This window comes from Paraburkholderia sp. DHOC27, assembly GCF_003429005.1.
Classification (GTDB): domain Bacteria; phylum Pseudomonadota; class Gammaproteobacteria; order Burkholderiales; family Burkholderiaceae; genus Paraburkholderia.
This window is the reverse complement of record NZ_QVQV01000001.1, coordinates 1,016,805-1,132,147: the sequence shown is the minus strand read 5'-3', so window position 1 is coordinate 1,132,147 and position 115,343 is coordinate 1,016,805. Positions and strand designations below refer to the sequence as shown.

The 115,343-nt window shown below is 60.0% G+C and carries 107 protein-coding genes (2 of these 107 cut by a window edge); 59 read left to right on the top strand and 48 right to left on the bottom strand.

Annotated elements, in window-relative coordinates; genetic code table 11:
• The 5 genes from D0B32_RS04980 to D0B32_RS04960 all read left to right on the top strand — a co-directional run.
• Positions 1-805, top strand: partial view of an aldo/keto reductase gene (locus D0B32_RS04980; RefSeq protein ID WP_117332539.1) — the 3' portion only. Its footprint begins 74 nt before the window's first position; the window shows 805 of its 879 coding nt (coding positions 75-879); its start codon lies beyond the left edge, outside the window; the stop codon is at positions 803-805.
• Between the two features lie 105 nt (positions 806-910).
• Positions 911-1,171, top strand: coding sequence for a DUF1272 domain-containing protein (locus D0B32_RS04975; RefSeq protein ID WP_117332538.1), 261 nt, complete (start codon positions 911-913; stop codon positions 1,169-1,171).
• Positions 1,143-1,649, top strand: coding sequence for a MarR family winged helix-turn-helix transcriptional regulator (locus tag D0B32_RS04970; RefSeq protein WP_117332537.1), 507 nt, complete (start codon positions 1,143-1,145; stop codon positions 1,647-1,649). The genes D0B32_RS04975 and D0B32_RS04970 overlap by 29 nt, the downstream gene beginning before the upstream one ends.
• Positions 1,650-2,147: 498 nt before the next feature.
• Positions 2,148-3,092 (top strand): LysR family transcriptional regulator, encoded by a 945-nt coding sequence (locus D0B32_RS04965; protein WP_117332536.1) that lies wholly within the window; start codon positions 2,148-2,150, stop codon positions 3,090-3,092.
• Positions 3,093-3,119: 27 nt separating this feature from the next.
• Entirely contained in the window at positions 3,120-3,533 is a 414-nt protein-coding gene (locus D0B32_RS04960; protein ID WP_117332535.1) for a hypothetical protein, read from the top strand.
• Between the two features lie 23 nt (positions 3,534-3,556).
• Here D0B32_RS04960 and D0B32_RS04955 read toward each other — a convergent pair whose 3' ends face one another.
• The gene (locus D0B32_RS04955) at positions 3,557-4,084 is read right to left on the bottom strand and encodes a helix-turn-helix domain-containing protein (RefSeq protein ID WP_117332534.1); all 528 of its coding nucleotides are present in this window, start codon (positions 4,082-4,084) and stop codon (positions 3,557-3,559) included.
• Positions 4,085-4,231: 147 nt separating this feature from the next.
• Here D0B32_RS04955 and D0B32_RS04950 point away from each other — a divergent pair, with 147 nt between their 5' ends.
• From D0B32_RS04950 to D0B32_RS04925, 6 genes are all read left to right on the top strand, one after another.
• On the top strand, positions 4,232-5,425 hold the full coding sequence (locus D0B32_RS04950; protein ID WP_117332533.1) for an MFS transporter: 1,194 nt from the start codon (positions 4,232-4,234) through the stop codon (positions 5,423-5,425).
• A 280-nt stretch (positions 5,426-5,705) separates the two neighbouring features.
• Complete coding sequence (locus D0B32_RS04945) at positions 5,706-6,956, top strand: efflux RND transporter periplasmic adaptor subunit (RefSeq protein WP_117332532.1); 1,251 nt, start codon at positions 5,706-5,708, stop codon at positions 6,954-6,956.
• Positions 6,953-10,156 carry an efflux RND transporter permease subunit gene (locus D0B32_RS04940; protein ID WP_117332531.1) on the top strand — a complete coding sequence of 1,068 codons (3,204 nt, stop codon included), beginning with the start codon at positions 6,953-6,955 and terminating at the stop codon, positions 10,154-10,156. The genes D0B32_RS04945 and D0B32_RS04940 overlap by 4 nt, the downstream gene beginning before the upstream one ends.
• Positions 10,153-11,628 carry an efflux transporter outer membrane subunit gene (locus tag D0B32_RS04935; protein ID WP_117332530.1) on the top strand — a complete coding sequence of 492 codons (1,476 nt, stop codon included), beginning with the start codon at positions 10,153-10,155 and terminating at the stop codon, positions 11,626-11,628. The genes D0B32_RS04940 and D0B32_RS04935 overlap by 4 nt, the downstream gene beginning before the upstream one ends.
• Before the next feature lie 277 nt (positions 11,629-11,905).
• Entirely contained in the window at positions 11,906-12,685 is a 780-nt protein-coding gene (locus D0B32_RS04930; RefSeq protein ID WP_117332529.1) for an alpha/beta hydrolase, read from the top strand.
• Between the two features lie 216 nt (positions 12,686-12,901).
• On the top strand, positions 12,902-13,951 hold the full coding sequence (locus D0B32_RS04925) for a hypothetical protein (RefSeq protein ID WP_117332528.1): 1,050 nt from the start codon (positions 12,902-12,904) through the stop codon (positions 13,949-13,951).
• A 144-nt stretch (positions 13,952-14,095) separates the two neighbouring features.
• Here the strand turns inward: D0B32_RS04925 and D0B32_RS04920 are convergent, their stop codons facing one another.
• The gene (locus D0B32_RS04920; RefSeq protein ID WP_117332527.1) at positions 14,096-14,719 is read right to left on the bottom strand and encodes a TetR/AcrR family transcriptional regulator; all 624 of its coding nucleotides are present in this window, start codon (positions 14,717-14,719) and stop codon (positions 14,096-14,098) included.
• A gap of 143 nt (positions 14,720-14,862) precedes the next feature.
• Between D0B32_RS04920 and D0B32_RS04915 the strand changes: the two genes are divergently transcribed.
• From D0B32_RS04915 to D0B32_RS04890, 6 genes are all read left to right on the top strand, one after another.
• On the top strand, positions 14,863-15,408 hold the full coding sequence (locus tag D0B32_RS04915) for a sigma-70 family RNA polymerase sigma factor (protein WP_259294929.1): 546 nt from the start codon (positions 14,863-14,865) through the stop codon (positions 15,406-15,408).
• Complete coding sequence (locus D0B32_RS04910) at positions 15,405-16,046, top strand: DUF1109 domain-containing protein (protein WP_117332525.1); 642 nt, start codon at positions 15,405-15,407, stop codon at positions 16,044-16,046. Before D0B32_RS04915 ends, D0B32_RS04910 begins: the two co-directional genes overlap by 4 nt.
• Before the next feature lie 123 nt (positions 16,047-16,169).
• Positions 16,170-16,481: a DUF2282 domain-containing protein gene (locus D0B32_RS04905; protein ID WP_117332524.1), complete on the top strand. Its 312-nt coding sequence runs from the start codon at positions 16,170-16,172 to the stop codon at positions 16,479-16,481.
• Between the two features lie 28 nt (positions 16,482-16,509).
• Entirely contained in the window at positions 16,510-17,418 is a 909-nt protein-coding gene (locus D0B32_RS04900; protein WP_404935517.1) for a DUF692 domain-containing protein, read from the top strand.
• Positions 17,419-17,424: 6 nt separating this feature from the next.
• Positions 17,425-18,195, top strand: a complete 771-nt coding sequence (locus D0B32_RS04895; RefSeq protein ID WP_117332523.1) for a DNA-binding domain-containing protein — start codon at positions 17,425-17,427, stop codon at positions 18,193-18,195.
• A gap of 5 nt (positions 18,196-18,200) precedes the next feature.
• Positions 18,201-18,704 (top strand): DoxX family protein, encoded by a 504-nt coding sequence (locus D0B32_RS04890; RefSeq protein ID WP_117332522.1) that lies wholly within the window; start codon positions 18,201-18,203, stop codon positions 18,702-18,704.
• Positions 18,705-18,743: 39 nt separating this feature from the next.
• On the opposite strand, the gene D0B32_RS04885 is transcribed toward D0B32_RS04890, so the two are convergent.
• From D0B32_RS04885 to D0B32_RS04875, 3 genes are all read right to left on the bottom strand, one after another.
• Positions 18,744-19,142, bottom strand: a complete 399-nt coding sequence (locus tag D0B32_RS04885; RefSeq protein ID WP_181969712.1) for a nuclear transport factor 2 family protein — start codon at positions 19,140-19,142, stop codon at positions 18,744-18,746.
• A gap of 100 nt (positions 19,143-19,242) precedes the next feature.
• Positions 19,243-19,860, bottom strand: a complete 618-nt coding sequence (locus tag D0B32_RS04880; protein WP_117333461.1) for a pyridoxamine 5'-phosphate oxidase family protein — start codon at positions 19,858-19,860, stop codon at positions 19,243-19,245.
• An 88-nt stretch (positions 19,861-19,948) separates the two neighbouring features.
• Complete coding sequence (locus tag D0B32_RS04875) at positions 19,949-20,500, bottom strand: carboxymuconolactone decarboxylase family protein (RefSeq protein ID WP_117332520.1); 552 nt, start codon at positions 20,498-20,500, stop codon at positions 19,949-19,951.
• 120 nt (positions 20,501-20,620) lie between these two features.
• Here D0B32_RS04875 and D0B32_RS04870 point away from each other — a divergent pair, with 120 nt between their 5' ends.
• The 6 genes from D0B32_RS04870 to D0B32_RS04840 all read left to right on the top strand — a co-directional run bounded on the left by D0B32_RS04870 (position 20,621) and on the right by D0B32_RS04840 (position 26,377).
• The gene (locus tag D0B32_RS04870; protein ID WP_117332519.1) at positions 20,621-21,520 is read left to right on the top strand and encodes a LysR family transcriptional regulator; all 900 of its coding nucleotides are present in this window, start codon (positions 20,621-20,623) and stop codon (positions 21,518-21,520) included.
• Between the two features lie 137 nt (positions 21,521-21,657).
• Positions 21,658-22,761, top strand: coding sequence for a tartrate dehydrogenase (locus tag D0B32_RS04865; RefSeq protein ID WP_117332518.1), 1,104 nt, complete (start codon positions 21,658-21,660; stop codon positions 22,759-22,761).
• A gap of 91 nt (positions 22,762-22,852) precedes the next feature.
• The gene (locus tag D0B32_RS04860) at positions 22,853-24,163 is read left to right on the top strand and encodes an MFS transporter (protein WP_117332517.1); all 1,311 of its coding nucleotides are present in this window, start codon (positions 22,853-22,855) and stop codon (positions 24,161-24,163) included.
• A gap of 138 nt (positions 24,164-24,301) precedes the next feature.
• Positions 24,302-24,589, top strand: coding sequence for a hypothetical protein (locus D0B32_RS04855; protein ID WP_147329493.1), 288 nt, complete (start codon positions 24,302-24,304; stop codon positions 24,587-24,589).
• Positions 24,590-25,042: 453 nt separating this feature from the next.
• On the top strand, positions 25,043-25,399 hold the full coding sequence (locus D0B32_RS04845; RefSeq protein WP_117332514.1) for a BON domain-containing protein: 357 nt from the start codon (positions 25,043-25,045) through the stop codon (positions 25,397-25,399).
• A gap of 273 nt (positions 25,400-25,672) precedes the next feature.
• Positions 25,673-26,377 (top strand): response regulator transcription factor, encoded by a 705-nt coding sequence (locus D0B32_RS04840; protein WP_117332513.1) that lies wholly within the window; start codon positions 25,673-25,675, stop codon positions 26,375-26,377.
• 32 nt (positions 26,378-26,409) lie between these two features.
• Here D0B32_RS04840 and D0B32_RS04835 read toward each other — a convergent pair whose 3' ends face one another.
• Both D0B32_RS04835 and D0B32_RS04830 read right to left on the bottom strand, forming a co-directional pair.
• Positions 26,410-26,730 (bottom strand): cupin domain-containing protein, encoded by a 321-nt coding sequence (locus D0B32_RS04835; RefSeq protein WP_117332512.1) that lies wholly within the window; start codon positions 26,728-26,730, stop codon positions 26,410-26,412.
• Between the two features lie 86 nt (positions 26,731-26,816).
• Positions 26,817-27,449: an FMN-dependent NADH-azoreductase gene (locus tag D0B32_RS04830; RefSeq protein WP_117332511.1), complete on the bottom strand. Its 633-nt coding sequence runs from the start codon at positions 27,447-27,449 to the stop codon at positions 26,817-26,819.
• A 118-nt stretch (positions 27,450-27,567) separates the two neighbouring features.
• Between D0B32_RS04830 and D0B32_RS04825 the strand changes: the two genes are divergently transcribed.
• Together D0B32_RS04825 and D0B32_RS04820 are read left to right on the top strand one after the other, a co-directional pair.
• Positions 27,568-28,419 carry a LysR substrate-binding domain-containing protein gene (locus D0B32_RS04825; RefSeq protein ID WP_117333460.1) on the top strand — a complete coding sequence of 284 codons (852 nt, stop codon included), beginning with the start codon at positions 27,568-27,570 and terminating at the stop codon, positions 28,417-28,419.
• A 274-nt stretch (positions 28,420-28,693) separates the two neighbouring features.
• Positions 28,694-29,554, top strand: a complete 861-nt coding sequence (locus D0B32_RS04820) for an NAD(P)-dependent oxidoreductase (protein WP_117332510.1) — start codon at positions 28,694-28,696, stop codon at positions 29,552-29,554.
• Between the two features lie 19 nt (positions 29,555-29,573).
• Here D0B32_RS04820 and D0B32_RS04815 read toward each other — a convergent pair whose 3' ends face one another.
• A complete protein-coding gene (locus D0B32_RS04815; RefSeq protein WP_117332509.1) occupies positions 29,574-30,521 on the bottom strand; it encodes a GlxA family transcriptional regulator in 948 nt (315 codons plus the stop codon).
• A gap of 258 nt (positions 30,522-30,779) precedes the next feature.
• Between D0B32_RS04815 and D0B32_RS04810 the strand changes: the two genes are divergently transcribed.
• Positions 30,780-31,595, top strand: a complete 816-nt coding sequence (locus tag D0B32_RS04810) for an SDR family oxidoreductase (protein ID WP_117332508.1) — start codon at positions 30,780-30,782, stop codon at positions 31,593-31,595.
• A 29-nt stretch (positions 31,596-31,624) separates the two neighbouring features.
• Positions 31,625-32,497 (top strand): type 1 glutamine amidotransferase domain-containing protein, encoded by an 873-nt coding sequence (locus D0B32_RS04805; RefSeq protein WP_117332507.1) that lies wholly within the window; start codon positions 31,625-31,627, stop codon positions 32,495-32,497.
• A gap of 110 nt (positions 32,498-32,607) precedes the next feature.
• On the opposite strand, the gene D0B32_RS04800 is transcribed toward D0B32_RS04805, so the two are convergent.
• The 3 genes from D0B32_RS04800 to D0B32_RS04790 form a co-directional block, all read right to left on the bottom strand.
• On the bottom strand, positions 32,608-33,561 hold the full coding sequence (locus D0B32_RS04800) for a GlxA family transcriptional regulator (protein ID WP_117332506.1): 954 nt from the start codon (positions 33,559-33,561) through the stop codon (positions 32,608-32,610).
• A gap of 264 nt (positions 33,562-33,825) precedes the next feature.
• A complete protein-coding gene (locus tag D0B32_RS33175) occupies positions 33,826-34,368 on the bottom strand; it encodes a DUF3331 domain-containing protein (protein WP_404935516.1) in 543 nt (180 codons plus the stop codon).
• Positions 34,369-34,400: 32 nt separating this feature from the next.
• On the bottom strand, positions 34,401-35,774 hold the full coding sequence (locus tag D0B32_RS04790; RefSeq protein WP_117332505.1) for an NAD-dependent succinate-semialdehyde dehydrogenase: 1,374 nt from the start codon (positions 35,772-35,774) through the stop codon (positions 34,401-34,403).
• Between the two features lie 522 nt (positions 35,775-36,296).
• Between D0B32_RS04790 and D0B32_RS04785 the strand changes: the two genes are divergently transcribed.
• From D0B32_RS04785 to D0B32_RS04770, 4 genes are read left to right on the top strand one after another with little or no spacing between them, the layout of a single operon-like run.
• Positions 36,297-37,661: a cytochrome c gene (locus D0B32_RS04785; RefSeq protein WP_117332504.1), complete on the top strand. Its 1,365-nt coding sequence runs from the start codon at positions 36,297-36,299 to the stop codon at positions 37,659-37,661.
• Positions 37,658-38,125, top strand: coding sequence for a (2Fe-2S)-binding protein (locus D0B32_RS04780; RefSeq protein WP_117332503.1), 468 nt, complete (start codon positions 37,658-37,660; stop codon positions 38,123-38,125). The genes D0B32_RS04785 and D0B32_RS04780 overlap by 4 nt, the downstream gene beginning before the upstream one ends.
• A complete protein-coding gene (locus D0B32_RS04775) occupies positions 38,122-40,446 on the top strand; it encodes a xanthine dehydrogenase family protein molybdopterin-binding subunit (protein ID WP_117332502.1) in 2,325 nt (774 codons plus the stop codon). The genes D0B32_RS04780 and D0B32_RS04775 overlap by 4 nt, the downstream gene beginning before the upstream one ends.
• Positions 40,447-40,503: 57 nt before the next feature.
• The gene (locus D0B32_RS04770; RefSeq protein WP_147329492.1) at positions 40,504-40,773 is read left to right on the top strand and encodes a hypothetical protein; all 270 of its coding nucleotides are present in this window, start codon (positions 40,504-40,506) and stop codon (positions 40,771-40,773) included.
• Positions 40,774-40,834: 61 nt separating this feature from the next.
• Here the strand turns inward: D0B32_RS04770 and D0B32_RS04765 are convergent, their stop codons facing one another.
• Positions 40,835-41,767 carry a GlxA family transcriptional regulator gene (locus D0B32_RS04765; protein WP_259294875.1) on the bottom strand — a complete coding sequence of 311 codons (933 nt, stop codon included), beginning with the start codon at positions 41,765-41,767 and terminating at the stop codon, positions 40,835-40,837.
• 355 nt (positions 41,768-42,122) lie between these two features.
• Between D0B32_RS04765 and D0B32_RS04760 the strand changes: the two genes are divergently transcribed.
• From D0B32_RS04760 to D0B32_RS04745, 4 genes are all read left to right on the top strand, one after another.
• On the top strand, positions 42,123-43,034 hold the full coding sequence (locus D0B32_RS04760) for a LysR family transcriptional regulator (protein ID WP_117332499.1): 912 nt from the start codon (positions 42,123-42,125) through the stop codon (positions 43,032-43,034).
• Between the two features lie 107 nt (positions 43,035-43,141).
• The gene (locus D0B32_RS04755; protein ID WP_117332498.1) at positions 43,142-44,101 is read left to right on the top strand and encodes a LysR family transcriptional regulator; all 960 of its coding nucleotides are present in this window, start codon (positions 43,142-43,144) and stop codon (positions 44,099-44,101) included.
• 134 nt (positions 44,102-44,235) lie between these two features.
• Positions 44,236-45,033, top strand: coding sequence for an SDR family oxidoreductase (locus D0B32_RS04750; RefSeq protein WP_117332497.1), 798 nt, complete (start codon positions 44,236-44,238; stop codon positions 45,031-45,033).
• Positions 45,034-45,145: 112 nt separating this feature from the next.
• Positions 45,146-45,940, top strand: a complete 795-nt coding sequence (locus D0B32_RS04745) for a type 1 glutamine amidotransferase domain-containing protein (RefSeq protein ID WP_117332496.1) — start codon at positions 45,146-45,148, stop codon at positions 45,938-45,940.
• A 60-nt stretch (positions 45,941-46,000) separates the two neighbouring features.
• On the opposite strand, the gene D0B32_RS04740 is transcribed toward D0B32_RS04745, so the two are convergent.
• Positions 46,001-46,933, bottom strand: a complete 933-nt coding sequence (locus D0B32_RS04740; RefSeq protein WP_117332495.1) for a LysR family transcriptional regulator — start codon at positions 46,931-46,933, stop codon at positions 46,001-46,003.
• A 411-nt stretch (positions 46,934-47,344) separates the two neighbouring features.
• Between D0B32_RS04740 and D0B32_RS04735 the strand changes: the two genes are divergently transcribed.
• Together D0B32_RS04735 and D0B32_RS04730 are read left to right on the top strand one after the other, a co-directional pair.
• Positions 47,345-48,718: an NAD-dependent succinate-semialdehyde dehydrogenase gene (locus D0B32_RS04735; RefSeq protein WP_117332494.1), complete on the top strand. Its 1,374-nt coding sequence runs from the start codon at positions 47,345-47,347 to the stop codon at positions 48,716-48,718.
• A gap of 83 nt (positions 48,719-48,801) precedes the next feature.
• Positions 48,802-49,119, top strand: coding sequence for a DUF4148 domain-containing protein (locus D0B32_RS04730; protein WP_117332493.1), 318 nt, complete (start codon positions 48,802-48,804; stop codon positions 49,117-49,119).
• A gap of 59 nt (positions 49,120-49,178) precedes the next feature.
• On the opposite strand, the gene D0B32_RS04725 is transcribed toward D0B32_RS04730, so the two are convergent.
• The 7 genes from D0B32_RS04725 to D0B32_RS04695 all read right to left on the bottom strand — a co-directional run bounded on the left by D0B32_RS04725 (position 49,179) and on the right by D0B32_RS04695 (position 54,581).
• Positions 49,179-50,015 carry an oxidoreductase gene (locus D0B32_RS04725; protein ID WP_259294874.1) on the bottom strand — a complete coding sequence of 279 codons (837 nt, stop codon included), beginning with the start codon at positions 50,013-50,015 and terminating at the stop codon, positions 49,179-49,181.
• A gap of 70 nt (positions 50,016-50,085) precedes the next feature.
• Positions 50,086-50,613 carry a TetR/AcrR family transcriptional regulator gene (locus tag D0B32_RS04720; RefSeq protein WP_220444898.1) on the bottom strand — a complete coding sequence of 176 codons (528 nt, stop codon included), beginning with the start codon at positions 50,611-50,613 and terminating at the stop codon, positions 50,086-50,088.
• 156 nt (positions 50,614-50,769) lie between these two features.
• Entirely contained in the window at positions 50,770-51,210 is a 441-nt protein-coding gene (locus D0B32_RS04715) for a tautomerase family protein (RefSeq protein ID WP_117332490.1), read from the bottom strand.
• Positions 51,211-51,393: 183 nt separating this feature from the next.
• Complete coding sequence (locus D0B32_RS04710; protein WP_259294873.1) at positions 51,394-51,777, bottom strand: MarR family winged helix-turn-helix transcriptional regulator; 384 nt, start codon at positions 51,775-51,777, stop codon at positions 51,394-51,396.
• Positions 51,778-52,115: 338 nt separating this feature from the next.
• Positions 52,116-52,940 (bottom strand): 3-keto-5-aminohexanoate cleavage protein, encoded by an 825-nt coding sequence (locus D0B32_RS04705; protein ID WP_117332488.1) that lies wholly within the window; start codon positions 52,938-52,940, stop codon positions 52,116-52,118.
• 45 nt (positions 52,941-52,985) lie between these two features.
• Positions 52,986-54,185 carry a metabolite traffic protein EboE gene (eboE, locus tag D0B32_RS04700; RefSeq protein ID WP_181969711.1) on the bottom strand — a complete coding sequence of 400 codons (1,200 nt, stop codon included), beginning with the start codon at positions 54,183-54,185 and terminating at the stop codon, positions 52,986-52,988.
• A gap of 90 nt (positions 54,186-54,275) precedes the next feature.
• Positions 54,276-54,581: a Dabb family protein gene (locus D0B32_RS04695; RefSeq protein WP_117332487.1), complete on the bottom strand. Its 306-nt coding sequence runs from the start codon at positions 54,579-54,581 to the stop codon at positions 54,276-54,278.
• 423 nt (positions 54,582-55,004) lie between these two features.
• Here D0B32_RS04695 and D0B32_RS04690 point away from each other — a divergent pair, with 423 nt between their 5' ends.
• From D0B32_RS04690 to D0B32_RS04670, 5 genes are all read left to right on the top strand, one after another.
• Positions 55,005-56,111 carry a sugar ABC transporter substrate-binding protein gene (locus D0B32_RS04690; RefSeq protein ID WP_117332486.1) on the top strand — a complete coding sequence of 369 codons (1,107 nt, stop codon included), beginning with the start codon at positions 55,005-55,007 and terminating at the stop codon, positions 56,109-56,111.
• A 50-nt stretch (positions 56,112-56,161) separates the two neighbouring features.
• Positions 56,162-57,175, top strand: a complete 1,014-nt coding sequence (locus tag D0B32_RS04685) for an ABC transporter permease (protein ID WP_117332485.1) — start codon at positions 56,162-56,164, stop codon at positions 57,173-57,175.
• A gap of 44 nt (positions 57,176-57,219) precedes the next feature.
• Entirely contained in the window at positions 57,220-58,695 is a 1,476-nt protein-coding gene (locus tag D0B32_RS04680; RefSeq protein ID WP_220444897.1) for a sugar ABC transporter ATP-binding protein, read from the top strand.
• 23 nt (positions 58,696-58,718) lie between these two features.
• Positions 58,719-59,696, top strand: coding sequence for an ABC transporter permease (locus D0B32_RS04675; protein ID WP_117332483.1), 978 nt, complete (start codon positions 58,719-58,721; stop codon positions 59,694-59,696).
• A gap of 84 nt (positions 59,697-59,780) precedes the next feature.
• The gene (locus tag D0B32_RS04670) at positions 59,781-60,686 is read left to right on the top strand and encodes an SDR family NAD(P)-dependent oxidoreductase (RefSeq protein ID WP_117332482.1); all 906 of its coding nucleotides are present in this window, start codon (positions 59,781-59,783) and stop codon (positions 60,684-60,686) included.
• A 25-nt stretch (positions 60,687-60,711) separates the two neighbouring features.
• On the opposite strand, the gene D0B32_RS04665 is transcribed toward D0B32_RS04670, so the two are convergent.
• Entirely contained in the window at positions 60,712-61,626 is a 915-nt protein-coding gene (locus D0B32_RS04665; RefSeq protein WP_117332481.1) for a LysR family transcriptional regulator, read from the bottom strand.
• Between the two features lie 227 nt (positions 61,627-61,853).
• Between D0B32_RS04665 and D0B32_RS04660 the strand changes: the two genes are divergently transcribed.
• A complete protein-coding gene (locus tag D0B32_RS04660; RefSeq protein ID WP_117332480.1) occupies positions 61,854-62,927 on the top strand; it encodes a zinc-binding dehydrogenase in 1,074 nt (357 codons plus the stop codon).
• A 116-nt stretch (positions 62,928-63,043) separates the two neighbouring features.
• Here D0B32_RS04660 and D0B32_RS04655 read toward each other — a convergent pair whose 3' ends face one another.
• The 7 genes from D0B32_RS04655 to D0B32_RS04625 all read right to left on the bottom strand — a co-directional run bounded on the left by D0B32_RS04655 (position 63,044) and on the right by D0B32_RS04625 (position 69,521).
• Positions 63,044-63,838 carry an SDR family NAD(P)-dependent oxidoreductase gene (locus D0B32_RS04655; protein ID WP_117332479.1) on the bottom strand — a complete coding sequence of 265 codons (795 nt, stop codon included), beginning with the start codon at positions 63,836-63,838 and terminating at the stop codon, positions 63,044-63,046.
• 88 nt (positions 63,839-63,926) lie between these two features.
• Entirely contained in the window at positions 63,927-64,973 is a 1,047-nt protein-coding gene (locus D0B32_RS04650) for a ketopantoate reductase family protein (protein WP_117332478.1), read from the bottom strand.
• Positions 64,974-65,054: 81 nt separating this feature from the next.
• Positions 65,055-66,083, bottom strand: coding sequence for a ketopantoate reductase family protein (locus D0B32_RS04645; RefSeq protein WP_117332477.1), 1,029 nt, complete (start codon positions 66,081-66,083; stop codon positions 65,055-65,057).
• Between the two features lie 40 nt (positions 66,084-66,123).
• The gene (locus tag D0B32_RS04640; protein WP_117332476.1) at positions 66,124-67,200 is read right to left on the bottom strand and encodes a maleylacetate reductase; all 1,077 of its coding nucleotides are present in this window, start codon (positions 67,198-67,200) and stop codon (positions 66,124-66,126) included.
• Positions 67,201-67,236: 36 nt separating this feature from the next.
• Complete coding sequence (locus D0B32_RS04635) at positions 67,237-68,139, bottom strand: intradiol ring-cleavage dioxygenase (protein ID WP_117332475.1); 903 nt, start codon at positions 68,137-68,139, stop codon at positions 67,237-67,239.
• 63 nt (positions 68,140-68,202) lie between these two features.
• The gene (locus tag D0B32_RS04630) at positions 68,203-69,177 is read right to left on the bottom strand and encodes a zinc-binding dehydrogenase (RefSeq protein WP_117332474.1); all 975 of its coding nucleotides are present in this window, start codon (positions 69,175-69,177) and stop codon (positions 68,203-68,205) included.
• Between the two features lie 35 nt (positions 69,178-69,212).
• Positions 69,213-69,521: a YciI family protein gene (locus tag D0B32_RS04625; protein WP_310591179.1), complete on the bottom strand. Its 309-nt coding sequence runs from the start codon at positions 69,519-69,521 to the stop codon at positions 69,213-69,215.
• A gap of 188 nt (positions 69,522-69,709) precedes the next feature.
• Between D0B32_RS04625 and D0B32_RS04620 the strand changes: the two genes are divergently transcribed.
• Complete coding sequence (locus D0B32_RS04620) at positions 69,710-71,419, top strand: extracellular solute-binding protein (RefSeq protein WP_117332472.1); 1,710 nt, start codon at positions 69,710-69,712, stop codon at positions 71,417-71,419.
• A 43-nt stretch (positions 71,420-71,462) separates the two neighbouring features.
• On the opposite strand, the gene D0B32_RS04615 is transcribed toward D0B32_RS04620, so the two are convergent.
• The 10 genes from D0B32_RS04615 to D0B32_RS04570 form a co-directional block, all read right to left on the bottom strand.
• On the bottom strand, positions 71,463-72,530 hold the full coding sequence (locus D0B32_RS04615) for an SDR family oxidoreductase (protein WP_117332471.1): 1,068 nt from the start codon (positions 72,528-72,530) through the stop codon (positions 71,463-71,465).
• Between the two features lie 95 nt (positions 72,531-72,625).
• Positions 72,626-73,705, bottom strand: a complete 1,080-nt coding sequence (locus D0B32_RS04610) for a maleylacetate reductase (RefSeq protein WP_117332470.1) — start codon at positions 73,703-73,705, stop codon at positions 72,626-72,628.
• Entirely contained in the window at positions 73,702-74,565 is an 864-nt protein-coding gene (locus D0B32_RS04605) for an intradiol ring-cleavage dioxygenase (protein ID WP_117332469.1), read from the bottom strand. Before D0B32_RS04605 ends, D0B32_RS04610 begins: the two co-directional genes overlap by 4 nt.
• Before the next feature lie 67 nt (positions 74,566-74,632).
• Entirely contained in the window at positions 74,633-74,917 is a 285-nt protein-coding gene (locus tag D0B32_RS04600; protein ID WP_117332468.1) for a YciI family protein, read from the bottom strand.
• A 37-nt stretch (positions 74,918-74,954) separates the two neighbouring features.
• Positions 74,955-75,878 carry an NAD(P)-dependent oxidoreductase gene (locus tag D0B32_RS04595; RefSeq protein WP_117332467.1) on the bottom strand — a complete coding sequence of 308 codons (924 nt, stop codon included), beginning with the start codon at positions 75,876-75,878 and terminating at the stop codon, positions 74,955-74,957.
• Positions 75,879-75,895: 17 nt separating this feature from the next.
• Complete coding sequence (locus D0B32_RS04590) at positions 75,896-76,966, bottom strand: 2,3-butanediol dehydrogenase (RefSeq protein WP_117332466.1); 1,071 nt, start codon at positions 76,964-76,966, stop codon at positions 75,896-75,898.
• 28 nt (positions 76,967-76,994) lie between these two features.
• Positions 76,995-77,966, bottom strand: a complete 972-nt coding sequence (locus D0B32_RS04585; protein ID WP_117332465.1) for an ABC transporter permease — start codon at positions 77,964-77,966, stop codon at positions 76,995-76,997.
• Positions 77,963-78,961, bottom strand: coding sequence for an ABC transporter permease (locus tag D0B32_RS04580; protein ID WP_117332464.1), 999 nt, complete (start codon positions 78,959-78,961; stop codon positions 77,963-77,965). Before D0B32_RS04580 ends, D0B32_RS04585 begins: the two co-directional genes overlap by 4 nt.
• Positions 78,945-80,525, bottom strand: coding sequence for a sugar ABC transporter ATP-binding protein (locus D0B32_RS04575; RefSeq protein WP_117332463.1), 1,581 nt, complete (start codon positions 80,523-80,525; stop codon positions 78,945-78,947). The genes D0B32_RS04580 and D0B32_RS04575 overlap by 17 nt, the downstream gene beginning before the upstream one ends.
• Entirely contained in the window at positions 80,522-81,688 is a 1,167-nt protein-coding gene (locus D0B32_RS04570; protein WP_117332462.1) for an ABC transporter substrate-binding protein, read from the bottom strand. Before D0B32_RS04570 ends, D0B32_RS04575 begins: the two co-directional genes overlap by 4 nt.
• Here D0B32_RS04570 and D0B32_RS32450 point away from each other — a divergent pair.
• From D0B32_RS32450 to D0B32_RS04560, 3 genes are all read left to right on the top strand, one after another.
• Positions 81,687-81,854, top strand: a complete 168-nt coding sequence (locus D0B32_RS32450; protein WP_181969709.1) for a hypothetical protein — start codon at positions 81,687-81,689, stop codon at positions 81,852-81,854. The genes D0B32_RS04570 and D0B32_RS32450 overlap by 2 nt on opposite strands.
• Before the next feature lie 71 nt (positions 81,855-81,925).
• Positions 81,926-82,843, top strand: a complete 918-nt coding sequence (locus tag D0B32_RS04565; RefSeq protein WP_117332461.1) for a helix-turn-helix transcriptional regulator — start codon at positions 81,926-81,928, stop codon at positions 82,841-82,843.
• 66 nt (positions 82,844-82,909) lie between these two features.
• Positions 82,910-83,377 carry a DUF4440 domain-containing protein gene (locus D0B32_RS04560; protein ID WP_117332460.1) on the top strand — a complete coding sequence of 156 codons (468 nt, stop codon included), beginning with the start codon at positions 82,910-82,912 and terminating at the stop codon, positions 83,375-83,377.
• A 20-nt stretch (positions 83,378-83,397) separates the two neighbouring features.
• On the opposite strand, the gene D0B32_RS04555 is transcribed toward D0B32_RS04560, so the two are convergent.
• From D0B32_RS04555 to D0B32_RS04540, 4 genes are all read right to left on the bottom strand, one after another.
• Entirely contained in the window at positions 83,398-84,375 is a 978-nt protein-coding gene (locus D0B32_RS04555; protein WP_117333457.1) for a magnesium and cobalt transport protein CorA, read from the bottom strand.
• 210 nt (positions 84,376-84,585) lie between these two features.
• On the bottom strand, positions 84,586-85,512 hold the full coding sequence (gene ppk2 / locus D0B32_RS04550; protein WP_117332459.1) for a polyphosphate kinase 2: 927 nt from the start codon (positions 85,510-85,512) through the stop codon (positions 84,586-84,588).
• A gap of 217 nt (positions 85,513-85,729) precedes the next feature.
• Positions 85,730-86,437: a hypothetical protein gene (locus tag D0B32_RS04545; protein WP_117332458.1), complete on the bottom strand. Its 708-nt coding sequence runs from the start codon at positions 86,435-86,437 to the stop codon at positions 85,730-85,732.
• A 77-nt stretch (positions 86,438-86,514) separates the two neighbouring features.
• On the bottom strand, positions 86,515-89,781 hold the full coding sequence (locus tag D0B32_RS04540) for a bifunctional diguanylate cyclase/phosphodiesterase (RefSeq protein ID WP_117332457.1): 3,267 nt from the start codon (positions 89,779-89,781) through the stop codon (positions 86,515-86,517).
• Between the two features lie 313 nt (positions 89,782-90,094).
• Between D0B32_RS04540 and D0B32_RS04535 the strand changes: the two genes are divergently transcribed.
• The 4 genes from D0B32_RS04535 (at position 90,095) to D0B32_RS04520 (ending at position 96,241) form a co-directional block, all read left to right on the top strand.
• The gene (locus D0B32_RS04535) at positions 90,095-91,804 is read left to right on the top strand and encodes a thiamine pyrophosphate-dependent enzyme (protein ID WP_117332456.1); all 1,710 of its coding nucleotides are present in this window, start codon (positions 90,095-90,097) and stop codon (positions 91,802-91,804) included.
• Between the two features lie 258 nt (positions 91,805-92,062).
• On the top strand, positions 92,063-92,731 hold the full coding sequence (locus D0B32_RS04530; RefSeq protein WP_259294872.1) for a glutathione S-transferase family protein: 669 nt from the start codon (positions 92,063-92,065) through the stop codon (positions 92,729-92,731).
• A gap of 542 nt (positions 92,732-93,273) precedes the next feature.
• On the top strand, positions 93,274-94,743 hold the full coding sequence (locus D0B32_RS04525) for a tetratricopeptide repeat protein (RefSeq protein WP_117332454.1): 1,470 nt from the start codon (positions 93,274-93,276) through the stop codon (positions 94,741-94,743).
• 127 nt (positions 94,744-94,870) lie between these two features.
• Entirely contained in the window at positions 94,871-96,241 is a 1,371-nt protein-coding gene (locus D0B32_RS04520; RefSeq protein ID WP_117332453.1) for a sorbosone dehydrogenase family protein, read from the top strand.
• A 96-nt stretch (positions 96,242-96,337) separates the two neighbouring features.
• Here D0B32_RS04520 and D0B32_RS04515 read toward each other — a convergent pair whose 3' ends face one another.
• Positions 96,338-97,294: an HPP family protein gene (locus D0B32_RS04515; RefSeq protein WP_117332452.1), complete on the bottom strand. Its 957-nt coding sequence runs from the start codon at positions 97,292-97,294 to the stop codon at positions 96,338-96,340.
• 95 nt (positions 97,295-97,389) lie between these two features.
• On the opposite strand from D0B32_RS04515, the gene D0B32_RS04510 reads away from it, so the two are divergent.
• Both D0B32_RS04510 and D0B32_RS04505 read left to right on the top strand, forming a co-directional pair.
• A complete protein-coding gene (locus D0B32_RS04510; protein WP_117332451.1) occupies positions 97,390-98,262 on the top strand; it encodes a LysR family transcriptional regulator in 873 nt (290 codons plus the stop codon).
• A gap of 410 nt (positions 98,263-98,672) precedes the next feature.
• Positions 98,673-99,581: a DMT family transporter gene (locus D0B32_RS04505; protein ID WP_117332450.1), complete on the top strand. Its 909-nt coding sequence runs from the start codon at positions 98,673-98,675 to the stop codon at positions 99,579-99,581.
• Between the two features lie 503 nt (positions 99,582-100,084).
• On the opposite strand, the gene D0B32_RS04500 is transcribed toward D0B32_RS04505, so the two are convergent.
• The 3 genes from D0B32_RS04500 to D0B32_RS04490 all read right to left on the bottom strand — a co-directional run bounded on the left by D0B32_RS04500 (position 100,085) and on the right by D0B32_RS04490 (position 103,648).
• Positions 100,085-101,071 carry a zinc-dependent alcohol dehydrogenase family protein gene (locus D0B32_RS04500; protein ID WP_117332449.1) on the bottom strand — a complete coding sequence of 329 codons (987 nt, stop codon included), beginning with the start codon at positions 101,069-101,071 and terminating at the stop codon, positions 100,085-100,087.
• Positions 101,072-101,169: 98 nt separating this feature from the next.
• On the bottom strand, positions 101,170-101,979 hold the full coding sequence (locus tag D0B32_RS04495) for a transcriptional initiation protein Tat (protein ID WP_147329491.1): 810 nt from the start codon (positions 101,977-101,979) through the stop codon (positions 101,170-101,172).
• A 79-nt stretch (positions 101,980-102,058) separates the two neighbouring features.
• Complete coding sequence (locus tag D0B32_RS04490) at positions 102,059-103,648, bottom strand: serine hydrolase (RefSeq protein WP_117332447.1); 1,590 nt, start codon at positions 103,646-103,648, stop codon at positions 102,059-102,061.
• Between the two features lie 481 nt (positions 103,649-104,129).
• On the opposite strand from D0B32_RS04490, the gene D0B32_RS04485 reads away from it, so the two are divergent.
• From D0B32_RS04485 to D0B32_RS04470, 4 genes are all read left to right on the top strand, one after another.
• Positions 104,130-105,095: a LysR family transcriptional regulator gene (locus D0B32_RS04485; RefSeq protein ID WP_181969708.1), complete on the top strand. Its 966-nt coding sequence runs from the start codon at positions 104,130-104,132 to the stop codon at positions 105,093-105,095.
• A 403-nt stretch (positions 105,096-105,498) separates the two neighbouring features.
• Positions 105,499-106,149, top strand: coding sequence for a response regulator transcription factor (locus tag D0B32_RS04480; protein WP_117332445.1), 651 nt, complete (start codon positions 105,499-105,501; stop codon positions 106,147-106,149).
• A gap of 116 nt (positions 106,150-106,265) precedes the next feature.
• A complete protein-coding gene (locus D0B32_RS04475) occupies positions 106,266-111,410 on the top strand; it encodes an AAA family ATPase (protein ID WP_117332444.1) in 5,145 nt (1,714 codons plus the stop codon).
• Positions 111,411-111,737: 327 nt separating this feature from the next.
• Entirely contained in the window at positions 111,738-112,079 is a 342-nt protein-coding gene (locus D0B32_RS04470; protein ID WP_117332443.1) for a DUF4148 domain-containing protein, read from the top strand.
• A gap of 229 nt (positions 112,080-112,308) precedes the next feature.
• On the opposite strand, the gene D0B32_RS04465 is transcribed toward D0B32_RS04470, so the two are convergent.
• On the bottom strand, positions 112,309-112,695 hold the full coding sequence (locus D0B32_RS04465; protein ID WP_117333456.1) for a response regulator transcription factor: 387 nt from the start codon (positions 112,693-112,695) through the stop codon (positions 112,309-112,311).
• A 261-nt stretch (positions 112,696-112,956) separates the two neighbouring features.
• On the opposite strand from D0B32_RS04465, the gene D0B32_RS04460 reads away from it, so the two are divergent.
• Together D0B32_RS04460 and D0B32_RS04455 are read left to right on the top strand one after the other, a co-directional pair.
• Positions 112,957-113,700: an SDR family NAD(P)-dependent oxidoreductase gene (locus D0B32_RS04460; protein WP_117332442.1), complete on the top strand. Its 744-nt coding sequence runs from the start codon at positions 112,957-112,959 to the stop codon at positions 113,698-113,700.
• Positions 113,701-113,704: 4 nt separating this feature from the next.
• The gene (locus D0B32_RS04455) at positions 113,705-114,817 is read left to right on the top strand and encodes a nitronate monooxygenase family protein (protein WP_117333455.1); all 1,113 of its coding nucleotides are present in this window, start codon (positions 113,705-113,707) and stop codon (positions 114,815-114,817) included.
• Positions 114,818-114,868: 51 nt separating this feature from the next.
• Here the strand turns inward: D0B32_RS04455 and D0B32_RS04450 are convergent, their stop codons facing one another.
• Positions 114,869-115,343, bottom strand: the 3' portion of a protein-coding gene (locus tag D0B32_RS04450) for a TetR/AcrR family transcriptional regulator C-terminal domain-containing protein (RefSeq protein ID WP_117332441.1). Its footprint extends 116 nt past the window's final position; the window shows 475 of its 591 coding nt (coding positions 117-591); its start codon lies beyond the right edge, outside the window; it ends in the stop codon at positions 114,869-114,871.

Sequence of the window (115,343 nt, the reverse complement as noted above, 5' to 3'; positions counted from 1 at the left end):
TTTTGGCGCCATGCGTATTACCGGACCCGGTATCTGGGGCCCACCTGCCAATCACGATGCGGCAATCGCCACGCTCAAACACCTGCCTGAAGTTGGCGTCAACTTCATTGATACGGCGGACTCCTATGGGCCGTACGACAGCGAGTACCTCATCAAGGAGGCGCTCCACCCGTACAAAGGTCTGGTGATCGCGACCAAGGGCGGGTTGACCCGTCATGGCCCGGACATCTGGGCTCCGCTTGGCCGCCCGGAATACCTGCGGCAGTGCGTTCTCACGAGTCTGCGCCGCCTCGGTGTCGAACAGTTCGATCTCTGGCAATTGCACCGGGTCGATCCGAAAGTGCCGCGCGACGAACAATTCGACGCCGTCGCCACCATGCAGCGCGAAGGACTGATCAAGCATGTGGGCCTGAGCGAAGTGCCGGTGGACGACATCGAAGCGGCCCAGAAGCATTTCAAGGTTGCCACCGTGCAAAACCAGTACAACCTCGTTGATCGAAAGAGCGAGGACGTCCTGGACTTCTGCGAAAAACACGGCATTGGCTTCATTCCGTGGTTCCCTCTCGCGGCTGGTGAACTTGCCAAACCGGGCTCTATCGTGAGCACCATCGCCAGGGACCACGGCGTCACGACCGGCGCGGTCGCGCTCGCCTGGTTGCTCAAGCGCTCCAAGGTCATGCTGCCTATTCCGGGAACAGGCAGTGTCGATCATCTGATCGAGAACGTGGCCGGGGCCAGCGTCAAGCTGACCGACGAAGAGTTCAACGAACTGGATCGTCAGGGGCGCAACGCCGCTGCGAAGTGAAACCGGGCACGGCTCGCGCGGTGGCAACACACACCCGCGCGAGCATGCCACCCATACGCGCCGCTATTTTCGCGCGTCACGTATTGCATGAAAGGGGAATCAGCCATGCTACAAATTCGCCCAGGCTGTGAATGTTGCGACAAGGATCTGCCGCCTGATTCGCTGGATGCGCGCATCTGCACATTCGAATGTACGTTTTGCAGCGACTGCACTGACAACCTGCTAAAGGGCATTTGCCCGAACTGCGGAGGCGATCTGGTGGCCCGCCCGCGACGTCCCGCCAGCATGCTGGCGAAATTCCCCGCGTCGACCGAGCGCGTGTTTAACGCAGACTGCCATGACAAATTCAGTCATCCGGTCGAATGATCCGCATTGCGCGGACACAAAGGCAGTGGAGAACGATGTGATGGATGGTGAGCGATACGGGCCGGTTTTCATGCGCGCGGCACGCTACATTGTGCGCGTGTACAACCGACATCTTGCGGACATGCTGCTGACCGCCAGCCAGCACGCGATTCTCGAAGCGTTGGGAAAGTCTGGACCCATTGCGCTCCAGGACCTTGCGGACGAACTCGTCGTAGAGCGCTCAGCGTTGCAGCGAACCTTGCAGCCGCTGAAAAAGACAGGACTGGTGCGCTCGTTGACGGACTCGAATGAACGGCGGCGTCCGCTCTATCAACTGACCGACGAGGGACGCAGTTTGCTCGAGTCGTCCGCAGCACGCGTGTGTTCCGCCGAAGCAGAAATAGAACAGCTCTTCGACCGGTCGGACATTCCCGCCGTTCGCGACGGTCTGGTACCGGTGGCGAACGCGTTCCGCGAAAAGGTGGAATCGATCAGCTAGACCGCGAGCACGCTTCACGTGGCCAGTCGCACGCGACTCATCCGTGCGGTCGCTCGCGCTGCGTGATCGCGTGCCCCGCGTGCCATGCTGATGCGTGCTCCCGTGCCTGAAAAAGGCGGGCACGGAATCATCCGTGCCCCGGCACGCGAAAGGCTGGTATGGAGGAGACTCCCTCTCGCGATACCAAACAAGGCTAACCATAAAAACAAGGCGTTGTCATGGAGATGACAGTGACAATTAGGCCACACCGTGCGCGCCGACACAATTAGACGAAGGTATCGAACGCATAAAGGCTTTCTCGACGAGGAAATCGACCGTAATCCAGATTTATCGTGGTCGCATTTTCGATCAGTCACGTCCCAATTAATCCTCGCATGATTACAATAGCAGCGTGGTACGGCACCAGACCCAGCCACCAGACTCGACTACCGTAACGCTGCGAAACCTGATGTGCGTTCACACCACCCTGATTCCATCTCGACGCGACAGGAAGGCGAAGTGAAATTCAAGCTGCGACAGATGGAGATATTTCGTGCAGTGATGCTGACCGGCACGGTCAGTGGCGCAGCGCGCATGCTCTACGTATCGCAGCCGGCGGTGAGCCGACTGCTGACTCATACCGAAACGAGTCTTGGCATCAAGCTGTTCGAGCGTACCGGCGGCAAGCTCTTGCCCACCCCGGCGGCAGTGGCGCTCTTCGAAGAGGTGCAGCCGGTCTATGATGCAGCGCTCAACGTCGACCGCTTCGTGGAAAATCTGGCCAACCGGTCCACGATCGAAATAAGCATAAGCTGTAGCCCCGCCTTGGGGATGAGCCTGTTACCCAGAGTCATCGAGGTATTTCATCAGCGCAATCCAAGGACACGTATCCGCTTTTTCACCACGCTCACTGTGGACGTGCCCAACGAACTGCTCAGCAAGAAAACCGATCTCGCGGTGACCTTGCTGCCGCTCAGCAATCCAAACCTGAGTGTAGAAAAGATCGGCACCGGCAGAATGGTATGCGCCATGCCGCCTCATCATCCCCTTGCGCAGCGCGAGCGGATTTCCCTGTCCGATCTGGCCGGGCACGAGACCATCTTCCCGTCGCCCAGCATTGCGTTCGGCAGAGTCGTGCGCTCCACGCTCGAAGGGTACGGCATCGAGATCACCCCCACCTTCGAGGTCCCGCGCGCCGAACTGGCGTGTGCGCTGGCGCGGCGCTCGCTCGGCGTGGCCGTAGTGGATGAATTCTGTGCCGGCGATGATCTGTGGACAGGCTTGCTGATCAAACCGCTCGTCGAGCCGATTACCTACAACATCAACCTGATCTATCCCAAGTTCTCTGTTCGCTCGAACGCGGTGGAGCAGTTCATCCAGATCTTGCGCGACTATATGAGCCAATATGAGGCGGATAGATCGCGCAGGTCGAATGAACTCGATGACCCGCCAGCGAATCCATAACACCTTGCTCCACTCGATACCCCTACCATGTTCGAAGAAGCCCTGGCGATTACGGTCTACATCCCGTTCGATTCGCAGCCGGACCTGAGCGCGCTCGACCTGCCGTCGCTGTCCGCCGTCTGCCAAACCCTGCCGAAGGTCATCGACCTGCTGGAGCGCTCACGCCCGATTGGATGCCTCGGTCACTATGCTGCGGCTTACGAACTGAGCATCGGGCTGGAAGGGTTCACGCCTTTGGAGGGGGCGAATCCCACACAAGGCGAGATCGGGCAGCGCGAGTCCGTGCCCACCCTCTGCTTTAAAACGTATGCGCCAGGAGGGATCGCGCAGGAGAAGGTCGAGGCCTTCCTGCACGCACTCATTTCGATTCATCCGTGGGAACACCCCGCCATCGAACTGCATCGCGCGCAGCTGGTTCGCGGGCCGGCTGACGCAACGTAACGCAACCTGGCGCAACGTCCTGGCTAACCGGTTGACGGCTCGTCGGCTTCACAACCGAGGACGCGTTCGTTACGGTCCTTGATGACATCGTACGTGGTGGCTGTTGCACCGGGGCCGGGCGTATACCGTACGTCGCGAAACGTTAGCGCTTTGCCATCCGTACTGCGCACGCACACCTTTTCAACCGGCTGCCCGCTACTGTCTTCCACCAGTTTGATGGGCGGCTGACCGTTCGGCGAGAGCCACTTATCGCCCCATTGAATGAGCGCGACGAGCACGGGATAAAGCGCCTCGCCTTTGTCGGTCAAGCGGTATCCAAAGGTATTGGCCCGTTCCGCGAGCGGGAATCGTTCCAGAATGCCGAGCTGAATCAGACGCTCGAGCCTCACGGTCAGCACGTTGCGCGCAATCCCGAGTTCGCTCTGGAATTCATCGAAGCGGGTTCTTCCCTGCGTGCATTCGCGCACGATCAGCAACGTCCACCACTCACCCACCTCGTCGAGAGCGCGAGCGATCGAGCAGTTCAGTCCATCGAAGCGTTTTCTATACATGATGGCTTCGATACTACCGTAAGTTTTCTCACGCCACTTACCCGCTTTATGGGGAACAGCTTCCCGGTTTCGCCCAGTAGCGTGATGCAACTGAGTTTTCTATAGTCTCATCACGAAACCCATTGCAGGTCTACCAGAGGAACCATCATGGATCGCCGTCTCATCACCCTTGCGCTCGGTATGTTTGCGTTAGGCACCGACAGCTTCGTTTTCGCGGGCATTCTGCCCGAAATCGCCCGCTCGTTTAACGTAAGCATAGGAGGCGCGGGCCAGCTCATTACGGTGTACGCCATCACGTATGCATTGCTCGGCCCGACCATCGCAGCACTCGCCGCGAACGTAGCACGCAAACGCATGTTGCTCGGCGGAATCGGCCTGTTCGTGGTGGCCAATCTCGCCACCATCGTCGCGCCTAACCTCGGTATCGCACTGGTCACGCGCGCAGTGGCCGGCCTCGGTGCCGCGATGTTTTCCCCCACTGCCAGCGGCACCGGCGCGATGCTCGTGCCGCCTGAGCGTCGCGGTTACGCGCTCTCCATTATCGTAGCAGGCCTAACCAGTTCGACTGCACTGGGTGCGCCGCTGGGCACGATCATCGGCGGCCTCGCCAACTGGCACTGGACCTTGATTTTCGTCGCCGCGTTGGGCACGGCTGCCTTCGCCGGCATCTGGGCGTTCATGCCGGATGTTCCGCTGCCGCCGGCCATCTCGCTGAAGAAACGCGTGTCGCCGCTGGCCGACTCACGCGTCGGTCTCACGCTCGCCACCACGGTGCTCGCACAGATCGGCACCTTCACCATCTTCAGTTACCTGTCGGTAGTGTTTGATCGTGCGACCGGCCACAGCTCCACCGTACTCGGCGGCCTGCTCGTGCTCTTCGGCGTCGCGGGAACCCTGTCCAATCTTCTTACCGGCCGCATTCTCGACAAGGTCGGCTCGCGCAAGGTCGTCATCGGCATGCTCATCGCAGTGGCATCGGTCATCGTCACGATGCCCCTCTCCGGCGCGCATCTCTGGAGCGCAGCGATTGCAGTGACGATATGGGGTGCCTGTGCGTGGGGCGTGCTCGTGCCGCAGCAATTCCGCCTCGCCAGTCTGAATCCCCCCATGACAGCAGTCCTCGTCGGCTTGAACACATCGGGTACTTACATCGGTGTGTCCATCGCCGGGGTCGTCGGTGCCGCGATGATCCCGACCATCGGCGCCCATAACCTGGGTTATCTGGCCGCCGCGCTGGTCGTCGCCGCCCTGTTCGTCTCCGAACTGGCCAGCTGGCGCATCGCCACCGTCGCGAAGGCCGCCGCCGCAAAAGAAGCCGCCGGCGCCGCTGTAACAGCGTAATGACTGCCGGGGCGACACCGCCCCGCATCGTGACGAGTTGAGCGCGCGATCCGACGTGCGCTCCGATCTAATTCCTCCATAGAAACTCGCTATTCCGGTTTATCGGAGCATCAGACGCGTGTGTCGAGCGCCTGTGTCGAGATCACCCGGTGAGCAGACTCTTGAACTTGTGGATTATGATCGCAATCTAGATTAGAGGTAGTGCGTATCGGTCCTCCGACACGGTGTTGGAGCAATGCGCTGACAGTCATTCCAGCCTGTTAACTTATTTGGGATTTTTATGAACGATCGTTTCGACCCGGCCGAGGTGGGCGTGTTGGCCCCAAAAAGCTCGGCACACGCGGGTAAGCCACGATGGGTTGGTAAGGCCATCGCGCTGGCGGTAGTCGTTGCTGTTGCCGCAACGGCGTATCACCTGCATGGATCCGGCGCGGCGCCGGTTGCTGCTCCGCCTGCGGCGCCGGTTGCAGTCAGCGCACCGCTACAGCGCAATATCGAGGCACGGCTGGGCTTTCTCGGGCAGTTCTCGGCGGTCGACCGCGTCGAACTGCGCGCCCAGGTGGGCGGCACGCTGACCCAGATCGCGTTCAAGGATGGCGATATCGTGCACAAGGGCGATCTGCTGTTCCAGATCGACCCCGAGCCTTATCAGATCAAGCTGAGCGAAGCGACCGCACAACTGGAATCGGCGCAGGCCCGGCTGGCGCTCGGCACGCGGGAACTGGCGCGGGCCCAGGAACTGCAACGCTCTGAAGCGGGGACGGTCGAGAACGTCGACCAGAAAGCGGCCGAACAGCATGCCGCACAGGCCGCCGTGGACGACGCGAATGCCCAGGTTCGCGACGCGAAGTTCGATCTGGACCGCTGCAAGGTCTACGCACCGTTCACCGGGCGCATGGGCACTCACCTCGTGTCGACGGGCAACCTGGTGTCCGGCAGCCGTGCAGGCAGCAGCCCGACCACACTGCTCGCGACGATCGTCTCGCTCGATCCGATCTATCTGGACTTCGACATGAGCGAGAACGACTACTCGACGTTCCAGCAATCCCGCGCAGGACAAAAGGGTGCGCTGGCGGACGCGGTCAGCATTTCGCCAACGGGCGACAGCGGCTTTTCGCGCAAGGGCACGCTGAACTTCATCGACAACGCGCTGGACCGTTCGAGCGGCACCATCCACGCGCGCGCGACGATTCCCAATAGCGACTTCAGCCTCACACCCGGCGGCTTTGCGAGGATCCAGCTCGCAACCTCGGCGCCTCAGCCGGCCCTGCTGGTTCCCGACGCAGCGGTCCTCGCGGACCAGACCGATCACATGGTGTATGTGGTGGGCGACGATGACGTCGTCACGCCGCGAAAAGTCGAGATTGGCGATCTGCGCGATGGTCTGCGGGTCATCCGTTCCGGCCTTAAACCCACTGACAAAATCGTCATCGACGGCATTCCGTCCGTGCGGCCTGGCACAAAGGTCGCGCCTCATGCGGGCACCATTCAGCCTGATTCGACCCAGGCTGCCGAAGGAGCGAAGTCGTGAAACTCACCCACTTCTTCATCGAGCATCCGCGCTTTGCCGCGGTGCTCAACATATTCGCAGTGCTCATCGGTCTTGCGACGATGATGTCACTGCCGGTCGCCCAGTATCCGAACATCGTCCCCACCACCATCCAGATCACGACGTCCTATCCGGGGGCATCGGCTGACGTGATCGCGCGCACCGTGGCCACACCGCTCGAACAGTCGATCAACGGCGTCGAGAACATGGATTACATGTCCAGCCAGTCGACCAGCAACGGCCAGCTAACCATCACGGTGATCTTCAAGGTGGGCACGAATCCGGACACGGCGCTGCTCCTCACGCGCAGCCGCGTCGAGGACACGCTGTCGCGTCTGCCGCAGGACGTGCAGTTGCAAGGTGTACAGGTGAAGAAGACTATTGAGGCGCTGCTGCTTGGCGTGCACGTCTATTCACCGGACGGTTCGCGCAGCCCTGAGTACATGTCCAACTACATGCTCAAGATTCGCGACCAGATTGCGCGTCTGCCGGGCGTCTCGGACTTTCAGCTGTTCGGCGAACGGCAGTACGCCATGCGAATCTGGATCGACTCGGACAAGGCCGCTGCATACAACATCAGTGCCAATGAAATTCTGGCTGCGCTGCGCGCCCAGAATGCGCCTGTTTCGGCCGGTGTGCTGAATCAACCGCCGGTGTCGACCAAGGGGAGCGGCGCCTACCAGATCAACATTGATGCACTCGGCCGTTTGAGCACGCCTGAGCAGTTCGCCGATGTGATCGTCAAATCAGATCCGCAAGGACGTGTCACGCGTATTCGCGACATTGGCCGCGTCGAACTCGGTTCGGTGGACTATGGCTCGAAGGCTTACGCTGACCGTTATGCGTCGACGCCGTGGTTCGTGATTGCGACGCCGGACGCCAACGTGGTGCAGGTCGAGCACGCCGTGTGGGACAAGATGGCTGAGTTGAAGAAGAGCTTCCCGCCCGGCATCGACTACGAGAAGATTTACGACCCAACCACCTTCGTCAGCCAGTCCATCGAAGAAGTGATCAAGACGATTGCGATTGCCGTGTTGCTGGTGGTGGGGGTGGTGTACCTGTTCCTGCAGAACTGGCGTGCGACCATCATCCCGGTCGTGGCCATTCCGGTTTCGCTGATCGGCACGTTCACGATTCTTTCGCTGTTCGGCGCCTCCATCAATAACCTGTCGTTATTTGGGCTCGTGCTCGCGGTGGGGATCGTGGTCGACGATGCCATCGTCGTGGTCGAGAACGTCGAGCGCAACATGGCGCTCGGCATGTCGCCACGCGAAGCCGCCCATCAGACCATGAACGAGGTCTCGACTGCCATCATCGCCATTGCGTTGACGCTGTGCGCGGTGTTCGGTCCGACGGCGTTGATGTCCGGCATTTCGGGGTTGTTCTTCAAGCAGTTCGCCATCACCATCGCGGCATCCACGGTCATCTCGTGCTTTGTTTCGCTCACGCTAAGCCCGGCGCTCTGCGCGGTGCTGCTCAAGCCGCACGACATGGAAAAGACGCACGGCGGCACGACTACGCTCGGCCGTCTGCATCACGCCGTGTTTGGCCGCTTCAACACGTCGTTCGAATGGCTGTCCTCGAGGTACGGCAAGATGACCGGCCGTTTCGTGCGCGCAACCACCGTCATGCTGATTGTCTACGCCGGCCTGATTGGCGCGACGGCCCTGCAGATGTCACGCATGCCGACCGGCTTCATTCCGGATCAGGACATCGGCTACCAGGCGGTGATCGCTTTCCTGCCACCGGGCTCCAGCCTCGAACGCACCGACAAGGTAATCCGCGAAATCAACGAGATCGTTCTGACGACGCCGGGCATGCAAGGTGTGACGCACACCTCGCCGGTGGCAGGCTTCGACGTCACCACGGGCACGATTGCGCCCAACGTCGGCACGCTGTTCTATGGTCTGCCTTCGCTGTATGGCAAACACGTACCCGGCGTCAATGCGGCTTCGATGCTGGTCACGCTGCGCAAGCGCGTCTCCGTGGTCAAGGACGCCGTGGTCGTCGTGATCAATCCGCCCCCTGTGCAGGGTCTCGGTTCAGCGGGCGGCTTCAAGCTGATGCTCGAAGACCGTGGCGGTCTGGGTCCGCAAGCCCTCGCCAACGCGACCAACGCGCTCGTTGCGGCGGCGCGGAAAGACAAGGTGTTTGGCGGCGTGTTCACGCTGTATAACGCCGGGGCTCCATCCGTCTACGCGGATATCGACCGTCTCAAGGCAGAGAAAATCGGTCTTACGCCGAACGATGTGTTCTCGACGATGGACCTGTATCTCGGCTCGCAATACGTGAACGACTTCAACTATCTGGGCCGCAGTTATCAGGTGCGCGTCCAGGGCGATGAATCGTTCCGCCAGACGCCGGAGGACATCGGCCGCTTGAAGGTCCGCAATGCTGCCGGCGAGATGGTGCCGATCAGCAGCGTGGCCACCTTCAGGAACACGACGCAGCCGTATCGCGTGCCGCGCTACAACCTGTATCCCGCCGCGGAAATCATGGGTGCAGCGGGTCCGGGATACTCGTCGGGCGAAGCCATCGAGCGCATGGAACAGCTCGCCAATCAGGTGCTTCCGAACGGTATCTCGTACGAGTGGACCGACCTCGCGCATCAGCAGAAAGAGCAGACCATGTCGCCGCTGGTGATTTTCGCGGCCTCGGCATTGTTCGTGTTCCTCGTGCTCGCCGCGCAGTACGAAAGCTGGAAGACCCCGCTCGCGATCGTGCTGATCGTGCCGATGTGTCTGCTCGCGGCGGCCATTGGGCTGAACATGCGTGGGATGCCAATCGACATCCTCGCGCAGATCGGCTTCGTGGTGCTGGTCGGGCTGGCGGCGAAGAACGCGATTCTCATCGTGGAGTTCGCCAAGCAAAGGCAGGAGGAAGACGGCGTTGGTGCGGAGGACGCGGCGGTGCATGCGGCCCACGTGCGTCTGCGCCCGATCCTGATGACCTCGTTCGCGTTCATTGCCGGGGTGGCGCCGCTCGCCATCGCCTCGGGCGCCGGATCGGAAATGCGGCAATCACTCGGGACCACGGTGTTCTTCGGCATGCTCGGCGTGACGATCTTTGGCCTCGCCTTCACGCCCGCGTTCTATGCCTTTGTTCGCAAGCTCGGGATCAAGGACACAGCGAGGGACACCGTGCCTTTGCCCCGGCAGCTTAGCGGTGGAGATGCAAAATGAAACACCTGATATCGAGAACGTCGAAAGCGATCATCGGCAGTCTGATCATTGGTGCAGCACTTGCCGGCTGCGCCGTTGGCCCGGACTACGTTGCCCCAAAGACGGACCTCGCGCCGTTCCATAACAAGGACGCAGTGGCGAACCGGCAAACCACCCTGGCTGCGCCGAAGCTGGACAGCTGGTGGACGGGCTTCAACGATCCGATGCTCGCCAAGGTCGTGCAGCGCGCGCTGGATCAGAATCTGGATCTTCAGGCGTCGATTGCGCGCGTCACCCAGGCACGGGCGGCCGCGCAAGCCGCTGGCGCCGCGTTGCTGCCCACCGTGGATGCCAACGCGTCGTACACAGCGGAACACCAGAGCACGCAAAGTCCGCTCGGTGCGCTTGCCAGCGCCTTCCCGAACTACAGCCGCGACCAGAAGGATTACGTCGTGGGTGCGACGGCCAGTTGGGAAATCGACCTGGCGGGTGGCCTGCGGCGCGCGCATAGCGCCGCCAGTGACGAAGAGCAGGCCGCGGAAGCGACGCAACTCGGCACGCGCGTGACGGTGGCAGCGGATGCGGCGGACGCGTATCTGCAAATCAGGGGACTGCAGGCGCGTGTCGCCGTCACACAGGATCAGATCGACACCGACACACACTTGCTGGAACTCGTGAAGGCCCGCAAGCAGGCCGGTGCGGCCGACGAGCGCGAAGTGGCCCAGGCCGAAGCGCTGTTGCGTCAGGCGCGTGCAACCATGCCCGCGCTGCGGGTCGATCTCGAGGCGCAACTCAATCGCCTCGACGTGCTGATGGGCGCCCAGCCCGGGACCTACGCGGCGGAGTTGAACACGAACGCCGCTGTGATCCCGGACATTCCCGCCATCGGCACCGGCGATCAACCGGTCGACGTTCTGCGGCGCCGCCCGGACATCATTGCGGCTGAACGTCATCTGGCTGCGTCGAACGAGGAAATCGGCGTCGCGATCTCCGACTACTATCCGAAGATTTCGCTCTCGGGCGCGCTGGGCTTCGATAGCCTGACGACCAATCACCTGTTCAGCGCGAAGTCGTTCGAGCCGATCGGCACGGGTGCGCTGCAGTGGCGCCTGTTCGACTTCGGCAAGGTGGACGCGGAAGTCAGGAACGCGCGCGGCGCCCACGCGGAAGCACTCGCGCAGTACAAGGAAGCGGCGCTCAAGGCAACGGAAGATGTCGAGGACGCCTTCATGGCGCTCTCGCAGACGGAGATTCAGGCGCAGGAGTTGCAGCAGGAAGTGGATTCGCTCACGAAGGCGCGCGACCTGTCGGAGAAGGCGTATCGTGCTGGCTCCATCACGTTGACGGATGTGCTCGATGCGGACCGACTGCTGCTCGTCTCGCGCGATGAGCTAGACGCAACGCGGGCCGACGCCGCACGCGCGGCAGTCAGAACGTTCCGGGCGCTGGGCGGTGGCTGGGACGCGCCGCAGCAGGTTGCGCAAGCGAACTGATCGACCTGAGCGAACTGCAGAACCGTGCAAAATCCAGGCCAGAGTGCCTGGATTTTTTTTCGCTGCTCTTTTGTTTCGGCATCCTACTTAACTGGAATTTAGCAAAAAATACTGCACAACCTCGGTGCACGCTTTCATGTGTACCGACACACTCAAGCGCCCAAAAAAATCTTTTCGATGGATGGAATACCCGGCTCGTTGCTGTGTTTGCCCTCTTGTACGCAGCAATCAAGCTGCCTCCTCCGTTGGCCTTTTCCTCCTTTGCGAGCACAGTCTCATGAAATTAAAAGCATTCGTCATAGCCTGTCTTACCAGTACTTCGCTGCTTGGCGCCGCGAGCGCATTTGCGCAGGACAACGCCGCGCCGGTTGGCCCGGTCAAGAACATCGTGCTGGTGCACGGCCTGTTCGCGGACGGATCGAGCTGGCAGAAGGTGATCCCGCTGTTGCAGGCGAAGGGTTATCACGTTACCGCGGTACAGAATCCCACCACCTCGCTCGACGCGGATGTCGACGCCGTGAAGCGCGTACTCGCGCAGCAGGATGGCCCCACCTTGCTGGTCGCGCACTCGTACGGTGGCATGGTGATCAGTCAGGCGGGCGACGATCCGAAGGTGGCGGGCCTCGTCTACATTGCCGCGCGCGCACCGGATGCGGGCGAGGACTATCCGGCATTGACGAAGAAATTCCCGCCTGCGCCGGCATCGGCAGGTCTGCAATGGTCCGCTGACGGCTATGGTCAGCTCTCCGAGCAGGCCTTCGTCGACGACTTTGCCAACGACCTGCCGAAGCAGGAAGCCGAAGCGTACTACGCGGTTCAACAGCCAATCGGCAAGGCCATCACGATGGCAAAGACGACGGTCGCGGCATGGCACGACAAACCGACGTGGTACGCGGTATCCACGGAAGATCGCACCATCAATACGGATCTGGAGCGCTTCATGGCAAACCGCATGCACGCGCATACCATCGAAATCAAGGCGAGCCACATCTCGCTGATTTCGCATCCGGTAGAAGTGGCCGATCTGATTCTCGAAGCGGCCAGCGAGAGCAAGTAAACGCCGCGGCGCTCTGATGTAAGCGGTTGGTCGGGCATGGCCCTGACTGATCGCTTACAGGCCGTGTGGACGCCGCCGCGTACGCGTCACACGGATTTTGTTCCGACTCGATGTAACCGAACGTCCCCGCAGAACGAACTAGCACTGACCGTCGCCGGGTAATCCGGGGCGGTCGAAGGCGGGTTTCCCTGTTCACATGGACATCGAGGAGCAATCATGAAGCGCTTGTCACTTTTCAGTGCGGTTGTTGTGTCGCTATTTGCTGTCTGCACGGCCCACGCACAGAGCAGCCAGTCACGCGAGGAAGATGCGCGCGTGGTCACGGCGTCGAATACAGCAGTCAACGAATTGCTGGTGTACAAAACGGATGGCTCGCTGGCCGAGCAGGTCAGAACGGGCGGCGTGGGCGGCGTCAGCGGAAACGCCGGCGGCATCGCGCAAAATCACGATCTGCTCGCCGTGGTGAATTTCGGTTCGAAGAATGTGTCGGTGTTCGGGAAAGACGCGTCGCTCGGTCTTCATCTGATCGGGCTGGTGCCTGCCGTTGCGAATCCGGTCAGCGTCGTCTTTCACGGTGACCATCTCTACATCCTGACGACAACGCACGTCGAATCGCACCTGATGAGCCGGTTTGGCGTGGACCCGCATCCGGACGGCGAAGCGGCGCTGGTTGTCGCAGACGGCTCCGCTGCTCAGGTCGGCGCGGTGGATGGTCAACTGGTCATCAGCGAAAAGACCAATGTCATCGAGACGGTGGATCTGAATTCGAACGGTGCGGTGGCGGGGTCCTCCAAACCCGTGGCCAATATTCCGGCCAACGTCAACGCGCCCTTTGGGCTCGTCACGCGCGGCGACGATGCCTACGTGACGATTGCCCACGCCAACGAAATCAGCCTCGTGCGTAACGATGCCGTTCTGACTGTCACCGATTCGGGTACACAACAGGCGCCCTGCTGGGTGACGCTGGACGGCCCGTTCCTGTTCTCGTCCAACTCGCCGAGCCACTCGGTGTCGCGCTACGCGGTGTACGGTCAGAAGATCGTGCAGGATGCGGCCGTGGTCGCGACGTTCCAGGGCAACCCCGCGGATATCGTGTATCGCGACCGCCTGGCCGCCGTCGTCGACGCGAATGGCGTCGTGTCGCACGTTTCGATTTTCGATGTCGACGGCGACGGCAACTTCACGCTCAAGCACGCCGTCACCATCAACAACATCGCGACCAACGGTATCGCCATCCTGCGCGACGACAGCCACTTCAACTTCTAACGAACGTGCGCATGCAACGTCAGAGTCGGCGGCCTCGCGGCCGCTGACGATGATCGAAACCGTTGCGATATGCTGCGGCTGGCTTCCTGAAAGATGGGCGCCCGAATGCGAGGTTGTTTGTGTAGATACACAACAACGGGCGCACTAATTCGACCGTCTGACTGCCCGCTTGCGTTCCTTGCCGTCACCGCGCAACAACGCGAACGCGGGACGGGCGGCGCCTTCGAGGAGCGCCCGCTCGGGCCGTGAACGTGCGAGCACGCGAATACCTATGTGCACGCTCAGCAGCATTTTGGCCAGATCGTCCGGCGCGAGAAGCGCTGGAATGTCTCCCGCCTGCTGCCCCGCAACGATGCAGCGCTTGAAGAAGGCCTCGACGCGCGCAAGCTCAGCCGCAATCACGGACTGCAACGCCGGGTCGTGCGGGGCGACCTCCATTGCTGAATTCACCAGCAGGCACCCTTTACGATCCGGGTCCTTCAAGGAGAGCTCGATGATCTCCTTGAGAAAGGTCTCGATTGCCTTGCGCCCTGACAACTCGCGCTCGATGCGTGACGAGCGTTCGGCAAAATTGTTCTCGACGTAATAGCCCAGCGCGAGCTGAAACAAGGACCGCTTGTCGCCAAACGCGTTGTAGAGACTAGCCTGCGTAATCCCCATCTCGCGCCCCAGATCGCGCACGGACGTTGCCTCATATCCGTACATCCAGAACCGGTGCGCAGCGGCGCGCAGCACGGCGTCTTCGTCAAACTCCCTCGGTCGGGCCACGGTACCTCCCTTTCCAATACCTGCCAATGGATTCTGCCATTGCAGCGTCACACATGATACGTTATTCTGAAGCGCTTGCTCTAAAACTAACGCACGCCTGCTTCGGCACATCATTCGGCACCCCCATCTGTGGAGACTGGACTTTGTATTCTGCAGAGCCGCGACTAAAAGCGCTCTTTGTCAGTGGCTTGAAGGGGCGTGAGCCCGACTATCGTAGTTTCCTTGCCGAGCTGACGCGACATTTGCGCGGCTACCTGCGCAAACGCATTCCGCAGTTCCACGCCGACATCGAGGACCTGGTTCAGGAGATTCTCCTCGCGGTGCATAACGCGCGTCATACGTTCAGGCCGGACGAGTCGCTCACCGCCTGGATTCACGCCATAGCCCGCTACAAACTGATGGACTTCTTCAGGACGCGCGCCCGGCGCGAGTCCCTGCACGAGCCTCTCGATGACGATGACAATCTCTTCGCCGTTTCGGACGACAACCCCGACGAGGTGCGCCGCGACGTCGGCAAGCTGCTCGAACGTCTGCCTGACAAACAGCGGCTGTCGATTCACCATGTCAAGCTGCAAGGTCTTTCGGTTGCCGAAACCGCGCAGTTGACGGGACTCTCCGAGTCCGCCGTCAAGGTCAGCATTCATCGCGGCATCAAGGCACTCGCTGTACTCGTGCGAGGCGTCGTATGAGAACCGATGACCTCGTCGATTTTCTCGCAAGCGGTATCACGCCCGTACAACATGATGTGCCCGCTCGTCGTTTTGGTATCGCGATGGCTGTCGCGCTGCTCGGCTCGGCGGCGTTAATGGCGAAGCTGTTCGGCGTGCGGCCTGACCTGGCCGCCGCGACGCACACGCTGCTGTTTTGGGGCAAGTTTGTGTTCGCGCTCGTCATGTCGGTCGGTGCACTCGTCACGCTCTCGCGCCTCGCGCGTCCTGGCGCCCGCGTCGGCATGCGTGGGTTCACCCTGCTGGTTCCTGTCACGCTGGTCTGGATTGCCGGCATCTGCGTCATCGCGACAGCAGCGCCCGAGCATCGTATGCCCGATCTTCTGGGTGCATCGTGGAGCACCTGCCCATTCAACATCACGCTGCTTTCCATACCTGGATTCATCGCTGTGTTCTGGGCTGTTCGCGGACTTGCGCCGACGCAGTTGCGACGCTCGGGCGCTGCGTGTGGCCTGCTTGCCAGTTCTATCGGCACGCTCGTGTACTGCCTGCACTGTCCCGAGATGAATCCGGCGTTCTGGAGCGTCTGGTACGTGCTCGGCATGCTCATTCCCACCTTCATCGGCGCCATGCTCGGGCCGCGTCTGCTTCGCTGGTGACGCGCAACAAATCAAACCTCCATAAAAATTCTGGATTCGATGTAACCCGTGGTCGAGCTTCGCCGAATTAGCTTGTGTATCCAGCACGGATACCTTCTACCTCGACCATCGGAGAGATATCTCATGTCCGCTAAAACAAACGTCACCGCCGCCCTGCTCGCTGGCGCTGTTGCAAGCCTGATCGCATCGACCGCCGGCGCTGCCCCGCTCAGCTCGGCGGAAGTCAAAGCCGCCACCGCAGCACACAAGGAAAAGTGCTTCGGCGTTGCACTCAAAGGCCAGAACGATTGCGCCGCCGGCCCCGGCACGACCTGCCAGGGAACGTCGACGATGGACTTCCAGGGCAACTCGTGGAAGTTCGTTCAAGGTGGCACCTGCACGAGCATTCAGGTACCGGGCGGTGCCCACGGTTCGCTCACGCCGATCAAGTCGTAATCGCAGGCACGCAATAGTCGAGGGCGGCATGAACGAACTCAACCGTGGCACGATGGCTGCATCGTCACGCCGCCCTGACGCACCGTTGCGCGAAACAGCCGCGCTTGTCGGCACCAGTTTCAAGCACGAGCACTTGCCGGCCATTCGCGAGGACGCTCTTGCGCATGGCTTTTTCGAAGTGCATGCGGAGAACTATATGGGCGCCGGTGGTCCACCCCATCGCGCGCTCGAATGCATCCGCGAGCAGTATCCGCTTTCGGTACATGGCGTCTGCATGTCGATTGGCGGACAGAACGCTATCGACCGCGATCACCTCGAACGATTTCGCCAGGTAGTCGAACGCTATGAACCCATGCTCGTATCCGAGCACCTTGCCTGGTCATCGCACGGCGGCGCATTTCTCAATGACCTTCTGCCGCTGCCCTATAGCAGCGAAACTCTGGCGAGAGTGTGCGAGCACATCGAGCAGGTGCAGGACACCATTGGACGCACGATCCTGCTGGAAAACCCCGCTACGTATGTCAGATTCGCTTCATCGACGATGAGCGAGGCGCACTTCATCCGTGCAGTTGCGGAGAAAACGGGTTGCGGCTTGCTGCTCGACATCAACAACGTCTACGTCTCAGCGACGAATCACGGGTATTCGGCTGACGCGTATCTGGACGAATTCCCGCTCGAATACGTGGGAGAGATTCATCTGGCCGGCCATGTCGAACAGAGCGACGATGAAGGCGCGAGGCTGTTGATCGACAGCCACAATCGCAGCGTCGCCGAACCGGTGTGGGCGCTGTATCAGCGCGTCATCGCGGAGATCGGGCAAACACCGACCCTGGTCGAATGGGACAGCGATCTGCCAGCGTGGCCGGACCTCAAGGCTCAGGCCGAGACCGCGCTTCAGTTAATGACGACGTGCGCGCTGCACGCCGGGCAGAGGTGACGCGCCATGCCCGGCCCATTCTTCGACTATGCCGGTTTTGCGGCAGGCCTGAACGACCCGCTGCATGCCGCGCCGCAGGACGTCGTCGCGGGCCCGGACAAAGCGGTGACCCTGCGCTATAACGTCTATCGCAACAACGTTACGGTGAGTCTCATTGACGCGTTGGCCGCGATTTATCCGGCGGTTCAGCGCATTACCGGCGTCGAGTTTTTTCGCGCGATGGCGCGTTTCCACATTCGCGCCACGCCGCCAGCGTCGCCTCTATTGTTCGAGTACGGGCGCGATTTTCCCGCTTTCATCGAATCGTACGAGTACGCGCGCCCGATGCCGTGGTTGGCGGATACGGCGCGTATCGAGCGCGCGTGGCTCGACGCCTATCACGCAGCAGATGCCACACCGCTTGCCGCCGACGCATTCGCCTCAATCGAAGCGACGCAGCTTGCGCAAATACGCTTCGTCCCGCATCCGGCTACGCGCATCGTTCGATCACGCTACCCGGCCGTCGCTATCTTCGCGATGAATCGCACCGCTCAACCCGATGCAGTCCTGCGTTCCAGCGACGCCGAAGATGCGCTGATCACTCGGCCCGATCACGACGTCACGGTCTCACGTCTGCCGGCAGGAGGCGCGACGTTCATTCAGGCGCTGCTGGAAGGTGAACCGCTCGGCAGCGCGGTTGCGGCGGCATTTGCCGAAGCAGAAGCGTTCGATCTCGCGGCGAACCTGGCGGGAATGATTTCGGCCGGTGCATTCACGGCTCTACACTCAGGAGAATAATCGACATGTCCATTCAATCCGACACTCAATCCGCCAGCAATAATTTCGTTATCCTTGCTATTTGCAAGGCGCGCCGCCTCGTCGAGACTTTCGCGCAGCCCTGGTTCGTGCAACTTGCGCTTCGGCTCGCCCTGTCCGTGCCGTTCTGGAAATCCGGCATTCTCAAATGGCACGGCTTTCTGCAACTCAACGATACGGCCATTGACCTGTTCACCGACGAGTTCAAGCTTCACTTGCCCGGCGGTCCCTATCCTTTCCCCGCACCCGCCGTGTTCGCTTTTATTTCGGCCTGCGGTGAGGTTGGCTTTCCGGTTCTGCTGACACTCGGCATTGGCACCCGCTTCGCGGCCATCGGATTGCTGCTGATGACCTGCATCATCGAACTGACCGTGCCGGAAGGCTGGCCCATCCACATCACCTGGGCGGCAATGGCCTTGGGCATTGCCGCATGGGGACCAGGTCTGGTTTCGATTGACTACATTCTCGGCGACCGCAAGAGCCGTTCATAAGGGCCCCGCTCAGGCGCTGACGCGTGCCGCCGCGGCGGCTCAGCGCTTTGCGAAGGCCTCGATCCACGCGGCGCCGTCGGTGTACTGACGGAAACTCGTGAGGCGTCCGTCGCGGACCGTCCACAGATGAACAAAATCGGCTTCCAGGTGGCGGCCCGTTGCGCGCACCGGGCCGCTATACAGACCGAACGCGGCGCAGCGATCGCTCTCCGTCACGAACTGGACCGGCTCGATCACGAACTTGTCGAAGTCGTTCGCAATCGGTTCGAGCACCGTTTTCACCACGGCATCTACGCCTTCCACCGTACCCTGATAGTACGGAGAGCTTTTCGCTTCGGTCCACTTGATGTGCGGATCGAACAGGGCGAGCGCGGCAGCGGCGTCGCCGCGTTCAAGCGCAGCATAGAGACTGCGCACAGTGGTTTCGGTATCTGACATCATCGACTCCTGTTGAGTGACAGGTGTTTCCGTCAAGCCGTCTGGAACATTATCATAATCCTCACGACGGCATACGCCGGTGGCCTTTAAAGCATTCTTCTCAACGCAGCTTGTTACGCAGGCGCTCCACTTCGGCCTTCAGCTCGCGGATGCGTTCGTCGCGTTCGTCCAGTGCAGCCTTGACGTCCGCCGCTTCGAAGCGTTGCGGAATGTGGCGGGGGCAATTCGCGTCCCACAAGGAAACCTTGAAGACGATGGCCCGCTCGGCCCGCGCCTGATAATTCGCGGGCATTAGCTTCGCAATGAGTTGTGCGTCTTCGCTCACGTGCGCCTCGCCCCAGATCTTGATGCGTTGACGGCGCGCATAGTCGATCAGAAACAGAAATGCCTTGGGGTTATCGGCCAGGTTGCCCGTGGTGATGTACTGCCTGTTTCCGGAGAAGTCCGCGAACGCGATGGTCTTCTCGTCGATGACATGCAGGAATCCCGGTGGGCCGCCACGATGCTGGATATAAGGCTGCCCGTCGGCGTTGGCGGTCGACAGGAACACACTCGTCTGCCTGCGGACGATTTCCGCGCCATCCGGCGTGATGAGCGTTTTCCAGCCGCCTTCCTGTTCGAGGTGTGCATACGCGTTGCGTGAACCGTAACGCGTCTGAAGCGACTTGACGGAGGGCGTAAACACCACGTCACTGGGATATTCGAGTGAACGATCCATCTTGCCCTCCGTAATTTGCTGGCTGCGCCATGGGCGCATTGCCGTCGATACGCGCGGCATCGACGGCATCCACTAACTTCCTGCCTGCTTACGCGTTTTGCGCGTGCACGACCGGGAAGTCGATCTCGGTTTCCGCGACCGTGTTGGCGTAGTTCGTCCAGATGTTGAGCGCCACGTTCAGCACGATTTCGAGCACGGCAGCTTCGCTATAGCCGGCAGCCTTGACGGCTTCCAGATCAGCGTTCGACACGCGGCCGCGCGCGTCGGTCACCTGCTTCGCGAACAGCACGGCGGCGGCGGCCTTCGGATCGTTGGAACCGCCGTTGCGGTTCGCGGTCATTTCGGCGTCGTCGAGCTTGGCGACGTGCTTGCCGAGATAGGTGTGTGCCGACAGACAGTAGTCGCAACCATTGATTTCGGCCACGGCCAGCGCGATACGCTCACGCGTGGGTGCCGACAGTTCGCCCTTGCCGAGTGCGCCCATCAGGCTCAGATAGCCTTCGAGTGCAGCCGGGCTGTTGCCGACCATGCGGAACAGGTTCGGCACGACGCCGAGTTGTTTGTTGACGGCTTCGAGCAGGCCGTGGGATGCAGCGGGTGCGTCAGCGACAGTAGCGGGGGTATGGATACGGGACGACATGATGAACTCTCCTGTGAATGAAAGGTTGCATCTAGCAACTTGAAGGTCATCTTACGGACTCCACGATTCAAAGAGAATCCAGTAATATCGGGAATCTTTCTTCCAGAAAGTGAGAGGACGATGGATCGACTCGAAGCGATGTCCATCCTGTGCGAGGTGGTGGATGCAGGCAGCCTGTCGGCCGCATCGCGCCGGCTGGACATCCCGCTGGCAACGGTCAGCCGCAAGGTGGGAGAGATCGAGGCGCATCTGAAAACGCGCCTGCTGAACCGGACGACCCGGCAGCTTTCGCTGACCGAAGCGGGCGCGGCCTACGTGGCGTCGTGCCGGCGGATACTCGAAGAGGTTGGAGAGGCCGAACGTGCCGCCACCGGCGAATATGCGGCGCCGCGAGGCTACCTGGTCATCACCGCGCCGGTGGTGTTCGGGCGGCTGCACGTCGCGCCGGTTCTGGCTGATTTCCTTGCGCACTACCCGCAAATCGACGCGCGTCTGTTCCTGACGGATCGCAACACGCACATGCTAGAAGAGCACATCGACGTGGCCGTGCGGGTAGGCTCGCTGCCGGATAGCGCGCTGGTGGCCATGAGCATCGGCGAGGTGCGCATCGTCACCTGCGCGAGTCCCGCGTATCTGGCAAGCCGGGGCACGCCAATGACGCCGGATGAGCTGGGCGCGCATGCGTGCGTGGCCTTCGACGGACTGACCTCGGCGCGTGCCTGGAATTTCCCCGCCGGCAAGAGCGAACGTGCGGTGCGCATCGAGCCGCGTCTCGTGACGAACACGGCGGAATCCGCCGTCGACACAGCCGCGTTCGGACTCGGTGTGACGCGCGTGCTGTCCTATCAGGCGGCCGCAGCCGTGCGCGAAGGAAGGCTGCAGCTCGTGCTGGAGAAGTTCGAACCGCCCCCGCTGCCGATCAGCCTGGTGCATACGGGACAACTGCCGGTGCCGCTCAAGTTGAGGGCGTTTCTGGACTTTGCGCGGCCACGGCTTCAGGGACGGTTGGCGGGGGTTTGAGAGTTGGCGAATACCTCAGGTTCTCGCTCTTCTCCCATTTGTGAATCCAGGTTAAAGCCGCTTTGAGTCCAGCACCGGTTTTCGCGCATCGGGACGCGTAGAGTTCACTACACCTACTACACCTGATGGACGGAGACATGAAAACCTATCGCATCGCAACCATCCCCGGCGACGGCATCGGCAAGGAAGTCGTGCCGGCCGGCGCGCAAGTACTGGAAACGCTGGCCCGGACCTCCAGGTCATTTGCGTTCGAATTCGAGGACTTCGACTGGGGTGGCGACTACTACCGCGAACACGGTGTCATGATGCCTGCCAACGGACTCGATGCCATCCGCAACAAGGACGCAATCCTGTTCGGTTCGGCTGGCGACCCCAGGATTCCCGATCACATCACGCTGTGGGGGCTGCGCCTCAAAATCTGCCAGGGCTTCGATCAGTACGCGAACGTCCGCCCGACCCGCATCCTGCCGGGCATCGATGCGCCGCTCAAGCGCTGCAAACCGGAAGATCTGAACTGGGTGATCGTTCGCGAGAACTCGGAAGGCGAATACTCCGGCGTGGGTGGCCGGGTCCATCAAGGGCATCCCATCGAAGCGGCGACCGACGTGTCGATCATGACGCGCGCCGGCGTCGAACGAATCATGCGCTTCGCGTTCCGTCTCGCTCAATCCCGTCCGCGCAAGTTGCTGACCGTGATTACGAAGAGCAACGCGCAGCGTCACGCCATGGTGATGTGGGATGAAATCGCCCTCGAAATCTCGAAGGAATTCCCGGACGTCACCTGGGACAAGGAACTGGTGGATGCATCGACGGCACGCATGATCAACCGTCCGGCGAGCCTCGATACGATCGTCGCCACCAACCTGCACGCCGACATCCTGAGTGATCTGGCTGCCGCGCTCGCGGGCAGCCTCGGCATTGCGCCAACCGGCAACATCGATCCAGAACGCCGCTTTCCTTCGATGTTCGAACCCATCCACGGTTCAGCGTTCGACATCATGGGTAAGGGTCTCGCCAATCCGGTCGGCACCTTCTGGTCCGTGGTCATGCTGCTCGAACACCTCGGCGAATTCGACGCGGCAAAACGCGTAATGCAGGCCGTCGAAGCCGTGACCGCGGACCCCTGGCTGCATACGCGTGATCTTGGCGGCACCGCAACGACCGCTCAGGTGACGGCAGCCGTTTGCGCGTTCATCGAAAACGCCGCTGTGGCCGCCGTGCCCGCCACCAGCGCAGCCTAAGCAAAGCCCCAGGCGGCTCAGCAGGAGCCCGCTCTCGCGGCCGCTATATGGCGGCCGTGGCCCCTGCTCATCCCGCACGCAGGAGGAGACAATGATGACCGAACTCGAAAGCCGGGTGACGCGCAAGCTGATGCTGCGCATCATCCCGTTCGTGATGCTGCTGTATTTCGTGAGTTTTCTCGACCGCGTCAACGTGGGATTCGCGGCGCTCTCGATGAACAAGGCGATCGGCCTGTCGCCAACCGCCTTTGGTCTTGGCGGCGGCCTGTTCTTTATCGGTTACTTTCTGTGCGAAGTACCTTCGAACCTGATACTGCACAAAATCGGCGCGCGGCGCTGGATTGCGCGGGTGATGGTCACGTGGGGGCTCGTTTCATTTGCGTCGGCCTTCGTGGTGGGGCCGAACAGCTTCTATGCGCTGCGTTTTCTGCTCGGGATCGCCGAGGCTGGCTTTTTCCCCGGCATCATTCTGTATCTGAGTTTGTGGTTTCCGGCGCGCCAACGTGCGGTCGCCGCGGCGTGGTTCATGGCGGCGGCGCCAATCTCGACAGCCATCGGTTCGCCCATTTCCGGGGCCATCATGAAACTGCCGCCCATTGCCGGGTTTGCCGACTGGCAGATGCTCTACATTCTTGAAGCGGTGCCCGCGATCGTTCTCGGCTTCTTTGTGCTCAAATATCTGACGGATACGCCAGCGAAGGCACAATGGCTGCAACCCGAAGAGCGCGCGTGGCTAATCGCGAAGATGAAGACGGAAGCCGACGCACGGCAGATGCATGCCGGTCACACTGCTGGTGCGTTGAGCGCCTTGCGCGATCCACGCGTGCTCGCGCTTGCTCTCATCTACTTCGGCACCTCCGCGGCGTTGTATACGCTCGGCTTGTGGGCGCCGCTCATCATTCGTCAGTACGGCTTCGGATCGTTCGAAACGGGTCTGCTGGCCGGCGTGCCGAGCGTTCTCGCGGTCATCGCGATGATCGTATGGGCGAGGCATTCCGACCGCACGGAAGAGCGCACATGGCACGTGGTGATTCCATGCGTGGTGGCATGCCTTGGCTTCGTGTTTGCCGGCAACGCGACCACCGCGCTGATGATCATTGTGGCACTCGTGATCGTGAACATCGGCATCAGCGCCGCCAAGGCACCGTTGTGGGCGATGCCGAGCATGTTCCTGTCCGGCGCCGGTGCGGCTGCGGGCATTGCGATGATCAATTCGGTCGGCAATCTTGGCGGATTCGTGGGTCCGTTCGCCATTGGATGGCTCAAGAACGAAACGGGTGGCTACGCAGCGGGCCTTTACGTGGTTGGCGCGACGCTGGCCGTTTCCGCCGTGGTGACGCTGCTGTTGGCCCGTCAAACGAAACAGGTACCGCTTCGGGCCGGCGAGCGGCATGGACATTGAGTGAGGGGTGGGCGCGTTGAAGCCCGTTCGATCTGGCGGAAGCGGTTTATCTGTTAGATAGAATACCTTCGCGCCGTAAAAACCTGTGTCATGATTCGCGTCGGCATAAATAAAATCACGTGACGGGGAAACTCAACGATGGATCGACACCCGGATGAAGACCCCATTCGGTTCGCGATGTTCGGTACCGTGGTCATGGCCCTCTTCGCAGTCGGCGGCTTGATTGATGGACTCGTGTATGGCGCGGCCGAACGGTGTCCCGTGCATAAAGGCGGCGGTTCCTGCCGTGTCGTGTGGGCGGACATGGACTACACATACGTGCAACACATGATCGACTTCTACTGGGCTTTGTTGACGGTCTGTTTGATCGGCTTTTACATCAGCTATCAACGGTTCAAGGCATTGGATCGCGGTCAGAGGCGATAGGTATTCGTTTAAGGTTGCGTGCCGCTGAGGTTTTCATACGACAGGATGAATGGGCCGATTCATTGCCCTGCGACTGAACCAACGAAAGCTCAGGCCGCATAGAAGCGCGATGAAGCATAACAACGCGCAGATCCTTATCGTCAACCGTCCGGCGGCAAACTCTGCATCCAGTTCCTGCTGAGTTGGCAAGCTCGCCAGGAAAGCATTCTTGCCGCCGGCGTCGATGCGAAACACGGTTCGACCGCAAATTTCGACGTGGACCGCGTCCCCGACATGGCTCTTCAATACAGCGATCAAACGCCTGGATCGCTGCCATGTCTCACCAGCAGATACCCTCGTTCGAGACGCGCTCTATAATCAGTCGGTGCCGTCAACTGCGCCCCACATAACGGCTGCCATCCATGATCGAACAAGCGTTGACGGACTAACGCGGCCGCACAACTGGAAACCGATATGCGAAACGGTCGAACCATCACATGCCGCTTGCTGATCGTCATCGCGTTCGCGTTCCCCGCGTGCGTGTTCATCAACGGCTGCAAATCAACGACGACAACGCCAGCGAATGCCACGGGGCCCATCGCCACCGACGATGCTGCGCTCGCCGCCAGGGTCAAGCAGGCACTCGTCGCGGACCCGACGTTGCGATCGTTGCCGCTCAGCGTGGCGACGTTTCGAGGCGTCGTCCAGTTGGCGGGGTACGCAGATTCGGCGGCACAGATTCAGCAAGCCATCGCCGTGACGCGCGGCGTGCCCGGCGTGCAGTCCGTGAGCAACGAGTTGCAGATCAGACCGCAAGGCACGCAGCAATGAGTACGGCGCAATAAGTACGCAATCTGCCACTCCCACCTGACCCCGTCACGCAGATACCGACACCGCGCAGACGGTCGAACCCTTACCCACACACGCTTCACGCGCCCTCCCGCGAATAAATCCAGAAAACCCCGGAATAAACCGCGCCAAACGGGGTTTGCCCCCAGGTAAGCTGCATGCAGGGCACCCCATTCCGTGGCGACCCAGGACAACCCGCGTCCTGACGACGAAGTCGCCGCCCGACTGTTACACATGAAGAGCGCGCGAGAAAAAATGCTAAGGGTTCTGAATATTCACGATGAACCGGCCCTCGGACAGGTCATCACCGCGAGTCTCACCTCCTCGGGATTCAGCGTCGACATGACCCATCTGGGACTAACCGGCGTGACGCGAGCCATCAATCACGACTACGACGTCGTGGTGCTCGGTCAGACGCTGCCCGATGTGTCGGGGCCCGCGGTCGTCTCCACCTTGCGCGGTGTGGGCATTCAGATTCCGGTGCTCATGGTCAGCAACACGTCCGACACCGCCCAGCGCATACAAGGTCTGCGCGCGGGCGCCGACGACTATCTCGCCACGCCTTTCTCGCCGGAAGAAATGCTGGCCCGCGTCGAAGTACTCCTGCGAAAACGGGCGCGTCATACGAGGGACAGCGCCTTGCTGAGGACGCAACATGTCGAACTCGACCTCATCAAGCGCAAGCTGGTTCACGCCGGGCGCAAGCAGTCGCTATTGCCAACGGAATGTCGCCTGCTCGAATTCATGATGCAACACGCTGGACGCGTGCTCACCCGCTGCGAGATGTTCGAATCGGTCTGGGGTCACCACTTCGATCCGGGGACCAATCTGATCGACGTCCACGTCGGCAAGTTACGCAGGAAGCTCGCCGCGCTTGGTCTGCCTCCGTTGATCATTACGGTCCGTGGCGCGGGGTATCGGTTCGAGGGGCCGACGAGCGGATCGCCACATCCAGCGTGAGACATGTTGTTAATTTACTTGGCATGCCTTACTTACTCTCCAGGTTGAGTGCCACCGTGATGAGTGACGAGAACGATGGTCTCCTCAATCGCCACGGCGTCATGCTCATCATCGCCCTGTGAATACACCGTGTCCCCCGTTCGTATGTCGATGCCGCCAAGTTTGAGATGCCCCTGGACAACGTAAATCTGTTCCCAGGCGCCGACATGCGAATGCCTCGGCGCACGCGCATTCGCCTCGAAGCGGGTCAGGTGTCCACCATCGCCTTGTTTGGTGCCCCAAAGAATCGCGTTTTGCACGCCAGGCACGCCGGCCTCGATCCACTCAGTTTCCGTTTGTCGCTTGATGAGCATTGCCCACTCCTGTCATTGAGTCTAAAGATCAGCGCACGGCTCGTTTTCAGGTTCGAGGCCATCCGCGATAAAGCTTGCGCCGTTGGCTAAACCGCGCGAGCCAGCGCCACGGCCTGGGCGCGCGCCGTTTGTCGGGCGGCTTCATCGACATCGGGACCAAGGAGTGTTTTTTCGATGACGACGGACTCGACGTCGGTTACGCCGACAAAGCGCAACCACGCTTCGATATAGGGCCGCTGGAAGTCAAACGAGTGGGCAGGTGTGCCCGAGTCCATTGAATAGTCGAGGCCTCGCGCGTAAATGACCACCGCTTTCTTGCCCTTCAGCAATCCCGCACTTCCTCGCTCGTCGAACGAGAACAGGATGTTCCGCTGCGAGACGACGTCGATGAAATGCTTGAGCCGGTAGGGAATGGAAAAATTCCAGAGCGGCACGGAGAACAGCAGCGTGTCCGCGTCGTGCAAGCGCTGCGCCAGGTGCCGGATATCCGCCCACGCCTGCTGCTGCGCCGGGCTGAGCGCGGCGCCGCTCAGGTCCGCGTATTTGGCGTCGAGCGCGTCGCCGTCGAACTCTGGCAGCTTGACGGCCCACAGGTCGAGGACGTCGATCCGGTGATCCGGGTGGGCCTCGCGATAAGCCTCCAGATACGCGCGCGCAACATCGAGCGACGCAGATCGCTGCTTACGGGGAGAGGCTTCGATATGCAACAGGGTGGGCATGAAATGACTCCTGGGTGTGATCCGAGTGGTCATTTCAACATATTTGCGATCGAAATATAAACAACATATCATCGCTCAATTAAGCATGCTTCGCACTGAATTGAACGAGGAACGTTCGATGTTCGACACCGTTTTGTTGCGCTCTTTCGTGGCGGTCGTCGCGGAAGGGGGATTCACGGCCGCCGCGGCCCGCCTCAACCTGACGCAGTCCGCAGTGAGCGCGCATGTACGGCGTCTGGAGAAGCAGATGGGCCGCGAACTGCTCGCGCGCACCACGCGCTCGGTGACGCTCACCGCGGACGGTGAGTTGCTGTTGGGCTACGCGCGCGCCATTCTCAAACTCAATCATGATGCACGGGCGGTGCTTGCGCGTGCGCCGAGCGAGGGCGCGATCCGTATCGGGCTCTCACAGGACCTCGCCGACGTCAGGCTCATGAACGTCATACAAAACTTCAGCGAGCGCTATCCTCGTATCGAGTTTAGTGCCCGCGTGGGTATCACGGCCGAATTGCTGCACGCGCAGGATCAGCGCGAACTCGATGTGGTGGTTTGTGGACGCTGCTACGATGCCAGCGCCGGGCGTTTCCTTTGGCGAGAGCCGCTCGTATGGGTCGGCCCTGAATGGGCATCGCTCACGCCCGGCATGCCGGTTCCGCTGGCGGTGTTGCCGGAGCCGTGCCCATATCGTGAAGCTGCACTGGCCGAGCTTGCCCGCGCCGGCCGCGATTACCGCATCGTGTTGGTCGGATCCAATGCGACCAGCCTTTGCGCTGCTGCGCAGGCGGGCTTTGCAGTGACACCGATCGCGCAATCGCATGTCGTGCCGGGCTTGCGTGTGGTCTCGCCGGATGCCGGCCTGCCTGCACTGCCCGACGTCGAATTCACGATTTCGGCTGCGGCCGGCCCGTCAGCGCATGTTGTCGACGAACTGGGCAATGCGATCGCACGGACGTTTGGCCAGAAATCGTAGCGAGGGGCAGACGTTGTCGTGCTCAGCTAACTTCGTGACCTGAATCATCGCATCTATGTCATTGCGAATGGTAAAGCAGCGAGGCAACATCCTCACCTTGGGAACGTGCGATCCAGTCGCACAGTGCAAAGTCTGCCCATACTTCATTCTCTTCGGCCGCGTACGGCCATGCATCCGGTACGCACCTTGATGCATACACGGCTTTTATAAGCATGCCGAAATACCTGCTCGTCTGGCAAACGTGGCCAATCTCCCCTTAAGGAGGAACAGCTTCATGGCAAAGATCTCGATGTTAGGCCTGGGCGCGATGGGATCGCGCATGGCCGCCAATCTCATCAAAGCGGGCCACCAGGTAACGGTGTGGAACCGCAGCCCTCAGGCAGTTCAAGCACTGGTCGACGCAGGTGCGCGTTCCGCCCCGACGCCCAAAGAAGCCGCTGCCGATGCCGACTTCGTCATAGCGATGGTGCGTGACAACGACGCCTCGCGACACGTCTGGCTCGACCCGGATACGGGCGCGCTGGCAGGCATGTCCGCAGATACCATAGCGGTCGACAGCTCCACACTGACCGCCGAATGGATTCGCGAGCTGGGACAGCATATGGCGAAGCGCTCCATTTCGTTGCTCGAAGCGCCGGTGGCGGGTAGTACGCCGCAGGCCGAAGCCGCGCAGCTCACCTATCTTGTCGGAGGTGACGCCGATACTTTCGGGCGCACGGAGGCGGTGTTGAAGACGATGGGTTCAGCGATCCATCACGTGGGTCCGCTCGGGTCCGGTGCATTGGCCAAGCTCGCCACGAATACGCTGCTTGGCACTCAGGTCACTGTGCTCGCGGAATTGATCGGCATGCTAAAGCGTTCGAATGCCGACGTCGCGCGCGTACTTGAAGTGGTTGCCACGACACCCGTATGGAGCGCAGCGGCCGGGCGTCTCACCGCGCTGATGCTAAGCGAAAATTTCGCACCGCAATTCCCTGTCGAATTGATCGAAAAGGATTTCGGCTATACCGTGCAGACGGCTTCATCTGAATCTTCCGCGCCGACCATAGCGGCCGCACGAAGCGTATTCCGCACGGCAATGGAGCGTGGATATAGTCAGGAGAACATGACAGCCGTGGTCAAACTCTTCACCTGATCTTCACCAGATCGCGACTTCACACCGCTGTCGTCACTCCCCCCGAGGCGCGCTGCATGGCCTGGGGCGGTTGTCCGAAGGCGCGAAGGAACGCCTGGCGCATCCGTTCGCGGTCACCAAAGCCAGTTTCGCGCGCGATGACCTCGATGGGATGCAGCGTCGTTTCCATCATCAATCTCGCGGCCTCGACCCGCAGATGCTCGATCGCCTTCGCGGGCGATTCGCCGGTCTCCTCACGAAACACCCGGCTAAATTGACGTGGGCTTAGTCTCGCGACCTCGGCCAGCGATTCGACCGAAAGATCGCTGGCAAGATTTTCTGCGGCATAGGTCAGGGCCATCTGCACGCGGTCCGATTTTGCGTTCAGCTCCAGCAACGTGGAAAACTGCGACTGACCACCGCCACGCCGCTGATGCAGGACCAGCTTGCGCGCAACCGCACGGGCCGTCTCCAGGCCAAAATCCTTTTCGACGATCGCGAGCGCGAGATCGACTCCCGCGGTCATACCGGCCGAAGTCCAGATCTGGCCGTCCACGACAAAGATCCGGTCTTCGTCGAGGCGCGCGTTCGGGTACTGCTTCTTGAAGTCTGCGGCATGGAACCAGTGCGTCGTTGCGCGCTTTCCTTCGAGCAGCCCCGCCGCAGCGAGGACAAACGCGCCGGTGCAAATGGATGCAACGCGTCTGCTATGGTTCGGCGCGTCGCGCACGAACTCCAGCAAGCTGGCTGCAGGCAGACGGCACTCATTGTCTCCGGCCACGATGAGCGTGTCGTAAGTCGAGTCCCGCAGCGGATCCGTGTTGACGGAAAAACCTTGCGACGTCATCACAGGGCCGCCCTCTTCGGAAACCAGAGAGAATGAATAAACCTTCTCGCCGCGCATGATATTCGCGTACTCAAAGACGCTTGCCACTGCAAGCCCGAGAGATTGAAAGTTGGGATAGACCAGAAGCCCGACCGTGTGCATGACCGCTCCGGATAATGTTGTCACGATAAGCTGAATATATCGCAAAGCGGACGCAGCAGCACAAGTCCAGACTCCGCCTTCACACCCCCGCCCATCCGGTAACGAAAAGCGGCTCTTCAGTGGGCTTCGCGCACCTTTGTGCCGCGCACCGCATGGCATAAATCATTGCATCTTCGTCATTGAGGATGAAGGACGCCATTGGCAGAATTCCGTCAACCCCGACACCCCGTCGGGCACTCTTTCCGACGAGAACTGACCATGACAACCTCTACTCCTTCCACGAAGGGAACCGCGCTGATCACTGGCGCATCCACCGGCATCGGCGCCATCTACGCCGACCGCCTGGCCAAGCGTGGCTACGACCTCATCCTCGTGGCCCGCAACGCTGATCGCCTCAACGCGCTGGCTACCCGCCTGAGCACGGAATCGGGCCGTTCGGTACGCACCATCGCCGCCGACCTCAACGACCGTGCCGCACTTTCCAAGGTCGAAAGCGTACTGCGCGACGACGCGAGCATCACCATGCTGGTGAACAACGCGGGCGTTGGCTCGGTGGCCTCGGTGCTTGCCGACAACGTCGACGAAATGGACGCGATGATTGGCCTGAACATTACCGCGCTCACCCGCCTGACCTACGCGGTCGCGCCGGTGTTCGCGAGCAAGGGCGCGGGCACCATCATCAACATCAGCTCGGTAGTCGGCATCGCCGTTGAACTGCTGAACGGCGTCTACAGCGCCTCGAAATCGTATGTCCTGAGCTTCGGTCACACGCTCCAGCGCGACCTCGCCGACAAGGGCGTGCGCATTCAGACGGTGTTGCCGGCGGCAACGGCCACCGAGTTCTGGGACGTCGCGGGCTACGCCAAGCAGAAAGAAGCGGCCAGCACGATGACGGCCGCTGATCTGGTCGACGCGGCACTGGCCGGCCTGGATCAAGGCGAACTGGTCACGATTCCGACGCTGCACGACGACAACCACTGGACGAGCTGGGAAGCCACGCGCCGTACCCTCGCGCCGAAGTTCGCCAATGCCAAGGCCGCCCCGCGCTACGCCCTGACGGCGAGCAAGGCCTGATTCCTAACCTATTCCTGAAGAGAACCATCATGAGCATTTTCACGAAAATCGCCGCCACTGCTCTCGCGCTGGCCGCCACGTTCGCAGTTCCGCTTTCCGCGTCGGCTGCACCGTCGCGTGGCAAGGTGCTGGTCGTCATGTCGAGCGCTCATCAACTCGATCTGAAGGACGGCAAGACCTACTCGACAGGCTACTATCTGAACGAGTTTGTCGTTCCCTACCGCAAGCTGATCGAAGCAGGTTACGAGCCCGTCATCGCCAACCCGAAGGGCGACATGCCGGTCATGGATGCCAATTCGAACAACAAGATGTTCTTCGGTGGCGATGACGCTGCGCGTGCCGATGCGCTGAAGTACGCACAAGGCATCGAGCAACTGAAGCATCCGAAGACCCTGGCATCGGTCGTCGCCGGTGGCACCAGCGGCTATGTGGGCCTGTTCATTCCGGGCGGCCATGCACCGATGGTCGATCTGCTGAAAGACCCCAACCTCGGCAAGATCCTCGTCAGCTTCCATGAAACCGGTCGCCCCACCGGCATCATCTGCCACGGCCCGATCGTGCTGCTGTCGACGCTGTCGAATCCGGACGCCTTCATCTCGTCGATGATCGCCAACGACGGCAAGGCCAACTCACTGGCAGCTGGCTGGCCGTATGCGGGTTATCACCTGACGGTCTTCTCCACGGGTGAAGAAGAGCAACTCGAAGGTCCTGCAGGTCTGGGCGGCTACGTGCAGTTCTATCCGGTGAACGCACTGGCTGAAGCCGGCGCCCATGTCGAAAGCGTGGCGAACTGGCACAGCAACGTCGTGGTCGACCGCGAACTGATTACGGGTCAACAGCCGATGTCGGCTCCGGAGTTTGGCGACGTGCTGGTCAAGCAACTGAACGCGCATAGCCACTGATCTGTTCCTGCTGTTTGTATATGACTCGATCGGCCAGGGGTTTCGCCCCTGGCCGATTTTCTTTGCGCAGCAGCAAGTGATTTCTTTGAGGCAGTTCAGCCAGGATTCGCTCAATCAGTGCTCAGGGGTGCGTTCGCCGAAACACGTTGGATGGCTTGCGGCGGTTGACCGAACGCGCGTATGAATGCCTGCCTCATGCGCTCGCGATCGCCAAAGCCGGTCTCGCGCGCAATCACTTCGATGGGACGGCGGCTCGTTTCCATCATCAGCCGCGCTGCTTCCACACGCAGACGCTCGACTGCCTTGCCGGGCGATTGACCGGTCTCTCGGGAAAATACCCGGCTGAACTGGCGCGGGCTGAGCTGGGCCACCTCGGCCAGAACCCCAACCGAAAGATCGTCGCGCAGATGCGCCTTCGCGTAAGCGAGGACCTTCTCCACCAGTGCGGAATTCACGCCCGGCTCCAGAAGCGCGGAAAACTGCGCCTGGCCGCCACTGCGACGTTGATGCCGCACGAGCTGACGAGCAACCTTGCGCGCGGTCTGCGCCCCCAGGTCTTCCTCGACCATCGCCAGGGCGAGATCGACCCCGGCGGTCATACCTGCAGACGTCCAGATCTGACCGTCCACCGCCACGAGGCAATCTTCATCCAGCAAGACATTGGGGTAGCGTCTCTTGAAGCTGACAGCGGAGGACCAGTGGGTCGTCGCGTGCTTGCCGTCGAGGAGTTTCGCTTCTGCCAGAACAAACGCACCGGTGCCCACGGAGGCTATCCGCCGGCAGTGCGCCGGCGCACGGCGAATGTAAGTCAGCAGGCTCTCCGGCGGTAATTGATATTGGTTGTCGCCGGCGACGATCAGCGTGTCGCAAGGCTCGTCTTGAAGGCGCCCGGTGTTGACCGAAATGCCTTCGGAGGACATGACGGCACCACCCGATTCGGAGACGACATGAAAATCGTACGACTGCTCGCCGTGCGCCAGGTTGGCGTACTCGAACACAGTCCCGACAGCAAGCGCCAGCGCCTGGAAATCCGCATACACGACGAGCTTGATAGTGTGCGTCATAGTCAATGAACCGAAGAGACAGCACGCGTCGCCGCAAGCAGACGATCAATCGTCCGCTATCCTTCAATCACAGGCGGGATCGAGAAACGAAAGGGCGAAAGCGGCGAGCCTCACATTCAGAGGTGGAAAGACCCTTTGATGTGCTGAGCAAGCGTGCTTTCAGAAGATTCTGGCCAGGTCGGCGAACGAGGCCAATGACATAGATGCAAGGAAATCGGCCATTGGAGGCAGCGACGAATACCAATGATGGTTCGCAACAACCGCCTAAACGCTGTTACGGATGGGCAGCGCTCGAGCGAGGATCATCGCGTGAGAATTCATTGGCGCGGGCACTCTGCGTGTGGGCCGGAACACACAATCGCCGCGCACAATCGCGTCGCCGGAAAGCGCGCAAATGCCGCTGCGCCGCGTGATGGAGCGTTGCCACCGTTGCTCCGCGTAGTGGCCGCCGGTGGGATCGATCCACTCGATCATGGCGATACGATCCGAGCATTCCAGTACGTTGATGGTCACGCAGCGTGAGAAGAAGGACGTAATCTGCGCGTGCAGAGGGCGGCGATAGGGATTGGCGAGCAACGCATGGCGCGCTGACTTTGGGGCAGCGTGGCGCGAAGACCCGGTGCCACGGGAAGCGTCTCCAAGTGCATCCAGAACGTGCACCCAGAGACTGGATTTGTCGTCGCCAAATTGCACGATTCCATGCTCCCTAAAGAGAAAAACAAACGCCGAAGTTTGTTGCCGCCCGCGCACCACGCGGGCGCCATTTACAGGTATCGCTCTCGCAAGTGAGATCCTGCCATCGCTCACGAGAGCGGCCCGATCTACCTGATTGACCCGCTCTACGACGCGGCAACCAGCACGAGCTTCTGGTTCACGAACTCCTTGATGCCGAGTTGGGACAACTCGCGGCCGTAGCCTGAGCGCTTGACGCCGCCAAACGGCAGCTCGGGCGCCGTCGACGCGAATGTATTGATCCAGATGGCGCCCGTCTCAATGCGCGAGGCGAGCGCGCGCGCACGCTCGATGTCTTTCGAAAACACTGCACCAGCAAGACCGAAGCGCGAGTCGTTGGCCAGCTCGACAATCTCGTCGTCATTGCTGACCACGTAGATCTGCGCGACCGGCCCGAAAAACTCCTCGAAATAAGCGGGATTGTCGCGTGTCACGTTGGTCAGGATAGTGGGCTCGAAGAAATTGCCCGGACGGTCAATCGGCTTGCCGCCGAGGTGCAGCGTGGCGCCGGCGTCGACCGCGCGCTGCACCTGGCTCGCAAGGCCCGCGCTGGCATCAGCCGAGGAAAGCGGCCCCAGTTTGGTGTCCTCTTCCATTGGATCGCCAATCTTTGCCGCCGCCATCGCCGTGGTAAAGCGCTCGAGAAATTCCTCGGCGATCTTCTCGTGAAGCACGAAGCGCTTGGCGCAGATGCACTCCTGCCCAGTGATGTGCAGCCGCGAGAACACGCCGGCTTCGATGGCCTTGTCCAGATCGGCGTCTTCGAGAACGACGAAGACATCGTTGCCGCCCATCTCAAGGGTCGATTTTTTCAGGTGTTTGGCAGCCTGAGTGGCAATGGCGGCGCCCGCGCCTTCGGAGCCGGTCATGGCCGCGCCTACGATGCGGTCGTCCGCGATGATGCCGGCGACCTGGTTCGAGGTGATGAACAGATTGGCCCAGGCGCCCTTCGGCGCGCCCGCCTCGTTCACCAGTTCTTCGAACACGGTGGCGCAGTGCGGGACGATGCTGGCGTGCTTCGAGACCACCGGATTGCCCGCTGCGAAGTTCGGAGCGAAGACCCGCATCAACTGGTAGTAGGGGAAATTCCACGGCTCGACCACCATCATCACGCCGAGCGGATGATGCTGGATCCACGCTTCGCCGAGCGCCGATTCGATCTTGATCGGCGCCAGGAAGCCCTCGGCTTCGCGGGCGTAGTAACGCGCGATCTCGGCGATGATCCACACCTCGTCGCGGGCGTCGGAAATCAGCTTGCCCATCTCCTCGACGCAGATGCGGGCCAGTTCCGCGGCACGGGCGTCGATGAGGTCGGCGAGGCGTTCGAGCACCTGCAGGCGCGGCTGGATAGGACCCTGTGCCCAACTCGACTTGTACAGGGCGTGGGCTGCGCTCAGCGCCGCCTCGATATCGGCCTCGGTGTGATTGGGATAGGTCTTGATCAGTTTGTTGGTGGTCGGATTGATCGTTTGATAGGCCATGACGGCTTCCTTCAAGAAGAAGTGCAGACAACATCCGGCGTTTGTCAGCGGTAGACAGGCGCTGGCGTGTTGGTCGTCGTGATCTGCAGACAGGGTCGCGCGTCGCTAGCAGTGTTTCTTTCTGCGGCCTGCGGCCGCGCGCTAGACACCACTCTCGAACCGTTGACCCAAACTTTTGCAGCGCGACCGCAAGCGGGTCGCACGAGACGAAAACCGGGTGGCAGACCTCACCTGATCCGTCCGCCCGTTAAAGGTAGCCCTTGCTGGCGGCGTCTCATATGTCAAATAAACTGCGATTAAAGCCACGCTTCACGACGCTCGTCGCATCGCTGCAAAAGGGCGTCGCCTGTCCGAAAACATCGTGGATATGACATTGCAGCCAGTTCCGCTCCCCACCTATCATTTCTCCTACCCGATTCACTGACCGGTTCACTCCCACCCTATCCCGGCAAAACGATCGAACACGTACCACGGCTGAACGGATTTCGGTAACGAAGAAGGCGAACTTTCAGTGAGCAGGCAATGACGAGTCAAGGCGAAGTTCCCCCCAAAGAAAGCGCCGCGTCATCGCCGCGCCCCCAAGGTCGTTTCATACGATTCGCGGTCTACTTCGCGATCCTGGTCGTCGTTGGAGTGGTTGGCTTTGCCGCGTTCGCATGGCGTCCCTCGATTGCAGAGGGACCGACGCCCACTGCAGCGAGCTTTTCTCCTGTGCTGATCGAACAGGGCGCGCGCCTCGCCGCATCGGGCTTCTGCGCAAGCTGCCATAGCGTGGCGGGCGGCAAGCCATTCGCCGGCGGCTATGCGATGAAGTCCGGCTTCGGGACCATCTACTCGACCAACATTTCGCCCGATCGCGAGACTGGCATCGGAGCATGGACAGAAGAGGCTTTCCGCCGCGCCATGCACGAGGGCGTGGCGCGCGATGGATCGCATCTGTTCCCCGCGTTCCCGTACGATCACTTCACCAAGCTCTCGGATTCGGACATTCACGCGCTGTACGCTTACATGATGACCAGGACGCCGGTAAGCCAGCGCGACCATCCGAATGAAATGATCTTTCCCTTCGGCATACGTTCGCTTCAGGCCGGCTGGAAGCTGCTCTTTTTCCGTGCGGGACGTTTTGTTCCGGACACCCAGGAATCGCCACTGTGGAATCGCGGCGCGTACGTGGCAGAGGGCTTGAGCCACTGTTCAGCGTGTCATACCCCGCGCGGACCGCTGGGTGAAGAGCTAAAGAACCGGCTCTACCAGGGCGCTGTCGTCGATGGATGGTTTGCGCCCGCACTGACCGCGGCGAATCCTTCGCCCATGCCGTGGACGACCGACGAACTGCAACGCTATCTGACCACTGGCATCAGCAAATATCACGGTACGGCTGCGGGACCCATGGCAACCGTGTCTCGTGAACTGGCCGACGTGCCACCCGAAGATCAACGCGCATTGGTCGCCTATATCGAGTCCCTGTCCTCGGGCGACTCCAGAACCGCCGAGGTCAATCCAGTCGTCGCGACCGCGTTGAAGTCCGACGCTCAGGACCACACGCGGATACGTGAAGCAGGTGGTCGCCTGTTCGTTTCGGCCTGTGCGTCATGTCACTACAACCGTGCCCCGGACGTGAATCCCGAACGGCCTGATCTGGGCCTCAACACCGCCATATTTCTCGATGATCCAAGGAATCTGATCCACGTCATTCTCGATGGGATCAGTGCGAAAGATGGAGCGCCGGGGATCGTCATGCCAGGCTTTGCACGCGGCATGACCAACGAGGATGTGGCGCTGGTTGCTTCGTATTTGCGCGCCACGCGTACCGACAAGGCACCGTGGCCCGATCTGGCAAAACAGGTTGCGCAGATACGCGCCGAGGAACAGGGAGCCAAACCATGACCGAATTCCGCATCAACGGTAAACAGGTGACGGTCGAAGAAGATCAACACACACCGCTTCTATGGATCGTCCGCGATACGGTGGGTCTCAAAGGCACGAAGTTCGGCTGCGGAATCGGCATGTGCGGTGCATGCACCGTCCACGTCGGCGGACGCCCTACCCGTTCCTGCATTACGCCGCTCAGTGCCGTCGATGGCGCGGATATCACGACCATCGAAGGACTGGACCCGAAGGGGCAACATCCGGTGCAACGGGCATGGCTGGATTTACAGGTTCCACAGTGCGGTTATTGCCAGTCAGGGCAGATCATGCAGGTCGCGGCCATGCTCAAGGATTTCCCGCAACCCACCGACGCGGACATCGACGCGGTGATGACCGGCAACCTCTGCCGTTGCATGACGTATTCACGCATCCGTGACGCGATCAAACGCGCCGCCCGTGACATGTCGGAGAACAAGGGATGAGCCGGGTCCGTGTCGAGAGCGACGACGCTACGATCGATCTGTCGCGACGATCCTTTTTGATCGCCGCGGCTGCGACGGGCGCCCTGTTCGGATTTCCGCAGATCGCCCAGGCGGCCGCCGTGCTCGGAGCCGCGCCGTCGGACGCTGCCGGGTCTGCCGGGCCCATGTTCGAGCCGACGGTCTGGTTTTCGATCGACCATCAGGGCATCGTCACGGTGAACGTGCCAAAGGCGGAGATGGGCCAGCACATTGGCACAGCCGTCGCGAGAATACTGGCCGATGAACTGGAAGCCGACTGGAACTCGGTCCGGGTGGTCGGCGTGGACACCGATCCCAAGTGGGGCTTCATGGTGACGGGTGCGAGTACCTCGGTCTGGGCGCTCTATCCGACCTTCAGCCGCGCGGGTGCGGCAGGCCGCATCACGCTCATCGAGGAAGGCGCAAAGCTGCTGGGCGTATCGCCATCCGCGTGCACTGCGCGAGCCAGCAGGGTTCAGGCGGGCAGTCGGTCCATTGGGTATGGCGAGATTGTTCAGCGCGGCAATGTTGCGCGCCGCTTTTCCGACGAGCAATTGAAGGCGCTCCCCATCAAATCAGCGGGAACACGCAGACTGATCGGCAATCCGACCACAGCGCTCGATGTTCCGCTGAAGATCAACGGCACGGCTGTGTATGGCATCGACGTCGACGTGGCCGATATGCTGTACGCGCGTCCGAAGATGCCGCCCACCCGATACGGCTCCAAGGTGATTTCCGTCGACGACACGGCGGCCCGGCAAATCAAGGGGTATAAGCAAAGCCTGGTGCTCGACGATCCGTCCGGCACCGTACCCGGCTGGGTCATGGTGATCGCGCAGAGCTATTACGCCGCCGTGCGGGCCACCGAACTCGTGAAGGTGCAATGGCAAAGCGGCGAGACATCGACGGTCTCCGAAAAGGACCTGTTCGATCACGCTACGGCTCTGATTGCCGATAGCAGTCAGGGTGCGCTGCTCGACACGGGCGGCGGCGATGTCGACCACGGGCTCGCGGGCGCCAAAGGCACGCTCGAGCAAACCTACACAACGGCCGGTGTGCTGCACTTTCAACTCGAACCCGTCAATGCGGTTGCGTTCGAGAAGAACGGTATCTTCGAAATTCACACGGGCAATCAGGCGCAGGACTTCATCCTTCCGGTCCTCGCGAAGGCGCTGCAGGTTCCACGCGAACGCATCGTCATGCGCACGTACCTGATTGGTGGTGGATTCGGCCGCCGTCTCAACGGCGACTACGCGGTGCCCGCAGCGTTGACCGCGCAGATGTTGAAGCAGCCCGTGAAGATGGTGTTGACCCGCGAAGACGACACCCGGCTCGACTCCTTGCGTTCACCCACGTTGCAGCGCTTGAAGATGGGCTGGGACGCGAGCGGGAAAATCGCCGCGATGGAACACGTCGCGGTGGCCGGGTGGCCGAGTTTGACGGTGTTCCCCGGAAACATGAAGAAAGGCACGAACGGTGCCTCGTATGATCCATTCTCGATCTCCGGCGCGGATCACTGGTACGACGTCGGGCCACTGAGAGTGCGCGCCGTGAACAACGATCTGGCGCAGAAAAGCTTCCGGCCTGGCTGGCTGCGCGCGGTATCACCTGGGTGGACGAACTGGGCGCTGGAATCGTTCATGGACGAGGTCGCGCATAAGCAGGGCGTGGATCCCGTGGCGCTCCGCCTGGCGCATCTCAATGCTGCCGGACGGAATGCCGGCGCGGCGCCCAATGCCGTGGGCGGCGCTTTACGACAGGCGAATGTCGTGCGCCGGGTGGCTGCACGAGCAGGCTGGGGGCGTGCCCTTCCCCCGGACACTGGCCTTGGTCTCGGCAGTTCTTTCGGCCAGGAGCGCAGCATGCCGACCTGGTGTGCATGCGTTGCACAGGTCAAGGTCGATCGGGCCACCGGCATCGTTTCCGTGCAGAAACTGTGGGTGGAAATCGACGCAGGCGTGATCATCGACCCCGATGGTGCTCTCGCCCAGGCGCAGGGCGGCACGCTTTGGGGCTTGAGCATGGCCCTCTACGAGGGCACGGAGTTCGAGAACGGCAACGTGAAGGACCTCAACCTCACCAGCTATACGCCGCTGCGTATGGGTGACGTCCCCGACATGGATATCGCTTTCGTGGACAGCAACGAGGTTCCCGTTGGTTTGGGAGAACCGCCCACCACGGTCGTTGCCCCCGCCATAGGCAATGCGATTTTCGCGGCAGTCGGTGTACGTATGCGCCATTTGCCGATTCGGGCCGAAGCGGTCAAGGCCATGCTCGACCAACAGCAAGCCAAGGGTGTGTGACTGAGATTCGCCCGATCTCATCCAAGCAAACGATCTCGTTGAGAGGCTTTGACAGAAGTGCAAGAACCCGTACGCGATGTTTATCGCAGTTTCGAAATTCTCCTCGTCTTGAGGCACATTGACGATGGAAGAATCGAAACGACGCTCTTCATCAATCCCACGGTCGCCACGCCGCCCGCACTTGCGCTCGCGGCGAAAAATCTCGGCGGTTCGGTGCTGCACGCGCTCGACGCTGCGACGCCCATCACCGACCAGATCGAAGCGGCTCACCGCGTCGTCGACAGTCTCATCGGTCGTCAAGGGGAGGCGACTTCCTCAATCACGTAGATGCCATGTTTCAAGCCATCGACGCGTTGAATGCCCGTTTGCACAAATCGGCGTACGAAGCTCAAGGCATCGCCGCCGACGCTTCGCCGAAAGCATGCGTCTCCAGCAGCGCCATGCGCCGGAACGCGTGCGGCGGCTGCCCGAACGCACGCATGAAAGCCCGGCGCATATGGTCGCGATCGCTGAAACCGCTTTGGCGCGCCACCACCTCGACCGGGTGACGGCTCTGTTCCATCAGATTGCGTGCGCCCTCCACCCGCAAGGTCTCGACCGCCTTGGCCGGCGACTGCCCCGTCTCCGCCTGGAAGGCCCGGCTGAACTGACGTGGGCTCAGATGCGCGACCTCGGCCAGTTCCGGCACGGTCAACGGTCTGTGCAGATTGTCCCGCGCATAGGTGAGCGCGGCCTGAATGCGATCGGTTTTCGGTGCAAGCTCGAGGAGGATGGATCGCTGCGACTGGCCGCCCGTGCGGCGATGATAGATAACCAGTTCGCGCGCCACGGCCTTCGCGACGTCTGCGCCGAGGTCGTGCTCGATCATCGTCAGGCTGAGGTCGAATCCGGCAGCTCCGCCGGCCGTCGTCCAGATCGGACCGTCGTTCGTGAAGATGCGGTCGTGAACCATCTTCACCGCCGGGTGCTGCGCCTGCAGCAGCGACGCGTGCATCCAGTGAGTGGTCGCGTTGCGACCGTCCAGCAGCCCTGCTTCGGCCAACGCGAAGGCACCAGTGGAGATCGCAGCAATGCGGCGATGGCGCCGCAGCGCGTCCCTCAGGTAGTCGATCAGCCCACGCGTCGATGCCATCGGGGTGGCCGCGCCGCCCACGAAGAGCGTGTGAAACGGTGTCTCCGTGAACGGACTGCTCTCCATCATCATGCCGCAGGAGGTTCTGATTTTTCCGCCGGTCTCTGAAACGAAATGGAGTGCGTAAGATGACGCTCCTGCCACCGAATTGGCGACTTCGAACGCCATGACGATCGTCATCGCCATCATCGAAAACTCTGGGTACATCACAAACGCAACGTCACGCACAGCCGTGCTCCCTTTAAAGGTCTACAGCGATAGCAGGTTCTGGATCGACGTTTTTCTTTGCCTGGCAATGAATCAGGACATCGTTGCGCAGGGGACCCGGGCGCCGGAACGTTTCATGTAGCAGTCCTGCCCGGATCAATCAGCGGTCATGCGTCAGGTTCGGAGAACTCTGGTGGGGTAACCAGGCTCAAACCGGACCAGTCACGATTTCGCGGGTGTGTCGTGTTCACGCGTGAGCTGTTGGCGTAATTTAGCTCGACACCTTGCAGGAAAATATAATCTCCAGGCCGCAAGGGCCTATGAGCGAGGCTCAGTAATGAAACGAGGCCAACTGGATGACCTTTGGGCATTCGCGACCATCGCCCGAACGCGCAGCTTTACGCGTGCTGCGGCTGAACTCAACGTCTCTCCTTCTGCCCTGAGCCACACCATGCGAGGGCTCGAGTTGCGCCTGGGCGTGCGCCTGCTGGCACGCACGACGCGAAGCGTCGCCCCCACGCCTGCGGGTGAACGGTTGCTGCGCTCGGTCGAATCCGCGGTGGAAGAAGTCGAGGCCGGCATTGGCGCGATGAGCGAATGGCGCGGCGCCCCCTCCGGCACCATCCGGATCACGACGGCCCAGTTCGGCGCCCGCTACTTGCTGGCGCCTGTGTTGCCGCAGTTTCTTCTCGATCATCCAAAGATCACGGTGGAGATCTGCGTGGAAAGCCGGCTGGCGGATCTGGTTCGCGACGGCTTCGATGCAGGAATCCGCTGGGGCGAGAAGGTCGACCAGGACATGGTGGCCGTGCGCATCGGCCCCAGCACGCGCCTCATCGTGGTTGCGGCGCCGGCCTATCTGGAGCGGCACCCGCGCCCGCAATCGCCCGCAGATCTGGAACATCACAACTGCGTCAACTACCGCAATGTCAGCGCAGGCGGAACGTTCCCGTGGACGCTTCAGCGTGACGGTAAAGAATTTCGCACCCGGACACAGGGTCAACTCATCATCGCGGATGCCCCGGATCTCGCCATCACCTTGATCCTGTCGGGCGCAGGATTAGGGATGGTGCTCGAAGAAGAGGCCATGCCGCACATCGCGGCGGGTCGACTCGTGCACGTCCTCGATGAGTGGAGCGTGCCGTTCAATGGACTGCATCTCTACTATCCCAGCCGGCACGTCTCGCCTGCCTTGCGCGCGCTCATCGAGGTGCTGAGGTGGAAGCCGTCAGTGCCGCCAGGAACCTGAGCGGCGCTGACATGGTCTTGCGATATATTGAACGTCAATCGACGCGAGGCATGTATTAAGCGGAGGAATGCGCGGCGGCCACCAGGACGCATGACGGAGGTTCGGCAATGAAACGCGGTGAACTCGATGATCTGGTGGCTTTCGCAACCATCGCCCGGGCGCGCAGCTTCACGCGCGCGGCAGCAGACCTTGGCCTGTCCCCTTCCGCGCTGAGCCATGCCATCAGAGGGCTGGAAGTGCGCCTCGGCGTGCAGTTACTGGCGCGCACGACGCGCAGCGTCGCGCCAACGCCGGCCGGCGAACGGTTGCTGCGCTCGCTCGAGCCCGCGTTGAGAGAAGTCAAAACTGGCATCGAGGCCTTGAGCGACTGGCGCGGCGACCCGTCCGGCTCCTTACGCATCACCACCTTCCAGTTCGCCGCCTACACCGTGTTAGGGCCGGTCTTACCCAAATTTCTACGCGACAATCCGCGGGTTTCGGTCGAGGTCGACATTGACACGCGCTTGACCGATCTCGTCCGCGACGGCTTCGACGCCGGGATTCGATGGGGAAACTCGGTCGCTCAGGACATGATCGCAGTCCGCGTAAGCCCGGACGCACGCATGATCGTGGTCGCGGCGCCGGGCTATTTCGAGCGCTATCCGCGCCCGCAAACCCCGGCCGACCTCGAAGACCACAACTGCATCAACTACCGCTTCAAATCCACCGGGGGATATCTGCCGTGGAAATTCGAGCGTGACGGGAAAGAAGTTCGGCCCCGTACGGCCGGGCAACTCGTGCTCGACGATGGCGAACTCGCGATGGACATGATCCTCGGCGGCGCAGGCCTCGGTTATCTGCTCGAGCCTCAAGCGCTTCCGTATCTACGAGACGGGCAACTCGTCCAGGTACTCGACGATTTTTCCACGCCTCATACCGGGTTGCACCTCTACTATCCGAGCCGCCAGATTACCCCGGCGTTGCGCGCGCTCATTAGCGTGCTCAGGCTGGATCTGCGCGACCCGCCGCTCGCGGACTGGAGCGCTCGCTCCGATGACGTCGACCCGCCTCCCGGCGTGGAAGCGTGACCGCAAAGGCGCTGTCGTGCATGCCTTTCGCCCCATGTCCTAAATCTCGACGTTTATGACATAGGAGACTTCAGGCTGGACGTGTAGCTTCTGTTCACGGGCTCAATCAGGAGCCGCGGATACGGAGAAACACGATGAGCAACTCCTCTCCAAAGGGCGTCGCCCTGATCACCGGTTCGTCAACCGGCATTGGCGCCATTTACGCCGATCGCCTCGCGCGACGTGGCTACGATCTGATCCTGGTGGCCCGCAATGAAGAGCGGCTGAACGCGGCCGCCGCACATCTGCGCGCGGAAACCGGCGTCCAGGTCACCCCGCTGCCCGCCGACCTGAACGACAAGGCGGGTCTCGCCAAGGTCGAAGCGGTCCTGCGCGACAACCCGAACATCACCATGCTGGTCAACAATGCCGGCGTCGGCTCCGTCGCCTCCCTCCTGCAGGCCGACGTCGAAAAGATGCAGGCGATGATCGACCTGAATGTCACCGCCCTGACCCGCCTGACCCATGCCGTTGCCGCCGGTTTCGTGGCGCGTGGCAAGGGCACCATCATCAACATTTCCTCGGTAGTCGGCATTGCCGTGGAGAACCTGAACGGCGTCTATAGCGCGTCGAAATCCTACGTGCTGAGCTTCGGCCATTCGCTGCAGAAAGACCTGGCCGACACAGGCGTACGCGTCCAGACCGTTCTGCCTGGCGCGACCGCCACGGAGTTCTGGGACGTCGCCGGTTACGCGCCGCAAAAGACCTCCGAGATCACCATGCGAGCGGACGATCTCGTCGATGCGGCGCTGGCAGGCCTCGACGCGGGCGAGCTGGTGACCATTCCCGGCCTGCACGAAACCGAGGCGTGGACGCGCTGGGAGCAGGATCGTCGCGAGATGTCAGCAAAGTTCCGCAACGCCAGGCCCGCCCCGCGTTACCACATCGCGTGACGGACAGTCCAGGCGCCGCCTCGGCGGCGGCGTCCTTCTTCGCAAGTCAATCCTGGGTTCTCTCAGCCATTGCAGCGGTGCCCAGGCGCACGTACAAGGAAAGGTGACTCCCATGTCCAAAGGTAAAGTTCTCGTCGTGATGTCCAGCGCCAACGCGCTCGATCTGAAGGACGGCAAGACCTACTCGACAGGCTACTACCTGAACGAGTTTGTCGTGCCTTATCGCAAGCTGGTCGAGGCAGGTTATGAGCCGGTTATCGCCAACCCCAAAGGCGACCGTCCGGTCATGGATGCCAACTCCAACAACGCCATGTTCTTTGGTGGCGACGACGCGGCTCGCGAAGACGCGCTCAAATTTGCGGAGGGGCTGGCTCTGCTCGACCGGCCCAAGACCCTGGCGGCGGTGGTCGCCGAGGGCACGGACGGCTACGTTGGCCTGTTCATTCCAGGCGGCCACGCGCCAATGGCCGATCTGCTGAAGGACAAGAACCTCGGAAAAATCCTCACGCAATTCCATAACAGCGGTCGTCCGACCGGTATCGTCTGCCATGGGCCGATCGTGCTTCTTGCTGCCCTGCCCGATCCCGACGCCTTCATTGCTTCGATGATCGCCGGCGACGGCAAGGCAAGCTCGCTCAACGCGGGTTGGCCCTACACCGGTTATCGCCTGACTGTCTTTGCGACCGGCGAGGAGCAGGCGCTGGAAGGTCCCAGCGGGCTGGGCGGCCACGTGCAGTACTACCCCGTCAACGCACTGGCCGAGGCCGGCGCGCGCGTCGAGACCATCGCAAACTGGCACCCCAACGTCGTGATCGACCGTGAGCTGATTACCGGCCAGCAGCCGATGTCAGCGCCCGCGTTTGGTGATGCCCTGGTCGAAAAGCTGAACGAACACGCCAGGCGCTAACGCGGCATTTATCCCCGGTTACGGCCGGGGAATACTCACTGAGGCGCGCGTTTGGAAAGCTCATTCGGACACAGTCGAAGCCTCACGCTCGCGATCCAGCGCCCTGAAATATCCCAGGCACGCGTCGATAAACGTTTTCGTTCTTCGCGGCGTGGAACTCAATTGCCGGTACTGCACGGCAAGATCGACACCGCCCAGCGACGCCGATTCGCCAGGTCTGATTTCCCTGAGATCTCCCTGCGCGATGTCCCGACGAACCGCCACCTCGGGGACTAACGCAATTCCGCCTCCTGCTAGTGCGATTTCTCTGGCAATCTCGGCTGGCACGGTAAAGTGAGACCCCTGCAAGGAAAAGTCTGGACACAGACTCGTCTCAAGCGAGATATCCGCGCCTTTTTTCAGGGTCTGCTCTCTTCCATCCACGATCCGGTGCGCCGAAAGATCGCATATCGATGACACGGATGGGTTTCTCTCCAGATACTTCGGACTCGCCACGAGTACAAAGCGCGAATGAAACAATGGGCGGCTGACGATCGTCGAGTTGGTTATACGATCAGGCGGATAAATTGCCAGGTCGTAACCGGAATCGACCAGATTGAGCGGGCCATCCTGTACCGTCGCATGAACCTTGATACACGGTGCGGTTGCAGCAAACGCTTGAAGCATGGTCGACATGCCGGCAACCACCGCCAGTGGGTGGACCACCACCCGGACGTATCCGCACTCTGACATCTTGTCGTCAGTGAGCCGTCGCTCCGCCTGCTCCAGCTCATCAATGATCCTCGCGCAGGCGTTGTAGTAGTCTCTCGCGGCTTCCACCAGCGAAACATGCCGTGTCGTGCGGTTCAAAAGCCGCGCACGGGTATGTGCCTCCAGATCGGAGATGGCGCGAGAAAGCGCTCCTCTGGACACGTTGAGAATCTCTGCCGCCTTGGTGAAACTCTGAGTTCTTGCGACCGTGACAAACGCACGCATTGATGCAAGCTGGTCCATATCTGCCTCGACATAAAAATGCGGTGTGAGCGCGCACGCCAACGCCTATCCGTGGTGACGTGAATAGTAGGGACCTGCGCCGCTATCCTCAATGTCGAAGATGCAACGATTCAGGCCATTCATGGCGACCTCCAATGTTCGGCTGTGCTTGTGACGGGCGTGGCTGAAATCATTGCATCTTCGACATTGATGACGCGTCCGGGCCAAGACTAGTATCACCTCAACGAATCACCTGACGTGACCGTGTTTTGAGGCTGAAGCTCTCGTTGCTTTGCCATCAGCAGCTCGATCAGGGCTCCCGCCTGGGTGGTTAGTTGCTCGACAAGAAAGTGCATTCCCACGTGCATTGATTAGGAATGCGATTCGTATTTCAGACCAATGATTTAACTGTTGTATTTTCGGAGTTCCATCATGGCATATCAGACCGTCAACCCAGCAACCAACGAACTGGTCAAGACCTACCTCAACCACACCGATGCACAGGTCGAAGAGGCATTGTCAGCCGCTCATCGCCTCTATAAGTCCGAATGGTCAAAAGGTTCCATCAAGCCCCGCCTCAAGGTGCTCAAGAAACTGGCGGACCTCATTGATGCTCGTGCGGAAGACCTGGCCAAAGTCATTACCCTGGAGATGGGCAAGCTGATCGGCGAGAGTCGCGCGGAAATTCAGGTCGTGGCACAAATCGCTCGCTACTACGCGGAAAACGCAGAACGATTTCTGGCACCAACCAGCCTCCAGACTGACCAGGGCGAAGCGTGGATCGAACACCATCCCATTGGCGTTCTGCTGGCCGTCGAACCCTGGAACTTCCCGTTTTATCAGTTGATGCGCGTCATGGCGCCAAACCTGGCCGCGGGCAATCCCATCATCGCCAAGCACGCCAGTATCGTCCCGCACTGCGCAAGCGCATTCGAGCAACTCGTGACTGAAGCCGGCGCGCCCAAGGGCGCGTGGACCAACCTGTTCGTCACGGCGGACCAGGTGGCGAAGTTGATCGCCGACAAGCGCGTGCAAGGCGCTGCGATGACCGGGTCAGAAGGAGCCGGCAGCGCAATTGCAGCACAGGCTGGCAAGTACCTGAAGAAATCGACCCTGGAGATGGGCGGCAACGACGTGTTCGTGGTGCTGGAAGACAGCGATCTCGAGAAGGCTGTCGAGATTGGCACGTTCTCCCGCCTGCACGTTGCGGGACAGGAATGCATCGGCGCGAAGCGGTTCATCGTTCGCAAAGAAGTCGCCGACGCATTTCTGGAAAAGCTCACCGATGCGTTCAAAGCGGTCAGGATTGGCGACCCAATGGACGAAACGACGACCCTCGGCCCGCTTTCTTCTGCCAGCGCGCGAGACGGTCTTGCGAAGCAGGTCGAAGCCGCAATCAAGAGCGGCGCGACGCTTCACTACGGTGGCCACGTGGTCGATCGACCGGGCAGCTATTTTGAACCGACCATTCTGACCCACGTCACGCGCGACAACCCGGCGTATTTCGAGGAATTCTTTGGCCCCGTCGCGCAAATCTACGTGGTCGAAAACGATGACGAGATCGTCGAGTTGGCCAACGACTCGAACTACGGACTCTCCGGCGTGGTGTTCTCGCGCGACATCGAACGCGCTACGAAGCTCGCGTCGAAAATTGAAACGGGCGCCGTCTGGATCAATACGTTCTCGAGCACCGCACCGGAACTGCCCTTTGGCGGCGTGAAGCGTTCCGGATACGGACGCGAGCTTTCTGAACTCGGTATCAAAGAGTTCGTGAATCAGAAGCTCGTTCTCGTTGCCAAGTCCTGATCTGCACAAGGCCCTCGTTGACAGCGTCTTCATGCGTCAGCGAGGGCATCTATCTTTTTTCGTTACCTGAAAGGAGTTTTAAAATGCTTAAGCCCTTCCTTATTGCAGTCACGTTTGCAACGGCCATTTCGGCCTCATCGGCTTCTTTCGCGCAATCCAGTCAACCCGTGACCCGGGCGCAGGTGAAAGCGGAACTGGCTGCGCTCGAACAAGTCGGCTGGCGTCCCTCTATGGGGATGGGCAGCAGTCCTGCTTATCCTGAAGGCATTCTCGCAGCCGAAGCAAAGGTTGCAGCGCAGAAAGAATCGGCCAGCGGATACAACGCAGCGGGCGGTACGTCGGAGACGGGACACCGCGTTGTGTCGACGGCTGAGGCGGACGCGACGCAAGGACATCAATAAGGCGCGCTTGCGGTTCTAGCATGCGTCGCATGCGTGGATTGCCTCAGCTGTGAGCCGGATCACAGCTTTAAAGACAGGGTTACGAGGCGATCGAACAGGCGGTCGGACAAATGCCGACGGAGGAAAAGCAACGGGCCAGCAAGATGGCCACCGTGATAGCGAGCCTTGGGATGCTTTGCGCGGAGTGCCTTGACGACGAGGTCGCTGATCACTTTTGGCGGCGGCAGTTTGAGTCGTCCCTGCATCTTCGAGAAGCTGCGCACGAGGCCGGCATAAGCGCCGTGCGCGGAGTACCTCATTGCCTCGCCGGTGGCGATCTGGGACCACTCGGACTCGACACCGCCTGGTTCGATCACGACCACGCTAATGCCGAAAGCGCGCACCTCGTTTCGCAATGAATCGGAGAGCCCCTCCAGCGCGTATTTCGAGGCGTGATACCAGCTACCGAGCGGCGTAGCCAGCTTTCCGCCAATTGACGAGATGTTGATGATGCGGCCGCCACCCTGCTCGCGCATATGCGGCAGGCACAGTTGCGTGAGGCGCGCCACACCCATGAGATTGGTCTCGATCTGCCGGCGCCCCTCTGCAATGGGAACCTCTTCCAATGCGCCGAACTGGCCGTATCCCGCGTTGTTGATGAGCACGTCGATGCGCCCTTGCTCGTTGATGATGCGGGCCACCGCATCCACCATAGACTGATCATCGGTTACGTCCAGCGCCAGGGTCAGCCCACCCGCCATGACGATCTCCTTCATGCGCTCGACCCGCCGCGCGGCGCCATAAACCGTGTAGCCCTCGTGGATCAGACGCAAGGCGAAGTCCTTGCCCATGCCAGACGAGGCTCCGGTAACAAGCGCGACGGGTCTGTCGTTAACGTTCATGCTCTGCCACTCCAATGGTGTTGAGGTATTGACGAAAAGCGTTGTTTTTAGACGATTGACTGCTCAGTCATTATTGGCGAAAAATTTATGCGATCGCGCGCCAGATAGCCGCAAAAGCTGACATGGAGTGATGCTCGGCGTTGACTGGATCGGCGACCATAAAATCGATCGTCGCCTCGGCCATCGAGTTGATCAGGGAACCGACGAACTCCAGCGGTTCGTCCCGCATTGGACCATTCATGCGACAACGCTCGATGTACGTGGCGATACCGGCCGTCAACTGAATACCCGTCTCGCGTGTTTGCGGTGTGATATCCGGCGACACGCACAGGTGTTTCAGCGCCAGGCGCTTTTCGGGTGAAGAGACGGTCCAATGAAGCCAGTTTCGCCATACCTGCAACATCTGGGTGCGCATGTCACTGTTCACCGGCACACCGTAAAGCGCAGCCGAACCCATTTCGCCCTTCAGTTCGATATAAAGGGCATTCAGCAACTCGGCCTTCGTGCTGAAATAGGTGAAAAGCGACCCGTTCGAAACCCCGGCCTCTTTTGCAATGGTCGCAGTAGGCGCGCCGAGCCCCTGGTACGCGATGACGCGCGTCGCAGCCGCCATGATGGCATCTCTACGCTCTTCACTTCGGGGTCTGGCCACACGCACTCTCCAATCGAACACGGATAGTATTAGAGAGTGCCTAGTCGGTCAACAGCATTTTTGCGATGCCAAACTAACCTTCGTGTAGGGAAGCGCCGTCTCTTCCGGAGGCGAGACTTATCGTCCAAGGCTCAGAAGATAATCCCTGTCAGCCTCGGCGAGACTCTCAAGCCAGTTGTTTTCCTGCCCCGGCAGCGGCAATTCGCAACCGTATTCAATCATCTGAAGTGGCGGAATTTCGGAGATATATGCCCAGACAAAGCGTCGCTCCGCGGAAGTGATTTCCACCACGGCGTCGACGATCCTCGCCAGAAGCAAGCGTTTTCGGTCATCAGGGCGCCCTGCCCGGATGTGGCCGTGAACAAAAATCTGGTCCGCTCGCAGCGGGGCGCCGCCAATGAAATGATTGCCGGCACCGACTTCGTTGAATATCACCTGCGCAAAAAAGCCTTGAGCACCGGTCGCCTCGTTGTGTGAGCGCGTGATGGCCTGCGCGATCTTAAGCTTTTCGTCTTCAGAAAAGCGCCCGGCGGCAGCAGAAACGACGTAAGTAGGCATGGACGACTCCTAGCTCGAAACAATGACATTTGATGTATATGCAACTATGCAGACGACCTGCGGCGCTCGATGTGCTGATAACTTACATACGATTGCAGCTTCAGTTCGATGTAGTTGTAGGTACATCTTATTGGCGACGAAGCTGCCGGGTAACAGGTGTTTACCCGGTGACTACAGATTAACCTAGACAGTAGTGCCAGCTTGTTGCAAGGACTCGAGGGCTTCGAGGAGACGTTTGTTCGCCGGCCCCTTCATGAAACGCTGAACTTCGCTCTCGACCTTCTTCTGCGCCACTTCCCAGTGCGGCTCGGCGCGGCGCAGCAATTTTTTTCCAGCAGGGCTCAGCTGCGCCACTTTGTAGCGGGCGTCTTCGTCTGCTGAAACCACCACCCAACCTGAATCAATCAGGATCTTTAGATTGCGCGAGATCGTTGTCTTGTCTAGCGCCACTTCGGCGGCAACTTCCGTGTACGTTGCGGCTTCCAGACGCTCAAGCGCCCTCAGCAGCGAAAACTGCGTGATTTTCAGCCCGATTGGGCGTAGGGCCTCGTCGTATACGCTGGTCAAGGCGTTCGCCGAACGTCGGAATTGGGTGCAATAGCAGTCTGTGAACATTCCTGGCGCCGATAACAAGCCCCTGCCCAGCGAGCAAAAAAACCAGCAAACGGACAGAAGTGGATGAAATTAGATGCAGCTACATCAGTATAGGACACTTTGCCACCGTGCGGGCAAGCGTGGGAGTGATGTGGGCGGACGCCTTCTGGAAGCGACACATGGCTGCGACTCATGCGGCCGCCGGGCAGTTTGAATCCCGCCACGCTGTACGGACGGCGGGTTGCCGCAGTTGTGATTGAGCGTTTTTCTATATCAAGACGCACGCGGGAGAGCCGAAACAGCAAGCCCCGCTACACCAGCGACGTATGCGTCGCACTGTCCAGCGAAAGCACATGCCTCGCCTCTCCGGGCGATGCCGGCCGCCGCCCGTACTCCTTGCAAAGCTGTATGACTTTCGAGAGGATCGGCGTCTCACGCGCTGCGTGCGCGCTCGCCCCGGTTTGCCCGTGCGTTTCGATTGCCCTGCAATGCCCGCCCATTTCCATCGACCAGCGCGCCAGTTCGAGTTCGCATTTTCTGCCGCCGAATCCCGACCACGTCGCCTCAGGCGCGAGCCGTCTGAGCGTCTGCACGAAAAAGGTGAAGGCATGCCGGTCAGGTGGCACGCCGCGCTCCTGATCGAAATGCAGATTGATGCGCAGCGGCCCGTCCAGCAGACCGTCGTGTTGCAGTCTCACAGCACGGAAAACCATCGAAAGATCATGCACGTCTAGTGCCATTCTCGAGCCAGAACTACGCAGCGCGCTGGCGAAATCGCGCAATGAGCCGGTTGCCGCTTCATCGCAGAAAATATCCAGCGGCACCGACACGATGTCAGGCATCAGCATGTGAAATTGCTTCAGCAAGATATCCAGCTCAGCCAGATTGCGTGCGGCAAGCTGAAAGATCGCTTCCGGGTAAGTCTGTCTAACGTCGCGAATGATCCGCACCAGCTGAGCGACGCTCTCCTCCGTTCGCAGTTTGTGCGCGACGGGTCCCAGGTTTAGAACACTCGCGCCCTGTTCGAGCAGCGCCTTTAACAGCGTTCCGAATTCGGCGGCACTGCCTTGAGGTATCTCGTCGCCTTCCTCATTGAAATACGGAATCAAGGTATTGATGATGCAAACCGAATTCATATTCGTCTACTCCTGAGTAGCCGCTAGCGACGGTCGGGTCCAGTTTCAGTCGAACAGTTTCGACTTTACCCAATCGAGTTCACGAGACACGTAGTCGACAATGTCGCCAGTTTTGAGGTGATTCGGCAACACATCCCACGTGTAGGTTTCGATCTCGAGATGCGTCGACAAGGGAAGCTCACGGTGCAGCGCCAACGCGTCTTCGATCGCAAAACGCGTTGTGCCGAGCAAGCCCAGTTCTTCGAGAAACACCGGAACGTGGAAATGAATTCGCCATTCGCGCGGTCCCGGATCCTTTTCCCACGCTTTGAATGCGTCCTCGAGATTCAGATACTGCGTGATCTTTCCGTCCTTCTTTTCGGTTGTCTGCGTCAGATAGATGGTGTCGGCGAATTTCTTGAGGCCGTCCACGACCTCTTGCGTCACCTCGGCGACCCGAACCGCAGACGCCTCCTGCAGCTTGAAAATCGGCACGCCGGCATCGACGAGCCGGTTCAACGACGCGCGAATATCCTCGTACTCGACTGCCTGATGGCAAATGTCATAGACAATCCCCACATATCGCCGCAACGCGCCAATCGCCTCGGAAACCGGCATCCCACTGATTTCTGCCAGTTGACGCGCCGCCGCGCCCGAATAGAGATGCTCCTGGAAGTACGTCACGACATCGTCCGTTGTTTCCAGATAGCAGGCGGGTTCGGGTTCGATCGCGAGTGTGACGCGACGGCCCGTTCGACTCTCCAGGTCGGCGAGGTGCGCAACCATTCGCAACAGGTTGCGCGTCATCGTCGCCAGATATTCAGGCGTCTTGACCTTCGGACGAAAAGCGAGCGGCGCAGTCTGAATGGAAGGTGCAACGCCGGCGGGTGCGAGGTCGGCGAGAATATCGGCGACGTTCTTCGTGTATTGCAGCCGCTCTTCCGAATGCCAGTCGGGCTCGTACACCTGTTCTTTCACCAGCGTGTTCTTGAAGCTACCGTACACAAAGGCATTGGCCGTGTACACGTAGAGGTCGTTCTCCTTGAAGAAGCGTTTGATGTCGTCGCGCTCCTTGCTGTTGCTCACCAGTTCCGCAGCCGTCGCAGCCGCGAGCCGGATCGACACGCCAAATGGCGCATTCGGCGAAACACGCTTCTTCACTTCAGGCAAATACTTGTGAATGCTCTCGCGAATCTGCGCCCAGTTATCGCCCGGATGCACGAGGGTCGAGTAGGAAAGGTGTCCAAGCCTGTTACCGATGTCCATCAAATATCTCCTGAATACAAATAGCGCATCGCTTGCGGTGCCTGCGTCTCGCGCGCACGCCACGATGCCCGCTTTACTGCCTGATCAAAGTCAGGCTGCGGTGTGATAGTCGACCTGATGCCTTGCGATGCGAACGCCCCCGACCATCTCCCTTACCTTCAGGTGTTCAGGATGATTCGCATAACTCGACAATGCTTCGGCTGAATCGAATTCCGAATAGAGCACGACGTCGCATGCATAGTCGACCCGGCTCGTATCAATGCCGATTTCGAGCATTCGCATGCCGGGTATCTTTCCATTCAACGATTCGAATGCGCGCTTGACCAGATCCATCGAGCGCGCTCTCTCTTCGTTCGAAGATCCGCTGATCTGCCACATGACGATATGTTTGATCATGTTTTGCCTTATACATCCCACTCTGTCATTGGCCGTGGCAACACCCATTGATTCTCACGTCACGACAGCTACCTCCGCCACGCGCCTGGTGTCGGTGACTATAAGGCTCGCGATTGACCGCCGATAGCGTGAGTGGAAGGAAATGTAATTTCCGCTGCGTGGAAAAGTGACTGTACGTACCGTGTGGATGGGTTTTGAGCGTCTTTCGCCCGCTCTTCTTCGGGCTAACCCGTATGATTTTTCCAGTGGGTGGAAAACTCAATTAAGGCGTGCTCTCTTCTCAATTCCACAGCGCGAAACTATTGTTCCTCAGGCCTGCAGAACCTCTCATACTGTTCGTACAAACGAGAGATTCCAGCTTCCCAGCTGAAGACCCTTGCCAGCGAATAACCGAGTTCGCGGATAACTAACACGGAGACAAGCATGACATCACGTAGCCAGCCTGGCTTGAAATCACTTTCGGCGGTTCTTTCCGTTACCGCCTTCATGACCGGCATGCTGTTCAACGTCCCCACGGCGCTTGCCGCCCCGCCTGCCGGGAAGCTGATTGCAGGCATCGACGAAACCGCATCGGAATACTGGGCGGAATACATTCGCGGCGTCGATGACATCGCCCAGTCTATGGGAACGAAGTCCACGGTGATCGCCGACAATTACCAGGGCGACCAGTTGCTGGCGCAACTCGGTGCCATCTACGCGGGTGGTTGCTCCGGCTGTTCGCTGGTCGTCGACGCAACCTCCAACGCGTATGTGAAAGCGGTCGTGGACCGCTCTGCCAAGGCCGGCGTCTACACCGTCACCATCTGGAACCGTCCAGAGAACCTGCATCCGTGGGACACGGGTGACGGCAAATGGGTGGCGCACACCTCCTTCGATGGCGTCGAATCGGGCTACATGCAGGCCAAGGCGCTATGCACGGCACTCGGCGGCAAAGGCCAGATTGCGGCGATTGAAGGCGTACCGTCCACGCCGCCCGCCTTTCAGCGCATGGAAGGTTTGAAGAAAGCGCTCGCGGAATGCCCGGGCATGAAGCTGGTCGACACGCAGGTAGGTGACTGGCAGGAAACCAAAGCTCAAACGATTACGCGCACATGGCTCGCCCGCTACGGCGACTCGCTGAACGGCATCTTTGCCTCCAACGACGCGATGGCGCGTGGTGCGGTCGCCGCGTTGCGCGAGAAGCAACTGAACGGCAAGGTGCTCGTGACCGGCTCCGATGGCTCCAAAGTCGGTCTGGACATGGTGAAGAGCGGCGACATGCTGGCAACGGTCTGGAACGATGCGGTCCTGCAAGGCGCAGTAAGCAGCGCTCTCGCGCATGCCGCAGCGGTCGGCGACATTCAGCCGGACAAGCTGACCAAGGCACAGCGCGACTTCTATCTGAAGCAGCAGGTTGTCACCAAGGACAACGTCGATCACTACCTCGAACTGAAGGCGAACTCGCCGAAGTACACCTACGCGGACATGAAGAAAGATTTTTGGCAGTACTCGGGCGGTCAGATCCCGGTTGGCGTGAATGCGGCTAAATGAGGCTGCCAGATAAGGTAGTCGGACAAGCCTAAACAGTTGTTGGAGAGATCATGTCAAAGTCGCATAGCGTGGGCAGCCAGGGGGTGACCCTGGGTAGAAGCCGATCCTTACCGTTGAAGACGCTTCAGAACATGGGGCCGTTGATCGCTCTCTTCCTGATGATCTTCGCCTTCCAGATAACGACCGGCAGTTTTGTCAGCATCGGAAACTTCAAGTCGATACTGGAAGCGGCAGCCGTACCCGCCATTCTGGCGGTGGGTATCAGTTTCGTGATTCTGCTTGGCGCCATCGATCTCTCCGTGCAAGGCATCATCGCCGCAGCGAGCATGACGCTCTCGCTGCTGGTGGCGAACGGTATCAATGGAAACAACTTCGGGTTGGGTGGCATCTGCATTGCCATCCTCGTCGGAGTGGCATTCGGCGCACTGAATGGCGTCCTGCATGTCGTCGGGAAAACGCCTTCGCTGATCGTCACGCTCGGCACGTGGTTCATCGGTCTGGGTGTGGCAGCGGTGCTGTTTCCGGACCGGGTTCCCACCATCCATGAACCGCTCGTGCTCGGGCTCACCTCCGTGCATATCGCCGGGCTGAGTCTGAACGTCTTTATCGCGCTGGGTGTCATCGCTGCCGCTCATGCCGTTCTCAAGTACACACGCGTGGGTCGAATGATCTATGCAATCGGCGGCGATGAGGGAATCGTTGTCGCTTCCGGCATCCCCGTCAAACGCTACAAATTCATCGCCTTCGTCATCTCCGGTGGCATTGCCGCTCTAGCCGGGATTCTGCTCTCCGGTCAGCTCGGCAATGGCAATGCGGACATCGGCGCGGGACAGCTTTTCCCCGCAATCAGCGCCGCTGTCGTGGGCGGAACCCTGCTAAGTGGCGGCCGTGGTGGCGCGCTTCAGTCAGCACTTGGCGCGCTCATCCTCGAAGTGCTTGGAAACGGCCTGATCCAGATCGGCGCCGGTCCGTACTCCCGCAACATTTTCAGTGGTGCGGTCATCCTCGTCGCAGTCAGCCTGACGAGCTACCACCTGCGCCGCAAGCTGAGGGTCGTGAAATGAGTGCCATCCTTGAACTGAAGAATCTGAACAAGCGGTTTGGTCAGGTGATTGCGCTCGACAACTTCTCTCTCGAGTTGCGCGCGGGGGAAGTGCTGGGGCTGGTGGGTCAGAATGGCTCCGGAAAATCCACCTTGATGAAGATACTGGCTGGATTGCAGGCGCCGGACTCCGGTGAAATGATGCTGCGCGGCAAGCCCGTGCAGATCCGCTCTGCCGCGATGGCAACCTCGCTTGGCATCGGCATGGTCCACCAGGAGCAATCGCTCGTTCCTAACCTGACTGTCGCCGAGAACATCTTTATCGACAAACCGAATCGGGCAACGCGCGGCGGTCTGTATCGCTGGAACGCGCTGTTCGCCGCGGCACGCGCTCAACTCGAAAAGATCGGCGTCAACATCCGGCCCGACGTTCCCGTCGAGGAGTTGAGTTTCGCGGAGCGTCAGCAGGTCGAACTGGCGAAGGTGCTTGCCATCGAAGAACTGGTGGATCATCCCCCCATCATTCTTTTCGACGAGCCGACCTCGGTTCTGAACCCCGACGAGATCAAGATCCTGTTTAGAGAGATCCAGCGTCTCAGGAGCCGTGCCTCGATCGTCTTCATCTCGCACCGGCTGGACGAGATCCTCGAGATTTCGGATCGCGTCATCGTGATGACCAATGGCGTCAAGGTTGCCGATGAACAGGTCGCCACGCTCGACCGCGATGGTCTCTACAAATTGATGGTCGGCCATGAACGTGAGTTGCACGAACGGAAGGTGTCGGTTCCTGAAGCGGAGCAGCAACCAGCGGCACCGCGCCTGAAAATCAGAAAACTCGGTGACGGCAAGAAGCTCAAGAATTTCGACCTCGACGTGGCCAGTGGCGAAATCGTCGGGCTGGTCGGTGTGCAGGGTTCCGGGGCCGAAGAGCTATGCCGGACTCTGTTCGGCGCGGGCGATTCATCATCCGGAGAAATCGTCCTCGACAATGTTCCGGCGCTGGCTCTCAATCCGCGCGAAGCGGTCCGCAATGGGATCGCCTACCTTCCTTCGAACCGTCGACTGGAAGGCATGCTTGCCGGGCGCACCTTGTTTCAGAACATGGTCATCACCTATGGCATGGAATACGGCCGTAGCCGCTTCTTTGTGAACAACCGCGCTGAGCGCGCAGCTGCGAGCCAGTGGATGAGCCGCCTCAAGGTCAAGTCCACCTCTGGCAAAGACCGCATCGAACGCCTGAGCGGCGGCAACCAGCAAAAAGTCGTGCTCGGCAAATGGTTGATGTCGAAGAAGCTCAAGCTGCTTCTCCTCGATCATCCGAGCCGCGGCCTCGATCCCGGTGCCCGCGACGACCTCTTCGAAGCGATCAGGGAACAGGCGCAAAACGGCATGTCCATCCTGTTCGTTGCGGACACCAGCGAAGAAGTGCTTGAACTCGCTGATCGAGTCATCGTGCTGAAGGATGGGCGTATCACGGGCTCCTACGATCTGCGGCAAGGGAACCTGCCCAGTCAGGAAGACATCGTCCGGGCGATGGTGTAGACGAACATACGGAGTATCGACTCATGGCTATCACCAAATCTGCGGGTACGGGTGCAGGAATTTTCAAATATGCAGACCAGGGACGCGCGCTCGTACCATTGCTCGTTCTGGTTCTGCTGGTTGCCGGCAGCTCCATCTTCGCGCCTGGTGTACTTTCTTCAGGTGGACTATCCAATTTCTTTACCGACGCCGCGCCGCTGCTGATTCTCGTGGTGGGCAGTACCCTGCCCATCCTCGCCGGCAGCATCGATCTTTCAGTAGCCGGCATCGCCGCGCTGGTTGGCGTGCTGATCGTCAACCTGCATCCGCTCTTTGGCCCGTGGACGACGCCGGTGGTTCTGTTAGGCGCATTTCTGTTCGGCGCGCTGCAAGGCTACGTACACGCCAAGCTGCAACTCCCTTCTTTCATCACCACGCTCGCCACACTCAGCATTCTCACGGGGCTAGGCCTGCTGTTGTCAAACGCAACCGCCTTGCCGATTCCCGACGACGATGCCCTCGTGGGATGGGTCTCGCAAAGCTCCGGGCTGGTACCGAACTCGATCATCGTGGTGTTGGGCATCATGGCGATACTTGCCCTCGTGCTGCGCTATACGCGCTTCGGACGTGACCTGTATGCGCTGGGTGCGGGTGAGCGCACCGCCATCATGTCGGGCGTCAATACGATCCGCGTCCGTTGCCTGATCTTCGCGTTGTCGGCGTTTTGCGCCGGGATTGGTGGCGTCCTGCTCAGCTCGATCACTGGCTTCAGCTCGCCTGGCATTGCGGGCAATCTCCTGCTGCTGTCCATCGTGGGCGTGGTGCTCGGTGGCACCGCAATCTCGGGTGGCGTGGGCGGCATTGGCGCTGCACTGGTGGGCGGAATCATCACCGCCTGGTTGCGGGTCATTACGGTCATGGTTGGAATCGCACCCACTACGCAAAACATCGTGTTCGGCGTCATGGCGTTGATTGCCGTGATGCTGACGACAGATCGCGCAAAGATCGGCATCGTCAAATAGCGGGGAGCGAAATCATGATGCGTTCTGAAGCAGCAAACCATACCTTGGCCCGGTGTGTGCGGAGCTTGAAATCCTGTCTCTGGCGTGTCGTGTTCTGGCGCTCACGGGGAGAGTGTATTTACGATTCCGACAAGTGGTAACGCACCGCGCAATACAACGCATGAACAGCACGTCCTAACCCGATTGAAGAGGAGACACATTGTGAGTTCGAAGAGATTGAATGGAAAGGTCGCAATCGTAACGGGAGCAGCACGAGGCGTGGGGCGAGGCATCGTGCTTCGGCTCGCACAGGAAGGGGCAAAAGTCGTCGCGGCCGATCTGAGTTCATGCGAGGAGACCATCAACGAGGTTCGTCGAGCGGTTTCGGACTGCGAGGTTTCCGCCGCTGAGGTCAACGTCGTGGACAGCGAGTCGGTGAACGCGCTGGTCGATTCAGTCGCTCGAAAGCACGGGGCACTCGATATCATCGTCAACAACGCGGCGGTGGTGCAGACCATGATGCTCGTCGCCGATACACCGGACAGTGAATTCGACCGCATCTACAACGTGAATTTTCGCGGTGTGTTCAATGGCAGCCGCGCCGCTGCACGTGTGATGCGCGAGCAAAAGAGTGGCTCCATTATCAACATCGGCTCGTGGTACGCCAAACAGGGCTTCGCCAATTTCGCGGTGTACTGCGCGACCAAAGCGGCGGTCATGCGCATGACCGAAGCGCTCGCACTTGAAATGGCACCGTTCGGTGTGCGCGCGAACACGGTTTGCCCGGGAAATACCGAAACCGAGATGTTGAAGAAGGCGATGCGCGAAGAAGCCGTATTGCGCGGCATCAGCTTCGAGGCGCAGGTACAGCATGTGAAGGACAGCATTCCGCTGGGTCGCCTCGGTCGCCCGGAAGACATTGCCGCGGCAATCGTCTATCTGTCGTCTGAAGAAGGCGCGTATATCACGGGCGAAGCGTTGAACGTGAATGGCGGCGTGATTTTTTCGTGACCTGACACGCCCCGGCCAACGCTGCCTACGCAGTCCAGAGGCGCTCGTAGTCATTCTCGCGAAACGTCCTGATCAACAGATCAATGAACGTGCGCACCTTGGCAGAGAGGTGTTTTCTGCTCGGATAGGCGAGGTTGATGGTGAGCCGGGGCAAATCCCAGTCATCCAGTACCGGTACAAGTCGTCCCGCCATGATGTCGTCGTACACGATGTACTTCGGCTGCACGAGTATGCCGAGTCCACGCAGCGCGGCCGTACGCAACACCTGGCCGTCGTTGGATTCGAGCATGCCGTCGACGACTACGGTGGATGTCTCGGCGCCGCGTGAAAACTTCAGCTCCCGATAGTTCTTCGAGAGGACGTAGTTGAGGATCTTGTGCTCCGTGAGCTGATCGGGCAAATCTGGCGCTCCACGCCGGCGCAGATATTCGGGGGATGCGGTAAGGATTCGACGTGTTACCGCGAGCCGGCGCACGGTAATGGAAGAGTCATTCTCGAATTCGCGCGTGCGAATGGCGAGGTCGATACTGTTGTCGATCATGTCGAGATAACGGTTTGCCGTTTCGACATACACCGACACCTCGGGATAAAGGCGTGAGTACTCTGGAATGATGGGGGCGATGTGCAGGATGCTAAACGAGAGCGATGCCGATACGCGCAAGGTGCCGGTGGGATTGACGTTGCTGGCCTGCGCTGCGGAGTCGGCTTCCTTGGCCTCCTGCAAAATGGCCTTGGTACGCTCCACGTATTCACGACCGATCTCCGTGAAAAACAGCCTGCGCGTACTGCGTTCCACAAGTCGCACACCCAACCTGTCTTCAAGGCTGGACAGATATCGTGTAGCAGCCGGATTCGACATGCCTAGTGCTTGCGCCGCGCGGCTCAAGCTACCTAGTTCGGCCGTCTTCACGAGCAACTCCAGTTGCGTCCAACGATCCATGTGTCTCCTCAATTCTTCCGATTGGGGGAAATGTTATTTCCGAGCCAATGGCTCGCGGTGTTGATACATGCAATATACCATTAGTAGATCGTAGCAATGCACGCTAACCAACAGGGCCTTCCCGAATTTTCCGATCACCACATCCTTAGTTAGCCATTTACCGATTATGGGTCGACACGGCCTGCTCGTCCGCTTATCACACTAGAGCTTACTTCTGGAGGAGAGACATGAAAGCAGTTCGATTTCACGGCAAACGCGACATCCGTGTGGAAGAGGTAGACGCACCAACAAGACCGCTCGCCGACGATGACGTCCTCGTACGTCCACTCGTATGTGGAATCTGCGGCACCGACCTGCACGAATACATTGGCGGCCCGATCGTTACACCCAAGACACCTCATGCTTATAGCGGTGCCACGCTTCCGCAGATTCTTGGGCACGAGTTCTCAGCGGAAGTGATGGACGTGGGGCGTGACGTAAAGCACGTCGCGCCCGGCGATCGGGTTTCCGTACAACCACTCGTCTCGCCCCGCAACGACTACTTTGGCCGCCGTGGACTCTTCCATCTCAGCCCGTGTCAGGCCTGCATTGGTTTGTCGTGGAAGTGGGGTGGCATGGGCCAGCAAGCGGTGGTCAAGGGATACAACGCGATTCCGGTTCCGAAGAAGTTGACCGATGCGCAAGCCGCGATGCTCGAGCCCTCTGCGGTATCGCTCTACGCGCTTGATCGCGGGCGCGTCACGATGGGCTCAACGGTTCTGATCTCCGGGCTTGGTCCGATCGGCGCGTTAGCGCTACTCGGTGCACGCGCTGCGGGCGCATCGAAGATCTTCGTTGCCGAGGTCAATCCGAATCGTCTCAGGAAAGCCGCTGAACTGGTTCCCGAGTGCATCACGATCGACCCTTCGAAGACCAACCTGCTCGAAGCGATTCGCGATCAGACCGAGGAAGGCGTGGGCGTGGATTCCGCAATTGAATGCGTGGGGCTCGAGAAGTCGCTCAATACCTGCGTTGACGCGGTGCGGCCACAAGGCGTGGTGGTGCAGGCGGGTCTCCACTCCTCACCGGCCACGGTCGATGCGATGAAATGGGCGCTCAAAGACATCACCGTCGAGGCAACCTGGTGCTTTCCGACGTATAGCTTCCCGCGTGTCGCCTCCATGATTGAAAGCGGCGTCCTGCCGGTGGAGAAAGTTGCTACCGCGCAGATCAAGATGGAAAACGTAGTGCGCGATGGATTCGAAGCCTTGCTGGACCCGGCCGGCAATCATCTCAAGATTCTCGTGAACGTCGCGGACTAACTCCAGATGTAACGATTCACGCGATCCGCGGCTAGCAGGATGGTGATCCTCTCTGAGGATCGCCCGCGGCTCGCTTCACTAGCCTCACCAGCCTCACTAAAGACCCGGCAAGACCATCAGCCGATAGATTCGACCACACCGCCATCGACTCTCAACGCAGCGCCGGTTGTCGCCGAGGCCTGTTTAGAGCAGGCATACACCACCATATTCGCGACCTCTTCCGTACTCGTTGCGCGGCGGAGAATGGAGGAGCCACGCGTAGCCAGCACGAAATCATCGAGCGTCTGCTCGATCGACTTGCCTGCCGCCGCCGCGGATTCTTTCAGCATGTCGCGAATGCCGTCTGAGAGCGTCGGACCCGGCAGCACCGAGTTGACCGTCACACCTGTGCCAGCGGCAAACTTGGCCACGCCTCGGGCGATGCTGATCTGCGAGGTCTTGGAGAATCCATACGCGAGCATGTCGCCCGGTATGTTCAGTCCCGACTCCGACGAGATGAAAATCACGCGCCCCCATTTGCGTTCGATCATTCCACGCAAATAAGCGCGCGTCAGGCGTACCCCCGACATCACATTGATCTGGAAATAACGCTCCCATTCTTCGTCTTCGGTGCCAAATATATCGCCGGGGGCAAAGAATCCCAGGTTGTTCACGAGTATGTCGGCGTCCGGAATCGCGCTAGCAAGCGCATCGCAGCCCTCGCGCGTGCCAAGATCGCTCGCAAATCCTCGCACACGCGCGTTCGGCACGTCTTCGCGGATTCTGCCAATGGCACGGTCTACGGCTTCCTGCGTGCGACCGTTGATCACCGCTTCTGCGCCGCACGCGGCGAGGCCGGATGCAACGGCGAAACCGATGCCTGCGGTCGAGGCACTGACCACGGCGGTTTTACCCGTCAGATCGATTTTCATCTGTGTGTGTCCCTTGTCAATCCACAAAATTCAACTCGATCAAGCCGTCTTAAGCAGCGCACAACCCGTCTAACGGCACGAGAGGCGGCTAATGGGACTTGATGAGCGACTCAATGAGCGCAAGCAGACGAGGCAGATTGCCCACGTCCGGTGTGAGCTGGCGACGCTCGATTCGATGCGCGACCTCAACGATCGCCCGATTCACAGGAGCGCGCTTCCCCGCGCGTTCGAGGCGATTCACGACGAGTCCGTTCAGGTCGTCCACTTCGCTGCGCCGTCCCTTCGTCCAGTCCTGCAGCACGGTGGTTGTCGTCTCAGGCAGAACGAAACCGCCCATTAACGTGTCGAGCAGTTTTTCAACCAGATGCTCGCGATCTTCAACATCTGGCGGTTTCAAGCCGAAAATGGGCAGCACGTCATAGCCTTGCAGCACACCCGCGTCTAGCGCTTCCTGCCCAGATCTAAGCATCAGTTCACGCATACCGGGAAAGTGCATCGCTTCCTGCATGGGAAGCCCCAGAATTGCCGTTGTGACGAGCGTCGTCGCGTTGCTGACGAGTTTCATCCATTTGGTGGCGCGGATATCGTCCACGATTTCTGCCTTGCCCACTTCGCTCAAGAGCGACGCAACCTCTGATTCGCGTCCGCAGGTTTCCTCGCACGTCGAACCCACTGCAAACCACGAGCGCTCCGGCGGTGAATCGCGGCGGACGATGCCCGGATCGAACATCGTCGACGAAATCTCGATCACCGCCCCCATGCTTCGATGCGAGCCTACGACATCGCTAATCGCCTCAATGGTCATACCGTTTTGTACGCCGGCGAGCAAACCCTCAGGTGCGAGATAAGGCTCGATAAGCTGGCTATGCCAGCGCGTATCGTAGGCTTTGCAGGAAAGCAAAACGATGTCGAACTGACCTGTGAAGGTGCACACGTCACAAAGATTGAAGGCACGCACCTTCGTCACCAGCGTCTGTTCGCGCATCACCTGAGTGATGCCATGGGTACGCATGGCTTCGACGTGCGCGGGCCACTGGTCGATCAACACGACATCGTGGCCCGCGCGTGTCAGGTCGGCTGCAATGGTCGCGCCGTTGGCACCACAACCCAATACGGCAACACGAGGACCGGTCAATTTTCAACTCCCGTCATATGCCCTCATCTGCGTGTCTTGTTGGGTGCCCGCAAGTGCCCGGCAAGCTGACCAAAGCGACTCTTACTTAAGAACGTCGAGCAGCCGGTCGATGTTGGAAGGATCGGCCTTGAGCTTGCCCAGTTCGATCTGCCGCGCAACCTCGACCGTGCGCTGATTGACCGGCGCAAACTTGCCCAGCTTTGCCTGACACTTCACCACGTAACCATTGACGTCATCGGTTTCACCTCGACGGCCCTTGCGCCAGTCCTGCAACGTGGTGGTCAAGGTGTCTTCCATCGAGAAAGTTTTCAGCACTTCGGCGAACAGATCGTCCACCACTTTCTCCGGACGCGACGTGTCCACGTTTGACATACCGAAGATCGGCACGATCCGGCTACCGCTCTCCACGGCTGCATGAATGGCTTCATAACCGGCGTGGCGCATGAAATCCAGCATGCCCGGTACGCGCGCGGCGGCGGCGAGCGGTAGATTGAGAATCGCGGACGGCACGAGTTCGGCGGCATTGACCACCAGCTTCATCCACTTCGACGAGCGGATATCGTTGGTCACTTCGACCGTTCCGGTATGACGCAGAATCTCGGCAATCGATTCGGCGCGGTCCTGTGTCGAAGCGTCATAGCCGCCCACAGCGAACCACGACGTGTCGTGATCGTTCTGCCGGTTCGTGATGCCGGGAATGAACATGTTCGACGCAATCTCGATCACGGCGCCCATCGTTCGATGCGGGCCGACCACACTTGCGATTGCATCGATCGACATGCCGTTTTGCAAGCCCACGACCAGCCCGTCCGGTTTGAGGTACGGCTCGATCAACTGGCACGACCAGGTGGTGTCGTACGCCTTCGTCACGACGAACACCACGTCGAACATCTCACGAAGTTCGGCGACCTGACACAGATGCAGCGCCTTCACCTTCGTGTTGAAGGATCGAGCAGGCATGTTGACGGTAATACCATCGCGGCGCATGGCTTCGACATGATCGGGCCATTGCTCGATGAAGGTCACATCCAGGCCGGCGAGGATCAGGTCTGCACCGATGGAAGCGCCCTGTGCGCCGGTGCCCAGCATTGCGATTTTGAGGTCGGACATTTCAAGGTCTCCTTGAAGTTAGATGGATTCAGATGTCACGTCAGACATCCCACATGCGGGGCGGGACACCATCGAAGGCATCCTGCAACAGGCTTCTGATTCTGGCGCCGTCGACAGGCTGAGGGTTCCAGTACGGATTGGCGCTGGCAATTTCGGCGGCGCGCTCGAGGTCGTCCTCACGCATGCCGATTTCCTTTAGAGAAAGCGGCGCGCCAATCGCTTTCCCGAACTCGTACATACCCACGGCGGCATCAGTCGCGCCGAGTGCTCTCGCGATACGCTGCATCGCTTCGGGCGCAGCGTTCCTGTTGTAAGCGAGCGCATGCTGCAAGATAACCGTATGCGTGGGCGAGTGCGGCAGATCGAAGCTACCGCCCAGCGTGTGACACAACTTGTGGTGCAGCGCCATGCCCACCGTGCCGAGCACCGTGCCGCACAACCAGGAACCGTAAAGACCCGTGGAGCGTGCCGTCACGTCGGCGGGATTGGCGACGATCCCGCGCAAGGCTTCCGCCATCGCGCGAATGCCCTCCTCGGCCATCAGACTCGTCACCGGGTTACGGTCGCGCGCATAAAGCCCTTCCGCCGCGTGTGCGATCGCGTTGATCCCGCTCGTGACAGACAACGCCACCGGCAACGAGGCGCTGAGCGCAGGGTCGTAGATGACAGTCTTGGGCAAGACCCGCACATCGGTGCCGGTTCGCTTCAACCCGGCATCCGTGATGCCGTAGATCGGCGTCATCTCGCTACCTGAATACGTGGTCGGAATGGCGAGAATCGGCAGATCGGATTCGAGTGCAATGGCCTTGCCCAATCCAATGGCCGATCCACCGCCCACCACGACCGCGCAATCTGCTTCGAGGTTTCGCGCGACGCCCAGCGCTTCGCGTGCCAGCTCCACGGGTACATGCATCACGGCGCGATCGAACAGCCCTGCGCATCGCGCGCCGAGGCGTGCAGCAATGTCCTGCCCCGTCTCCCGCTGCTCAGGGCTACAGATGACGAGCGCGCGCCTCGCATCGAGTGCGAGCACTTCCCGTTCGAGGTGAGTCAGCGCGCCGTCTCCAAAGACGACCCGCGAAGCGCGCCCGGTATAGACGAAATCAAGCGAATTCATGGCATCTCTCGGCATGGGAGCGCGTCGTAATGGCGTTCATCCATTGCGGGCGTGTTGGTGGGTAGCGTCGGCAGGATTCAGGACGAAGTCGTATTGCAAGCTGTAAAAGACCTCGTCCATCACAGTGCCGTCGGGCGCCACGCCGGGCTCGTGCCTGATCCACGGAGCGATCAGTGATGTGCGTACGCCGAACACAGCGTCCGAGTCGAGGTATTGATCACCGTCGCGGAAAATGTGCGTCACCAGTTTCTCGTATCCTGGCGCGGTAATCATGAAATGCAGGTGCGCAGGACGCCAGGGATGACGGCCGAGCGCTTCGAGCAGTTGACCCACGGGCCCGTCGTGTGGAATCGGGTAAGCCTCAGCCAGGATCGAGCGAAAGTGGAAACTGCCATCGTGCGCGGCACGCAGCCAGCCACGCGCCCGGTGTTCAGCCGTCGCGGCAGACTCGGGCGGTCGCTGCACATCGTAGAAACCCTCCTCGTCCGACTGCCAGACATCGATCCGTGCGGACGCAACCGGCGAGCCGTCGACGCTCAGCACTCTGCCCGTCACGAAACACGGCGATCCAGACGCGCCATTGGCGATATCGTCTCCGCTCTGGTACGCCGGGGCGTCGTCGACGAAGAAAGGCCCGAACACAGTAGCTTCGGTGCATCCTGCCGGTTTGCGGTGGTTCTGCGCGGTCACGAGTGTCGAGAGACCCAGTACGTCCGAGAGCAGAATGAATTCCTGGCGCTTGTCATCGGTGATATGGCCGACGGCGGTCAAAAAGCGGATTGCCTGATCCCATTCGTCTTCGGTCAGTTCCACTTCTCGCGCGAACGCGTGCAGGTGTTGCACGAGACTGTTCATCACCTTGCGAAGTCTCGCGTTGCCGCCATCACGCATCGCAGCAATGACTGCTTGCGTAATGGTGTTTTCGTCGATATTTTTCATCCCGCTCTCCGTAGCTTCCCGGGTTCCAGCAGCGTCACCGCAAACGCGCAAACGCGTCGAGCATCAGTCATTAGTCAGCGTTACCTTGATGCATTCGCTGGGCGCGACCTTGAGCGCAGCTACGGCATCCTTGAGATCGAAGCGATGGGTCTGCACGGGCGACAGGTCGATGCCGGTCTTCTCGAGAAAGCGGATGGCCGCCGGCCAGACGCCGGGGGAGCCAATGCACCCGTGAATGGTGAGGTTGCGCATCTGGATCTGACCGAGATTGGACGTGACCATGCGGTCGATGCTGATACCGACCATCGAGACGCGTCCCTCTTCCGCAGCAAACTCAAACACTTTGCCGAGCGACGCGTCGTGTCCCGATGCTTCGATGACGACTTCCGCACCTTTGCCACCCGTGAGTGCCCGCACCTGTTCGACGATGTCGTCCGACGGTTCCAGCACGCACTCCACGCCGAGCTTGAGCGCGGCCTCACGACGCCGGGCAACCGGGTCGATCAGGATGACGCGTGCACCCATGCCAACCGCAGCAGCAGCGGAACAAAGCCCGATCGTGCCGCCGCCCGATACCACCACGGTCTCGCTGGCGTTGGTGCCGCCCGCACGCATCACCGCGTAATACCCGCAGGTAAACGGTTCGATCAGCGAGCCGGTCGTATCGTCGAGTTGCGGCGGCAGCTTGTGCAGCCACTCGGGCTGGGCCGCAAAGTACTCACGGTCCGCACCGTCCATCGAAAAACCAAAATGGTGAAGACGCTCGGGCGTTTCCACCACGCACTCGCCTACCACCCGGTCGCCGGTCTTGAGCCCCGAAACTGACTTGCCTACTTCCACGATCTCGCCACACCACTCGTGGCCCGGTGTGACCGGATACGACACCGGGATGATGTATCGACCGCCGAGCAGCTCATAGTCGGAGTGGCAAATTCCAACCGCACGGGTACGAACCAGTACTTCAGTATCCTTGATGCGCGGAACCGGTACGTCTCTCACGACCGGTGTTCCTGGAGCTTCAAATACGAGCGCTTTCATGCAAGTCTCCGGATTGTTTGAGTGGATAAAGCCGGCTAGCTCCGATTGTCGACGCGCTTGAGAAAAGCGTGGATGTCGACTTGCCGCCACACGCCCGCGGCATTGAATGGGTCGTTGCGATTGAAGTCGATCACGTCTTCCTTGCTTTCCGCTTCGAGCAGGAAACAGCTGCCAATCATGGTTTGCCCATCATCGGAAACCAGTGGCCCTGAAATAACCGAGCGCACCTTTGCTTTGGAGAGGTATTCCTTATGCGCCTCGTAGTTTGAGAGCCGACGCTGCAGCGCATCTTCGTGATCGAGACAATGAACGATGAAATGCATTTGCTTCTCCTGAATAATCACAGTCGTGCCACGCGGCACGTCCTGAACATCACACGCAGGGCACGAGGGTTTCGCTTCTCGACCAGTCTAGTGACTGTCGTTCTGGACACCAATTGGCAAGTCATCCAGAATGGACACTTAGGGTGCGCATTCCGCCTCGTTTGTGCGCAAACTGCCCGAAGCCAGGGAAAACACCAGCAAGCACGTGAATGAACGACCAGGAATTTCTGAGGATCATTGAATTCATCGAGAGTACGAGGGCGCCATTCAACCTGGAAATTCCGGGTATGTCGCAAGACTCCGACTGGGCGATAACGAGTTATCTCGTCACGGCCAGGTTGCAGGAAAAGGACGTGTCCATATCGGATCTCATCAGGGTGTCCGGTCTGACGTATGGCACGGCGCACCGCCGCATCAACGGCTTGATCGAGCAAGGCCTGATCGATGTCGCGCCGGCGTCGCCAACGGGCAAATCGCATTCGTTGCGACCCAGCGAGAAGCTGCTCGACGCCTTCAGGTCACTGGTCAGTCACGTCAAGTCTCTGGTTGCGACGCTAGTCGGCCAACGTGATGACAGCCAGAACTCGGACCAGTACTACTTCGGCGAGCCGAGAGGATTTATCGAGCGCTCGCTACCACCCACGGATTTGCCGACCTCGCACGGTGGCGCAACCAGACGGCTTCGCTTCCTGTTTCATGACGACAATTACTTTGCTGCGCTGCGCAACCTGTGGATCGACTTCCGCGCCAATGCGGGAAGAAGCGAGGACTTTCAGCTCACGCCGATGCAGGAAATGTACGAGACGGCTTTGTCGAATGGCGCAAGGGATGAGTCCGAATTCGACATCATCACGTTAAACTATCCCTGGTTGGCGGAGTTTGCGCAAAAGGATCTGATTGCGCCGCTCGACATCGACGTGCGTGAACTGTCGAGCAATCTCGGCGACTTCCATCCCGCGGCGTTGGAGTGCGTCACTTACGCGGACCGTCTCTTCGGTTTGCCGTTGTATGTGACGGTTGAATCACTGCTTGCGCGAAGGGACATTTTCGAAGAAAACGCGCTGCCGTACCCGACAACGCTAAAGGAACTGCTTGCCGTCGCCCGTCGATTGCATCGCCCCAAGCGTGGACAGTATGGACTTGCCTGGAACGGCGCTAAAGGGATGCCTATCGCCAGCGCGTTCATGTTTCTTTTGAATGCGCACGGTGGCGCAGTCATCGCCCATGATGAACCCGGCACCGGAATCCGATCGCGACGTTCCCGCCCACAAGGCACCCGCTGCTGCCTCGACGAAAAGCCGGCACACGCCACGCTTGCCTTCATGCAGCAGCTTCTTGCCGTATCGCCTCCCGACACCCTCGCCTTCGATTGGGAGGACAGCCTTGCGGAATTCATGTCCGGGCACGCGGCGCTCTGTTACGCGTGGTCGATGCGTGCCGCGCGACTCGAACTCGATTTGCAGTCCAAGGTTAAAGGGAAGATCAAGATCCTCCCGCACCCTAACCTTCTTGGCGTACGCCGCTCGGTGCCGCTTGGCGGCTTCGTTCTGGCGGTGCCACGCAACCTGCCTCCGGCACGCGCGGCGCTCGCTCAACAGGCGATCAGGTGGATGACCTCGTCCGAGGCGATGAAGTCCAGCGCCAAATACGATTTACCCATTGCACCGCGCTTTAGCGTGAACTCGGATCCTGACCTGAAGGTCGTCTCAATGCTTGTTAGCTTCGTCGACGACATGGCGCGCAACGGTCTCATCTGCAACTCGATGCGCCCGCTCACGCCCGTTTATACACACATCGAAGAAATTCTGGGGGTCGAGATCCATAACGCGTTGTGCGGCCTGACATCGCACGAAAACGCGCTGTCATCCGCACATGAGCGAATCCAGGCGGTGCTGGATTCCGTGTTGTCGCAGCCGTAGGGCTTAGGCCGAGCCGCCGCGCTGGACGCAGCGGCTCACCTCATCATTGCGGAATGATCCGCTCGGCCTTGAGCCGGTCGAACAGCGCAAAGAATGCATCCGGCGTGCTCTGATAATCGAGGAACCCCGCCTTGCGGCTCTTCGTCATATCCGTGAGCACTTCCATAGGGCGGCCAAGATCGGCGTCCGTGTGCCACCATGACGCCAGCTTGCCGATGTCCGTTTCCTTCAGATTGAACCGCGCTGAAATATCCGACCATTCCTTGCCGGCGTTCTGCATACGCGTTTCGAGCGGTCGAACTTCACCGTCGAACGGAGCCGCCTCGATGCCAAAGTAGCCCGCAATTTCCGACCAAAGCCATTTCCAGCGAAACACGTCGCCATTGACTACGTTGAAGTCTTCGTTGCGCGCATTGACCGAGGTGGCCGCCCATTCCAGATGACGCGCCAGCAGCCGCGCATCGGTCATGTCGGTCAGGCTGTTCCATTGCGCTTCGGAACCAGGGAATACGAACGGTTGGCCTGTCTGTTTGCAAAGCGTCGCGTAAACGGCGAGCGTGACGCCCATGTTCATCGCGTTGCCGATCGCGTAGCCGATGATCGTATGCGGACGATGCACACTCCAGCTAAAACCATAGCGTCGCGCGGCATCGAACAAGCGGTCTTCCTGCTCGTAATAGAAATTCTCCACCGCCTGACGACCCTGTTCCTCACGAAACGGCGTAATGGGTACGGCGCCGGTCGCATAGGCTTCGAACGGCCCGAGGTAATGCTTCAGGCCGGTGACGAGCGCCGCGTGTGACACGGTGCCCGAGGACCCTACCGCATCCAGTACGTTCGACACCATGCCCCCGTTCACGCGAATGTTTTCCCGTTCCGTGGCCTGGCGTGCCCATGCGGTAAAAAACACGTGTGTGAAGGACTTTCCCGCAAGCGCCTCATTGACGGAGGTGGCGGAAGTCAGATCGGCGGTGATGGGTTCGATGGCCGGTGACAATGCAGTGCGGCCGCGTGAAAGACCCGCAACAGTCCAGCCGGTGGAGAGCAATTGATCAGCCAGATTGCTGCCGACAATTCCGCTTGCGCCAATGATAAGTGCCCGGTTTTCCATAAGATTGATAGTCACAAAAGTAAATGCCTGTCGACACGGGCTGGCTCTACGACCGACGATTGCCCGTGGGTTGAACGCGTCTCCAGCGAATTGCTTTAAATGCCATTGAAGGAAGCAAGGTCCGGACGCACGCCGTCAAACGCTAATTGCAGCAAACGGCGCACCGCGTCATAGGAAAGCGGCCGCGGGTTCCAGTACGGCGACCGCATGGCCATCTCAGCCGCGTGGTCGAGCTGGTCTGCCTTGAGGCCAAGTGTCTCGAGCGAAGCAGGTGCCCCAAGTTGCCGACCAAGTTCGTGCAGACAGGTAGCCGGATCCGCGACGCCTAACGCACGACCAAGCCGCTGCAACGCTTCGGGTGCCGAGGGCAGATTGAATGCCATCGCATACGGCAGGATCACGGCATGCGTTTCGGCGTGGGGCAGATTGAACGAGCCGCCCAGCGTATGGCACAGCTTGTGATGAAGGGCCATGCCCACGCCGCCAAGTACGGTTCCGCACAGCCACGCGCCGTACTGAGCGGTCTCGCGCGCGGCGAGATCGTCAGGACGCGCGCAAACGAGCGGCAGCGCGCGGGCCAGACTGCCAATGCCCTCTTCGGCGAACATCGACATCACCGGATTGGCGTCCTGTGCGTAGAGCCCCTCTGCTGCGTGTGCAATCGCATTCAGACCGCTGGTTGCGGTCAATCCGGCGGGCAGCGTGAGTGTGAGGCTCGCATCGTAGATCACGGTGCGCGGCAACACGCGATAGCTTTTGCCCGTCTTTTTTTCGTTGCCCGCCGTCATGCCGTAGATCGGTGTGACCTCGGACCCCGCATACGTGGTCGGAACCGCGACGATAGGCAACGACGTTTCGAGCGCAATCGCCTTCGCGAGTCCGAGTGTCGAGCCGCCACCCGCTGCGATCAGGCCATCGGCATCGGCCTCGCGAGCGGCGTCCACGCCGGCCTGCGCGGTGGCCACCGGTACGTGCATCACCGCGCCGTCGAATACACCGACGCAACGCTCGCCAGCCAGTTTGCGAACACGGTCGGCAAGGAAGCGCTGCTCGGGGGTCGACAACACGAGTGCGCGGCGAATGCCCAGTTCGTCGAGTTCTTCGCCGAGACGCTCCAGCGAACCTGCGCCAAATACGATGCGCGCCGGACGGCTGTTGTAGGTGAACGGTTTCATGTTGCGCGATTCAGAACGAAGTCGAATTCGAGCGTGCTGAACGGTGTCTGCATCTGCGTTCCATCCGGCGCCATGCCTGCTTCGTGCCGTAGCCACTTTGCGACGAGCGAAGAACGCACACCGAATACGGCATCCGAGTCCAGGTACGGATCGCCGTCGCGAAACACGTGCGTCACGAGCCTCTCGTAGCCCGGCGCCGTGATCATGAAATGCAGATGTGCTGGCCGCCACGGATGGCGGCCGAGCGCCGTGAGCATTTTCCCCACCGGCCCGTCGTGCGGAATCGGATAGGGCTCGGCAACGATCGAACGAAAGTGAAAGCGCCCATCAGCGAGGCTCTGCAGGACGCCCCGCGCGCGATGCGCGTCATCGCCGGCATGCTGCACGTCATAGAAGCCGTCGGCGTCGGCCTGCCACACTTCGATGCGCGCACCGCCCACTGCTTCTCCGTCCGGCCCCTTGACCGAGCCCGCGACGAAACAGGGCTCGCCATGCGCGCCGTTCGCTACGTCGTCGCCGTTTTGATAGGCCGGTGCGTCCTCGACGAAGAACGGGCCGAATACGGTCGCTTCCGTGCAACCCGGCGGCTTGCGGTTCGCCATTGCGGTGACGAGCATCGACAGCCCCAGCGTGTCGGACAGCAGGATGAACTCCTGGCGCTTGTCATCGGTGATGTGACCGATGTCGGTCAGGAAACGGATACCCTGCTCCCATTCGGCTTCGGTCAGGTTCACCTCGCGTGCGAAGGCATGCAGATGGCGCACGAGACTGGTGACAATCGTCTTGAGCCGTTTGTCGGGCGCATGTTCATGGCGCGCCAGAACCGCTTCGGTAATCGTGTGTTCGTCGAGATTTCGCATACCCGTCGTTTCGTTTCGTCTGGGATTCGCAGGGTTTATCGGTCGTTTATCCGTCGTCTATGGCTTGTTACCGGTTATCGACCCGCTTCAGGAATGGCCGGATATCCACCGTGCGCCAGATGCCGGCTTCGTTGAACGGGTCCGCCTTGTTGAAACTCATCACATCGGCGATATCGTCGGCTTCATAGAGAAAGAAACTACCGATCATCGTTTGCTGATCGCTGGCCAGCAGCGGACCGGACATCACCATCTTCAACGGCGAAGTCGCGAGATACGCCTTGTGGGCCTCGTAATGCTCGAGCCGGCGTTCGACCATGTTGTCGTGATCCAGGCAATACACAGTGAAATGCATGATGGTTCCAGAAAAAAAACGTAAGGTGAAAATGCAGTCAACTTTCGATGCCCGAGGCGGCTTCCACCGCGCGCACGATCGAGAAGAAATCGAGTTCCGCGCCGTCGCCGCTCGCATAGTGCTCGAATTGCTGCTGGACGAGTGCAGCGGCGGCCATTGGCACACCTGCATCGCGGCCAGCCTCGACCACGAGCGACATATCCTTCAACATCTGCTTCGATGAAAATGCCGGCGAGAAGTCCCGCTGCTTGAGCGGCTCGAGTTTGTATTTGACGAGCGGCGAAGCGGCCACGCTATCGCCGATCACCGTCAGCATCTCGACCCAGTCGAGCCCGCCCTTTTTTCCGAGGGTCAACGCTTCAGCCAGCAGCACGGCGGTTGAACCGACCAGATGATTGATAGCGAGCTTCAGATAGCGCGCCTGCTGATCCGCTCCAACGTAGTACTGGCGCGCGGAAAGCGCCGCGAAAACCGGCTGGGCTCGTTGAAACGCGGCCTCGGGGCCGGAAGCGAATACGGTCAGTTGCGCCTTTTCGGCCAGCACCGTGCTGCCGGAAACCGGCGCGGCGATGAAGTCGATATGACGTTCACGGGCGGCATCACGTACGGTGGAAGAAACCGCCGGCGAGACCGTGCTCATGTCCACGTATACGGCACCGTTGCGCGCATTGGCGATGACGCCTTGCGGGCCCAGCGCGACCTTCTGGAGTACGGCATCGTCCGGGATGATCGAAAAGATCAGCTCGGTGGCCGCGGCGAGGCTGGCGATATCCGAGGACGCCCGCGCGCCCTGTTGCACCAGCGCTTCGACGTGACGCGGATCGACGTCGTACACCGTCACGTCGAAAGCCGCCTTGAGCAGATTCGAAACAATCGGGGTGCCCATCTTGCCGAGGCCTATCCAGCCGATCGTGGGCTTGTCTTGCGTGTTATTCGTGTGCTGCGTGCCTGTATCAGTCATGCAAGTCTCCGGGTCCTTTAACGCATCTGCGGATTGATGAGGATTTTCATCTTGTCGCTGCCTTTGTCGCTCAACACGTCGAAGCCCTTTGCGACAACATCGTCGGCATCGATCAGATCGTGAATGAGCTTCTCCACCGGAAATTTCCCGTTGGCGATCATGCCGATGATGCGCGGCCAGATCGTGACCGGATAGCACCATGTGCCTTCAATGCGAATGTCCTTCAGCGACCACTTCATGGGATCGACACTCGCGCTGCCCACATGCAGACCGGCCTGAACGACTGCGCCTGCGGACCGCACCGCATCCACGCAGGCATTGAGCGCGTGCTGATTCCCTGCACACTCAATAGCAACATCCACGCCCACTCCTTCGGTCAGATCGCGGATCTTTTGCGGCAACTCTCCATCCGTTGGATCGAAGATCTCGCTCGCCACGCCGAATCCGGCCATTTTCGCGGCGCGCGCAGGGTTCGGATCGCTCACGAAGATTTTCGTCGCGCCCGCCGCATGACAGGCCAGCGCGGCGAGCACACCGATCGGGCCGGCACCCGTGATAAGCACCGTCGAGCCTACCGTGACACCGCCGCGGTCCACGGCATAGAGCGCCACCGCAGCCGGCTCGATCAGCGCGCCCTGCTTGTCGCTGACGGTGTCGGGCAGCCTGTTCGCGTGATAGTCGTTGAGCACCGTATATTCGGCCATGCCGCCGCCGTCCCAACTCAACCCCACGCAGCCCATCTTCGAGCAAAGGTGTCGCATGCCGCGTGCGCAGTAATAGCATTGACCGCAGGAGGCGAGCGGCATCACCGAAATGCGGTCGCCGGCCTGGACGTTCTTGACGTCCTTGCCCACCTCGATCACTTCCGCGCTGAATTCGTGCCCCAGCACTTGCGGCGCTTTTGCGCCGGTGAGCGCGTGCGGTTCGGTCGGCACGACAATCGGTCCGGCCTGGTATTCGTGCAGATCGGTTCCGCAGATGCCGCACCACATTGGCTTGACGATCATCTGGTTGGCGCCCATTCCGCTCGGATCGGGCACATTCTCGACGCGAATATCGTGAGCACAATGGAAACGAACAGCTCTCATGGATTGACTCCTTGTTTACAGGGCCGATTCAGCGAAGCCGGCGGGTCACATAGCACGCCGACGCCCCAATGATGATGACGCCCTTGACGATGATCTGAGCCTGCACCGGCATGCCGATCAGCAACACGATGTTGAAAACGATGACGAGAATCGCCGCGCCTGCCAGGCCGCCGGGTAACGAGCCGCGTCCACCGGACAGCGCAAGTCCGCCCATCACCGCAGCGACGATCGAATCGAGTTCGAAACCGCGGCCCACCCAGTTATCGACGATCCCCACATAGCCAGACAGCGCGAGACCGGCGAGGCCCGCGAGCAACGCGCTGATCACGTAGCAGACAATGCGCACGAAATCGGGGCTCACACCGACCAGCCGGGCCGACTCGGCATTGCCGCCCACCATGTAGACGCGTCGGCCGAAAGTCGAAAATTGCAGCAGTACGCCAAAGACGACCGCGCACACCGCCAGCATCAGCACGCTCACCGGCACCCCGCCAAGCGAACCGGTGCCCATGACGTGAAAGAGCGGTGGCACGTTGCCCGAGGGCGAACCCTGCGTGTAGGCGAAGCGAATGCCCTGCAGCACCACGGCGGTGGCGAACGTGGCAAGGAACGGCGAAACCTGACGCTTCGTCACGAGCAGGCCGTTCAACAACCCGGCGCAGATGCACATGACCAGCGTCGCACCGAAGATCGCCGGTGCCGAGGCATCCGTGCCATCGAAGGCGGTGGCGATGACTGCAGCCGTTGCCATCACCGAGGCCACTGAGAGATCGAGCCCACCCACCAGAATCACGAACACCTGGCCGATGACGACGATACCGAGTGGCGCGAACTGCACCAGCATGTTCACGACGTTGTCGATGCGCAGGAACGTCGGCGACAACACGCCCGACACCGCGACGAGCAGCACGAGGAACAGGAAGATGCCGTAGCGTCTGAGGAGGTCCGTCGAGAGCATGCGTGCAATGGGCGGGCGGCGTTTCGATACGACTGAGTTCATGCCGTCCCCCGCTTGCGTTGCAGATTCACCGACACCGCCGCGATGATCGCCGCGCCCTGAATGACCAATTGATAGTGTGAAGGGATGCCCGCGAAGTTGATCAGATTGTTCAGCAGGCTCAGCAGATAAACGCCGATCAACGTGCCGATCACCCCGCCCCGGCCACCGCTAAGCACCGTCCCGCCCACGACAACCGGCGTGATCGAGGCAAGCGTGTAATTCGCACCGAGATACGGCTGCCCGGAGCCGAACTGCGCGGCCAGATAGATACCCGTCAGCCCCGCGCAGAGCGCCGAGAAAACATAGACGAACAGGATCACGCGGGCGCGCGGAATGCCCGTGAGGGTTGCCGCATGTTCGTCGTCGCCGACCATGTACACGTAGCGTCCGAGTCTGAAATGACGCATGAAAAACGACACGGCGAAGTAAAGCAGCACGACCAGCGTCGCCGTGATGGGAACACCCGCATAACGGCCATACGCGAGTGAATCGAAACCGTCGGGCACGTTACCGGCCGGCCCGGTGGAGTAGTAGAGAATCGCGCCTTGCAGCACGGCGCCCATGCCCAAGGTCACGATCAGCGGATGAACGCGCAGCCAGAGCACCAGCAAGCCATTCGCGAAGCCCACGGCGCACGACAGCACGATAACGGCGGCGATCGCTGTACCCCAGCCGCCGTATGGATTGTCGGCAAGGCCAGAAGTCAGCGTGGCGGTTACGCTAATCAGCGAACCGACCGACAGGTCGATGCCACCCGTGAGAATGGTGAGGGTTTGTCCAAGCGCAACGATGGCGAGACCGGTTGCCTGTTGATGCACGTTGAGCAGATTCGGTAACGTCGCAAACCGGTCGCTCACGAAGGCGCCTGCAATCAGCAGGACGAGCAGCAGCGCGCCTACCACGTAGGCCGCACCATTCGGCGCGATGTGATGCCTGAACAGATTACCGCTGGTGCTGTTCGCGTTGCCGGTGCTGGTGTTAGTGGGCGAAAGCATGTTCGCCTCCTTGTGCCGGGGACTGGGACTGCGCGCCCGTCGCCAGCCGCATGATGTCGTGCTCGGTCATCTGGTCACCGTCGACCTCACCGGCAATGCGTCCTTCGCGCATCACGAGCACACGATCCGACATGCCGATCACTTCCTGTAGTTCGGAACTGATCATCAGGATGCCAAGACCGCGTGCCGTCAGTTGCCGCATTACCCGATAGATTTCCGCTTTCGCGCCGACATCCACGCCGCGCGTGGGTTCATCGAGAATCAGCACGCTGTTGCACACGCGCACCCAACGGCTGATCAAAACTTTCTGCTGATTGCCGCCCGAAAGCGTGGCCACGCTGCCGCCGGGCCGTGCACCGGCGATGCCATACTCCTTGATCGCGCTCGCACCCGCATCACGCTCGGCACCGGCACGCAACAGGCCGAAGCGCGAAACGCGCTGGAGCGTCGTTGCGGTCACGTTTTGCGCAACGTTCAGATACATCAGCAGACCTTGTGATTTGCGATCTTCGGTGACGAAACCCAGTCCGAGCCGGATCGCAGCATTCGGTGTCATGCGCTTGCGGCGCGCGCCGCGCACTTCCACCGTGCCGCGCTCCGCGCGCATCGCGCCGAAGATGCCCGACGCCAGCTCCGTGCGCCCCGAGCCCACCATGCCCGCCAGCCCGACGATCTCGCCGGCCCGAACTGTCAGCGAGGCATCGAACACACGGTTGCCGACCTGCAATCCTTCTACCGCGAGCAGCGTGGGCACATCGTTCGAAAGCCGTGCCTTGGGCGGATAGATCTCGCTCATTTCGCGCCCCACCATCATGCGTACGAGCCCCTCGCGGGTCGTCTCGCTGACCGCTTGCGTACCCACCTTGCGGCCGTCTTTCATCACCGTCACGCGATCGCAAAGCGCGAAAATCTCTTCGAGCCGGTGCGAGATGTAGATGATCGCCACGCCTTTGTCGCGCAGCAGACGCACCCGCTCGAACAACAATTGCACTTCCTTGCCGGCGATCACGGCGGTTGGTTCATCGAGCACGAGCACGCGGGTCTCCGCGGCCATCGCTTTCGCGATCTCGACCATTTGCTGATCCGCGACGGACAGATTGCCTACCCGTTCGCGTGGATCGAGTTGGACGCCGAGTTCGGAAAGCAAGGTCTGCGCGCGGCGGTTCATCTCGCGATGGTCCACCGTGCCGAGACGGGAGCGCGGCTCGGCACCGGCAAAGATGTTTTCGGCCACGCTCGATTGCGGAAACAGCACCAGCTCCTGATAGATCACGTGAATACCGCGCCGCTTCGCATCCGCCGCCGACTTCCATTGCACAGGCTGCCCGTCGAAGCGAATCTCGCCTTCGTCGGGCAGATAGGCGCCCGCCATGACCTTCATGAGCGTGGATTTGCCCGCACCGTTTTCGCCGACGAGCGCATGGATTTCCCCCGCGCGCACGCCAAACGAGACCGCATCGAGACTCTTGACGCCCGGAAAGCGTTTGGTCACCTGCAGTACTTCGATCAGGTCTCCTACTGTTTTTTCATGTGCGGCAGAAGTGACGGTTGGCTGGCCGCTCATTTTTCCCCCGGCAGCTTGACCTTGAACGTGGACGGGTTGTAACCCGGTCCCATGCCACCGTCGATGAGTTCATCCGGCGGTCCCTTGGCATCCACGATCTGGTCGATGTACTGGTCGGGATGCGGCACCGACGCCGTTTCGTCGCCACGGGTCAACGCAATCTGCGGGCTGATCTCGTAGATCTTGGGCAGCGGTTCGCCATTCAGCACTTTCAATGCGACGTCGATCGAGGTGCTTCCCATCGAAGGCGGGTAGCCGATTTCGAGCATCGGAATCTTGTACTGCAAGGCGAGTTGTAGCGGACCATTCAGATCGGCGGTGGTGTGCGGCGGAATTTCGCCAGCCTTGAAGCCCGCCGCGAGGAACGCGTCAATGGAGCCCGCAACCGGCAGACCGTGCGCACACCACACGGCGTTAATGTTGTGGCCATACTTCGCAATCATCGCCTGCATCTGCTGCTTGGCCTTCACGGGGCTCCAGTCCGAGTACACCGTGTCGAGCACCTTGATACCCGGATACTGCGAGAACACTTCGTGCGCAGCGGCTTCACGATCGGCGCTCACGCTCGATCCTGCCTGGCCGGCCAGCATGATGACGTTGCCCTTGCCATGCAGTTTCTCGACGATCCATTGCGCCCACACGCGGCCCATCATCGCATCCGATCCCGTCACGAAGGACACGAAGTTATCCGATGAAATGCGCCGGTCCACCATGACTACGGGGATACCCTGCTTCATCGCGCGCGTCACGACGGGATCGAGCGCCTTCTGGGTGTTCGCGCTGACGATCAGCAAATCGACGCCGCGTGAAATCAGATCCTGAATGTCCGCAGCCTGCTTCGCATCGTCCATGTTGCCGTTGGTGATGATGAGCTGCTTGATCACATCGGCGTGCTCGGACGCGGCCTTCTCCAGCGAATGCTGCATCACAACACGCCAGCTATCGCCGAGGCCCGCGTTGGCGAAGCCGATCACGTACGGTGGCTTCTTTTTGAATTTGGCCGTGTCCGAGAACGGAATCTGCACGGCCGGATTGAACAGGAAGGTGCGCGGCGCGCCGGTGTAATCGGCATGCGCACTGAGCGCCGGAAGAAATAGTGCAACTGCGAGCGCAACTGCGGCCGTCGGAACGCTCGCACGTGTGAAGTGAATCAAGCGACGCATGTATGTCTCCGTGAATGTTTTTGGTCGTCGCCAGGTTTTGGCATCGCGGCGCGGCATGAGCGCCTGCTGCACGTGCAGCAATACGCTGGTTCGGAGCGCGATCTATAATCAGGCGCTGCCGCCGCAAAACAATGAACACCTGGCCGACGGCGCAAATGTGGCATGAATAGGACGGTGCATCTAGCAACTGCCATTACTAGTAATGGCAGTAATAGGGAGAGTTCTCGGAGACGCGGAATGGAAAAGCAGCAACGGTTGAACGAACTGGCTGATTTTTTGCGGACGCGCCGCGCGCGGCTGCGGCCTGAAGACATCGACTTCCCGGCAGGCAATCGCAGGAAGACGCCCGGTCTACGGCGCGAAGAAGTGGCCGAACGCGCCGGCATCAGCGTCACCTGGTATGCGTGGCTGGAACAGGGTCGCGAGGTCAACGTGTCGTTCAAGACGATTGAGAGCCTGGCGAATGCACTCAAGCTCTCGACGCATGAACGCACGCATCTGTTCGAACTCGCCAATCATTACACGCCGCCGGGACCGTATCCCATCGCCCAGAACGTGACTGACACCGTGCGTCGCATGCTCGATCAACTGGGCAACATGCCTGCGTACGTGGTGGACGGTAACTGGAACTACGTCACGTGGAACGACGCGGCCGTGAAGGTGTTTACCGATTTTCGCAAGATGCCCGCGGGGCGTTGCAATCTGCTGTGGTTCACCTTTCAGCAGGAAGGCGCGCGTTCGCTGTTTCATGGTTGGGACGCCTACGCAAAATGCGTACTCGCGCAGTTTCGCGGCGACTACATCCTGCGTCCGTCCGGCGAAGTGTTTCTCCGGGACCTGGTTGAAGAATTGACCGACACCGACGCGGATTTCTGCCGCTGGTGGGCGGAGCATGAAGTGCTCAAACGCAGCGACTGGCGCAAGGTGATTCAGCATCCGGTGGCCGGTGTGCTGGAACTCGATGCGCTATCGCTCGAAGTGCCCGATGCGCCTGGGATGAGGATCATGATCTACACGCCGGCGCCGTCAACGGACACGGCGCAGCGTATCGAAGCCCTGATGAAGAGTTCGCGCACGGCGGAAAAGCCATTCGAAGCGGCCACGGTGCTCGACACGTTTCGCAAGCCTCGCGTGTCGGCTGGCAGGAAGGGGTGATGGCGAGCGGAGTACCGGAGACCAGGCGTCGAACATGTGCGCGACATTCATACGCGAGAGGCACGAATGATTCGACCGATACTCCGCACAGCCACGACCATGCTTGCTCTCGCCGCACTCCCCTGTGCGCTGAATGCGGCGGAAGCTGACAAGGATCCCGCCAGCGCCATTCGCTCTGCCTTGACCCAGTGGCGGGACGATTTCAATGCGCGACGCGCAGCCCATATCTGCGACCTGTTCGCGCCCGAGCTTCGCTACGACTTCTATGGCGCACCCGAGCGGACCTACCCGATGCTCTGTGCGCGTCTTCATCGTGCGCTAGCCGACACGACGCAATCGCTACGTTACGACCTCAAGATCAAGGAGATCATCGTCTCCGGGAAGCTCGCCATCGTGCGCCTGACGTGGATATCGACCACTACCCTGAATGGCAAGCAGCAATCGAATGATGAGACCGGGCTCGATGTATTCGGCCGTCAGCCCGATGGTAGCTGGAAGATCATTCGTTATATCGCCTATCCCGCGCAGGAGTGAGGCGGCGGCGTGGGGGCGCCTCACATCCAACCGGCTTTCCTGAAGCGCCAGAAAAGAAACAGGTCGATCGTGACCATCACCGCAATGACGGCGGGATAGCCGAACTGCCAATGCAATTCGGGAATCTCCTGGAAATTCATTCCATAGATGCCGGCAATCATGGTCGGCACGGCGAACAGAGCCGCGAACGAGCCCAGTCGTTTGGTTACTTCGCTTTCCGCCAGCGAAATCATCCCGAGGTTGACCTGAACCGCGGTCACGACCATTTCGCGACGCGCCTCGGTGATTCGCACGATCCGGTCAAGATGATCGAACAGGTCACGAAAGTAGGCCTGCATCCCGGCGCATACTTTTGGCACGCGTCCGCCTGTCAGTTTGCCGACGCCCTCATGAAACGGTTGAACGTGATGCTGGAATAGCACCAGCCGGCGCTTGAGCGAGTACATGCTTTCAATGATGGCGCGCGATGCTGCAAGGCTTTGCTTCTGGAAAATGCGCTCTTCGATCTCATCGATTTCGGTGCCGAGTGCTTCCAGTACCGGGAAATAGCAATCTACGACGTGATCGGCCAGCGCGTAGAGCACGAACGCCGAGCCATCCTTGAGTCTGTCCGGTTCGCGCTCACAACGCGCGCGCACCTCACGAAAACCCTGATCGGTCCGGCGGCGTACCGACAGCACATAGTTCGGGCCAACGAACACACTGATCTCACCCGCGAGTAGTTCGCGGTCGTCCTCTATGGTCAGCGGATGCATCACCGCAAACAGCGACTCTCCATACTCTTCGATCTTTGGAGGCTGGTGGCCAATCCGCACCCCCTCGACAGCCAGTTCGTGCAGCCCGAACTGCTGCTGCATCGCGTCGAGTTCCTCAACCTCGGGATCCTTTAGCGCGACCCAAACGAAACATCCAGGCTTCGCCAGGTATTCACTAATCGAAGCCACTTCGATATCGGCGAGTTTCCGGCCGTCATGATACGCAGCGCAATTGATCAGCATGGTCCAATACACCTCGGCGACGACCTGCGACAAAGCTGGGAATTCCGCGCACTGCCGCGCGGTCGATCTGTCGTTGATGTGTGGCAGTTCATGCTAACGGCCCTCTTCCAGGCAGGAATGATCTGGCAACGCGATAAGTGACAAAGGACAGTCGAGCCAAAGCGCGGCTGTCCTTTGTGCATTGAGGATGGAACCCTTGCTGCTGCGTTCCTAGAATACTTCCGGAACCATCATCGCCGCAGGCACGGGGTGGCGAATGTATTCCGCGTTGTGAACACGCGCAGGAAACTCGACCGCCGGGTGCTCGATCTCGGTATAGGGAACCTGGCTTAGCAAATGTGTGATGCAGTTCAGTCGTGCGCGCTTTTTGTCGACGGCATGTACGACCCACCACGGCGCTTCCGGAATATGTGAGCGCTCCAGCATGACTTCCTTCACGTGGGTGTATTGCTCCCAGCGGCGCCGGCTTTCCAGATCCATCGGACTCAGCTTCCATTGCTTCAGCGGGTCTTGAATCCGCGCCTGGAAGCGCATTTCCTGTTCGTCGTCCGTAATAGAGAACCAGTACTTGATCACCTGGATGCCGCTGCGAACCAGCATGCGCTCGAACTCAGGGACCGAACGAAAAAACTCCTCGTACTGCTCATCGGTGCAGAAACCCATGACCCGTTCTACGCCCGCGCGGTTGTACCAACTGCGATCGAACAGTACGATCTCGCCGGCCGCGGGCAAATGCTGCACATAGCGCTGAAAATACCATTGGGTCCGTTCCCGGTCATTGGGCGCGGGAAGCGCGGTGACCCGACATACGCGCGGATTCAGACGCTGTGTGATTCGCTTGATTACACCGCCCTTTCCCGCCGCATCGCGTCCCTCAAAGATCACGACCATCCGGTGACCCGTGTGCTGAACCCAGTCCTGCAGTTTTACCAGTTCACCCTGCAACCGGAAAAGCTCACGAAAATAGTGTTTCCTCGACACGCGTGCGTCGTCATCCGGTGTTGCAATACCGTCCTGGCGACGATCGTCCACCTCCAGTTCAAGCTCTTCGTCGTACGCATCGATGAGATCTGCCTGGAAGCGACGCTGCCGCTCCTCGAGCGATTCGGTGTCAAGGGTATTCTGGGTCTCGGCCATTGCGATTCTCCTGAGCAACGCGGGGGTTGCGCGCGCCCCTCGTGGCCGCGTCGCCGGGACAATCATCCGACTGCAAGATGGCATTCAGATTACTCAGACGAATAACTCGAAGAATTTGAACCCAGCGAACGAGGTGAGCAAGGGCACCGCTGCGTTTGCTAACCAGGGCGTTCGATACGGCCACGCCCAACGTCCAACGCGCCCGTTTAGCGATGACTTACTTGTGCAGCACGTTTGGATGGCGAATCGCGTCCTTGACCCGTTGCGTCCAGCCATCCCGCGAAACGAGCGGCGGTTCGTGCATCACGTGTGCGTCGTAGCCTGGCCGGCTTCCGGTAATGTCGACATTTTCAGCGGCGACATCGCCATCCACAGCAAATCGCACGCGTAATACAGCGGCGAGCGCCCTGCCGTAGGCGTCATTGTTAGCGCCGCCACCCATTATCGCCACCAGTGCCCTCGCAAATCCCGATGCGTCACGCGGCGCCGAACTGCCGGACGAACTGCTCTGCGAAAACTCTCGCTGGATATCGTCCTTTAAGGCAGCGAGGGCTTTTGCCACTTTTTCGAATGCCGTGGCGGGCGCTTCAACTTGACTACGACGGGCGGAGGCAGAAAGCGTCGGCACGCTGGAAAGCACATTTCTGTTGTTCTTTAGATGTGCTGCGAGTGTATTGATGTAGGCAACTTCGACTGCGGAGATGTTAGTGCTGCGCTCGCAGCAGGCGTAAGCGCGCGAGGCACCCTGCATTGCCGAAGCAAACCAGGCGAAATCATGGAAGTGTAGACGTCTCGCCGCGCAATCGAGCGTGCCGTCTGGCGGCAATCCAAGCTCATGCGCCACCGCAAGCGCCGTCTTCATCACGAGTAGAAGAAGCTCACTCCACTCGTCCTTACGGTACGACTCCATCGGACTATCAGTCATGGCAGTCCTCGCGTAGACCTGTCATCAGGCAGTCATACTACGCGAAGCGAGCGTCCGATTCTATTGTGCGGAGCAGGTTACACAACATGCGGCAACACGCCACCGTTTGCCACTTCGTTTAATGCCTGATTCGCCCACCCGGCTTCCAACTCGGCTTCGGCAGAATCACGGATGGTTGTTTGAGACTGCTGTTCGAGCATTCTGGAAAGTTTTTCGTCGGTAACGGCAGGGCTATACAGAAAGCCTTGGCCCTCGATGCAATCGTGCGCAATCAAAAACTGCCGATGAACGTCGAGTTCGACACCCTCGGCGAGCACATCGAACTTCAACGCTTTGGCGATCCCTATTACTGCCAGCGTAAGCGCTTCGAACTCCTCATCGCTACCAATGTCCCGAACGAACGCGCGGTCTATCTTGATGCGGTCAACGCTAAAGCGCTTCAGATAGCTAAGGCTGGAATAGCCGGTGCCAAAATCATCGATGGCGATCGTCACACCCAGAGTACGCAACTCGCGAAGTGTGCGCGCGATCTCGTCGGCGTTCCGCATCAACGCCCCTTCCGTTACCTCGAGTTCAAGACTACTGGCCGGCAACTGAGCGTCGCGCAAGGCTGCCTTCACGACCGACACCAGGTCCGAGCGCTCCAACTGTAGCGGCGATACATTCACCGAAATCCGGATTGGCGGCAGGCCCTGGTCGAGCCAGGCTTTGGCCTGGCTACAGGCAGTTCGGAGCACCCATTCGCCGATTACCTGGATCAAGCCGCTCTCTTCTGCAACCGGAATAAACGCCGCGGGAGAGACGACGCCCAGATCCGGGTCGTTCCAGCGCAGCAGCGCTTCCGCGCCGAAGATGCGGCCTGTCGTCATGTCGACTTGAGGTTGATACGCCAGTTGGAGCATCTCGGATTTGACTGCGCGCCTCAATCGTGTCGAAAGTTGCAGTCTCTCGGCAGCCGCGACATTGAGCTCCGCGTGATAGAACTTGTAGCCGTTACGGCCATGCGCCTTGGCAAGATACATCGCCGCATCGGCGTTTCGTATCAGCGTATCGGCATCCAGGCCGTCCTGAGGATACGTGCTGACACCAATGCTTGCCTCCACGTACAGTTCCTGGACCCCCATCTGGAACGGTTCAGACATCGCCGCGACAATCCGGTCGAGCATGGGAACCAGTTGCTCCGTGTTCGCGTGTTCGGCGACGATGATGAATTCGTCGCCTCCGTATCGGGCGACGAGGTCAGTCGTGCGTACGAGTTGCTGCAGCCGTTTCGCGACGCGCGCAAGCAGTGCATCGCCGACACGATGACCCAGTGAATCGTTGACCTCCTTGAAGCGATCGAGGTCGAGGAAAAGTACTGAGACCTGGCCGCCAGACTCGAACGCACGCGAAATGGTTTGCGCCAGTCGCTCATCGAGCAGCGTGCGGTTGGGTAGTTGCGTCAGTGAATCGTAGCGTGCCTGATGCTCCAGACGCTGCTGGTATTCAACGAGCGCGGAGACATCGCTCATCACGCCAATATGATGCGTGACCTTACCTTCGTCATCACGCACGGGTGCCACCAGAATGTTGTTCCAGAAACGTTCCCCGCCCTTTCTCGTACAAAGCAACGTGGCATTTGCTTCCGAATTGTCCGCCAGTGCCCGCCTCACCACGCTCCATTTCTCGGGCTCCCCGTTCAGGCAAAAGAGCGCTTCGCAATCGGCATTCAATACCTCGGCCAGCGCATAGCCGGTGATGCGTTCAAATGCGCTGTTGGCAAACATGATGACGTGCTGACTACCACGCACTTCTGCGATGATGATGCCATTGATGCTGGCTTCCAGTGCCCTGCTCTGCAGTCGTAGCGCGACCTCGGCGTGTCGGCGCGCGCTGATGTTTTCATACGCTCTAAGCACGCCGATCACTGCGCCGCTCTGATCTGCCAACGGAAGCTTGGTTTCTGAAATCCAGACTTCCGAACCATCCACGGCGGTCACCTTGCGTTCCAGATGCTTCCACGTTCGCGTGCCTGCCATGACACCAACGTCTTCGAACCTGACTTCGTCGGGATCATCTCCCCATTTGAGGTCGTAGTCGCTCAGCCCGATCAACGCCTGTTTGGACGCCAGACCCGCGTCCCTCGCGTAGATTGCATTGCCACCCACATAACGATGGCTTGCGTCTTTCCAGGCGATGCCTTGCGGAACGTGATCAAGGACGTATTCCAGCGTCTGCTTCGATTTGAATAGTTCAGCCCGGGCGATCGTCATGAGCGTCACGTCCACCATCACCGACAGGGTCACCCGATGACCTGCATCCTCAAGGCTCAGATGATAGACGTCCATCGAGAGGCGCTTGCCGAGTCTGGTCTGATAGAGCCAGACACCGAGTGGATGCGTTACCTCGCTGCCACCCTCCCGATGCTGTTTCCTCGCCGCGTTGAATCGAACATGTTCATCCGGTGAATGGACGTCGCTCAACGACATGCTGAGCAATTCCGCTTCCGAATAGCCGAACGTGGTTTGCGCTGCGCGGTTCGCTGCGATGATGGACAACGAAGCGTCATCAACAAGGCAGATTGGCAAAGGATGCTCATCGAAAAATCTTTGATATTTCGCTCTTGCACGGTCGGCCTGCTGAAGTGCCGCTCGCAATTTGTGTGCAGTCCGGGAATTACGAAAAATCAGCACGAGCAACATGATCGCGGCAGTTAGCGCGCAAATGAGCAGTGCGGCGGAAACGGACTTTGCATCCTTTGATGATCGACTAACGGTTGTGTCGGTAGTCGCGTCCGCCTGCATCCTCACCTCGAGTACATGCTCGAGGACACTATAAAAATACGCATCGATTTCGCTAAATCCCGCGTCGCCCAGGCTCACTGTATTGGGATGCTCGGTCGCGCGCCTGTACAGCGCATCGCTTCGGCTGCCAAGGAGGCGGATCATCCCGTCGAGGTCATCCAGTTCCGATAAGCACACTGTCCTTCGATTGCACGCGTCTCGCGCGTCACGGGTCAGCGCAAATAACGCCTGAAGGGGAAAGACGTACGACGCGCGCTTATAGAAGGCCTTCGTGCCAATGAGCGTGTAGAGTTCGCCGTTCTCGTCGAGCAACGTCTGCTGAAGATTGTCGAGGTCCTGCTTCAGTCTGCTGGATGCCTGGAGCGCGCGCAGCGCGTTGTTCTGCTCATACGTCTGGCGAACAGCAAGAATCGTATTTCCCGCGATGGCCGCCAGGATGAGTAAGGCGGCCAGAATGGACCCGGCTGCTCTGCGAATACTGCGTGATGGTTCGGCGTTCAGCGTCTTCGAGTTGTTTTTCGGCTTAAGAATGCGCGGGCGATTGAAAGGCTGTTTCGACATAGACCACCCTAATTTTTCCCTTCCGTAGGGAATCCGTCAGAAATCATTCCAGCAAGCGCATCCACCGCACGCATGCGAACGGAAGTCGTTCTGAATTACGGCATGTGGGCAGGGTTATTTAGTGAAGGTTTTGTGACTGGGGAAGGTGGCCAGGGCGATCGTTCCCCCAACAGAGGGATTCCGCCACTTTGTCTCTCCCTCCATACTCGTGCTCCACTTTTGAAAGTACGGCAGAAGGCGGGATGAACGTCATCAGCCCGGCACAACTTCTGTTTTTCATGTCACCGATTAACCACCTCGCCCGGAGTGCGTCATGGGAAAGAAAGTCGCAGAGATCGTCGTCGAAGTGCTGGAACAGGCCGGCGTAGAACGCTGCTATGGCATCGTTGGCGATACGATGAACCTCATCGCAGAGAATCTCGACAAGAGTTCGATCTCCTGGGTTCATGTACGTCATGAAGAGGCAGGCGCTTTCGCTGCCAGCGCAGAAGCGCTCTTGACCGGCAAACTGACGGCCTGCGCGGGTAGCTGCGGCCCGGGTAGCCTGCATTTCATCAATGGACTCTACGAAGCGAATCGCAACCGCTCGCCCATCGTATTGATCGCGACTCAGGTTGCCATGACGGAGATGGGCTTTGAATTCATTCAGGAGGTCGACTTCAAGTCGGTTTTCAAGGAATGCTCAGTATTCTGCGACATGATTTTGACGCCGGAACAGGCGCGCAAGAAAACCGTCATGGCATGTCAGGCAGCACTGGCAAAGCGCGGAGTAGCGGTGCTGATCGTTCCCGTGGATATCTCGCATGGCGAGGTCCGCGAAGACTATCCGTATCAGGTTCAGCACAGTAGGCCAACCATTCGTCCCAATGACGAAGAAATCGGGCGAATCGCCGACATCCTGAATGCGGGCAACAGGATCGCAATTTATGCTGGCTCTGGCTGCGAAGGTGCGCTGGAAGAAATCAAGGCCGTGGCTGGGCGATTAAACGCACCGATGGCACATACAACGCGCGCAAAGAGCTTCCTCGAGCACGACAATCCCTACAACATCGGGATGACTGGCATTCTCGGCAACGAAGCGGGATACCACGCGCTACTCGACTGCGACACGCTGTTGCTGCTCGGGGCCGATTTTGCATGGAGGCAGTTCTATCCTGACAACGCAAACATCGTTCAGATCGACATCGACCCGACTCACCTTGGACGTCGCCATCACGTCACGATGGGCGCGGTGGGTGATATCAAGCCGACCCTGCAGGCGCTTTTGCCTCATCTCGAGCCCAAAACCGACGCCACGTTTCTCAACACCTACACAGAGCGATATAGGCACGTCATGGCTTCGTGGATGGAGCAACTCGTGCCAGGGCACGACGACACGATCCCCGGCTCGTATCTGACGTCGGTGATCGACCGCTATGCAGATGCCGACGCGCTGATCGCCGGAGACGATGGCACACCCATTGTGTGGGCGCATAAGGTCATGTCCACGAATGGCAAGCGTCGCATTTTTGGCAGCCTTCTTCACGGCACGATGGCAACAGCGCTCTCAAGCGCGATGGGACTCAAGAAGGCAGCGCCGCAACGGCAGGTCATTGCGTTATGCGGCGATGGCGGACTGGCGATGCTGTTCGGCGAACTCCTCACGACGATTCAGGAAGACGTGCCGATCAAGATCGTGGTGTACGACAATAGCAAACTGGGATTCGTCGAGATCGAGCAAAAGTCCGAAGGCATGCTCGACACTTTCACTCATCTCAAGAACCCTGATTTCGGCAAGGTTGCCGAGGCAATCGGCCTCTGGGGGCGGACGGTGAAAGTCGCTTCCGAACTCGACGACGCGGTTCAGGAATGGCTCGCGCAACCAGGACCGGCATTGCTCAATGTGCTGGTCAATCCGCTTGAACTGGTCAAGCCACCTTTCGTGGAGATGAAACCCGTGGTCGGTATGGCGCTGTACTCCGCACGTGCAATCCTCCACGGCCGCGGTGCAGATGTTCTCGAGATGTTGCGCGAAAACTTCTGAGTCGACTCCGCCATTCTCGCTGGCAAGCGACCAGTTTGATCAGCGTCACTTGCCTGCCGGGGCGGCGCCTCGTCCCCGGCGCGAAGGACGCACGTATTCTTCAGCATAAAGGCATCAATATTTTGAAGCGTGAAATCCAGGTGATGTTTTCGTAACGAAAGCGCGTGTCGATTTAGCAGTCTCCCGAACGTCGAACAGGTGAAGCGCTAGCGCCGCCCATCCAGCACTCAACGAGACATCCCGCAAAGGAGAACGACCGTGCCCCCACCACTCACGCCTGTTATCACCGTCTTTGAACGCTCGCCGGATTGCGGCACGGGGCTCGCGCGTGACATGCGTGTTCGCTGGGCGCTCGAAGAAGTCGGCCAGCGCTACGAGGTTCGCCCTGTTTCGTTCGGTGCGATGAAGGAACCCGCGCATCGGGCGCTGCAGCCTTTCGGGCAGATTCCGACCTATGAAGAAGGCGCGCTTGCCCTGTTCGAGTCGGGGGCGATCGTGCTGCATATCGCAGAGCACCATGCCGGCCTGCTACCCGAGGAACCGAATGCCAGGGCGCGCGCGATCGCATGGATGTTTGCCGCGCTCAACACGGTTGAGCCACCCATCCTCGAGCACCAGAACGCGGTGCTCCTGGAGGCGGACAAATCCTGGCATGACGCACGTCTGCCGCTGCTCGAAGATCGCATCCGTGAACGACTGGGCGAGCTTGCCGATCGGCTTGGCAACGTAGACTGGCTCGATGGCGCGTTCAGCGCGGGCGATCTGATGATGGTGTCGGTGCTACTCAGATTGAGAGAGTCAGGATTGCTGGAGGAATATTCGAGCCTCTGCGCGTATGTTGCTCGCGGTAAAGCGCGGGCTGCCTACAAACGTGCTTTCGCCGCTCAGCTGGCGCTCTTTCTTGGCAAGCCACCGGCAGGCTGGTGAATATTGGGGGGCGGCGTAAAGCTACCATCCGCGCAGCGCTCTGCAAATGCTACAAATGTAGCAGCGAAATAGCTCAGCCATTCCCTCAAGCGTGTTCTATGCTCAATTTGCAATTGAAATAAAGACGATTTTTTATTCTCATTCCTTATTTACGGGAGTTACAAATGACCGCGTGCGGCGCAGTCAGCTCCCATCACCGTGACTCCCCAACCGGAGCATGCGGCCGATCAAACGCGCTCTTCAATCTGGTTTCCCGGGATCCGGCTGGTTGCCGCTGCATTAGACCGGAGATTCAATTCATTCGATCGACCGGTGTTTCGTCTTCCAATTGTGGATGTTATGTGAGTTCGAATGCCTGGCGGGTTTGTTATCTGGAAGCGCATCCGAGGGTTTATTCACCGCGCACTGCTGCCGGAAGAAACTCGAAATAGCCTGACACGGCGAGACCGGCAGTCAAACTGAAGGCAAACAGCCGCCGCGCCACATTCGCAAGTAGAGTCTGCCGACTGTTCCAGTCGCGCTATCGAACTGAAAGGACCGCAATGAAAATTTCACGGACTTTCAAGCAAGCTTTCCGGTTCGTCGCCAAAACTGGCCGTGTTGTCGTGCGCGCCGTGCAGTCTGGCTTTCGGGGCCTTGGCTATCTGCAGAAAGGCCTTGTTGCAATTGGCGTGATCGCGGCGGTAGCCATTGGCCTGGCCTATACAACGTCTGGCTTGCGTCCGGTTACCGTCATTGAACCGATTGCAACGCCCAGCGATCTCGCCGCGGAAGGATTCACCGCGACTACGAGTCAAAGCCGGTTCAGCGAAGACATGCTGTCGATAATCAATTCCGCCTCTTCAGTCATGCCCACGGAGATTCACGATACGCTAGAAGAAGAAGGCACCAAGGACGTGCATCTGCAGGTTCCGGACACGGGAATGTCAGTCCTCGACGTGGTGGACGCAATCAAGGACATGACGCGGCGTGACGGTCGTATCACCGCGGAGATTGTCTGGGAGGGAAAGACATTGTGGCTATTCGGTCGCGTGGTAAAACCCGGCGGAGAAGCGTATCTGTTTGACGCTTCTAGTGATAGTGGCAACGTGAATGAAGTCATTGCCAAGGGCGCCCGCGCCGCGATGGCGATTTACAGCCCGTACATGCTCGCTTCGTCTGTATTCGATCAGGCACAGAAAGAATGCGAGGACGGAACCTCTTGCGAATACACTGACGCGGCGAATGAATTTGAAAAAGTCCTGAAAAGCGCTACACCCAAGGATCAAACCAACCTCGCCATGTGGGCAAATCTTGGACTGTCGAAGATTGCCGAAAACAATCTCGACTACCTGACAGAGATCGAGCGTGCGCGGCAGGCACTAAGGATTGACCGGAAGTTTTCCTGGGCGCGCTACAACTGGGGTATCGCACTGGAAAACATGGGTTGCGATCAGGAAGCGCTCGAAAAATATCAGCGGGTAGTGAGCGAGCGTGACCGTTTCGCAGCCGGACACAACGCGCTCGGACGCGAGTACCTCAAAATTGCCAACCACGAGTATGTGCCGACGGACGCGTCGCTTCGACTGCATGCCAGGCCAGTAGCGTTGGCCCAACAGGAATTCGAAGCGGCCATCGGGCGCGATCCTCGCTATGCCGAGGCCTATATCAATCTGGGCGAGGCGCTCGAACTACAGGGCGAACATGGTAAAGCGCTGGATAAGCTGCGCGCCGCCATCGCGCTGGACGGCGACTACACCAGCAAGGCCTACAAGGAAGTGGCAAAAATCGAGACCCAGCTTGGAGATGCGGGGCGGGCGGCCACTGCATCGGAGGAGGCCGAGATTAGCGAGAAGCGCCATCCCCAGTGTCGCGGCTACTCGGAATGGGGTGACCCTGACGCATGGGGTCGTTGCGTGGCTGACCTGGCTAAAGCCGAGCTACCGAAAGTTGGTCGGCGCACGGCGAACTGGCCAACCGCTCACTTCGAGGCTAAAGATTGCCGGAAGTACGCAATCGAAAACTGGCCTTGAAGCGGCGAGCCAAATCCGTCAATCAAAGCAGCCAACCTGACGGAGCGACGGCACGAAAATAGCGCGGGCCGGCTTCTTGCTACATCTCCCATGCCGCATCCTCAAACGCCGACCGATGGGAATCCGCATGCGCTCGCCAAACCGCTTGGCCACCTCATTGGCCCTTTCAGTGGCTATTTCCATGCTCGTGCCGCTCGCCTCCTGCGCGCTCGGGCCGTCAGGTTCGAGCGACGCGGGCTACGGCGCGGCGCCGGCCATCCCGGCTCCGCAATCGTCGTTGATTCCCATGGTTAATATTGCGCCGGTTCAGGCACCTCCGGAAGGCTTCATGCCCACCGCGCCGGCCGGCTTCGCCGTCACCGAGTTTGCCGGCGGTCTCGCCCACCCGCGCTGGCTTTACACGCTGCCAAACGGCGACGTACTGGTAGCAGAGAGCAACGCGCCCGCAGAACACGATGAAGGCAGCGGCCTGTTCGGCTGGGTCCGAAAACAGGTCATGAAGCGTGCGGGCGCCGGTGTGCCGAGTCCCGATCGCATCGTGTTACTGCGCGACACGGACGGCAGCGGCGTCGCCAAAACACAGACCGTGTTCTTGCGCGGGCTGCACTCACCGTTCGGAATGGCGCTGATTGGCAACCAGCTCTATGTCGCCGACACAGACGCACTGCTGCGTTTCGACTACGTGCCCGGCGCCACCCAGATTACCGGTGCGGGCGTCAAGGTGACCGACCTGCCGGCGGGGCCAATCAACCATCACTGGACCAAAAATATTCTGGCGGATCGCGCCGGCAAGCATCTGTACATCACCGTGGGATCGAACAGCAACGCGGGGGAAAACGGCGTCGACGCCGAAGCAGATCGCGCGCGGATCCTCGTGTTCGATATCGAAACGGGTCAGTTAAGGCCCTATGCGACGGGATTGCGCAACGCCAATGGACTGGCCTGGCAACCGGATAGCGGCGCGTTGTGGGCAGCCGTCAACGAACGTGACGATCTGGGCAACAACCTCGTGCCGGACTACATGACCGCTGTGCAAGACGGCGCGTTCTATGGCTTTCCCTATAGCTATTACGGCCAGCATGTCGACACCCGCGTCAAACCTCAGCGTCCTGATCTGGTTGCCCAGGCCATCGTGCCGGATTACGCGCTCGGCAATCACACGGCTTCGCTCGGTCTGGTCTTCTACGATGGCACGCTGTTTCCGGATCACTATCGTGGCGGCGCCTTCGTCGGTCAACATGGGTCCTGGAATCGCAAGCCGCGTAGCGGATACAAGGTGGTGTTCGTGCCATTCGCAAACGGCAAACCTGCCGGCGTGCCCGAGGATTTCCTGAGCGGATTTCTGACCGCAGACGGTCACGCCGTGGGTCGGCCCGTTGGCGTCGCACTGGACGCACACGGGGCCTTGCTGGTGGCCGACGACGTTGGCAATGCTGTGTGGCGAGTCGCGCCGCGTGGCCCGGTCAAATCGGCGGAGCTTGCTCCGGCAGGCAAGTGACTTCCGAAAGCGTTGCGGTATTGACGACGCAATCAGAGTAACGATCTGTTCGTTGAACGTGAACGCCGCCGGGTCTCACATCCCGACGTGATCGTCTCACTCCAGAGAACGACTGCCAGATCCACTCGGGGCCGCAACGCGTGGACGAGCGCGCGTGACGAGAAACGTAACGGTCAGGACAGCGGAGCCCAATGCGACGGCAAGAATAAAATTCGGCTCGAGCGGTGTTATCACCTGAGGAAGCAAGCTGATCGCGAGGGCTGGGGGAAAGTTCAGGCGAAAGATTCGCAAGACCGCCATGCCCGCTATCAGCGCGGCAACGACGGATGCCGGTCCGACTCCGATCAGCGCTACCGCAGCGAGGCCGACGGCTGCACTTATCGTGCTGACTACGATAACCGTCCACGGATGCCTCGCCCAAGGGCAGGTATCAGGATGCACGAACATCTCGTATCCAATCACGACCAACGGCGGAAACAGGATCAGGCGCATTCCGGTCAACGCGCCCAAGGAGTACGCGAGCAGGAGGAATGCGATGAACGGCGGCAGCCATTGCGAAAGTCCAGCTGCGGGATGCGCTCGTTGTTGCGCGGGGGACGGAACCAACGCAAGGCGGGCGCTGAAGAGCTTTCGATACACGAGAGACGATATCGCCAGGAGGATCGTGACGAATGCGATGGATGCCGGATACTGCCAGCTGGTGAACCCAAGCGCCATCGGGAGAAATCCGGCCGAAATAGCCGGTGCGATGGGCGAGCGTAGCAGCCGCAGAAGTACAACCGCTGAAGCGATACAAAGGACTACGCCAATCGGTCCATAACCGACATTGCGCGTGATCAGGACACCGATCGTCGCCGCTGCGGTGGGGGTGATGATCAACATGCCAGGGGCACTGGCCCACGCGCCCTTCGGACGTGAGAAAACGTTGAACGACAACGCGCTCAATTCGGGAAAGAGCAGAAACGGAACGCCCGCGGCGAGAGCGAGCTTCGACGTGCCCCCGAGCAAGAAAAGCGTTATCAGTTCACCCATCAAAATGAAGCCGGCGGTCATGGTGCGTCATCCATAATTGGAAAAACAATGCTATGCGAATTCTGTTTGTGCGAATATTTCCTAAAATCTCACCGCTAATATGAGAAATTGCACAGATGTTCGACTGGGAAAACATGCGGTATTTCTTGACCGTCGGTCGTTTCGGCACATTGTCGGGAGCGGCGCGCGCACTCGAGGTCGACCACGCGACGGTGAGCCGGCGTGTGAGCGCGCTCGAGGAGCAGTTGAACATCCGCCTGGTCGAACGTCTGCCACGTGCATGCCCACTCACCGCCGCCGGACAGCACGTATTCGACCTGGCGCAGACCATGGAGGAAAGTGCCTATGCCGTCGAGCGGTTTGTCGTCGCCAGCAATTCCCCTTTGACAGGCAACGTCACGCTTAGCGCGCCGCCCGTCCTCGTCGCGAATTTCCTGGCCAGGCAACTGGCTGATTTCAAGCTTGCCCATCCGCGCGTGCACTTGCACATCTCGGCTCAGCCACGACAGGTGTCGCTGGGACGCAGAGAAGCAGATATTGTCTTGAGGCTGGTTCGCCCTCGGGAAGCAACCAGCGTTGCGCGCAAACTGGGTCGCCTGTCGTTCGACCTGTATGCCAGCAAAAATTATCGAATGTTGCACGATGCCTCCGCCTGGGAATTTATTGTCTACGAGCCGGATTCCAGTGACGTGCCGCAACACAAATGGCTGATGGACATCGTCAAGGATCGGACCATTGCATGCGAAATCGGCGACATCAATGGTCACCTTGCTGCGGCCCAGGCGGGGGCGGGGGTGGCATGCCTGCCCCGCTTTCTTGCAGATCAGGACCCAACACTACAGCGTGTCCCACACGAGGCACCTCCGTTCTCCCGCGATATCTGGATGGCAGTACACCGCGATCTGCGCCGGTCGCCTCACATACGAGCCGTCATGGAGTTTCTGCTCAAAGTAGTGAGTGAGAAATTCGACGTCGCTTCGGGCTCCTAGCTGGTTTCCGCGTTGACTCGTCGAACTGCGTCCCATGTGCTTGGGCCATTTCAATCAAACGATCGAGCGCATCCACAGTGAAGTCCGCCCGACGTGAAACCACGATACCTGCGGTCAGTCCGCGCGCCCATTCGACCAAGGACGAGCGGTAGACGACCATCGCCGAGGCTCGCCATACCAAGGTATGGCTTTGATAGAACGATGGGCGGGCCGTCTTTTCCGTCTGCCTTTTAAGTCCGCTTCCGCGGCAACTCCTCAAGCTTGACGACCTCGACTAAGGCATAGGACATGGCGACCAACGTCCGATTGGCCGCTACTCGCGTATTGCCTAATGTCTCAGAGATTGCCGCGTGCCAACGACGACGGCCTGGACAGAAATGGTCAATCACTTCAATTAGCGGAACACAGTCATGCTATCCACTATCGCGCCTGTACTCTTCGTGCTTGTTTGGTCGACAGGACTCGTCGTAGCACGTGCAGTCGTGCCACACGCGTCAGCTGAAATGTTCCTGTTTGCCCGCATGGCTTTAAGCGCAGCCGTATTAGCAGCGCTGGCGCTTTCTGGCCGTGAACCTTGGCCGCGCCGAAGCCAGTTCACCATGCACCTGCTGGCCGGCGCAATGTTGCACGGCGTCTATCTAAGCGCGGCATATTGGGCTATCGGTCATGGAATGCCGGTCGGTGTGATGTCTCTGCTTGGGAGCATGCAGCCGCTTGTCTCCGTGATTGCCTTGTTTCTGATGACCGGCGAACGTCCATCGTCGCGGACAGTGGTCGGGCTGGCCACAGGAATCGCAGGTGTGACTCTCGTACTATTTCCTGCGCTCGACGGCATCGGCCATCAACCTATCACCCTGTGGACCGCATTGATCGCGATCCTCGCAGTAATCGGCATGAGCGTCGGCACGTTGCTCCAACGCGGCCGGCTAGCGAACGACGGCGTGCGCGTTTCGGCGAGCGTGCAGAACGCCGGAGGCGCACTGGTCGCGCTCGTCGCCATGCTGACGAGCGGCTCCTATGAATGGACGCCGTCTTTTACGCTTTGGTTCAGTCTGCTCTGGTCGGTACTAGGATTGTCGGTTGGCGCAACATTGCTGATTGTCTGGATGGTGCGCGCCCACGGTGTGACAAAGATGAGCGCGCTGCTGCTCGCAGTGCCCGGGCTCGCGGCCATCGAAGCGTGGTTTCTATTCGGCGAAAGACTAACCGTTACGCAGATCGCCGGCTTTGGGCTCGCCTTGATGGGCGTTGTGCTCGCACGCAGCATGGCACCAAAGCGTGCAAGCGGCCACGTTTCCGGTGCAAGCGGAGCGCGTTGAAAAGCCAGAACGAGCACCGCCGCCGTTTCATGCACGACGTGGTTGAAAGCGGCGCTCAGCGTGACACCATTCGCGGTTTCGAAGTTCTTCCTGAACGCCGACTCGCATGAGTGGCCCCACGGTTTCGGCGATGCTTGCAACGCTGTGCCCAAAGCGCAACGCCGTCCTGGCGCTGGCGTCGGTCAGCACACCCTAAGGAATCCGAACCTGGGTGAGACCGTTACGGACGCCTGTGTGTACGCTGAATGGTCTCACACCGGAAGAATCGCATTGAATGGGTAAGTTCGTGACCGGCCGCCGACGTGAGAACCGATGGTCAGTGCGCGAGTGCTGCGATGCGCTCATGCACGCAGACAATGTCGATGAATGGGATAGCGAGGTCGTGCGTTTTGCTAAGCAGATCGACAGGCCGAGGATTGGACTTAATCCTCGAGCCTGTCGTGTGCCGATGTGAATGACTTTGATCCGGCGAGTCGTTTTTATAACGTTGACTTAGACAAATTTCAGATCACATCGACGACGAGCTTTCCTTCAGCGGTCCCGCCAGTCATCGACTCATAAGCCAGGTGCGCCGAACCCAGATCGAAGCGGCGCGGGTCCTGACGCACGACCAACTTATCCGCTTCGGCCATCGCTGTGGCCTGACGCAAAATCTCGCCGTGATGCGCCCGGTGCTTGCCGCTCAACAAAGGATGCAGGCTAAAGACGCCCGAGTAGCTTGCCTCGCGAAAGGAAAGCGGCGCGAGGGCGTGAGTGCCCCATCCAAGCGCGCTGACTACGTGCCCGAAATGCCTGACTGCCCGAAAAGATCCTTCGAGCGTCGGGCCGCCTACCGTGTCGACGACCAGATCGAATCCCTCGCCGTCCGTGTACTGCTCCACATACTCTTCGACCGTTTGCACCGCATAGTCGATCGGCGTGGCACCGAAACCCGCGACGACGTCCTGGTTGCGCTCACTTGCCGTCGCGAATACGATCGCGCCTCGCGCCCGGGCTATTTGCACGGCGACATGTCCCACGCCCCCGGCGCCGCCCTGCACGAGTACTGTCTGACCCGCCTGCAAATTCGCGCGGTCTACCATTCCGCACCACGCAGTAATGAATGCGAGGGGCAGCGCAGCGGCCTCGCGCATGGACAGGTTGACGGGCTTTCGCGCCAGCAGACTGGCGTCCACGGACGCATATTGGGCGAGCGAACCCGGAATGCCGCCCACACCGCCAGTCATTCCATATACCTCATCGCCGACGCTAAATTCGGTGACGCCTGGTCCAACCGCATCGACCACACCGGAGACGTCGATGCCGAGTATCAGCGGCAACGGATGTCGAGCATGAGCCGCCGCACCCGCGCGGATTTTCGTATCCAGCGGATTCAATCCACTTGCTGCGATGCGAATGCGGACTTCGCCCGTGGCCAACTCAGGAATAGCGATGGTGGTGAGTTCAAGGGGTCCGTCGTGACGGGTGAGCACAAGCGCTTGCATGTCCATAACCAATCCTTTAAATGAGCGTCGTGGTCTCAAGAAAGTGCCGGCGACACTAGCAAGAGACCACGAATACTTCTGTTGGATCACACGGAAAAGACCGGTCAACCACCCTTAGAGTAGGTGTAGCCCCGAACCTGAAGATCGACCAGGAAAGACACCACGCTTGGCACGAGGACGACACCCGGGATCAGATTGTTAGTCAGATCGGCAGCAATCTCGTCGGCCGTGCTGCTTCCATTTGCGGCGGAGCTTTGCAACATACGGGCAATCGCATGGATCGAATCATGACAAGCGATGAATACCGCGCCACGCCGTTGCAGGGAAACGATGTTGTTGTTGGCCGGCCCATAGAAACCGCTCACTTCTTCCACGCTGTCGCGCATCGACGCATCCGGCTTCTCGACGATCAGCGTGTTTCGTTGAAACTTCGGCCCCGCAAGGGTGGACAGGTTGTACTTGTCCCACATTGCCTGCGAGAACAGCGCAAGATGAGCAAGTCCATGCGTCGCGGAAACGGCGAGAAAATTTGCGTTGCCATTTCCGAACACCTGGCCATTCACGGCTTCGCGCATCAGGCCCGGCCACGGGCCGGCGAGGTCGGTGTTTTCCCATACTTGACGCGCCTTGGGTTGATACGACAGCACTTCGGCGGCAGCCTCATGGTCCCAATAGTTTCGATCGGTGAGCATGAACGGAACCGAATCGAAACTGCGCCGGCGCGGGGACGCCGCGAGACGCTTGCCAAGCTCGCTGAGTGCTTTGGCGCCATCCGGTGACGGCGACATCCCGACGTTTTCAGCTTCGTTCGCAACGGCCTGCCGATGAGGCAAAAGCGCGCCGATCGACAGCGTTGTCCAGCCAATCATTCGAAGCGCGTCCCGACGCCTGGATCCCTCAAAAGTAACCGACATATCGAACCTCATTTTTTAAGTTCATCGTTTTTGCGGAGGGCCGGTACGACACCGTACCGGCCAGATTTGACATACGGTCTTAGTACGCGCTGCTCGATTTGCGGACAAGTTCAGCGACTGCGTCTTTCATCTTCGTGATGGTTTGTACGTCGTGAATGCCGTAGCGTTCAGCCAGCCGATCGAAGTTGCCGTAGCTGACCCATGTGCGGCCACGCTCGTCTTCCCACACAGAGACGCGAATCGGCAACTCGCTGGCAATACCCGGTTGTTCCTGCATCAGCTTTGTGCCAGCCGCCGGATTGCCAAAGACGATGACTTCGGTGGGCCGCAACGGCAGTCCGACCTGCTGCGCGTTCGCCTGGTGGTCGTAGTGACCGAAGATCTGGCCGTTGCCCGCCTTGATGTTTTTCTCGAGTCGCGCCACGGTCTCCTTCACATCGAATACGCTTTCATACGTCGAGGTTTGCGCGGGGTCGTTTCCCGAACCCAGCGTCGCGTCGTATGCAGCGGCGATGCGACGTGCAAGATCGGTGAGGTCGACGTTCTCGGTATTGGCGAGCAAGGTGACGCACACCAGTTCATTCGGATCGGTAAAGCGACTCAAATACGCGCTATAGCCGGGCGCATTCCCCTTGATATCCATGAAGCCTTTATGTTTGGTGAACTGCCAGCCGGCCATCGCGGGTACCACCGTGCCGTTTTCGAGCGTGGTGGGCTTGTACACCAGGTCGCGGTGCGCGACGTCTTTGATGACTTCGTTGCCGGCGAGTGCGATGTCCCAGGTACTGACGTCCTCCGCGGACGCCCACAACGACCCAAAGGCAAACTGGCTGGACGACGTCGCCGACGGGATTGCCGTCAGCGTCCCGTCGATCACGCGATACCCGGCGGAAGGTTCGACCGGATTGATATAGCGGCCGTCTGTCACGAACAGGTGATGGCGCATGCCGGTTTTTTCGACTGGATCGATGCTGGCGTGCGCGGGAAAGTCCTCTATGAACATGGTATGGGTGAGCCCAAGCGGCTTGATCTGGCCATTCCAGATGAAGTCGTGATAGCTCATGCCACTCGCAGCTTCAATCGCGAGACCGAGAAGCAGGAAGTTCGTGGCGCTTTGCGCAATCTGGGTGCCGGGCTTGAATGCCAGCTTTTCTCCCTTGACCATGTCGATCAGTTGCTGCGGCTGATACTCCTGCGTGGAGTCGTACCCCGGCGAGCGTCGGTAGTCCGCAATGCCGGTTGCGTGCTGCAAAAGCTCCATGACCGTAAGCTTCGACCATGACGACGGCAGGTTCTGAACATAGGTGCCAATCGGCGCCTGCAAGTTCATCTTCCCTTGTTCGACGAGCTGCATGACGGCCACAGCGGTGAAGCCTTGCGTGATCGGGCCGATATTCCAAAGCGTGCCCTGAGAAGCCAGCAATTTCTTCGCCGTGTCGCTCTCGCCGTATCCCGCGACGCGTGGAATGTATGGCGCTTCGACGATAGCCATGCTCAACCCCGAAATGTGCTTCTCCTGCATGAAGTCGGCAATCATCGTGTCGATGCTTTGCCCGTAATACTCCAGGCGAGCATCGCCTCGTGCTGCGTTAGCCGAAGATGACGAGAGCGCAAACACGGCACCAATCGTCATGGCAGTGGCCAGAACCTTGAGATAAGACGTTTTCATTGTTTGGAGTCCAAAAAATATTTATCAGAAAAGGCAACGTAAGAAGCGCCTGGATGGTTTTTTCTTGCCCTGCTTGAATCGCAGCCGGATCAAATATCGATATTTGCGCCGTGAGATCAAGATACGGTGCAACGAGGGGGGTGCCCATCCGACCAATTGCTATCGCGCAACCCACAATAGAAGAGACAACCCATACGAAGGTCTGGCTTCGGATTGATGGCTGCGCTCAATGCCCGTCGGCAGAACGCTCAGCTACCACAGGTTCGTCTCGCACGCAGGCAGACGTTCGTAGAGAGTGCATCACTCGAAGGCTGTGCCGTCTTATTACTTCGTGCAATAGGATTGGCGCGTTTGCATCCTTACGATATTCATCAGGGCGTACGGTGATGAAGCGTATTCGCCTGTGCTGCGAGTCTAGACATAGGCGGCTCCGGGCACCTCGAGTCGTTTCATACGAACAATTTTTTGAATGGCGGAGAAAATGCAGATAATCAAGTGCCTTGAGCTATTCAAAGCGGTAGCCGAACATAAAAGCTTTTCGAGAGCCGCCCTGGCGAATAACCTCGCGCCAGGCGCGGTCACGCGTGCGGTCCAGGAGCTTGAAGCAGAGTTGGGTGTGAGGCTGCTGCACAGAACCACACGCAAACTCTCGGTAACTGATGTCGGCATGACCGTTTACAACCGGGCGGTCCTGCTACTCGACAGCTTTACAGAAATCAAGGAAATCGGCGAAGCGAGCTCGCGCACCATGAGTGGAACAGTGCGCGTGGCAATTCAAAGGCTGCTCGGGTTCGACGCGCTCTCCTCGGTTCTGGACGGATACATGCAGTCCCACACCAACATCACCGTGGACGTCGATTTCTTCGCCGACGGAGACGATCCGCTTGGCTGCGGCGCAGACATTGCCATCTCCTTGCAGCCCGAGGTGCGAGACGTCTACATCGCGAGACAAATCAGCTCGCTCAGCATGTCACTGTTTGCTGGAGTGCGGTTTTCGGCAAATACCAACGCTGGGTCGCCAGCCGACCTTTTGCCGGAAGAACGCATGTCGGTTGGCGGAACGTCATGGGACCTGCTTGCCGAGGGATCCGGGAAACGCCTGCACCTCCCTTGTGGCTCGCGGTTTCGCTCCAGCAGTCCAGAGGCAATAGCCGTGGCCGCTGTTCAGGGCTTTGGCATCGCCTTGCTCCCGCCGGATGCAGCAAAGCCTTATGTGGAGGCGGGCCAGCTTTTTTCGCTGTTTGACGGCTGGCACTCAGCGTCCGTCCCGGTCGCAATCAGCTACCGTTCGCGTCAGTTTGTCCCTGAAAGGGTTCGCAGCCTGATTTCATACATTAGCGAAAACATCGATCGGCGCGATGTCGACGGAAGCACTCTCGCGGAGGTTGCGTGCAAGCGTCCGATGCGAAAGGATGACATTGCACAGCTTCTGGCTCTTGATGCGTGACCCGCCAGCGTTGCCCGTTGCCGGGCACCTTGCGTCCCGATAGTTGGGTCTACGGCGCGCGCAAATTAATTCGAATGCCCAATGAACGCACGGCCGAATGCGACGACATACGTGAGTTTGATCATTGAGTCTGATCGAGCTTTTCTATCGTACAATTGCGCGGGCAGCAGCGTCATTAGAGTCAACTTAGCAACCAATCGCGGAGCGCTCGCAACGACAGGTCGAGGCGAACATCGTGACGCAATCAGGGTTGCTTCGGCGATCAAGTGACCAGGCACTCCCGAGCACGACCCGTTCACTTTTGGACGTCACGCAGGCAACTTGCAGGCTGAATCGACGTACGCAGAGCGTGCGTAAGTCGTGCCGGCCCGAGCGCAGTCTCTCTCGACCCAGGAGCGGTCAGATGAATACACAACAATCCGGCGCGGTCGAGCCTGCTGCAATTGTCTACGTTATCGACGACGACGAATCCGCTCGCCGGGCCCTCAGCGGTTTGCTGCGGTCGGTGGATCTGACGGTCGAAACCTTTGCGTCGTCGCAGGAATTCCTGGCCAGCAAGAAGACCGCGGGTCCCAGTTGCCTGATCCTCGACGTGCGTCTGCGCGGCGAGAACGGTCTTGAGTTCCAGGATTCCATGACACGCGGCAACCTGCACATGCCGGTGGTGTTCATTACCGGTCACGGCGACATTGCCATGACCGTGAAGGCGATGAAAGCTGGCGCCCAGGACTTTCTTTCAAAGCCATTCCGGGACCAGGATCTCCTGGATGCGGTCGACCATGCCCTTGCGAAAGACCGCGAGAGACTGCGAACTGCGCGTTCCATCTCGTCGCTTCGCGCGTCCTATGAATCACTGACGCCTCGCGAGCGCGAGGTCGTGGGTTTTGTTCTGTCCGGTCTTCTCAACAAACAGATCGCTTCCGAAATGAACATTTCCGAAGCCACCGTAAAGATGCACCGCGGCCAGGCCATGAAAAAGATGGCAACCCGTTCAGTGGCCGATCTCATCCGCAAAGCGCAATCCCTGGGCGTTGAGCCCCTGCGCGCGCAATAATACTTCGGTCACGAGATGGACCGAAGCAGTGAGCCGAAATAGTCAGCATGGCTTAGCAATAAGCACGGGCACAGACAAAGCCGGCGAGGACAACCCATACGCGTGCCACGGCCACCATGACAGACCTGTCGGACTACTCCCTCGCATTGCTGAGATCGTCGAAACTCAGGCTGTATCGAGGCACGAGCACCACATCGGGACCCGCTCTTTTCGTGAGGCCGGAAGGAAACGATGCCGACAGCGAGGCGTCCCGCCGGCTGCATCACGAATACGAACTTCGCGCGGAATTGTCTGCGCCATGGGCGCTTCGGCCAATTGCGCTTCTGCACGACAACGGTCAGCCGCTGCTCATGCTGGAGGATCCAGGCGGGGACCTGCTGCGCAAGTCATGCGATGAACCCATGACTGTGGACCGGTTCTTGCCGCTCGCGATCGAAATCAGCAAGGCATTGAGCGCCGTGCATGCGCGCGGGATCGTTCACTGCGATCTCAATCCGAACAATATCCTTGAAACACACGCCGAGCGCGGCGTGCGCCTGACGGGTTTTGGCTGTGCGTTTCGCGACACCCCGGAACATCGTCAGGGCGACCTGCATTATTCGAACTACGGCACGCTGGAATATATGGCCCCGGAGCTTTGCGGCCAGATGAACTGTCCGGTCGACAACCGTGCGGACCTGTACTCGCTCGGCTGCACGTTTTACGAAATGTTGACCCACTCGCTGCCAATGGGCGGCAGCGACCGGTTGGCTCTCGTCCATGCGCATCTTGCGCGCTCCCCTGCCTTGCCGTCCGAGTTGGTGCGTGGCATTCCGAGGCAGCTCGAGATGATCGTGATGAAGCTGCTCTCGAAAGATCCCGAGGAGCGCTACCAGTCGGCGGCAAGTCTCGCTGCGGATCTCGAGCGGTGCACGGCAACCCGGGCTGGCGGTGACCGGGTTGCGCTGTTTCCACTGGACATGCCCGCGCTCCCCGGCCGTCAGCGGGTCTCGCCGCGGCTGTACGGACGGGACGACGAGACGAAAGTGCTGCACGCTGCATTTGAGCGCTGCGCGATGGGTAAGCCGGCCGAGATGATCCTGGTGTCCGGCTATTCGGGCGCGGGTAAATCGTCCCTCGTGAAACAGTGGATCAGTCAGCGTGTTACGTCACCGCACCTTTTTGCCGCGGGAACCTGCGAGCAGGTCAACAGCGCAACGCCGTACACTGCCCTGTTCCAGATCATCGAGAAACTGGTCCGTCCCATTCTTGGCCAGGACGAGGAAACATTTCTCGCGTCGCAGCGCCGCCTGCTCGACGCGCTCGGAAACAAGGCCAGGGCGCTGTGGACCACGGTCCCTGACCTGAAGCTGGTTCTGGGTGATCAGCTGGGCCCCGACGATTCAGCGCTTCCTGTCGATCGCGCCCAGTTTCTCAAGGCCGCGGCAGATCTGATCAAGGCGTTCTGCACGCCGGAGTGCCCGCTCATCCTCTTTTTCGACGATCTTCACTGGGCCGACGAAGGCACGATCAGCGCGCTCGCGTACTTCAACAAGCTGGCCGACACGCCCTACTTGTTGTTGATCGGTGCATATCGCAGCAACGAGGTCCGCGCGGACCATCCACTGCTGCAACTCACGGAAGCACCGGGTTGCAATCATCTTCAACTATCTCCGCTCAATAGAGACGACACCGCACTGCTCGTTGCCAGCACGCTCGGCTGCTCACTTGAACAGGCAAGTCCAGTCGTTGATCTGGTCAAGACGAAGACCGGTGGCAATCCATTTTTTGTCACGCAATTCTCAATCGAACTTGCGCAAGAAGGGTTGATTGAATTCGAGCACCACTCGACGTTACAGGTGCGCGACATTGACCGGATTCGAACGAAGGCCTATACGGACAATGTGGTTGACCTGATGTTGCGTCGCTTCGATCGCCTCAGTCCGGCCACGCAGGGCGCACTGCGGCATTTCTCCTGCCTTGGCAGCGTGGCCGCGGTCCAAGCACTGGCGAAAGCAATGGATTGCGCGCCCACAGAACTGGATGCCGCATTTGCCGAGGCCTCGGCGGCGGACCTCGTGTACCGCAACGGCGACGCCTACCATTTCCGCCACGACCGGTTTCGCGAAGCCGCCTACGGTTCGATGGACGTCGCCGGACGCGTCGCCATGCACCTCGATATCGGGCGGCGTATGGTCGCTCGCATCGTGGATGACGACACGTGCGAGGATATCTACGAGATCGTCAGCCAGATCGATCTGGGTAGTCATGCGGTGACATCCGAATCTGAACGACGGCGATTCGCGAACCTCAATGTGGTCGCGGCAAAACGCGCGAAGACCGCGACCGCCTACGCATCCGCATTGACGTATCTCGTCGCGGCAGCCGAGTTCCTGCGCGCCGAACCGGATGACAATGCAACACAGTGGATCGAGTTCTGGCGCGCCGATTGCGAATGCCTGATTGGCAAACTGGAGCCTGCCAAGCAGCGGCTCGCCGCATTGGCGGCACGTGACATCAGCATGGCGCTCAGAGCCGAGATGACCCGTCTGGCAACGGGTCTTCACACCGCGCAGAACCGGCCCGACCTGGGGATCGAGGCGGGGCTCGACTTTTTGCATCGGTTAGGACTTGAACTGGAATTCAAGCCGACCGACGCGCAGGTGGACGAGTCCTTCGCGCGTTTTGTACAGCGTATTGGCGAACGCTCGATTGCAGACCTGGGTGCCATCCCCATGATCAGCGACCCGCTATGGCGTAGCGCGATCGACGTGCTCGCAGACCTCATTCCGCCAGCGCTTTTCATTGATGCAAACCTGGTCGACATGATCCTGCTTCACGTCGGCAAACTGAGCGTGGAACACGGTCTCTGCGATTCTTCTGCGTTTGGATTCGTGTTTCTGAATTTCGTGTTTGGCGTGCGTTACCACGACTACCGCAAAGGATACGAGTTCGGCAAACTTGCCGTGCAGCTGGTCGACCGCTGCGGCCCATCGCGCTACGCATCGCGTATCTACATGCGCTTCGGTACCCTGGTTATCCCCTGGTTCCGACCGTTGGGTGAAGGCGCGCCGTTCGTTGAACAGGCCTACAAGATCTCGGCGGAAATCGGCAACCTGGTCTTCGACGTATCCAGCGCGAGGAACGTTTCGAGTCTGCTGATGCTCGCCGGCGCGCCGCTCGAAGACGTTTACCGCGAGGCGGAAAAAGGCGTCGCCATTGCGCGTGCTTCGAAGTTTGGGCTCTACCTGAATGTGTTGGGCACGCAACTCGATCTGGTCAACGCACTGCGCGAAACGGGCATGAAGCTCGACGACGACGGCACGGTGTCTGCGGGAGCATTCAACACCGACCTGATCAGCGCGTCGCCGCACAACACCACCAGCGTCGCGTTCTCGCAGTGGAGCTACAGACTCCAGGCGGCTTGTATCTTCGGTGAGGTGGTTGTGGCGCTGGAGGCCGAGCAGATGTGCATGCTGTCGTTGCGCGCATCGAAGAGCATTCTTGAAGTCATCGACTTTCGCTTCTACAGCGCGCTGAACCGCGCAGCCGCCTGCGTCGCCTCGGACACCGATTCCGAAACGCGGACCGCTCACCACGCGAGCCTGCAGGATCACTTCTCGGAGCTATCCGTGCTGGCGCAAGCGTGCCCAGCCAACTTCGCCGGTCGTCATGCTCTGGTGGGCGCGCTGATCGCGCAACTCGAAGGCAACGTCACGCTTGCTCGGCAACGCTTCGAGGAAGCCATTCAACACGCCGAGTCCAACCGGTTTCTGCAGGTCGAAGCCCTCGCCAACGAGCGGGCGGCAGCATTCTGTGCCGAACTTGGTCTTGAACAGAACGCCCGCACGCACCTGCGCGCCGCGCGCAACGCGTATGCGCAATGGGGCGCCCGCGCCAAGGTCGATGAACTGAACCACCGTCATGGACTTTTGCGGGACACGCAATCTCCGGCCATACCAAGGCAAGCTGACGAATTCCCCTATCAGCAACTCGATGTCGCTGCAATCATCAAGGCGTCCGGCGCGCTGGCAAGCGAAATCGTCCTCAGCAATCTGATCGAAACACTCGTGACGACCGTCGTGCAGCACGCCGGGGCTCAGCGCTGCATTCTGGCACTCCCGCATGGCCCGTCGCTCAGGATAGAAGCCGAAGCGCAAGTTCGACCGGCAGGCATTGACGTCAGGATGGCCACGGCGGAAATGTCACCGACGGATCTGGCGGTCTCCGTGGTGCATGCTGTCGTGCGCACCGGCAAACATATTGTCCTTGATAACGCGTTCGAAAGCGGCCCATTTGTCCGCGATGAGTACGTGAAGCGCAATCGCTCGCGTTCCATCGTCTGCACGCCGCTGATCAAACAGACAAAGCTGGTCGGCGTGCTTTACATGGAGAACGATCTCGCGGTTGGTGCGTTCACCGCGGACAAGATCGCCATCCTCACCCTGCTGGGAGGACAGGCGGCGATCTCTCTGGAAAACGCGCGCCTCTACGAGGACCTGATTGAACAGAACCGCGCCAGAGCTGAGGCTGAGGAGGCACTCAGAAACGCGTTGGCAAATCTCGCGCGGGTCACTCGGCTCACCACCATGGGAGAGCTGGTGGCATCGATCGTCCATGAGGTCAGTCAGCCCTTGATGGCAATCCAGACGTCTTCGGGCGCGGCATTGCGCTGGCTTAACCGGGATGCCCCCAACATTGCGGAAGCGAAGGACATGATCAGCAACGCGGTCGCTGACAGTATCCGCGCGTCCAAGGTGATCCAGGGCCTGCGAGCGATGGCCAAGCAATCCGAACCGGTCATTGCCGTCTTCGATCTCAGCACAGCTGTTTTCGAAGTCCTCGCCATGTTGCGCGGTCAGATACAGGACCACGACGTGGAGGTGATCAACCAGTCCGAGACTGAATTGCTCGTCAAGGGCGACCGCGTTCAGATACAGCAGGTCGTGATGAATCTGGTCGTCAATGCGACAGAAGCCATGGCGACGATCGACGATCGACCACGCCTGCTGAAGTTGTCTTGCGCGGCCGTCAACGAGAGCCGCATACGCGTCAGCGTGACGGATACCGGTCCCGGCCTCGATGCGGAAGTGGCACATCGCATCTTCGAACCGTTCGTGACCACCAAGGCCTCCGGCATGGGCATGGGGCTTTCCATCAGCAACTCGATCATCGAGGCGCATCATGGACAGCTATCGGTCGAGGCGGGCAAGCCCTTCGGGACTGTCTTCAGTTTTACACTTCCTGTCGCGGAGCACGTGGAAGATAGCGGCAACTCCTGAAGGCAGGTGCGGGCCTGTTCGCGGACCGAAAACAGGCTGGCGTCCGCGCATCCCGCGGCCCTGTCAACATGCCGGGCACGGCAGCATTCGGGTCCCTACCCAGACCTTGGTATTAGGTCCCTCACCGAATAGCCGGGAGCCACCGACGTTCGGAGAATAGTATCGGCTTCATAGTCTCTCTACGATGGTTACAGCACGGCAGAACGCAAACGCCGACAACCGGATCGCCGAACCAGGCGACCAGCGTTCAGCGGTTTTGACGTCCGTGCATGACCTCGCCGGTTCACCCCGGCAATCAATCGCGCCCACCGCGCTTAAGGAGTTGCTATGAAGTCCTTCACTTCCGTTGTCCTTGCAGCCAGCATTCTTCTCGTCCCGTTGAGCGGCTTCGCTCAGCAATCCGGCAGCACGACCACACGCGCCGTGGTTCGCGCAGAACTGATCCAGTTGGAACAGGCCGGTTATTCGCCGTCGACCGGCAATGAGACACACTATCCCGCTGATATTCAGGCAGCCGAAGCGAAAGTGAGCACCGAATCTGCACCTGTGGCAACGGGCAGCGTGGGTGGTTCCGAAAGCCGCTCCGAATCAGGGCGGCGCACCGGCCGGACAATGGCCAGCTCTTGTGAGGGCCCTGTCAGCTTTTGTTCAACGTACTTCGGCGGTTGAAGAAGAAAACACGCAGCCTGCCAGGATGACGGATTCTCGCAGGCTGCAGAGTCACACGCACTCACCCGCAACGGGCTGAAGGCAAGCGCGAAGATTGATACATACGCACATGCTTTCACGGCCTGGCTACCCATTCATTCGTCTCAAGTCCCCTGCAACGCAAATGCCCATCAGGGCGCACTCAAGTCACCCCACAGTCGCATCGGACAACGTGGAGTAACGGAACCCCTCAGGCGTTGCCGGACGCAGCCAGCGCACGCTCGAGATGCTCAGCCATGACCGTTGGATCGATGGGCTTCAGAAGGATGGCGATGACTCCGGGCACGCCACGTTTCTCGTCGAGCTCCGGAATGGGGAAAGCCGTGACAAAGATCGTTGGCAATCGATAACCTAGCTGCAAAAGCCGGTCGTGCATCTCGACGCCGGACATGCCGGGCATACGCACGTCAGATACCACGCAGGCCGTTCGTGCAATGTTCGGCGACTGCAGAAAGGCGAGCGCGGACTCGAACAGTTCCGCCTGCCATCCCATCGACCGGACGAGACCCGCGATGGCAACCCTGATGGCCTGGTCGTCGTCCACAATGGCAATAATCTCGTCCGATTGAGTATGCAATTGGAACTCTGTGGAAAAAATACCGTGTAACCGGCTGGGCCAAAGCGACAAAAACGCTCCGATGACTGGACAGGGTATCGACTGTTCGGAAGGCCGGAAATACTACTTAAGTATGGGGTTGGGGCTTGGCACCGCACCTGAACTTGAGACGATAAAACATGATTACGAGTCGATTGAGGGTTCGTGGATACGCCTGGATTGATTAGTCTTCATCTGGTCGCCCTTTTCGCTGCAAACCCTTTTTCGGACTGGAAATATCCAATGAACACGCCCTCTTGCAATCGAACCGCCATCGTCACAGGCGCCTCCAGCGGCATTGGTTTTGCCATTACGGAAGCATTAGTCGCAATGGGTTTTAACGTAGTCGGAAATGGGCGCACGGACTATCGCCTGGCGGCAGCGGCAACATTGCTGGGCAACACGCCGCGGTTTGTGCACGTGGCGGGCGACATTGCCGACCCGGCCGTTGCAAACGCCCTATTCAAGAAGGCAATCGCGGAATTCGGTAGCGTCGACATCCTCGTCAATTGCGCAGGGGCGTTTATCGCCAAACCGATGGGCGACTACACCGAAGAAGACCTGAACCTGCTGATCAATACCGTTTTAAAAGGGTTCTTCTATCCGGCTCAACTCGCGGCAACGCATATGTCGGAGAATCGAGCAGGACATATCATCAACATTACGGCGAGCATTGCGATGCAGCCGAACGTTCGCGTTCCATCGGTCATTCCCGCTCTGGTGAAAGGCGGTATTAACGCCGCAACGCGTGCGCTGGCACTTGAACTCGCGGCACACAACGTCAAAGTAAATGCGGTCGCGCCGGGGGTCATCGACACGCCGTTACACGAGCCGGGTGCCGTCGAGCACTACCGTGCGCTCGCGCCGTCGGGCGCGGTGGGAACCACGAAAGACGTGGTCGACGCGGTGCTTTACCTGCTCGGGTCCAGTTTCGTTACGGGGATCATCGTGCCGGTTGACGGCGGTTCAACCGCGGGTGTCTGGTGAAATGATGAAAACCTGGCGTGATGAACGGATCCTGTCGCTGTTCCGCATCGAACTGCCGATCATTCAGGCGCCCATGGCAGGCGTTGGCAATCCTCGACTAGCGGCTGCGGTGGCGCGTGCCGGAGGACTGGGCTCCTTGCCCTGCGCTTTGCTCAGCCCCGAGCAGATACGCAGCGCTGTTGCGTCGATGCGCACGCAGACGGCAGCCTCATTGAACCTGAATTTCTTTTGCCACACGCCGCCTGCGTTCGACCCGCATCGGATGTCCGTCTGGCAGCAGCGCGTCGATGCGTATGCGCGTGCTGCGGGCCTGCCGCATGTGCCGCCTCTGCCGCCAGTAACGGCACCTCCGCGCGGTGCCGGCGTTCACGCGTTTGACGAATCGTTCTGTGAAGTCGTCGAGCAACTCGGGCCGCGCGTGGTCAGCTTCCATTTCGGCTTACCCGAGGCGTCGCTTGTGGCTCGGGTCCGTGCGACAGGCGCCAGAATCATTTCGTCGGCCACGACCGTCAGCGAAGCCCGGTGGCTGGAGCAGCAAGGCTGCGACGCGATCATCGCAATGGGCACTGAAGCCGGTGGTCACCGTGGCACGTTTTTGCCTGGCGAACTGTACACGCAGGCAGGGACGTTCGCGTTGGTGCCGCAGATTGTCGACGCCGTCAGCGTGCCAGTCATCGCCGCGGGTGGCATAGCAGATGGGCGCGGCCTGGCAGCAGCACTGATGCTGGGCGCGTCCGCCGTGCAAATGGGCTCCGCTTATCTGCTCGCGGAAGAAGTCGAATTGCCGCTTCTTTATCGGATGGCAATAGAACGGGCCAGCGACGAGTCCACTGCACTCACCAATATATTCACGGGACGACCGGGGCGAGCTGTCGTCAATCGCGCAATGCGAGCACTCGGTCCACTTTCCACCGATGCTCCGCCGTTCCCGCTCGCCGGCCTCTCACTCGCGCCTTTGCGGAACCATTGTGAGCAAAACGGAGCTGACGACTTTACGCCGCTCTGGAGCGGTCAGGCAGCGAGTCTGGCGAAGGCTTTGCCCGCTGCCGAAATTACCCGCAGCGTTGCCGCGCAAGCCCTGGAGGTGATCGGCGGGAAAAACGTCTTGCCCCAGTAGCGATGATGACTGCATCGGAGCGGTCTCGCACGGCAATGAGGCAATCCAGATCTACGCCCTTCCACCTCGTTCGAGCGCATCGAGAAGAATGTCGAGACCAAACTCAAAAGCAGCATCGAGACCCTCGACGCGCAGAAAAGGCGCTGCCGCGCTGACATGCGGGAGCGGAATGGATTCGGATGCGTGCTGCAAACGCAATGTGCTGGGATAAGGGTTGTGTTCGATGCTCGCCACGTAAGCCATCCCCGCACCGTTGGCGAATCCACCGATGAGACGAAACCAGTGAGCCTGTCGCTCAGGCGACAGACCGCAGTCCGCATACATGCACAGCACTTTCTCGTAGATATCGAACGCGCCATGTGTTTTGAAGCGGCGACCGGCTAACAGCGTGAATGCGCGAGGGTGACGCACCGCAAGCTGGCGGTAACTTCGCATGCACACCCGAATGCGTTCGATCGGCGTGCAGCTGCCGCGTTCGGGAATGTGTATCTGGCTCGCAAGCAGTTCGAGCACCGCATCGAGCAAA

Coding starts and splice junctions, on each gene's coding strand:
- D0B32_RS04565 (WP_117332461.1), top strand. CDS start 81,926: ATGGAAAAGCAGCAACGGTTGAACGAACTGGCTGATTTTTTGCGGACG.
- D0B32_RS04545 (WP_117332458.1), bottom strand. CDS start 86,437: ATGACTGATAGTCCGATGGAGTCGTACCGTAAGGACGAGTGGAGTGAG.
- D0B32_RS04775 (WP_117332502.1), top strand. CDS start 38,122: ATGAGCCGGGTCCGTGTCGAGAGCGACGACGCTACGATCGATCTGTCG.
- D0B32_RS04580 (WP_117332464.1), bottom strand. CDS start 78,961: ATGCTTTCGCCCACTAACACCAGCACCGGCAACGCGAACAGCACCAGC.
- D0B32_RS04640 (WP_117332476.1), bottom strand. CDS start 67,200: ATGAATTCGCTTGATTTCGTCTATACCGGGCGCGCTTCGCGGGTCGTC.
- D0B32_RS04785 (WP_117332504.1), top strand. CDS start 36,297: ATGACGAGTCAAGGCGAAGTTCCCCCCAAAGAAAGCGCCGCGTCATCG.
- D0B32_RS04935 (WP_117332530.1), top strand. CDS start 10,153: ATGAAACACCTGATATCGAGAACGTCGAAAGCGATCATCGGCAGTCTG.
- D0B32_RS04645 (WP_117332477.1), bottom strand. CDS start 66,083: ATGTCCGACCTCAAAATCGCAATGCTGGGCACCGGCGCACAGGGCGCT.
- D0B32_RS04555 (WP_117333457.1), bottom strand. CDS start 84,375: ATGCTGATCAATTGCGCTGCGTATCATGACGGCCGGAAACTCGCCGAT.
- D0B32_RS04715 (WP_117332490.1), bottom strand. CDS start 51,210: ATGCCTACTTACGTCGTTTCTGCTGCCGCCGGGCGCTTTTCTGAAGAC.
- D0B32_RS04695 (WP_117332487.1), bottom strand. CDS start 54,581: ATGATCAAACATATCGTCATGTGGCAGATCAGCGGATCTTCGAACGAA.
- D0B32_RS04760 (WP_117332499.1), top strand. CDS start 42,123: ATGAAACGAGGCCAACTGGATGACCTTTGGGCATTCGCGACCATCGCC.
- D0B32_RS04905 (WP_117332524.1), top strand. CDS start 16,170: ATGTCCGCTAAAACAAACGTCACCGCCGCCCTGCTCGCTGGCGCTGTT.
- D0B32_RS04490 (WP_117332447.1), bottom strand. CDS start 103,648: ATGAAAACGTCTTATCTCAAGGTTCTGGCCACTGCCATGACGATTGGT.
- D0B32_RS04470 (WP_117332443.1), top strand. CDS start 111,738: ATGAAGTCCTTCACTTCCGTTGTCCTTGCAGCCAGCATTCTTCTCGTC.
- D0B32_RS04485 (WP_181969708.1), top strand. CDS start 104,130: ATGCAGATAATCAAGTGCCTTGAGCTATTCAAAGCGGTAGCCGAACAT.
- D0B32_RS04525 (WP_117332454.1), top strand. CDS start 93,274: ATGAAAATTTCACGGACTTTCAAGCAAGCTTTCCGGTTCGTCGCCAAA.
- D0B32_RS04730 (WP_117332493.1), top strand. CDS start 48,802: ATGCTTAAGCCCTTCCTTATTGCAGTCACGTTTGCAACGGCCATTTCG.
- D0B32_RS04840 (WP_117332513.1), top strand. CDS start 25,673: ATGCTAAGGGTTCTGAATATTCACGATGAACCGGCCCTCGGACAGGTC.
- D0B32_RS04585 (WP_117332465.1), bottom strand. CDS start 77,966: ATGAACTCAGTCGTATCGAAACGCCGCCCGCCCATTGCACGCATGCTC.
- D0B32_RS04875 (WP_117332520.1), bottom strand. CDS start 20,500: ATGTCGTCCCGTATCCATACCCCCGCTACTGTCGCTGACGCACCCGCT.
- D0B32_RS04705 (WP_117332488.1), bottom strand. CDS start 52,940: ATGAATTCGGTTTGCATCATCAATACCTTGATTCCGTATTTCAATGAG.
- D0B32_RS04535 (WP_117332456.1), top strand. CDS start 90,095: ATGGGAAAGAAAGTCGCAGAGATCGTCGTCGAAGTGCTGGAACAGGCC.
- D0B32_RS04895 (WP_117332523.1), top strand. CDS start 17,425: ATGCCCGGCCCATTCTTCGACTATGCCGGTTTTGCGGCAGGCCTGAAC.
- ppk2 (WP_117332459.1), bottom strand. CDS start 85,512: ATGGCCGAGACCCAGAATACCCTTGACACCGAATCGCTCGAGGAGCGG.
- D0B32_RS04620 (WP_117332472.1), top strand. CDS start 69,710: ATGAACGACCAGGAATTTCTGAGGATCATTGAATTCATCGAGAGTACG.
- D0B32_RS04950 (WP_117332533.1), top strand. CDS start 4,232: ATGGATCGCCGTCTCATCACCCTTGCGCTCGGTATGTTTGCGTTAGGC.
- D0B32_RS04780 (WP_117332503.1), top strand. CDS start 37,658: ATGACCGAATTCCGCATCAACGGTAAACAGGTGACGGTCGAAGAAGAT.
- D0B32_RS04890 (WP_117332522.1), top strand. CDS start 18,201: ATGTCCATTCAATCCGACACTCAATCCGCCAGCAATAATTTCGTTATC.
- D0B32_RS04520 (WP_117332453.1), top strand. CDS start 94,871: ATGCGCTCGCCAAACCGCTTGGCCACCTCATTGGCCCTTTCAGTGGCT.
- D0B32_RS04685 (WP_117332485.1), top strand. CDS start 56,162: ATGTCAAAGTCGCATAGCGTGGGCAGCCAGGGGGTGACCCTGGGTAGA.
- D0B32_RS04605 (WP_117332469.1), bottom strand. CDS start 74,565: ATGCGAAATCTCGACGAACACACGATTACCGAAGCGGTTCTGGCGCGC.
- D0B32_RS04825 (WP_117333460.1), top strand. CDS start 27,568: ATGTTCGACACCGTTTTGTTGCGCTCTTTCGTGGCGGTCGTCGCGGAA.
- D0B32_RS04860 (WP_117332517.1), top strand. CDS start 22,853: ATGATGACCGAACTCGAAAGCCGGGTGACGCGCAAGCTGATGCTGCGC.
- D0B32_RS04615 (WP_117332471.1), bottom strand. CDS start 72,530: ATGGAAAACCGGGCACTTATCATTGGCGCAAGCGGAATTGTCGGCAGC.
- D0B32_RS04515 (WP_117332452.1), bottom strand. CDS start 97,294: ATGACCGCCGGCTTCATTTTGATGGGTGAACTGATAACGCTTTTCTTG.
- D0B32_RS04635 (WP_117332475.1), bottom strand. CDS start 68,139: ATGAAAAATATCGACGAAAACACCATTACGCAAGCAGTCATTGCTGCG.
- D0B32_RS04830 (WP_117332511.1), bottom strand. CDS start 27,449: ATGCCCACCCTGTTGCATATCGAAGCCTCTCCCCGTAAGCAGCGATCT.
- D0B32_RS04955 (WP_117332534.1), bottom strand. CDS start 4,084: ATGTATAGAAAACGCTTCGATGGACTGAACTGCTCGATCGCTCGCGCT.
- D0B32_RS04735 (WP_117332494.1), top strand. CDS start 47,345: ATGGCATATCAGACCGTCAACCCAGCAACCAACGAACTGGTCAAGACC.
- D0B32_RS04930 (WP_117332529.1), top strand. CDS start 11,906: ATGAAATTAAAAGCATTCGTCATAGCCTGTCTTACCAGTACTTCGCTG.
- D0B32_RS04885 (WP_181969712.1), bottom strand. CDS start 19,142: ATGTCAGATACCGAAACCACTGTGCGCAGTCTCTATGCTGCGCTTGAA.
- D0B32_RS04630 (WP_117332474.1), bottom strand. CDS start 69,177: ATGAAAGCGCTCGTATTTGAAGCTCCAGGAACACCGGTCGTGAGAGAC.
- D0B32_RS04505 (WP_117332450.1), top strand. CDS start 98,673: ATGCTATCCACTATCGCGCCTGTACTCTTCGTGCTTGTTTGGTCGACA.
- D0B32_RS04810 (WP_117332508.1), top strand. CDS start 30,780: ATGACAACCTCTACTCCTTCCACGAAGGGAACCGCGCTGATCACTGGC.
- D0B32_RS04845 (WP_117332514.1), top strand. CDS start 25,043: ATGCGAAACGGTCGAACCATCACATGCCGCTTGCTGATCGTCATCGCG.
- D0B32_RS04495 (WP_147329491.1), bottom strand. CDS start 101,979: ATGTCGGTTACTTTTGAGGGATCCAGGCGTCGGGACGCGCTTCGAATG.
- D0B32_RS04510 (WP_117332451.1), top strand. CDS start 97,390: ATGTTCGACTGGGAAAACATGCGGTATTTCTTGACCGTCGGTCGTTTC.
- D0B32_RS04480 (WP_117332445.1), top strand. CDS start 105,499: ATGAATACACAACAATCCGGCGCGGTCGAGCCTGCTGCAATTGTCTAC.
- D0B32_RS04820 (WP_117332510.1), top strand. CDS start 28,694: ATGGCAAAGATCTCGATGTTAGGCCTGGGCGCGATGGGATCGCGCATG.
- D0B32_RS04880 (WP_117333461.1), bottom strand. CDS start 19,860: ATGGATCGTTCACTCGAATATCCCAGTGACGTGGTGTTTACGCCCTCC.
- D0B32_RS04610 (WP_117332470.1), bottom strand. CDS start 73,705: ATGAAACCGTTCACCTACAACAGCCGTCCGGCGCGCATCGTATTTGGC.
- D0B32_RS04665 (WP_117332481.1), bottom strand. CDS start 61,626: ATGGATCGTTGGACGCAACTGGAGTTGCTCGTGAAGACGGCCGAACTA.
- D0B32_RS04660 (WP_117332480.1), top strand. CDS start 61,854: ATGAAAGCAGTTCGATTTCACGGCAAACGCGACATCCGTGTGGAAGAG.
- D0B32_RS04865 (WP_117332518.1), top strand. CDS start 21,658: ATGAAAACCTATCGCATCGCAACCATCCCCGGCGACGGCATCGGCAAG.
- D0B32_RS04655 (WP_117332479.1), bottom strand. CDS start 63,838: ATGAAAATCGATCTGACGGGTAAAACCGCCGTGGTCAGTGCCTCGACC.
- D0B32_RS04975 (WP_117332538.1), top strand. CDS start 911: ATGCTACAAATTCGCCCAGGCTGTGAATGTTGCGACAAGGATCTGCCG.
- D0B32_RS04475 (WP_117332444.1), top strand. CDS start 106,266: ATGACAGACCTGTCGGACTACTCCCTCGCATTGCTGAGATCGTCGAAA.
- D0B32_RS32450 (WP_181969709.1), top strand. CDS start 81,687: ATGTATGTCTCCGTGAATGTTTTTGGTCGTCGCCAGGTTTTGGCATCG.
- D0B32_RS04900 (WP_404935517.1), top strand. CDS start 16,510: ATGAACGAACTCAACCGTGGCACGATGGCTGCATCGTCACGCCGCCCT.
- D0B32_RS04590 (WP_117332466.1), bottom strand. CDS start 76,966: ATGAGAGCTGTTCGTTTCCATTGTGCTCACGATATTCGCGTCGAGAAT.
- D0B32_RS04595 (WP_117332467.1), bottom strand. CDS start 75,878: ATGACTGATACAGGCACGCAGCACACGAATAACACGCAAGACAAGCCC.
- D0B32_RS04720 (WP_220444898.1), bottom strand. CDS start 50,613: ATGGCGGCTGCGACGCGCGTCATCGCGTACCAGGGGCTCGGCGCGCCT.
- D0B32_RS04740 (WP_117332495.1), bottom strand. CDS start 46,933: ATGGACCAGCTTGCATCAATGCGTGCGTTTGTCACGGTCGCAAGAACT.
- D0B32_RS04765 (WP_259294875.1), bottom strand. CDS start 41,767: ATGATGGCGATGACGATCGTCATGGCGTTCGAAGTCGCCAATTCGGTG.
- D0B32_RS04745 (WP_117332496.1), top strand. CDS start 45,146: ATGTCCAAAGGTAAAGTTCTCGTCGTGATGTCCAGCGCCAACGCGCTC.
- D0B32_RS04855 (WP_147329493.1), top strand. CDS start 24,302: ATGGATCGACACCCGGATGAAGACCCCATTCGGTTCGCGATGTTCGGT.
- D0B32_RS04750 (WP_117332497.1), top strand. CDS start 44,236: ATGAGCAACTCCTCTCCAAAGGGCGTCGCCCTGATCACCGGTTCGTCA.
- D0B32_RS04970 (WP_117332537.1), top strand. CDS start 1,143: ATGACAAATTCAGTCATCCGGTCGAATGATCCGCATTGCGCGGACACA.
- eboE (WP_181969711.1), bottom strand. CDS start 54,185: ATGGACATCGGTAACAGGCTTGGACACCTTTCCTACTCGACCCTCGTG.
- D0B32_RS04910 (WP_117332525.1), top strand. CDS start 15,405: ATGAGAACCGATGACCTCGTCGATTTTCTCGCAAGCGGTATCACGCCC.
- D0B32_RS04800 (WP_117332506.1), bottom strand. CDS start 33,561: ATGACGCACACTATCAAGCTCGTCGTGTATGCGGATTTCCAGGCGCTG.
- D0B32_RS04925 (WP_117332528.1), top strand. CDS start 12,902: ATGAAGCGCTTGTCACTTTTCAGTGCGGTTGTTGTGTCGCTATTTGCT.
- D0B32_RS04815 (WP_117332509.1), bottom strand. CDS start 30,521: ATGCACACGGTCGGGCTTCTGGTCTATCCCAACTTTCAATCTCTCGGG.
- D0B32_RS04755 (WP_117332498.1), top strand. CDS start 43,142: ATGAAACGCGGTGAACTCGATGATCTGGTGGCTTTCGCAACCATCGCC.
- D0B32_RS04560 (WP_117332460.1), top strand. CDS start 82,910: ATGATTCGACCGATACTCCGCACAGCCACGACCATGCTTGCTCTCGCC.
- D0B32_RS04960 (WP_117332535.1), top strand. CDS start 3,120: ATGTTCGAAGAAGCCCTGGCGATTACGGTCTACATCCCGTTCGATTCG.
- D0B32_RS04690 (WP_117332486.1), top strand. CDS start 55,005: ATGACATCACGTAGCCAGCCTGGCTTGAAATCACTTTCGGCGGTTCTT.
- D0B32_RS04870 (WP_117332519.1), top strand. CDS start 20,621: ATGGATCGACTCGAAGCGATGTCCATCCTGTGCGAGGTGGTGGATGCA.
- D0B32_RS04575 (WP_117332463.1), bottom strand. CDS start 80,525: ATGAGCGGCCAGCCAACCGTCACTTCTGCCGCACATGAAAAAACAGTA.
- D0B32_RS04570 (WP_117332462.1), bottom strand. CDS start 81,688: ATGCGTCGCTTGATTCACTTCACACGTGCGAGCGTTCCGACGGCCGCA.
- D0B32_RS04805 (WP_117332507.1), top strand. CDS start 31,625: ATGAGCATTTTCACGAAAATCGCCGCCACTGCTCTCGCGCTGGCCGCC.
- D0B32_RS04945 (WP_117332532.1), top strand. CDS start 5,706: ATGAACGATCGTTTCGACCCGGCCGAGGTGGGCGTGTTGGCCCCAAAA.
- D0B32_RS04600 (WP_117332468.1), bottom strand. CDS start 74,917: ATGCATTTCACTGTGTATTGCCTGGATCACGACAACATGGTCGAACGC.
- D0B32_RS04540 (WP_117332457.1), bottom strand. CDS start 89,781: ATGTCGAAACAGCCTTTCAATCGCCCGCGCATTCTTAAGCCGAAAAAC.
- D0B32_RS04790 (WP_117332505.1), bottom strand. CDS start 35,774: ATGGCCTATCAAACGATCAATCCGACCACCAACAAACTGATCAAGACC.
- D0B32_RS04460 (WP_117332442.1), top strand. CDS start 112,957: ATGAACACGCCCTCTTGCAATCGAACCGCCATCGTCACAGGCGCCTCC.
- D0B32_RS04675 (WP_117332483.1), top strand. CDS start 58,719: ATGGCTATCACCAAATCTGCGGGTACGGGTGCAGGAATTTTCAAATAT.
- D0B32_RS04500 (WP_117332449.1), bottom strand. CDS start 101,071: ATGGACATGCAAGCGCTTGTGCTCACCCGTCACGACGGACCCCTTGAA.
- D0B32_RS04455 (WP_117333455.1), top strand. CDS start 113,705: ATGAAAACCTGGCGTGATGAACGGATCCTGTCGCTGTTCCGCATCGAA.
- D0B32_RS04835 (WP_117332512.1), bottom strand. CDS start 26,730: ATGCTCATCAAGCGACAAACGGAAACTGAGTGGATCGAGGCCGGCGTG.